Here is a 115343-nt window from a genome sequence, read left to right on the forward strand (position 1 = left end):
CAATAAATGCAACGTTTCCTGCAATAACATTATCTTTTGCAACATACGAATTGATGGAAGGAGCAGTAATGACAATTTTCCCACCAGATAAGCCTTTTCCAACATAGTCATTTGCATCGCCTGTCAAGTACATGCTCATGCCTTTCGGAATAAATGCTCCAAAGCTTTGACCAGCTGAGCCAGTAAAATGAAGATTAATCGTATTATCTGCTAATCCTTCTTCACCGTATTTTTTCGAAATTTCACTGCCGACAATCGTACCGATAACACGATTTGTATTTTTAACTGGATAATATAGATCCACGCTGTTTCCTGTTTCAATTGCATTTTCAACAGCTGGAAGTATTTTTTGGATATCCAAGCTTTCGTCGATTTTATGGTTTTGAGGAGTGCTGAATGTACGCTCTCCGTCTACTTTGTATAATAGTTTCGATAAATCAAGATCTTTTGCTTTCCAATGTGATTTTGCACCTTCGCTTACATTAAGAACATCGGTTCTGCCTATCATTTCTTCAACTGTTCTAAATCCTAATTGAGCCATTAGTTCACGAACTTCTTCCGCCACGAAACGCATGAAGTTTACTACATGATCAGGATCACCTGCAAACTTATAACGCAACTCAGGATTTTGTGTTGCCACACCGACTGGACATGTGTCTAAATGACATGCACGCATCATAACACATCCAAGTACAATCAATGGTGCTGTTGCAAAGCCAAATTCCTCTGCTCCTAATAATGCTGCTAAAACAACATCTTTCCCTGTCATTAATTTACCATCTGTTTCTAAAACTACTCTGCTGCGAAGTCCATTCAGCATTAACGTTTGATGCGCTTCTGCTAAACCAAGCTCCCAAGGAAGACCTGTATGTTTAATACTAGTTTTTGGCGACGCACCTGTTCCACCGTCATATCCGCTGACAACAATAACGTCTGCAGCACCTTTAGCAACACCTGCAGCAATCGTTCCAATACCGCCTTTTGATACAAGTTTCACGCTGATTCTAGCGTTTCTATTTGCATTTTTCAAATCGTGTATCAGCTGTGCTAAATCTTCAATAGAATAAATATCATGATGCGGCGGTGGTGAAATTAAGCCTACACCTGGTGTGGATCCACGAACATCTGCCACCCAAGGATATACTTTATTTCCAGGTAATTGACCGCCTTCACCTGGTTTTGCACCTTGTGCCATTTTAATCTGCAGTTCATCAGCATTGATTAAATAATGGCTTTTTACTCCAAAACGACCTGATGCAATTTGTTTAATGGCACTCCGGCGATTATCTCCATTTGCATCTAATTCAAAGCGTGCTGGATCTTCTCCGCCTTCTCCACTGTTGGAGCTTCCACCAATTCTATTCATCGCAATCGCTAATGTTTCATGTGCTTCTTTACTTAGAGATCCAAAGGACATGGCGCCTGTTTTAAAACGCTTCACAATACTTTCTACTGACTCTACTTCATTAATGTCAATTGCATTTTCAGTTGAAGCAAAGGAGAATAAATTGCGAAGGAAAGTTAGTCTTTCATCATTTGCTGCATTTGAATATTGCTTAAATAAGCTATAATCTCCTTTTCGGCAAGCCCATTGCAATGTATGAATCGTTTTTGGATTAAAGGCATGGTGTTCTCCGCCTTTTCTCCACTGGTATTCACTCCCGGAATCTAATGCTTCATCGAACGCTTTTGCAAAAGCTGCTTCATGGCGTTTTGATGTTTCTTTCGCAATAGTGTCCAATCCAATTCCACCTAATTGGGAAACAGTACCTGCAAAATATTTATTAATAACTTCTTCTCCAATTCCAACCGCTTCAAAAATTTGTGCACCACGGTAGCTTTGAACCGTTGAAATACCCATTTTAGACATTACTTTTACTACGCCTTCTGTTACAACTTCATTAAAGCGAGAAACTGCCTCTTGATAAGTAAGAGTTAAAGTTTCCTCTTCAATTGCTTTATGATACGTAGCATAAACAAGATATGGATTAATAGCATCTGCACCAAATCCAATTAAGCTTGCAAAATGATGAACTTCTCTTGCTTCTCCTGATTCAACGATGATGCTCGCTTTTGTACGTATGCCTTTTTTAATTAAATGCTGATGTAAAGCACTAACTGCTAATAATACCGGAATTGCTTTTTTATTTGGATCCATTTTTTTATCAGAAATAACAAGCAAGCTGATCCCTTTTTCGATCGCTGCTTCAGCAGTATTTAAAACGAACTGCAAGCTATCCTCTAAATCATCTTCAAACAATGCATCGATTGTAGTAGATAAAAATGCTGGGTCCTCTGAATTTCTCAATTGCTCTAACTGCCCGTTTGATAATACAGGTGAATTCAATTGAATTCTATGGCAGTTTGTTTCATTTGGATGAAGCAGATTTTTTTCTGCACCAAGCCATGATAGTGTGGAAGTTACCAATTGTTCACGAATTGCGTCAATTGGCGGATTCGTAACTTGAGCAAATAATTGTTTAAAATAATTAAACAAGGACTGGGGTTTATCAGATAATACAGCCAGTGGTGTATCATTCCCCATGGATCCAATTGGATCTTTCCCTTCTGTTACGACCGGAAGAAGATTTTTTTGCACATCTTCATATGTGTAGCCAAACGCTTTTTGACGTGTTAATAAATCAACTAGTTCTTCTTCTTTTTCATTTGTGTCATCTAATCGAACCACTTCTTCATCCAGCCATTGTTGATATGGATTTTCGGATACGATTTGCCCTTTTAATTCTTCATCGGAAACGATGCGGCCTTCTTCTAAATCAATTAACAGCATTTTCCCTGGACTTAAACGGTCTTTATATAAAACATTTTCTTCTTCTACTGGAATAACTCCGACTTCAGATGAGAAAATAATATAATCGTCTTTTGTTACATAGTAGCGCGCTGGTCTTAAACCATTGCGATCCAAAATAGCTCCAATTTGCTTGCCATCTGTAAACGAGATTGCCATCGGACCATCCCATGGCTCCATCAGACTGCTGTGATATTCATAAAACGCTTTTTTCTCTTTTGAGATATGCGGGTTTTCTGTCCATGGTTCTGGAATAAGCATCATTGCTGCATGCGCAGGCTTGCGTCCAGATAGAACAAAAAATTCTAATGCATTATCAAATACAGACGAGTCGCTTCCATTGGCATCTAGGATTGGCAATACTTTTTGCAAATCTTCTCCAAATGCTTCAGATGCAAATTGCTGCTCTCTTGCTTTCATCCAATTTAAATTGCCTCGAAGAGTGTTAATTTCACCATTATGAATAATATAACGGTTTGGATGTGCTCTCTCCCAGCTTGGGAAAGTATTTGTACTAAAGCGGGAATGCACTAAAGCAAATGCTGACACAAAATCCTGATCTTGGACATCTAAATAAAATGTGCCAACTTGTTCTGATGTTAATAAACCTTTATAAACAATCGTACTGCTGGATAGACTTGCAAAATAAAAATCTTTTTCTTCTGTTCTGCCCCAGTTTTCTGATAATTTGCGGATAATATAAAGCTTGCGTTCAAAAGCTAAGTCGTTCTTGCAATCATCACTAGCTTGAATAAAAACTTGGCGAACTATTGGACAGCTTTTTTGTGCAACTTTTCCAATTTTTCTGAAATCTGTAGGCACAGTTCTCCATCCTAGAAGCACTTGTCCTTCCGCTGCAATATATTCGTTTATTTTTTCTTCTATTTTTTCTCTGTCTTGATCCTTTTGAGAAAAGAAAATCATTCCTACACCATATTGCCCTTTTTCAGGCAATGAAAAGTCTGTAATATCTTTTCTAAAAAAACGATCTGGAATTTGTACCATCAAGCCTGCTCCATCACCAGTTAACGGGTCACTTCCTTGCCCACCGCGATGATCCAGCTTGCAAAGCATACTTAAACCTTTTGTCACAATGTCATGTGTTGCTTTCCCCTTAATATGAGCGTATAAACCGATACCACATGCATCATGTTCAAATTCTGGTCGATAAAGACCTTGTGCTTTTGCCATTTGGTTGTACGTCATTTTCAACCACCCCTGTCAGATTTTCTAACAACTTTTTTTGATCATATAACCCAATTATACTATGCAAATTCATATAAACAATATATTATTTGGATATAAACAATCTATTTTCGAGATGAATGGAGGTATTTACTAAAAAATGGAATTGAGACAACTTAAATATTTTATTGAAGTGGCACAAAGAGAACATGTGTCAGAAGCAGCAGAACATCTTCATGTTGCACAATCGGCAATAAGCAGGCAGATTGCAAATTTAGAAGACGAACTAGGCGTTCATCTTTTTGAACGAGAAGGGAGAAACGTAAAATTAACAGCAATTGGAAAAATATTTTTAACGCATTCCTTAACTATTATGAAGGCAGTTGATATTGCAGTTGAACAAATAGATGCCTATTTGGATCCCGACCGAGGTTCCATTAAAATTGGATTTCCTACAAGCTTGGCAAGTCATTTGCTGCCAACGGTCCTATCTGCATTTAAAGAAAAGCATCCACAAATCGCTTTTCAATTAAGACAAGGCTCCTACAGTTTTTTAATTGAAGCGGTAAAAAGCCGGGAAATTGATCTAGCATTTTTAGGACCTGTTCCAGCAGATGATCTTACCATTCAAGGAAAAATACTATTTACAGAGCGTATACTAGCATTAATGCCTAGTAATCATATTTTAGCAGAAAGACGCAGTTTACGCCTACGCGATTTAAGAAATGATTCTTTTGTTCTGTTTCCAAAAGGCTATATTTTACAGAAAATTGCATATGACGCCTGCAAGCAAGAGGGATTTTTACCTAATATTAGTTCGGAAGGAGAAGACTTAGATGCCATAAAAGGCTTAGTTTCTGCTGGAATGGGAGTTACACTGCTTCCAGAAAGTACCTTTTATGAGACAGTGCCAAAATTCACTGTAAAAATCCCAATAGAAAACCCTGTAATTAACCGCACAGTAGGAGTTATCATTCCAAAAAACCGGGAACTACCACCTTCCGTTCATACATTTTATAAATTTGTAATCGAGTTCTTTTCTATATTAGAAAAGTATCAATAACTAAGAAAAGCATAAGCGCCAACATCGGCACTTGTACATCCTGTACTTCGGAAGGGCTTTGACTGAGATAAAGGAAACACGATGAGCGATAGCGAATCGATGTTGACTTATCGTAGGGAAAAGACCTGAAGTTCGTTAGGCGATAGGCGCTGGTGCTAGACAATCATCTAACTTCAGATATAATTTCTCATTAAGAAGAAAAGCATAAGCGCCTTGGTCATCGCCGTAACGGGAATAGCGAGACAGTCCGAGACCCTGCCGGCGAAGCCGAAGCAGTTCAGGCGTAGCCCCGTGGAAAGCGAACCCTTGGAGCAGAAATCAACATCCCCATCTAAAAGAAAAACAAATAAAAAAACTGTAAACAAACTTCCTTTTTAAGGAGCGTTTGTCTACAGTCTGAGCTTTTTAAAATAAGGCTCTGTTAAACGATAATGTTGATTTTGGAAGGAAATTTGCGAGACTCCTGCGGAAAAACGGGCTGGAAAGACCCCGCAAGACGGGTACGAGCGAGGAGTCTTGCCAGTTCGTCCGCGGAAAGCGAGTAAATTTCCTGACCATTTATTAATCAACAATGAAATTTAACAGACCCAAAAATAAAAAAGCTATCAAATTTTTTCAATTAAAAGGGCCTTCTAAAGAAGCCCAATAGATATTCTAAAAAAAGCGTTTATTTTTTGTTAGGAAACAGTGCTGTAAGTTGAAATAACTTCTTGAACCAATGAATGAAAAATCGATAACGCATGGTCTATTGTGTCTGGCACTGTTAAGTCAACCCCAGTTCGTTTTAACAATTCTAGTGGAAATTCAGAGCTTCCACTTTTTAAAAACTGCAAATAATCCTCTACATCCTGTGTATTTCCTGTTAATAATTTATCCGCGATTGTTATGGCAGATGCAAAGCCAGTTGCATATTTATAAACGTAAAATGGACGATAAAAATGCGGAATCCTTGACCATCCGTATTTCACTTCTTCATCTACAACAAGATCAGATCCATTATATGCTTTAAAAAGCTCTTCATATATTTGATTTAACAAATCCAATGTCAACGCTTTACCTGCTTCTGCTTTTTCATGAACCGTTTTTTCAAATTCGCTGAACATTACTTGGGTAAAAAATGTACCTTTAAAACTGTCAATGAAATGATTTAGCAAATGCTCTTTTTTATTGGATTCTGTTTCTGTTTTTAATAAATAACGAATCAATAACACTTCATTAACCGTTGATGCAACCTCGGCTACAAATATACTGTATCCAGCCGAAATCTGAGGCTGATATTTGCTGCTGTAGTAAGAATGCATAGCATGCCCGCATTCGTGAGCCAATGTAAATAAGCTGTCTAAATCATCGCGGTGATTTAATAAGATGAACGGGTGTACTCCATATAAGCCTAAATTATATGCTCCAGACCGTTTCCCAGGTGTTTCACGGACATCTACATAACGTTTTTCTTTAAAGGATTTTAATATGTCAATATAATCTTGGCCAAGAGGCTTTAACGCTTCCAACATTATTTCATATGCTTTATCATATGAAATTTTTTCATGTGCTGCATCTGCTACAAGCGGTACACTTAAATCATATGCATGGAGTTCATCTAACCCCAGCTTACTTTTACGGTATTGCATATACTTGTTCATATAAGGAAGATTTTTTCTTGTTGCTGCAATTAGGTTTTCATATACTTCTTTCGGTACTCTGTCTGAAAAAAGGCTTTTTTCAAGAGCAGATGGATAGTTTCTTAGTTTAGATGTTTTCACATTATTTTTTACCGCAGAAGCGAAGGTTGTGGCAATCGTATTTTTTAATGACAAATAAGGCTGATAATACGCTTTATATGCTTCCTTCCTTTTCTCCCTCTCTTCATGCTCGATCAGTTTTGCATACATACCTCTTGTAAGCTCAACCTGCTGTCCGTCCTCATTGGTAATAAGCCCAAATTTTATATCTGCATTATTAATCATGCCAAAAATTTGACTGGGAACAGACAGCGATTCACCAAAAACAGCAAGGATTTCTTCTTTTTCTTTGCTGAGTACATGCTTTTTGTAAGAAAAAGACTCCAATAAATCCTTTTCAAAATATTGCAATCCTTCTTCTTCTGCTATGTAATGTTTCAATACTTCTTCGTCCAAACTTAAAAGGAATGGCATAAAAAACGATGTTGCACTGCTCCATTTTTGTCCAAGCTGCCTAGCTTTATCCAAAAGCATTTGTCCATGTGTATTTCTTGTATCGATGTCTTGTAGAAGCATGCTATAACAGTATATCTTTTTATATCGGCTTCCCATTTCTTCCGAAAGTTTTAAATAAGTCAAAAGGCTGGCAGCGTCTGTTATTCTGTCATTATATGATGCAATTTCTTTTATCGATTCCTCTACCTTACGGTAATCAGCGTCCCATAACGTTTCGTTTTCATATATATCCTGCAGATTCCATTTTTCTTTCTCAGAAACTTCTTCTCTATTTAAGTATGTTTTCATGTTTAGCCCCTCCCTATTTTCTATCATTACTCATTATCTATTCGTTAATAATGAAAGATTAACTAGATAAATTTCCTTAATACCTCCTTTTTATATAATATTCGAATAAAGTGCAAAATATATTTGCTTACTTTCTTCGGAAAAAAGCGTTTTTGATACAGCGTGTAAAAAGCTTTTTTTAGATCCTTCCATTGGGTGCATTTTTTCACTTGCCTAAATCGGGCTAAATCGATAATTTTAATTTCATTATCTTTTGTTAATATTATATTTTTCAAATGAATATCGGAAGGATTCAACCCTTTTTGCTTCGATAATAAAATAGCATGATCTATTGCTTTTATATAAACTTCTTTAATAAGGATCCCTTCAATTAAACAATCAAATAAAGTTTTTCCATCTATGTAATCCATCACTATATAATTATCGCCTATTTCATGTATTTTAGGAAAATAGGATATTCCGTTGACCGCTTCATAAATTTCCCCTTCAATTTTAGCTAACGCTTCATACTTTTTGAAAAAGACTTTGATTGCTATGGTTGTATTTTTAATTTTAAATACATAAGCACTTCTTCCTTTGCCAATCAGTTCTAAATCTTTATGTTTTTTATCTATTGCAAACTTTTTATTGTAAAGCTGGTAATGAATCGTTTCTGCTAGATTTTTGTATTTTTTCAAAGGAGCTCCTCCTTTACGTATATGGATCATCTGTTAGGTTCTCACATTGATAAAATCATTTTCAACTAATACTTTAACGTGATCCCTTTTTTAGAGATATGCTCCAAACAACTCCATGGGATGTATTTTAAAAGTACTGTCATATTATTCGATTAATCAAAGTTAGTCAAATAATTAAACCTGCAAACCTCACAGCAAAACACTCACAAGCATTTTTTCTTAACTACTTGTTTTTTCTTTTCTTTTATGCTATATTTATTTTTGCGATGAGCTTTATTGAATAAGTCAATAAACATAATAGTGCTATGTGGAGCACTGTTTATTGCCTCAATACGTAAAAAGACACCAATATTTGGTGTCTTTTTTTATTATTATTTATTACAAAAATTTTCACTAATTCTGATTGTTTTCTATTATCTTAAGCTAGTAATTGATTTAATTCATTAGATAGGCGCATAAATTCTTTTTTATCACCATTCATTAATGTTGAATCAATTTGTTTTTTGATAGATGTTTTCCGGAACTCATAAAGGGCTTTTTCTAATACCATTTCAGCAAATAAAGAATCCATAACATTTCCTACAGACTGTTTTGGTGCATTTAATAAATACTTTTCCATTTGAATCAACCCCTTTTCTTTTTTATAGTATAACAATAATTGTCTGATAATTCAAATACTTTTTTTAGGAAATTAATTCCTTTTTCTATTTTTTTTCAACTAGTTTTTCTATAGTATTTACGGATGATGCTTTATTCTTTATAATGAGTGTGATTTCGAAAAGAACGTAGATTGCGAGGAAAAATATTATGGCTTATAAAATGATTGTTTTAGATATGGATGATACCCTATTAAGGGATGATCATACTATATCAGAAGAAACAAAAAAAGCGTTAATGGATGCACAAGGATTAGGTATTAAGGTAGTGCTCGCATCAGGAAGACCTACCTTCGCAATGATGCAAAGTGCAATAGAATTAGACTTAGCGAAATATGGTAGTTTCATATTATCCTTTAATGGAGCAAAGATAACAAACTGCAAAACAAAGGAAGAACTATTCAGCAGTACACTTTCCCCCGAAACAGTTCATCGTCTTTTTGAAATAAGCAAACGCGAAAATGTTTGGATTCATACGTATGTTGGAGACAGTATCGTAACAGAAGAAAATAATCCTTTTACAGAAATCGAGGCTCAATTAACAGGACTTCCTATTAATCAAGTATCCAATTTTGTAGAAAGTATTCAAGAACCTGTTGTGAAGGTTTTAATGGTTAAAGAAGAAGAGCATTTAAAAAGCGTAGAAAGTTTGCTTCAAGTAGAATTGCAAAACAAATTAAGCGTGATGCGTTCTAAACCATTCTTTTTGGAGTTCACGGAAAAAGGGGTAACAAAAGGGACGAGCCTTGAATTGTTAATTAATAAACTAGGAATTACCCGTGAAGAAGTAATAGCAATAGGTGACAGCTACAACGACTTGGCTATGATTGAATTTGCTGGTCTTGGTGTCGCAATGGGCAATGCTCCTGACGATATAAAAAGAATTGCTGACTATACTACTGACACAAACAATAATGACGGAGTGGCTAAAGTCGTACATCAGTTTATACTTGCGCAAAAAACTTCCAAATAACCATGCATTCTAGCATGTCGAAAAACTTCCGCTTTAAATTGTTTTCGAATATCCTGATCCTTTTTTCAACTATGAGTTGTCTACAAAAAATGCAGTCTGTTTTTGCACAGACTGCATTTTTTCATGTCTATTATAGCAAAAAGGATAGCAAGTTCAGGGTGTTAAACTTCTACTGTCCAGCCAAACGGATCTTCTTCTTTTCCGTTTTGGATATTCGTAATCGTATCATATAGTTTTTTCGATAACTCTCCTGTTTCTCCGTTATTTAAAACAATAACATTTTCATTCCAGAACAATTCACCGATTGGAGAAATAACCGCAGCAGTGCCGGTTCCAAAAGCTTCTTCTAATTCACCATTTTTATGTGCTTTAAAGATTTCCTCTACAGTAATTTTTCTTTCAGTTACAGGCATATTCCAATGCTTTAATAGTTCAATAATACTTCTTCTTGTCACACCTTCTAAAATGCTGCCGGTTAAAAGAGGAGTAACAATTTCTCCGTTGATTTTAAAGAAAACATTCATCGCGCCCACTTCTTCGATGTACTTTTTCTCCACTCCATCCAGCCATAAAACTTGAGAATAACCTTTTTCTGCAGCAATTTGCTGAGCTTTTAAACTTGCCGCATAGTTACCGGCTGTTTTAGCAGATCCTGTTCCACCAGCAACAGCACGAACAAACTCATTTTCTACAAATATTTTTACAGGCTTAACACCTTCTTTATAATAAGAACCTACAGGAGATAAAATAATCATAAATTTGTAGCTTGTAGATGCAGCTACTCCTAAATATGGCTGTGTAGAAATAATAAACGGTCTTATGTAAAGAGAAGTTCCTTCACCACTCGGGATCCAGTCTTTATCAATATTTATTAATTGATTCAATGCAGTTAACGCAAACGCTTCATCAATTTCAGGTATGCATAAACGATCATTTGATTTGTTTAAGCGCTCCATGTTTTTATCCGGTCTGAATAATAGTACTTTTCCTTCGTTGGTTAAATATGCTTTTAACCCTTCAAAAACAGTTTGTCCATAGTGAAAAATTACAGAAGCTGGGTCTAAGGCAATTGGCTGATATGGAAGGATTTGTGCATTATGCCACCCTTGTTCTACTGAATAATCCATCATAAACATATGATCTGTAAAAATTTTGCCGAATTCCAATTTCGATGATTCTGGCTTTTGTTTTGGTTGGTTTGTTAATGTTACGGTAATAGTTTGTTCACTCACGTTGAATGCTCCTTGTATAATCATTTTTCTATTATTATAACGCAACTTTTTAAATGCGAAAGGAAAATTTGGTCATCTTTTAAAAAGTTTTTCATTTTTTTCAAAAAATCCTTCTTAATGTTTAAAAAATTTTTGCTGCGAAGAAAATAATAGCTTAAAACGATCGTTAAATTACTTCGGCATCCAAAGAAAAATACCTGCAGATTTATACCTTTTTAAAACAAACGCTACCCTGAAAAGTGTGGTGTTCTTGTGGCTGGCAAGACCTCAGCTCAGACGGGTATGAGCAAGGAGGCTCCGAGGAAAGCGAGTAGATTCCCTGACCATTCAAAAATCAACAATGTAATTTAACAGAGCCAAAACAAAAAAGACTTTATTTCGTAATAGAATCGGGTATCACTAGATTATTATCTACTAATACCCCTTCACGAATAAAGTCTTCTCTTTTTTTCCTTTTTTAGTTCCAGCTTTTCGTATCTTCTAACAATTCATCTATTTCTATATTAATAATCTTCCAATTGATTTGGCTGCTTTCTATCCCTGAGGTCGTTTGTAATAGTTTGTCTATATCGGCTGTTACTAAATGCATATGAAGCCTCCTTTAGTGCTTTGTCATGCATAGCAATTCCCCTAAAAAGTAACCTTTTTTTATAACGCTTTTATGAATTATTAATTTTAGTATAACAGCAGCGTATTTCCAATTACAATAAAAAGCAGATTACATCTTTATAACAATATTATTTCACAACAAAACATCACCTAATATTTCCACCTGTACAGAAACGTGCAAATTTTCCATCCATGCTATACTAAAAAGAGAAGAAAGATCTGAATATAGAAAAAGTAAAACGCATGATTTCAGGTTGCATGAAAACCCGGATCTATCGAGGAAAGACCTTTTTTTAGGAGAGGCGGACAACAGAATGTTGATCAGAACTATGTTGTCACAGGCTCGAAGGAATATATTTAACTGACGTTTACAATAGACTTAAAAAAGGCAAGCAAGGCGACGGATAATAAGTACCGTAAAAAACAGAAGTGACAAAGAGAACGAATGTTTTCCACGGTATCCTGATGCTTATCTTTTTTCATAAAAATGGTTATGCTGAAGGTAGAATGGAGAGGATAAAAAATTGAAGACTTTAATAAAATTGTTGCTTTTCGTTTTTATTTTGTATGGAGGATATCAATTTATGGCGGGCAATATCGATGTTGATTCGTTGCCTAATACAGCAAAAGAGATACAAACAGAAGTGAACCAGGATTCAATTTCTTCTTTTTTTTCAGACATAGAAAATAAATGGTCTAAACTGAAAATGCTTTTTCAAGAAACACAAGACAAGATGCCGGATTGGAATGTCGACAACCAGCAGGAAAAATTGGAAAAACCAGAATTAACTATACCTACTGAACATAAATTTTCCATCTATAATATTCAAATTGGCGACAAAAAAGAAACAGTTGAAAAACAATTAGGAAAAGCTAAACGCGCAAGTATCAATGAATATGGCGTTGACTGGTATGTGTACCATCAAAATTATCAGCATTTTGTAATGGTAGCATATGATGAAAACCAGTCTGTGAGAGCTTTATATACCAATCAAGATTTAATTGCTTCACAAACAGGGATAAAAAAAGGATCAAGCAAAGACAGTGTTTTAAAAGCATTAAAAAACCCAATGGATGAAATCAGAAAAGGATTAGTATATTATAAACTTCCTTCTGATCGAGACTATGAAATGTTTTTACTGAACAACGAATATGTAACTGTTTTTTTTGATAAGGAAAATTCAAATACTGTAACAGCCATGCAAATTATTGATAAGAGACTTGAAGAAGAACGAAGTGACTTCTACACAAAAGAATCGAAGGAATTGCAGGAAGGTTTTGAGTATCAATTATTTGATTTAACAAATGCCAGCCGAATAAATAATGGGCTGCCTGCATTAAAATGGGATGATCATATTAAAGAAACCGCACGCAAGCATAGTAAAGATATGGCAGTTCACCATTATTTTGATCATACGAATTTAGAAGGAGAATCACCTTTTGACCGAATGCTGGATGATGGGATCAAATATACAACAGCAGGGGAAAATCTTGCATATGGGCAATACAGCAGCATTTTTGCACATGAAGGATTAATGAATTCATCAGGACACCGCAAAAATATTCTGCAAAAAAGCTTTCGGTTTTTAGGAATAGGGGTTTCTTTTAACACCAGTTCTCAACCTTACTATACAGAAAATTTTTTTACCCCATAACAAAAAATTAACGCTTTCTCTATTCTTTTTATTTTAGGCTCTGTTAAACGATTATGTACTTTTTGTGAAGGGAATTTGTGAGACTCCTGCTAATTTTCAGATTAGACATCCTTACAAAGAAGCAGATTCTAATTTTTGAAGCGCGGAGCAGTCAGAGTACACGAAGACTCCCGCGGGAAGGCGAGTCAGACGAGACCCTGCAGCTCAGAGCGTAGCGACGAAGCGGCTCGGCGCCCGCCCGCAGGAAAGCGAAGTGTATTCTGACTGCGGTCTTTATTTTCAAGTTATCCTTTATTTTAATAGCTAGAATAAGTGCAAGCGAAGAGAAAAAGCTAGTCCAGCGCTTTAATAGCAAGGAGCTGTACTAGCTTTAATTTACATTCATTTCTTTTGATTTCTTAAAACGATTGAACCTGCCCTGGTTTTAAACAAGCATGTTGCCGATCACCCATAATAATACAAAACTTAATAATATGGATAAATTCGCAGCAGTCCCGACAAAACGCTGATTATAATTAAATTCAATGCTATATGGCAATACAGCAGAGGCCATCGGAAGAATAAGTGCAATTAAAATGGTATCACGAAACATATCTTCTACTGGCAATAAATAAAATCCTAATATCCCCAATACAAGCCCCGTTCCATATCTAAGACCCAATACTTTTCCAATACCTTTCCAATAACTTTTTTCAAAAGAAAAATTCAAATAAATACCTAACAATAATAATGACAATGGCATATTTGCTTTTGAAATAATACTTGTTATCTCTACCGCTGTATCAGGCAAATGAAATCCGCATAGATTAATAATAAAGATGCTGATGTACGTCATTAAAGGAATGGATTTACCCATTTTATTCACCACATGTTTAAAATCTAAAACAACTCCTTCTTTTGAATAATAGCTGCCAATTAAGTAGCTTAATCCAAATGTTATGACGGCATTACCTACATCAAACATTCCAAAATATTTAAGTCCTGACTGCCCCCAAATTCCTTCTACTAACGGAAATCCAAATAAACCAATATTAAATCCAGGAATAAGCATGCTTAGCATTCCTTTTTCCCATCTATTTTCTTTTCTAAATAAATATAATCCTAAAAAAGCGATCATAATTCCATATAAAAACCCTAATACCACTAATAAAATTAAAGATTTTTCAATTACAATATTATGAAAAGTATAAATGATAAGACAAGGTAGAGTGATATTAAAGATAATTCTTGCTATTGCCTCCCCATCTTTTTCTTTTATAATATTCCACCTTTTAAACCAATAGCCTAATGCGATAATTACAACCGAATACAAAAACTGTGAATTAAAACTGTCCATCTTGCTTAGCTCCCAACACTGAAAGAATAATTGCCAAAAAAGGTAAATGATGAAGAAGGATAGAATCCTTCGAGCATTGTTAAATAAAGTAAACTTGCATCAGTGGGGGTTTTTCCTCATCCCCCAGTGATGGTTAGTTGCACTTATCGGACCTTTACGGGCGAGTTTAAACACCTAGCCAGGTTCCTCGAATTCTCAGCACCTTGAGGTGGGGGTCTTACTGCCCGTTAAGAGTGGGATAAAATAATGCTCTTATCCTTTTTTATTTTTATTTATTTTATGCTGTTTATATATATATCTTCTAAAACGATTTAGCTATGGTTGCAAATGCTCCATCCATTCCATACGCATTTCCTAAACAGAAAGCAAATATTATTAATTATAGGGATTTTCACATAAACAACTATTAGCTTTTCAGAATATATCATACATTCTATTATAGAGAATATGTTTAGCTGCTGTAAATGAGCAGTTGTAAAAAATATATTGGTAGACTTTTAGAAAGATCAACAGCATGGAACACTAAGAAAAGCCGCAAGCGCCCTTGCTCATCTACAGAAAAAGCTGGACTGAATCGAGTGAGATAAAGGAAACACGAAGAACGTAGTGATTCGATGTTGACTACGCAAGCGAGGTGAGGGAAGCGTTGAAGTCGATAGGGTGCTGGCCGATTAAATACACAACGTCCTGTTGCAACATCGGCACTAGTACATCCTGTACGTCGGAGCTAGACACTTGTCAGACTTCAGAAAACTTATACTTTCTTATCTTGTGAAAAAGCTACCCCAAAAAAAGAGTAGCTCTCCGAGAAGGCTTTTCAAATTACTTAGTCTTTATAGACAGAAATTCCTGATTTTAATGTTTGTTTTATTTTCCCCTTGAATTTTTTTCCAATATAAGGACTTAATTTATTCCGATAAAATAAATCTTCTTTTTTTAGTATAAATTCTTCATCTAAATCAACAATGACTAAATCAGCGTCTTTATTTAATGTAATGCTGCCTTTATACTCTTCTAATCCAAATCGTTTTGCTGGATTTTTGCTGACGACATTCATTAACTGTGGAAGCGATACTTGTCGTTTCCAATATCCTTCTTCCAGCAATATATTAAGGGTCGATTGGCAGCCTGAAATCCCTCCCCAAGCTTCCAATAAATAGCCTTCCTTCATATGAGCAGGCGAAGGAGAATGATCTGAGCCAACTGTATCAATCAATCCATTTTTAATCGCCGTCCACAACGCCTCTATTTCCTCTTGATTCCTTAATGGAGGAGCGCATTTGGCTACTGCACCTAATGTTTCAATATCCTCTACTGTCAAAGACAAATAATGGGGACATGTTTCTACGGATACATCTATGCCCCTTTTTTTCGCTGCCAAAATCGGCTCTAATACTTTTGTACTGCTGATATGCACGATATGTACTTTACATTTTGTTGCTTCAGCGTATGCAAGAATTCTTTGGACTGCTTCTACCTCTGAATAAATAGGTCTAGAAGCCGAATAAGATGCTGCACTATGATCCTCCGCATCTCCATTTATTTTTCCAAGATGGGAAGTGATAATATCACTTTCCGCATGCACTGCTAGGATGCCGCCCAATTCTGCAATTTTCTCCATCGCTGTAAATAATGTTTGATCATCCGATGCTTCAAAATCTTCAATTCCACTGCCAGACATGAAGGCCTTAAAGCCTATTACACCAGATTGCATCAAATCCTCTAATTCATCTGTATTGCCAGGGACAACTCCGCCCCAAAGACGATAATCGACCAATGATTTTTCTTTTGCAATTTTATTTTTTAATTCAAAGGCGCTTTTTGTTATGGTTGGTGGATGACTGTTTAATGGCATATCAAAAAAGAGTGTAACACCGCCTGCAGCCAAACTTTTGCTGCCAGTTTCAAATCCTTCCCATTCAGTTCTTCCTGGTTCATTAAAATGAACATGTGAATCAATTAACCCAGGAAAAATATGCAATCCCGTTGCATCAATTATCTGATTAGCCGTAATATCTTCGGGAAGTTTGGCAGAAAGCTCTGCAATTTTTCCATTTAGAATGGCGATATCTGCTTTTTCCACTTCTTCTTCTTTTACCACGAAGCCATTTCGAATAATTAAATCATAGTTTTCCAAGTTGAAGCTCCTCTCTCTTTTGTACGTTTATCCCACTCTTAACGGGCAGTAAGACCCCCGCCTCAAGATGCCGAGAAATCGAGGAAGATAGGCGGAGGATAACTGCCCGTTAAGGTCCGATAAGTGCAACTAACCATCAATGGGGGATGAAGAAAACCCCCACTGATGGAAGTTTACTTTATTTAGTCAGCTGCCACGATATGTTTGATATCCCCATGGAGAAAGAAGCAAAGGCACATGGTAATGCGTTTCACTGCTATCCGCAAAGAAACGTAATGGAATGGTTCGTAAAAAAGGTTGTCTCCCATCTTTCAATTGTGAATCATTAAAATAGTTTTCAATAAAAAACAGCAATTCGTATTCGCCTGTCTCTATTGTGTCTAACAAAACAGAATCTACTCTGCCATCATCGTTTGTCAGCCCACTGGCAATAAAGACTTTATTGTAATGATTTTCTGTTGTTTGCTCCCACCTCCAAAGCTCTACTTTAATATTATTTGCTGGTTTTCCATTTGCCAAATCTAGAACATGTGTTGTAATTCCTGTTTTCATTTTGTACTCCTATCTTTTCTTTTTCATTTGCTGGTTTTCCATTTCCCCTGACATTATTGTTTAAGAAGTTGGTTCTTTTTTAGCTTCTTTGACAATATCTTGTAATCGAAATAAGACTATTTTATGAATCTGTGCCAAAGCAGCCTGAAACTCACTCTCAGGTTCTTGATTGACTCTTTTTTTCATTTCTGAATAAATAGAATCCTTTGTATGGCCTTTTACAGCTAAAATAAATGGAAAACTGAATTTTTTTATATAATCCGTATTTAGTTGTACTAAATTGTTGTATTCTTCTTCAGACAAGGTATCTAGCCCCGCCCCTTTTTGTTCATTCACGGATGATTCGGTCATTTCAATCCTACTGCCTAAATCCGGATGTGCACGGATTAAATCCAATTGATCTTCTTTCGTAGCTTCTTTAACAACATTCACCATTGTTTCATAAAGTGTGTCAAAGCTAGTGAAAGGTTTAAATTCCCAGGCTTTTTTTGCTATCCATGGACTATGTTCATATACCCAGCCGATCTCTTCAATAAATTTTGTTTGCTCCATTTTATTTATTTCTTCTAATGTAAACAATACTCCACATCCATTCTTCGATATTCATCAAAATTTTTTATTTTTTCTCTAATAAATCTACTGCTCTAAGTATTCCTTCGTATCCTGTGCATCTGCATATATTTCCTGATAAAGCTTGCAGAACTTCTTCACGATTTGGTTTGTTCTTTTCATCTAGCAGCGTCTTTAAAGCCATTATCATCCCTGGTGTACAGTAGCCGCATTGAAGGGCGCCGGCTTCTAAAAACGCTTCTTGAATAGGGTGTAGCTTATCAGAAGAGACACTTTCAATTGTATGAATTTCAGCTCTTTCAATCTGATATGCCATTATTAAACAACTATTAACCAAATTTCCATCCATGATGACAGAACAAGATCCGCATCTGCCGATTTCACAGGAGATTTTTGTACCTGTTAAGTTTAATCTATTTCTCAATATATCTACTAATCTATAGGTTGATGGGACTTGCAGGACTTCTAATTTTCCATTGATTGTGACATTTACTGATTGTACAGCTGTTTTTTTTGTCTCCATATCCATTCCTCCGCACCATCAAATTATTGTTACGTCGATGACTTGAGAACTTACGCTTTTCTTATCAATTGGTTGGAAACAATATTCAGCACTTCTTCAGTGTCAATAGGAAGTTTATTGATCCAATGACCTGTTGCATCATATATGGCTGCTACGATTGCCGGTGCGATTGCCACCGTTCCGATTTCACCAACGCCTCTTGGGCCATATTCGTCGCCATCTGCCAGATTTTCCAATGCCGTTACATTTGTCTCTTTCGGAATATCTAATATGGTTGGAATCAAATAGGTATCTAGATTTTCGGTCATATACCTACCTTCTTCCATAACTGCATCTTCTAACAATGTAAAACCAAGACCCATATTTGCGCCGCCTTCTATTTGCCCAAGATACCCCATTGGATTAACAACTGGACCTGCCGATACCACATGATCCATTTTTGTCACATGGACGTTTCCTGTTAAAATGTCTATTTCAACAGCTGCAGCAACACCTGCAAATGAATATAAAAAATGGCCCCCGTCTATGCTGTTTGGAGTGGTTGGAAAATGATATTCTACGGAAACCTCAGGAAGCTCATCTACTAATAAAGCTAACTGCTGATACGATAGGACCTTTTTTTGTTCTGCTTCTTTTTTATTCTTACACCAAACTCCTCCAGCTCCAATAAACAAATCTTCTTTTGCTATTTGTTTTATTTCAGATGTCAGTTCCAAAACTTTTTCTGTCCATACTCCTTTTAATTGGCGAATTCCCTGCCACACCATATTCGTTGCTCTTGACGCTGTTGAAGATCCGGAATGTGGTACTTTCACGGTATCTCCTATGACAACTTCAATATCATCCGAAGTACAATTAAATGCTGCTGTCATTATCATGTCAATACTAGTTATCAGTCCTTGCCCACATTCCTCAAACCCAAAAGATACTTCGATTTTCCCTTCTTTATTTAACGAAATTCTTGCACCAGATGGATCCGATCTTCCATAGCCAAGACCACCTCCATGCATGGTTATGCTATAGCCTGTTCCACCTATCGTCCATGGGCTCGTAGATGTTGATTTCGTTTCTTTCGCTAAAATTGGGGATTGGATAATTTTTTTGAGCACTTCTTTTGCACCATCTGTTGGGGCAATCAATTGATTCACTGGACCAAGATCATTTATGCTGCGGATATTCTTAAAACGAAGCTCCGTGCTTGACACCTGCATTTTTTCCGCAAGCCGCTCTATTTGTGTTTCTAGAGCAAATGTTATTTGGTTTCCCCCAAAGCCTCGAAACTCGCCTGCGATGCCATTATTCGTATAAACAGAGTATCCTTCAACCTCCACATTTTCAATTATATATGGACCTGCACTATGCTCTACAGCAAAATCTAACACAGCAGGACCTAATGTGGCATATGCTCCAGTATCAGCGATAATCCTCACTTTATGTGCTAGAAGCCTTCCTTCTAGATCGACACCAGTTTTCATTGTTATTTTCATTGGATGCCTTTTTATCCCTGCTTTTATAGATGCTCTTCTAGATTGATGAATTTTAACAGGCTTACCTGTTTTTAATGCTAATAAGCTTATATATGGCTGAATATTTAATTCATCCTTCCCGCCAAATGAACCTCCTATCGGACTAGAAACAACACGTATCATTTCCTGCTCCATATCTAAAATCCTTGATAATTGAAGCTGATCCTTAAAGCCATGCTGTGTCGGAGCATATAATGTGATTGCACCACTTTTTTCTGGTACTGCCACCCCTCCCTCCGTTTCCATATAAGCATGCATTTGTCTAGGTGTATAATAGGTTTCTTCTACAATAAACGCACATTTTGAAAAAGCTTCTTCCATGGTTTTACCTTTTTGATAAGTTGCTTTATGCAGCAAGTTTCCGTTATCATGCAGTTTAACAGTAGTATCCAATAAACTTTCTTCCGGGTCTGTTATCGGTGTTAACGGAGCGTATTTTACTTTTATTAGAGAAGCTGCTTTTTCTGCCGCCTCGATTGATACCGCTGCTATTGCTGCGATGGCATCACCTGCAAACCTCACTCGATCTTTGCAAAATACCGGTTGATCTTGAATAATAATGCCAAACCCATTTAATCCAGGTATATCTTTATAAGTGAGAACTGCAGCTACACCCGGCAATAATTCTGCTTCGCTTGTATCTATAGAGAGAATCGAAGCAAATGGGTACTCACTTCGCAAAATGGTTCCATAAAGCATTTCAGGGAATGTCATATCTGTTAGAAATTTTAGCTCACCAGTTACCTTATGTTTGCCGTCTCTTCTGACTTTCCATTTATCACCTGCACTTGCTTTATTCAGAACCATATGGCCCTCTCCCTTCTTTCAGGATTCTTGTTCCAAACCTATTTTACATTGAGCGAAAAATAGGTTTGCAGCAACTTTTTTTCGATATAGTTCTGTTACAAAAGGATCTGTATAAGAAACAAAACCATTTTCAATTGCATGATAAAAAGAAAGCAAATTTATGTCAGCTGTATTTTTATTAATTAACATTTTTTCAGCTGCATGTAATCTTACTGGACTATGAGCCCCTCCTCCAATCGCCATTCTTACATCTACCAATTTTCCATTTGCTTTTTTTATATAACCAGCCACCGATATGATAGCCGCAGTAAAACTTTCTCTCCTTCCAACTTTTTTAAAAAAACTATAACTTTCCTTTTCATTTTTCTCAATTGGAATTCGTATTTTGGCTAAGATTTGCGGTTCATCTGTTGCTTTTATCGTTTCCAGCCAAGATTTCAGCGGAATCAAATATTCTTTTTCCCCATTAAAAATGCTTAGTTGAGCATTTAACACTAATAATGCTGGAATAGAATCTCCAACCTTGCTGCAAATATTTCCCCCTATTGTTCCTCTGTTTCTGACAGCTGGTGCTGCAATTTTATAACAAGCATCAGCTAGTACCTTTGAATACTCCTGAATAAGTATGTTTTTGCAGCATTCAGAAAGATTGGTAGCAGCACCAATTTCAAGAAAGGAAAGATCTCCCTCCGAAACCTCCTTTATTCCTTTTAGTTCTTTTATCTTTTCTAGGCTGATTAATTGAGAAGGACGTTTTTGGCCAGCTTCCCAATTTAACTGCAAGAATGTGCCACCTGAAATAAGAGTGCTTTCATTCAGTTTATCTGTGTTTATTTCTGCAAGTGTCAAAGGGATTTCAACTACCGTTTGATAATCGTTTGTTTCCACTGCATCCACACCTCTCGCACCATTCTTTTCTGCCTTTAGGATTGAATCAATTTTTGGTAAACTTCCTTCGTATCAATATCTATAAAGGAATATTCATCAGAAAATTCAATTTGTTTTCCTTGCAATAACCCATCGTCAATTAATTTTTTTGCCCCGTAATCTCCAGTTATATTTCGCAGTTTCGGGAAAGTTTTTTCTCCAAAAATAATTGGTGGAATGATGCAGCCGTTGTGGCTGCTAGCTATATAATCTACACCTGTTGACATATCTTGCCTTTTCAGTGCTAAAATCATTTCTTGGCTGATAAATGGCTGATCAGCCAAACAGATCATGGCGCGATCCGCTTTCAGCTCCATTGCTTTATTTATACCGCACTTTAAGGAATATCCCATCCCTTTTTCTGCTGATGAGCAACGAATTATTTCTCCTCTTCCATGCTGTAATTGTCTTAACAAATCATCGTTAATCCATCGTAAATCATCTTTTTTATTTACGACAATTAATACATATTCTACTGATGGGGAGGTCATTAACGTTTTTAAGGCTAAACTGCCAAGCAAATCATTATTTAAAGGCAATAACAATTTATTTTCACCCATTCTGCTGCTTTTTCCTGCTGCTAAATAAACAGCTATCATAAATCATTCACCTTCTTTTCGAAAAGGTTTTTATTTTTTTTCCTGTATTAATTGTGCTAGAATGCTGATGGCAATTTCCTCCGGACTCTCAGCGTTAATAGATAAACCTACCGGATATCGAATCCAATCAGGAAGCATTTTTGCTGCCAACAAACGATTCGAACGATTTCTTGACCCTAATAATCCTAAAAACGCAATTTTTTGGATAATCGATTAATTCTTTATCTTTTGAATAATTATGTGTCAAGATGATGAAATAATCTTTAATTGATGGCTGTATTTTATTCATAGCATCCAAGGGATTGCCAACTATCATTTCTTCCGACATATGGAAATTGTTCTTTATTGCATAAACCAGGCAGCCATTCAGCTAATGTTACTTGAAACCCAGCTCTTTTCGCATAGATTGTTAAAGGTAATATCTCAGGACCAGCTCATAAATAATTAAATGAGGAGGCGCTATATATATTTGTTTATAAACATAAGCATTCAATTGAGCATTATGTACCATCCTGTTATTGTAAAATGTTGAGAAATCCACTGTGTTCATTATATTTTTTCCGAATTTTCCTCCTGTATCACTTATAAAAAAAAGAAGCAATCATCTGAAAGCTCTGGTCTACTATTTTTATATAAAAAACATCAATTTCCCTATCAAGCAAGCTCTTTAGCATGATGTAATCTTTTTAAACAGAAAAAGAAATTGACTCCAGTATTAAGTGAATACGACCATCACATCCAACGCCCTGCCCCCTAGAATTTAAAAAATTCAAAATATTAATTATATAAAGTGAACCTTCCATCAGTGGGGGTTTTGTTCATCCCCCACTGATGGAAAGCTTGAGGTCCACAGGATGTGGATCACACAAACGAAGACATAAGGAAGTGGCGACCTTAGTTTGTGTACCTCCCTCAGATCTTTACGGGTGAGTTTCAACACCTAGCTTCCTCGATTTCTCAGCATCTTGAGGTGAGGGTTTTACTGCCCGTTAAGAGTGGGATAAATGTTTATTTCGAACAACTCCACGTAATAAAAGCTAACACTTATTGTTATGAAAAATATTATATCGAACACGAAAGTATGTCACTGTATAAAATAGCTAAAACAATAACAATTTTTAGCTATTTTATACAATCACCCAACATTACACATCCCTTATGAAAGATAATATCACATAAAAGATAAGAAATTAACTTCAGGCTGAAAGAAACAATGGACTTCGAACATCATAAGCATATAGAATTCTTTTATTTTTCGACAGCCTGAAGATGACTTGACTACATGACTGCAAAATTTGAAGGTCACAGCACTACTTTAGGTAAACTTTTTTCATGTTGTTTCATGTATTTAACAATTAAAGATAGAGTGCGAATCATTTGTTTCGTTTCAGTTCGTGAGACATTTCCAATTGTGGCTATTTGGATCCAATTTCTTTTTATTAAATAACTGCTTTCATAATGAAGGATATATCCTTGTAATTTCATCATGTCACCAATTAATTTAGATGATATTTCTGAATCTATTTCAAGCGTAAGAATGGCATATGCTGCATCTTCTTTTTGTGTGATAACAGAAAAGCCTTCTTCTAACAGTCTATTATAGATATGTAAATACATATTCTCCACTTTTAAAAACCGCTTTACAACATCGTCTTTAAGACTTTCTTCCAAAGCAGCTACTAGGTGGGAGGAATGAGAATACGGTACACTTTCTTTTTCCATATAAGCTCCTAAGTCTAAATACGGAGGAAGAGAATCGCTGCTTTTTATGTCATGATGATGAAATACGAAAGATAAACCGGTTATGGAACCGACCCCTTTTCCACTTACACCCGATGCCAAATAAACAGGCTTTAAATCAACAGGCACCGCTCCTAAAGAACTAATACAATCAACAACCAGCTTTATATTGCTGTTACGGCACACAGTGGCTATTTGTGCAATAGAATTAATCATCCCTGTTGATGTTTCACAGTGTACAAACCAAATCCAATTAATATCTCGTGCAGCTGCTTCGTTAAGTTCTTTTTCTGTGAAGTATTGCCCCCACTCTTTTTTAACGAATTCATATTTGAGCCCAAATCGTTTTGCTCTATCTATAAGTCTTTCTCCAAATTCTCCATTGCTTAAGATAAGTCCCTTTTCATTTAATAATTGGAGTTGTGCTGCAATACAATCATTTGCTAATGTCCCCGTTCCCAATAACACTTGAACATGTTTAGCTGATGTAAGCTCACAAAGCATCTGTTGTACTTTTTTCATTTTTTTATAAAAATCTTGATCCCGATGCGGAATTACTTCACTTGCGAATGCACGCATTACATTTGGGGTGGCGTTTACTGGACCCGGCAAAAATGCAGCTTGCTTGGCAAACACTTTGCTTCCTTTTTTAAACTCTAATGTTTTTATATACATTGGCTGGTAAGGAGCCTCATCGGTTCCAACTAAATGGGCGAACGAAACAAATCCCATATGTTTGTATAATTTTAACTGCCTTAGTGTTCCGCTTATCACAGCAGCATCCAACTCGTTTTGAAGACAGTAATTTAATAAACATTGCATCAGCCCTACAAATACAGTTGTTTTTCTATATTGTTTCCTTATAGATAATAACCTTACCTCACATATATTTTTTGGTGCATTAGGTAAATAGTGATCGATATTCCCTAATTTCTTATCGAGTGAAAAAGGCCTTTTTGTATTAATTGCGATCATGCCAATCACTTCATTGCCAGCTAATGCAATTAAATATGTATTAAGTTTATGATACGAATCAACTAGTAATTTTTCTTGATTTTTTTTATGCTGTGGAATTTCTTCTACAAAAGTTTCATAGTTTAATTGGTGAATTTGTTCGATTTCATGAGCTAAATCTGCTTTTTTAAATATAATCGTTGATTGACTTTTCAATTAATCTCACCGCCTATCAAATATTTTACTATTTTTTCCTATTATGTGAAAGAAAATTTCTATTATTGCATCTTGATAAGATTCATCAATTGGACGCTTTTAACTGAATAAGTTTTCTCCAATTAATCCGATGCGATAAAAAAATCATCAACCATGTTAGAAAAGCTGCGGTACTGCTTAAGATATTTTTTTCGATAAAAACCAGGACAATACAAACAGTAAATAAGGCAAAAAAGCCTGGAATGGTAAAACCTTTATATAGGAAATAAAATACCAAAAAGCTAATTAAAATAACTGCAATAAAAAGAGGATCGAGTGTTATCATTCCACCTATAAAAGTGGAAATTCCTTTGCCTCCTTTAAATCGAAACAAAAGGGGCTTTATATGTCCTAAACAAACAAAAAACATGCCAATTATAATAACTGCATTCGAAAAATCAGCATATTTTCCGATAACAACGATGACAGATCCCTTTAAGGCGTCACCTAGGAACGTGAAAACAAAAGCTTTTTTTCCAAATAGTCTGCCAGCATTTCTGGCACCCACATTTTTACTGCCTTGCAGTCGTATATCTTTCCCAGTCAATACTTTGCCAACGATATATCCAAATAATATATTGCCAATTAAATAGGATATTATATAATACAATATAAACAATATCAAAACCTGCTTCCTAATTCTAATCATCACATTCTCATTATACACGAAAAGAATAAATTTACACAATATTATCCTCTTTTCTATTGCTTTCTTTTCATAAAATGTTCCTATTATGGAAATATAAAAAAATTTTCACCATTTTTATTGGAATGAAGAATGTTTGCATTTTTTTGCTCTTTGCAACAAGCACATTTTTATTGAATATTTATTAATCTTTTTTTATGATATATATTGTAGTTAAGTAAACTCTTTCTAAAAAACAGCATAATTATTTTATAGTTAAAAACTAATACTGTTTCCTTCTATTTATATTAATAATCCTATTATGATATAAGTTACTTTTTTGCAAGATAAAGAGGTGAATAAATGAACAAAGAGATTATTAAATTTCTTAGAAAAAACTATGAGATGACCCAAAGAGATTTTGCAAAATTAGTTAATTGTAGTTTTGCTTTAATTGCATTAGTCGAGGTGGGAAAAAGAAATGTAAGTCAGGATTTAGAAAAAAAAGTAAAATCTGCATTTAACTTGGATGATCAGGATATACAATCTATTACTTCTATCATTTCAGAATTCAGTAAAGGAATTCCACCTTTCATGTAAAGAAAAAAACTTTTTTATGGAAAATCCATTTAGTTTCCTCCAATTCTGTTGGATATGCAACAGAATTATTGATCTTATTTTTGTTGCATATCATCTTTATCACTTTCTGCTGACTGTTCCATAATCATTATGGAGCATTTTTTTTATCCATTATTTAGTTTACATATTCTTTTCTATTGGGGAAAAATTTGCGATAATATGTTTGTCTAAAAAATGGAGGGAATCTATATGAAAAGAATATCCTTAGCAGATGATTTAAGTTTTTCACGTTTTATTCATGGTTTTTGGCGTTTAGCTGATTGGAACTACAGTAATGAACAAACTCTTGAGTTAATCGATTATAGTTTAGAAAATGGGATTACTACCTTTGATCATGCTGATATTTATGGAAGCTATACATGTGAGTCCTTATTTGGTAAAACTTTATCTTTAAAACCTTCTATTAGAGAACAAATAGAGGTTGTTACTAAATGTGGAATCGTACTTCCATCGAAAAATCGCCCAGAAAATAAATCTCATCATTACAATACAAGCAAAGAACATATAATAAGTTCGGTTGATCAATCATTAACCAACTTACAAACAGAATATATAGATGTATTATTAATTCACCGCCCCGATCCTTTTATGAATCCTGAAGAAGTAGCTGAAGCCTTTCACCTGTTAAAAAAGAATGGAAAAGTTCGTTATTTTGGTGTATCAAACTTTAAAGAGCATCAGTTTAATATGCTGCAGTCCTATGTCGATGAAGATTTAATAACAAATCAAATCGAGGTATCTGCCTATCAACTGGAAAATTTCGAAGATGGGACGATTAATAATTGCATAAAAAATCGTATCAGTCCAATGATCTGGTCACCACTTGCAGGGGGCAAGGTTTTTACGGATACAAATAGTAAAGCAGTTCGCTTGCGTCAAACACTTGAAAAAATAGCCAATGAGATAGAAGCACAGACCATTGACATTGTCCTATATGCATGGCTTTTAAAACATCCAGGAAATTTTATGCCGATAATTGGTACAGGAAAAACAGAAAGAATCGACCAAGCTGTACGATCATTGGACTATACTCTTTCATTAGATCAGTGGTTTGAAATATATCAAGCTTCACTCGGACATGATGTTCCATAATTCTTGTTTGCTGAACTAAAAACCAACTCTTGCTTAAAATAGTCAACTTCTCGATTAGATGTAGTATTAGTTGCTCAACCAATTACTGAGGTGTAAAGGTTCGGAAGAAGCTATGTTATAGATTTAAGTAATTAGCTCCCGCGCATGTCGAACAATAGGAATAGGAAGTGTTTATCCCACACTTAACGGGCAGTAAGACCCCCACCTCGGGGATGCTGAGAAATCTAGGAAGCTAGGTGTTGAAACTCGCCCGTAAAGGTCCAATAAGTTCAACTAACCATCAGCGGGGGATGAAGAAAACCCCACTGATGGAAGGTTCTCTTTATCAAAAGCTGTCAAAGTCCCCTTTTTTCTTGTCATTACATACAATACAAGGAAAAAAGAAAAAAGGAGGAATACTATGCCTAGTAAATATGTTCAGACACATGCTTCCATCATTTATAAACCTGAACAGAGGGTGGAAGATTTTCCTAATCAAAAAACATTTCATCATAACTTTTCACAGGATTATATGCACAAGCAACAGATAGGGCAAGAAAAACTAACAGAATTAATCCTTCAATTGCAGCAAACTTCTAATAAAAATGAGGATACTCAGAATAAAAGACTGGATACAATGAATCATAAACTGCTAAAACAAGAAAACCTATCAACTGATTTATTAAATTCCATATCTGATCAGCGAGCTTCATCTCTCTCCTTTCATGAAAAGCTTGAAGCTTTAGAAGTACTATTGAAACAAAACACGCAAGCAGTAGCAAATGAAGCAATTATCAATCAAGCTATCCTAGATCAGGTATCCTATCAAGAACTTACTGTCGCTACTGCCACAAACAAACTGGATGACTTTGTGCAGATTGCTAATCAAATGCAAAAACAATTAGAAAAGGCAGAGGACAATTATCATGAAGTATCCGAAAAATTGGAGCTTCAAGAAATATTTCATCAAATCATACTAGAAAAAATGGATGAAAACGAAGCAAATATTAATAAAATCTCCAGACAACTTGATACGTTAAAAAGCATTCTTTTTGAAAGATTCAACTTTTTAGTAGAAAAATGGGAAACAAATTTCAAATCTCTTTCTGAACCAGTTCAACGCTTTTTTTTACAAAAAAAATAAAGGGATGTCAGCTAATTGCTTCACCCCTTTATTATGAAAACTAATTTTATTTATTCAACTGGCAGCATAAAACGCCTTAGCATATTCATGCTAAGGCGTTCTCTATTAGTTAAGTATTTTTACGGTGATTGTTTTTCTTCCCCAATTTTTCGCTTCTTGTAGCGAAGGAACAAATACATCAATTTTGTTGCCTTTAATAGCTCCTCCAGTATCTCCTGCTACAGCTGTTCCATATCCTTCGACATAGACTTTTGTTCCTAAAGGAATAACAGAAGGATCGACGGAAATCACTTTTTCATTCGGATTTTCTTTTAAATTGATCCCAGTCGCTGTAACGCCTGAACAGCCTTCACAGCTTGCAGTGTAAGCAGTTGCTGATACAGTCAATTCTTTTGTTGTATGTTCTACAGCAGAAGGTTCTTTTGTTTCTACACTGCTTTTGGTTATTTCTGTTTCTTCTTTAGGAGCAGAAGCGGAATTTGCTGTTTCTATGGCATTGGTAATTCCTTTTGAAATAATTAATTCATCCCCAGGATGAATTTGATCAGACCCTAGTTTATTCCACTCCATTAATTGATCAACCGTAATATTATTCTTTATCGCAATAGTCCACAGGCTATCACCATCTATTACTTTATATTTTTTTTCTAATGCTACCTCTAAAGTATCTTCAGGTTTAATCATATCTGTTTCCAGTTGGTTCCATTTTTTTAGATCATTCACTGAAATGTTATATTCTTGTGATAAGTTCCAAAGTGTATCTCCGTCTTTCACTGTCACTTTCTCCGCATGCGCTTCAGTAGCAAACGCAGTTGCAATGGATGCACATGCCATAAATGATAAGATTTTTTTCATTTATTTATACCTCCTTGACTAGCTTAAATAAGCTAACGGGTATAATCATAACATGAAAAATTCAGATAAAAAGAACAAGGAGATATTAATTCTGTTACTAAATGTAACAAATCTTTAACAGAAAGAAGACTAATTTTCTGAAAAATAGAAATAAATAAGACTGTTTTCCTGTGAAAAATTTCAAATGCAGGAAAACATGCATCCTATTCCCTAATTAGGAAGCCGGTGGAAATATAAAATGGAAAGTTGTTCCTTTATTTTTTTCACTTTCGATATATACTTTTCCATTTAAATTTTCAATTATTTTAAAGCTGACCATTAAGCCGAGTCCATTTCCATCCTTTTTCGTCGTAAAAAAAGGTTCTCCTAATTTTTTTAACTGATCTTTATCCATTCCAATACCGGAATCCTTGATTGTTACTTCTATCTTGTCTTTTACTTTAACTTTTATACAAATGTCACCGCCGTTAGGCATTGCTTCTATTGCATTTTTAATAAAATTTAAAAAAACTTGTTTTAATTTATTTTCATCACATTCAATGAAAATTTGTTCTTTATCATATTCAAGCAGAACGCTCGTTTTACTTTTCCTTAATTGGTAGTCAAGTATAGAAATCACATTTTTTATTATAGGGAGTAGCTCCTTTTTTTCTAATACAGCGACAGTTGGTTTGGAAAGCATCATAAATTCTTCCACGATGGAATTTACCCTTTCGATTTCTTCTAGTATGATCGAAAAAAATTCTTGTCTATTGAGATCTGTTTCATCCAAACTTAAAAACTCAGCATATCCTTTAATTGAAGTTAAAGGATTTCTTATTTCATGCGCTACCCCAGCAGCAAGCTGACCAATGGCCGCCAGTTTATCCTGCCGATGGACAATTTCTTCCGTTTTTTTCTTTTCTGTAATGTCATTTCGAATAGCTAAAAATTGATATATTTTATTATTTTTATCTTGAAATGGAATGATCGTTGTATCGACCCAATAATAACTTCCATCTTTGGCTTTATTACGAATTTCTCCTTTCCATACTTCACCATTTAGGATTGTTTTCCATAATTGATTAAAAAACTCTTTTGAATGATAACCCGAATTAATGATTCGATGGTCATTTCCGATCAATTCTTCTCGTGTATAGCCAGAAATTTTACAAAACTTATCATTTACACTTATTATTTTCCCTTTGTTGTCTGTGAAAGCTATAATGCTGGACTCATCAAGTGCAAATTTTATATCACTTACTTCTTTTATACTTACTTCCAACTTCATCTGTACATTTTTTTGTTCTGTAATATCCCTTCTAATCGACACATATTGATACGGAATACCTTTTTTATTAGTGAATGGAACAATGACCGTATCAACCCAATAAAATGTACCATCTTTTGCTTTATTGCGGATTTCCCCTTTCCAAATATCCCCTTTTCCTATCGTTCTCCATAAATTTTTAAAGAATTCAGGTGAATGATAACCTGAATTTACGATTCGATGATTTTGTCCAATTAATTCAGATCGTTGAAATTTAGAAATTTCAACGAATTTATCATTAACATATGTAATAATTCCATTATTATCTGTAAATACAACAATGGATGACTCATCGAGAGCATGCTGCATATCTCGAACATTGATATCACTGACCGCTAACTTTTCCGTTATCAAGGTACTTGTGCCAATTAAGCCACCTAAAATTAAAATGGTGATAAATAAGACAATGTATACGATAAAACTATTATAATAGTCTGGAGAGATTTCGTTCCATTTTATTGGTGTTGTCTTATTAAGCATCATATATTGACTAATCATTGTCACAAATGTCATCACAAAACAACAAAATGGCCTAATAAAAGGAGACGGAAGGATTGTCTTTTTTGTTCGATAAAAAGAAAACCAAATGGAATAAGAGAAACCTGCGAATAATAACAAAAAACTAATAAATAAAGAAAACAAATGATATTGAATGGTGCTTCCTATCGAATACAACCCAATAATAAAAACAGACAACATGGAAAAACTAAAAAAAAGTGCACCAATATAAATACGATGTTTATTATGCTCTTTATCTAAAAGCGAATAAAAAGCCATGCCACTAAAACAAATACCAACAAGCATAGATAATATCGTAATTGGGATTTCATATGTTGCCGTTGCATAAATATTGTTTGCCATCATCCCAACAAAACTCATGATCCAAAAACCGAACCCCATAGAGAAGGTACTTGCAAGAAATAATAAGCGGCTGTTTTTTTCCGCATTTCTAACCAAATAAAATAAATCAAAAGACGTATAGCATGCCATATACAATAATAGAATGCTAACAAAAATAAGAATGGAGCTGTACAATATTCGTCCTCCTATGCATAAAATTCTTCCTGTTATTGGTTGAATCGCTATTTTATTCTTTTTTGAACAAAATGGAAATACTAATAAATCAATCATTATTGGAACAAGCTGTATGATTTCGCTAAAATCTATTTCAACTATGATTGTAATGGAAATATATTAGAGAGGAAAGGATTTTTTGACATACATAAATTAAATAAACCAATAAAGCTCCTTCTCTTTTTGTTTAAGTGCTATATTCTTTTATTTTCTCCCAATAAAAATTCACTAAGTTCTCCTTTATCTCACTCTTAACGGGCAGTAAGACCCCACCTCGGGGGGTGCTAAGAAATCGAGGAAGCTAGGTGGGGGATAACTGCCTGTAAAGGTCCGATAGAGGTACACAAACTAAGGTCGCCACGTCCTTATGTCTTCGTTTGTATGATCCACATCCTGTGGAACGCAACTAACCATCTGTTGGGGATGAAGAAAACCCCCACTGATGGAAAGGTTCACTTTATTTCTTCCATAAAATGAACCTTTTCCTTTTTTATTTTATCCAATTTTTCTCATTATATTTTTTCATTTTGGGAGAAAACTTTAATAAGGGAGTGATGAATAATGAAAAAAGAAAAACTGCAGCAACATGCTAACCGGAAACACTTAAATTCGGATAATAGAGGAGATTCCATTGATCGTTTAACTGGATTAGAAGCTGCCAATGAAATAATTGCGGAAAAAGAAATCGGACAACAGCGTGAAAATTTATAAGTGAAAGAGGAATAAATGATGGATACAATTACTTTGAAGGATATAAAATTAGGGGATGAAGTCTTTGTCATTTATCATAATCCCCATACGCCAACTGTTGCAAATATAAAACCAGCAGAAATAGTATCGCATCCAAAAAATCCACAAGCACTCGCCTTATTTTTAAACGATACTTTTCATACGATAGAAGATGATGATGCATTGTTTCAATCAGAAAGTGCAGCTCAATCTGCTTATGAACAAATGTATGAACGAGACAGTGGGTTTTAATCGCAAAAATAAAAAACCTGTACTCTCCTGAAACGAATTTATGCTTCAGTTGAGTGCAGGCATAATTGATGCACGGGTTCTAAAAATCAATTATTAATTTGAGGCAATTCCCTCATTTCAACCGATGTTTCATTACCACATAATGGACATTTCAAATCATCTGTAGCAAAATCCTTTCTCATCCATCCATGGCATGAATTACACGCATATACCTCTAAATTAATTAATATATCTTCTGGTTTTTCTTCTAACCCTTTTCTATTGAAAAACACTGGAATCGCCCCCTTTTTTAGTTAGTATGAACAATTTAATAAAATTTAGTATTTTTTTATTATATTTTCCTTTTCTACAACTAATTAACTGAATATTAGCACCTTGGAGATTACCGCAACCCTATGTATTTCTTTTTGTGATAAGATAAATTCAGATGTTTGTATTGCTTTATAAGATAATTTTGATAAGGAGTTTAATGATGACCGAAAAATTATACTATTCTTCAGTGTATACAAAAACTTGGTCTACTAAGATTGAACAGATATGGGAGCAAAACAACAAATTTTTTGTCACCTTGGAAAAAACATGTTTTTACCCGGAAGGAGGAGGCCAGCCTTCTGATACAGGCACTATTGATGGAATTGCTGTAATAGATGTCCAGATTAGCGAAAATAAAATCGTGCATCAATTAGAAAGGAACATTTTACAAAAAGAGGTTGAGTGTAAATTAAATTGGCAAATCCGCTATGATCACATGCAGCAGCATACCGGACAGCACCTTCTTTCTGCAGTCATTCATGATCTTTATGGCATTCCAACAGTTAGTTTTCACCTTGGAAAGGATTATACTAGCATTGATTTAGACATACATGATTTATCCCCTGAACATATTGTTGAAATAGAAAACAAATGTAATACTTACATAACGGAAAACAAAAAAATCACTACCTATTTTGTTACCGATGAAGAGCTCAAACAAATTCCTTTAAGAAAAATCCCTGATGTTACTGCTCCTATTCGAATTGTAGAAATAGAAGAAATTGATTATTCTGCATGCGCAGGAACTCATGTGAAAAGAACAGGTGAGCTTGGTTTATTAAAACTATTAAAAACGGAAAAACATCGCGGGCAAATAAGATTATTTTTTCTCGTAGGTTTTCGTGCATTAACAGATTATCAGCTTTCCCATCTGCTATTAAACGAAATATGTGATCATTATCGAACCAATAAACATTTATTATTGGGCCGTATCCTGAAACAAGAACAAGAGAAAAAACAAATGGAAAAAGAGATGGAAAAATTAATGAAAGAAAATATAAAATTTTTCATTAAATCTATCATGACCAAGCAAAACAGCCAGCTTGTAGCAGCTGAGTTTGAGGATAAGTCTTTAAAAGAACTGCAGCTTGCAGCAAAAGAAATTCTGAAAGAAAATAATTGTATTGTTTTATTTTCAACTCATCTTGAGAATCGAGTACTTCTGCAGCATAACGGTAACTTCGATTTTCAATGTGGTGAATTAATCAAGAAATATGTACATGCGTTTAATGGAAAAGGTGGAGGAAACAAAGTACAAGCACAAATTCTTTTCTCGTCAACTGAAGAAATGGATGCTTTTACTGATAAAATAAAAAAGGATCTGCATGCATCCTTTTTATCCCACTCTTAACGGGCAGTACCCCAATGTCATCAAGCTAAACTTCAAAAAAAAAGGAAAATTAGCAGCTAAATAGGAAGTAAGGGTTATCGTTCTGTTCTCCGAGGCTTACCGCTCGCTTTCCACGGGGCGAGCGCCGAGCCTCCTCGTCGCTTTGGCTCCTGTGGGGTCTCATCTGTCTCGCTATTCCCATAGGAGTCGAGCAGACGCCTCTCCAAACCAATCATTTTCAAAATATTACAATTTATGGAATCTTAAGTTGATGACATTGGGCAGTACCCCCCCACCTCGGGGATGCTGAGAAATCGAGGAAGCTAGGTGGGCTAGGTGGGGGATAACTGCCCGTAAAGATCCGATAAGTTCAACTAACCATCAGTGGGGGATGAACAAAACCCCCACTGATGGAAGGTTCACTTAATAATGTGCTTCCTTACTGAAACGTTTCTATGTATGAGGTATTTTTATTTTAGATGAAAAGCATTTTTAAAATTTGTTTTTAACCTGAGAGATGGAGAAAGCAGGTGGAAAAATACCCCACCTGCTTGAAATTTTTAACACTATTCGTTTAGAAATGCGGCTCTTAAACTCTAACCATTTCACATGGAAAAATAAAGCAGTTCATAAATGGTTGCCCATCTCCAATTTCATTCTAACGAGAGCCAATTTAATCATAAAATAGCTGATATGTTCCGGCAGCAATTCTTTAATTGGCATTAATTTATCAGAACCAGCCTCTTTGAGAGCTGATTTTATTTGTTTATTGTCATCTTCTGATAAAAATATGTTCCAATCCAAGTTTTTGCCTTCTTCTACACTCCGAAGCAGATGGTTTTCGATAGTAATGGGGCTTAACTCTCTTTTCTCGGCAACTTCCTTTATTGTTAAACCTGTCTGGAATAAATCATATGTGACAAAGTGAGAATCTTCCACTTTTTCTTTTTTCTTTTTTAAAGCAGTGTTCGTTGATGCCAGGATGATTTTTTTATTCCTTTCCCTTTCAGGATTGCTGCTTTTAAAAGTGGAAATGGCATCTAATATAATTTCACCGTACTTCTTCAGCTTTAGCTCACCTATACCTTTTATATTAGAAAAATCAATAAGAGTAGTTGGTTCGTTTGAGGCAATGAAACGCAATGTCTCATCCGAAAAAACAACAAATGGCGGAACCTTCTCTTCTTCTGCGATGTTTTTTCGAATGGTACGCAAATATTGGAATAAATCATCATCTTCCATTAATTTATTTGCAATAACTTGTTCTTTGCGCAGTACTGATTTTCTTCCTAATAAAACCTCTTTTCCTTTATTGTTCACTTTTAACAATGGCAAATTGCCTGTCGTTACTTCTATATAATTGTCTGAAATTAAGAATTCAATAAAGTCGCTTACTTCTTTTGTAGACTGCTCTTTCATTAATCCATATGTTTTTATTTTATCCAAAGAGAAACGGATCAGCTTTTTATTTTTGGAACCTGTCAAAACTTGAGCAACCATCGTTTTCCCAAATCTTTCTTCCATCCGGATGATGCACGATAAGACCTTTTGCGCATCCGTCGTTACGTCTACAACAGAACGATTATCTTTACAATTGCTGCATCTTCCGCATTTCTGTTCTGACTCTTCTCCAAAATAACGGAGTATATACTCTTGTAAACATTCTTCTGTATGACAATAATTGATCATTGCCTGAAGCTTATCAAGATCTTGTTTTTGTTTATCAGGATCATATGTAGTTTGATCAATTAAAAAGCGTTGAATGCGAATATCCTGTGCAGAATATAAAACAATACATTCACTTGGCAGTCCATCCCTGCCAGCCCGTCCTGCCTCTTGATAATACCCTTCCATATTTTTAGGAAGTTGGTAATGAATACAGTATCTTATATTAGATTTGTCGATCCCCATACCGAATGCTGTAGTTGCTACCATAACAGAGCAGTCATCGTTAATAAATCGCTGCTGTTCTGTTTCCCGGTCTATATCAGACATGCCCCCATGGTATTTTGCTGCTTTTATTTCTTTCTTTTTCAATCGGTCATGAAGTTTTTCCACTTCCTGTCTAGTAGCCGCATATATAATTCCTGACTCTTCCTTATTTTTTGCAATAAATGCATCTATATAGGCTAAACGATCCTCGCCTTTGACAACCGAAAAGGACAAATTTTCTCTTTCGAAACCAGTAATTACAGTATTCTGTTCGTTTATTTGCAATTGTGTACATATATCTTTTTGTACAATCGGAGTTGCAGTGGCTGTCAATGCCGCTATTATCGGCTTCTTATGCAGTTTATTGATCATTTTTCCTAACCGTGAATAACTTGGTCTAAAATCGTGTCCCCATTGAGAAATACAATGAGCTTCGTCCACAGCGATAAATGGAATATCTACTTCATTTAAAAGATCAAGAAAAAAATCAGCTTCTAATCTCTCTGGAGCGATATATAAAAGTTTATATTCTCCTTCTTTTATTCCGTTTATCCTTTCGTTTACTTCGTTTACATGTAAAGAACTGTTTATAAAAGTTGCAGGTATCCCAACTGCTGTTAACGTATCCACTTGATCCTTCATTAAGGAAATAAGCGGAGAAATGACAACCGTAACCCCTTCAAATATCATGGCAGGTACTTGATAACAAATCGACTTTCCACCACCTGTAGGCATGATGCATGCAACATTTTCCATGTTCAACAGATAGTCGATTACCTGCGCTTGTCCATTCCTAAATTGATCATAGCCAAAGTATTCTTTTAAGATGGATAATGCTTTATCGTACATAATATCGCTTCTAGCCTCCAAACCAATTAATAATCTTTATTCTTTTATTCTATCATGAAAAGCAATTAAGAAATTCAAAATATAAAGTGAAAAAGGTACTACTTATAGTCGAACATTCCGACTTAAGAAGCACCTATTATTTCATCTATCTTATAACCATGCTGCTCCCACAATAATTAATAGTATAAATAATACAACTATTAATATAAAACCATGCCCATAACCGCATCCAGTTGCAACTGGTGCTGCATATCCACATGAACCTCCGTAGCCGTAACCGCCATATCCGTAAGCCATTTATCATACACTCCTTATTTTTTTCTATTAATAACAACAACCAACATAACTTGATCCTACAATGATTAATAAAATGAATAGCACTACAAGTAGAGCAAAACCTCCACCAAAGCCTACTCCACCTTCTGGATGACCACTCATTTAATCCACCTCCCTCATACACATAAGCATCATATGTATAGATGACTTGTCTCGAATGGGCACTTTAGTATTTTATAAAAAAAATATGAAATTTTTTATTATGTAGAATATACAAAAGATCATTTCTAAACAGATATATAATATTTCTTTTAGTGGGGAATTGCATAATGGGTATTAGTATGATGAAACAAAGACATTTATTTAGTTCCCCACTGAAGTTAATTGATGCTATTATTACTTGAAATACGATTGAGATTAAACATTTGGAATGCCTATAAACACTACTGATTTAGGCAAAAGGCTTTTATGCTAATGAATCATGTCAATCAATCAGGATAAACAACGTCGAGGCACTGCAATCAGAAAATCCAATTAAAAAAACGGGATAAATGCCAAAGCCGCAATTAATCCAATTGAAACTCCAATTGCTACTCCTGCCCAACCCCAGCCCCAGCCACGACCATAACCTCCATAATAACCAAAACCACCATAATTTCTGCGGTTGCCTCCAAGAGGACGAATATAAACTTTATTGCGCGTTACCCTATCAATAATACCAGTGTGTATGTTTCCATCCTTAGTACGAATCCTTACACATTTGCCGATTCCTGTTGAGCATTGATGATAATAATGATTGTAAGACATATTTTCCACCTCCTACGTTTACTCTTTACCATCGTATGTACAAGTTTTATAATCGGATGGACAACCGTCATAGGGCAACAGCGGATTTAATAAGACTTTTTAAGTCTAAAAAATGGCAGCTACAATTTATGTGATGGATGTCATTCCTCTTTCTTTACAGCTTTCAAAAAAGGCATATTATTAGATAGAAAAAGAACAAAAATCATACAAATGAAACAGCACGAAATGTTAAAGGTGGAATGGGTTTCTGAAAATCCCCCCCATAATGAGCCAGAGATTTTAGACCCTAGAATCCAAGTATTCTTACATCACGTTAATCTATATGATACTAACTTGTATATTGAAGAATTAAATGGGGAAATAATAAAAATAATTGTATTTTTATTGCTTAGGACAAGGAGATAGAAACAATGATACAAGCAGCATTTTGGGGTGCTTTAGCAAGTATATCCTTGTTTATTGGTTCCATTATCGGCATCTTCTTCCCCCTTCCTAAAATCATTATCGCCTATTTGATGGCATTAGGAACAGGTATTTTAATTGGTGCCTCCTCTTTTGATTTATTAATTGAATCTGTTCATGTAAGCGGCATTTTGCAAACCGCGGCTTCGTTTCTTGGAGGATCGCTATTATTTACGCTTATTGAAATATTTTTATACAAAAAAGGTGGTACAAATAGGAAACGCTCTAATAAAAAAACAGTGGATCACTCAGGAATAGCTATTTATGCAGGTACTTTAATGGATGCAATCCCAGAATCTTTAATTATTGGATTAAGCATTCTTACAAACAATACTGTAGATGTTTTATTTATTATTGCTATATTTATTAGTAATTTTCCGGAGTCGTTGTCTTCAACCGTTGGACTTAAAAAAGGAGGATACTCAAATAAAAAAATTCTCTTTTTATGGGCAAGTGTTGTCATAATTTCAAGTATAAGCAGCCTGTCTGGCTTTCTTTTTCTTGAAAATTTCTCCATGGAAGCAACAGCCAATATTGAAGCTTTTGGTGCAGGAGGTTTAATGGCCATGGTCTGTTCTACCATGCTGCCAGAAGCTTTTGAAAAAGGAGGACCAGCAATAGGTTTTATTACTTGTTTGGGATTAATAATTTCCTTAGCCCTTACTTTTTCCGGCTAAATAGTTTAGACCCCATATTCTTTTTTGAACTCCCCCCAATTGTTAAGCATTCTAACAATTGGAGGTTTATTTTTTTGAGGAAGTTTTCATATGAAGATAAACGAAAGCACTTAAATGTATTTTTTATTTTGCAATTCTCTTTTTTGTTTAACCATCACTTGTTTATTGTTCATATTTGGTTTTTTATCGGAATAAATGTAAATATTCAAAGCACCTACAAAAAATGCTCCTCCAACTATATTTCCTAAGGAAACAGGTATTAAATTGTGAAGTGCCGTGGAAATGGTAATGGTATCAGGGTGTGGCACAATTAGAGCAATAGAAAATAAAGACATATTTGCTATGCTGTGTTCATACCCTGAAATCATGAATCCAAATACAGTTAATAGTGTAGCGAAAATTTTACCAATATCGCCTTTTATATTCATTGGAAGCCATATAGCTAAACAAACAAGCCAATTACAAAGAATTCCTTTTACAAATAATTCAGTTGTGGTTGCGCTCATTTTTGTGTGCGCCACTTCCATTAGCCAGGTTGATTTTTCAACATGGTGAAAAAGACCAGTATAATAAATAAGAACAGCAAAAAATAAAGCTCCAACTAAATTGCCAAAATAAGTTGCAACCCAATTATAAATTGTATCTTTCCAGGTTGTAGCACCTTTTAGAGTACTCATAGTAAATGCCATCGTATTTCCGGTAAATAATTCTCCACCACAAAAACTGATTAAAACCAAAGCTATCCCAAAGAACATACTTGTCATCATATACGTTGCAGGTGAATGTGCATCAGAGAATGGCTGTGCAAGTTTATAACATATCATAATGGCAAAACCAATATATACACCCGCTAATATTGATTTAGTAAAATAACGCATAAAAGATTCGTCAATGATTTCTTTCTTTTTTAATGCATAATTAATCGCTTTATCTACTGGTTGAATGTCCATAATACTTCCATCCTTTCTTTGATAGTTGTATTATACTATCCAACATCACCAAATAGATTGTGCAAAAATGAACAATCTTTGACATTTTTAATGCCCTTGCTAAAAAAACTCCCTTTTATTTATATTCGACCTAAGGAATTTCAATAAAAAGGAATTTGGTAAATTATTATAAATCAAGTACTTGCATGGAAGACTTCCAGAAATGGCATCTTATTCTTAGCTGATTCTTCTAGTTATTTATCCGAAAATAATCTAGCTGCCATGCATTAATAGGAAATCTTCCTTTTGTTTTTGAACGTTCATATGTACCAACTAAAAATTCATTTTTCTTAGTGGGAAGTATAAGAAGTCAACTTATTATTTTGCTGTATGGGAACAATATATTGGGATTTTGGCTTTGTAAAACTTATTTTAATACCGGATTTTTTCATTCTATTTACTAAATCGACAAGCTGTTTTTTCGCCATAATAACTACTCCTTTACGACTTGTTTTTTCTATCATACATGGTAATTATGAAAAAAGAATGAACGAATAATAAAATTTTTATTTCTTTACTCATTGATTTCATACATATTAAAGGAATTTTTTAACGCTTTCAATTATATATTCTGCATATTTATATATTCTATTTTAACATTGATTTCCCTCTTATTTTTTTGCTTTTTTTCCCCTCTTTTCTTGATTAATTTGTATTATTTACGATTAAAGAAGGAAAAGGATTCGCTCTCATGTATGAAAAATGATATACTCTTATTGATATTGTACGATGGAGGAAACTAATTACATGATTACAGTTAGCAATGTGAGTCTTCGATATGGCGACAGAAAATTATTTGAAGATGTTAATATTAAATTTACGCCAGGAAATTGTTATGGCTTAATTGGTGCAAATGGCGCGGGAAAATCTACTTTCTTAAAAATATTATCCAGTGAAATTGAATCACAAACAGGTAATGTTTCTCTTGGACCTGGAGAAAGATTAGCCATTCTAAAGCAAAATCATTTTGAGTATGAAGAATTTGAAGTATTAAAAGTAGTAATTATGGGACATGCCCGCCTTTATGAAGTAATGCAAGAAAAAGATGCTATTTATATGAAAGCAGATTTTACGGATGAAGATGGCATGAAAGCTGCTGAGCTAGAAGGTGAATTTGCTGAATTAAATGGCTGGGAAGCAGAATCAGAAGCAGCTATCCTTTTAAAAGGTCTTGGTATCGGCGAAGAGCTTCATACAAAAACAATGGCAGAATTATCAGGTTCTGAAAAAGTAAAAGTATTGCTTGCTCAAGCCTTATTTGGCCAACCAGATGTTCTATTATTGGATGAGCCGACAAACCACCTTGATCTACAAGCAATTAAATGGCTGGAAGAATTCCTTATCAATTTTGAAAATACTGTAATAGTTGTATCGCATGACAGATACTTTTTAAATAAAGTTTGTACACATATTGCGGATTTAGACTATGGAAAAATCCAGATATATGTTGGCAACTATGATTTCTGGTATGAATCCAGTCAATTAGCATCCAGAATGGCAAATGATGCAAATAAGAAAAAAGAAGAAAAAATTAAAGAATTGCAAAGCTTCATTGCACGATTTAGCGCAAATGCTTCTAAATCCAAACAAGCAACTTCACGTAAAAAATTATTAGATAAAATTTCATTAGATGATATTAAACCATCTTCAAGAAAATATCCATATGTAGCTTTTACACCAGATAGAGAAATTGGAAATGATTTATTGCGTGTTGAAAACTTATCAAAAACAATCGATGGTGAAAAAGTTCTTGATAATATAAGCTTTATTATGAATAAAGAAGATAAAATTGCATTAGTCGGTAAAAACGAATTAGCAAAATCAACCTTATTTAAAATTTTAATGGGTGAAATGGAGCCAGACAGTGGAAGCTTTAAATGGGGAATTACAACATCCCAAAGCTACTTCCCGGCAGATAACTCCAAATATTTTAATGAAGATGATCAAACATTGGTTGACTGGCTGCGGCAATACTCTCCAAATGATCAGACAGAAAGCTTTTTACGTGGTTTCTTAGGAAGAATGCTCTTCTCTGGAGAAGAGGTTTTGAAAAAGCCTAGTGTTCTTTCCGGTGGAGAAAAAGTTCGCTGCATGCTTTCTAAGATGATGTTGAGTGGTGCAAATGTATTGTTATTAGATGAACCAACCAACCATTTGGATCTTGAATCAATTACTGCATTAAACAATGGTTTAATTAATTTTAAAGGTTCTTTGCTTTTCGCTTCACATGATCATCAATTTATCACCACTATTGCCAATAGAATTGTAGAAATTACCCCAAGCGGCTTAGTGGATAAACAAATAAATTATGATGAGTATTTAGAAGATGGGGAATTACAAAAGCAAATTAAGCAAATGTATTAATAATTAATAAAATTTTTAAAAGCAGTGCCTTTAACACGAAGGTACTGCCTTTTTTAAGAAATCAGACGTTTAAGCCATCTTCTATTTTTTTTACAAACAATTAAACAACTTAGTCCGATTATCAATACAGTAAAAAGGATAGACTCAAAATGATCTTTATGTGTATTTTCCATTTCATTCAAAGGTTTTTCTCCATATTTCGGTGTTGCTGCAGCACTTATTTCTTTTAAGTGGATCTTTTGTATTAATTTATTTTTTTCATTTTTTATCTGCAAGGTGCCATCAGAAGCGACATTTATACTGCTGTCCCTTTTTGGGATAACAAGTACTTCTTCTTTTGTAGACAAAAAGGTTTTTCCATCTTTGAAAAAAGATTGACCACTTCGTATTTTATCTAATTTATAATAAGAAAAACCATAATTTAAAAGATTGATTGTATCATTATAAACAACACCTTTATCCTTGCCTTTTAAAACAATAGCAATTAAATCCATGCTAGTTTTATCTGCTACAGTTGCTAGAGTTTGTTTTGATTCATTAACAAATCCAGTTTTGCCACCGACAATTCCGTGATAAGGTATCTCTCCTTTTAACATCAAATGATGAGTATATAGTGTTGTATTCCAAGATTCCCCATGCCATTCCAATTGCTTTGTTCCAAAAATCTCTTTGAATGTACTGTTTTGGAGAGCATATTGAGTGATCTTTGCCAAATCATTTGCAGTAGTATAATGTTCTTTATCAAAAAGACCGTGTGGATTTGTAAAGTGAGTGGAAGTAATCAGCATTTTTTCTTGTAAGTAGTGATTCAAATTTTTTACAAACTGTTCTATATTTCCATCTATATGTTCTGCAATCGCAATTGCAGCATCATTGCCTGAATTAATTAGCATTCCTTCCAAGAGATGTTTTAAAGTTACTTGTTCGCCTTCTTCTAAGTAAACTTTTGTCCCTTCAACTTCGGTTGCATTTTTACTAATCGTTACTAAATCATTTACATTTCCTTTTTCTATTGCATAAATACTTGTCGCAATTTTAGTTAAACTTGCCGGATACATCTTTTTATCGCCATTTTTTTCAAATAATACTGCACCAGAATTTCCTTCTAACAATATAGCTGAATCACTTGCTATTTCTACGTTTTCCTCCTTTAGCTCCTCTGCCTGGACCCTAACCGCTGAAGGAAGAAAAATACCAGCAATCAGACTTATTAGCATCATTAATCGCATTGTTTCCCACCTAATTATGTATTTTTATCCATTTATTATTTTAGCAAAACTTTTGTTAGCAATTAAAATAAATAGTAAATGTTATGATATTGAAACATTTGTATCCCAATAGTAATAAAGTGAACCTTTCCATCAGTGGGGGTTTTCTTCATCCCCACTGATAGTTAGTTGAACTTATCGGACCTTTACGGGTAGTTATCCCCCACCTAGCTTCCTCGATTTCTCAGCATCCCCAAGGTGGGGGTCTTACTCAATGTCATCAAGCTAAACTTCAAAAAAATGGAAAATTATTTAAGGAGTAGGGATAAGTGTTAGGTTTTCCGAGGCTTACCACTCGCTTTTCATGGGGCGAGCGCCGAGCCTCCTCGTCGCAGACGCTCCTGTGGGGTCTAGCCTGTCTCGCGATTCCCATAGGAGTCGAGCGGACGCCTCTCCAAACGAACAATTTTTATATTAATACAATTTATGGATGCTTAAGTTGATGACATTGGGGTCTTACTGGCCGTTAAGAGTGGGGTAAATATCGAATTTTTATCAACTTTATGTCAATAGACCTATAAAAGGAAGATATTCAATTAATCTTCCTTTTAATCATCATTCCTGAATATAAAAAGAAAGCTCAATACTGAGACAGTGCCAGTTTGTGATTATTTCCTTTTTTTCGCAACAAGCATTGTTACTTGGGCAGAAGTAAATGGCAAGGACGATTTTTTTCGATAGGCTAAATATTTAGGCTCCCATATATTACAATATTTATTTTTAAAATTTCTTAATCCTCTAAACTGATAAAAGGCGTGCCCGTGATGAAAAATTTGATCTGCAATTTTTTCACTTAAGAAAGAAAATTTTGAAATCCCTAAATTAGATAATGGAGCCATTCCAAGATTACAAAATTCAATATTCTGCTCTTTTAAATACTCAAAAGTATGCATAAATAAAAAATCCATAACACCAGTTGGCGCATTTGGCAAACTTCTCATTAAATCAACTGTAAGCATGTTAACTTCTTTATTATAAGTAGGATTTAGACTTAAAAATGCAAGGATATTTTCCTCATGATCCATTACATATACGATATTTACTGTATTTAAATAAGAAGGATCAAAATAACCTAACGAAAAACCTTTTTCCACTCTGCCTTGAAGCCATTCATCGCTTACATATTTCAATTTACTTAATAAACTGTCCACATGAGGATGGGTTGAAATAATAACGTTATACCCTTCCCTCTCGAATTTATTTTTAATTGCTCGATAGTTTTTCATTTTTTTTCCTGATAAAGAATATTGTTTAAAATCTACATGCCCTTCTTCACCAAGTTTAAAAAAGTCATATCCATTCCCATGAAGAAATGGCAGCATAAATTTACTCGTTTGATAAAAAACTGGCGTATAGCCATATTTGTCTGCTCTTTCATAAAGTTCTTCTATTGCTTTTAAAAATGATTCTTCTTGCCCAATTGGATCTCCTAAAACAATCAATTTGTCCGCATATGTTTGATATGTAAACAATACATTTTTCTGCTTATTCCAAAATATATATTTATCATGTAAAAATATTAAATGGGCTAAACTAGTGCCTTTATATGTATTCAAATGACGGATAATCTCCTCTTCATCTGATTTGGAAGAGATTTTTACTAAATTTTTTGGTTTATTAATAAAATAACCTAGCATTATAATGATAAATGCAATAAAAAGTCCTATAACAGCGCTTGAAAATAAGCTCTCAGCATTTAGTAGAACATATGGAGCAATTATTGGGGGCAGCTTATGATGAGCAATAGGCAGGCTTAAATAGCCAAGCCATAGGTACCCGAATGTAAAAGTTGCTATTATACAAATATCAAAGATAATTTTTCCCCATGTGAAAACAAAGCTTTCTCGATAAAATCTTCCTTTTGATAATATTAATAAAATGATTACACCGGTGATAATGAGTGCTTCCTCGTAATCCAACCCTTTTAAAAAAGTAGAAATAGCGGCAAGGCAAAGAACAAGCAGTGCTAAATGATATGTTCTTTTCTCCCTGTATTCAATTCCTCTCGCCAAGCCTAACAGTACGAATCCCGTTCCAACAGAAACATGATGAGTAAAATTCATTACTTCTATGCTAAATATCTCTTGTGAAATTTGCAGCCTTGTCAGTATGCCTGGCATTGCGGCGGAAACAAGAAGAATAATTCCAGAAGCAAACACTAGAATGGTTAAAAAGAAATGACTGATATTCTCAACAATCGTTTTCGGGATATTGTTCCAATATTCATTCCACTTCTTCCATAAATCACCGAAAAATAAAAGAAGACCTGTTAGAAATGGAATAAAATAATACCCAATGCGATAGATAAGAAGCACTACAATTAATTTCTCCGTCGGTACGCCTAAATAGTCAAATCCCCATAAAAAGACTAGATCAAAGCTTCCTATACCGCCAGGAATCATACTGGCAATCCCTGCACATACTGCTATAAGAAAAATTTTCACAAATTCCCATGTGGAAACAGGAAGTTTCATCATGACAGCCAATGAATACAAATATAAAAATACAAAAAGCCACTCAGCCATGGATGCCGCTACTAGCTGCATAACAAATTTTGGAGATGGAATGATTGATCTTAATTTGGTTTTTTTTATAAAAAAGCCTCCAATAATAGCTGGGAAAATGAAACCCACAATCAGAACGGAAACAAATAAAAGATGGTGATTTTTAATTAATGGCATGTTCCAACTGTCAAAATATACAAGCCAGGCAAAAATGCTGATTCCTGATAAATAAAACAAGGTAACAGAAGCAATTCCTTTTAATAAAATTCTTTTGTCATGTTCATACTTTTGATAAAAGAAAGTTCTTAATGCTACACCAATCAACCCTCCAAAACCTAGCAGATTTGAGAATGAGTTGCTGATTAAAGAGTATTTCCCTAACCTTTTTAAAGGTATTTCAGCATTTAGATGTTTATTCAACAGCACATCATAAAAAAACATCGGGGTTATTGCAATAAATCCTCCTACAACTATAAATAGGATCGAAACTGGATTTAACTTATTTAAATATTTCATCAATAGGTTTGTGTCTATTGAAAGAAACATATCACGAAGCTCTAAAGAAACTAATATCAATAATGTCACAGGAAAAAATATTTTTACTATTAACAATAAACGGTCTTTATTAAAGAACGACATCGTTTTCACCTCTCAAAATGCATCACTTATGTAGTAAGAAAAGAACAGACTCCATAATCATAACGTAAAATGATAGTATCGCAAACCAAAAAGGGAAATATATACGTTCTCTGAAGAAAAATTATTACTGTTATTAATTAATTTTCTTATACTTATTATTATTCATTCGATTAAAATCTAACCAAAATATAGAAAAACTTTAAATAAACCGTTTTCAATCTATTGTATAACAGATGGATGATTTTTCACAAAAACTATATAACAGTTTTTTGTTCACGATAGTTATGAAGAGAAAAAAATTATTTTTCACATGCCTATTAAATGTTGATATAACTACAGTTCACAAATCAGACACAGAAACTTCGCAAGATGTACACATTTTTTGTGAATTATATCACATTAAATCTGTTATAGTTATTTTAGTAAGAAATCAACACTCTGTTATATAGCTTTTTATTAAATGAAGAGGTGAATGAAAATGGAAAAAGTGGAAACTAACTATTGGGAAGGTTTTAAAAGTGGAACATGGCAAAAAGAAGTAAATGTTCGTGATTTTATCTTGAAAAACTTTAAACCCTATTATGGAGATTCAACTTTTTTATCTGGCCCTACTTTAGAAACTACTGAACTATGGGAACAAGTTTTAGCGCTTTCAAAAGAAGAACGCGAAAAAGGCGGAGTTTACGATCTAGATACTCATATAGTATCCACGATTGTATCACATGGTCCAGGATATTTAGATAAAGCAAAAGAAAAAATAGTTGGTGTTCAAACGGACGTTCCATTCAAACGTTCCTTCCAGCCAAACGGCGGAATAAGAATGGCAGTGCAGGCATGTGAGTCCTACGGATATAAAGCAAGTGAAGAATTAGAACAATTCTTTTCAGAACATCGCAAAACACATAATGCAGGAGTGTTTGATGCCTATACAGATGAAATGAGACTTGCTAGAAAAGCTGCTATTATTACCGGCCTTCCAGATGCTTATGGACGCGGACGAATCATCGGTGACTACCGCCGAGTTGCTCTTTATGGCGTTGACTTCTTAATCCAAGAAAAACAAAAAGATAAAAAAGCAACAAGCTCTGTTATGTCTGAAGATAATATGCGTTTAAGAGAAGAACTTTCCGAACAAATTCGCGCATTAAATGAATTAAAACAATTAGGTGCAAGCTACGGATTCGATTTATCCCGTCCTGCTGCAAATACATTAGAAGCATTCCAATGGCTATACCTTGGCTACCTTGCTGCAATTAAAGAACAAAATGGGGCTGCAATGAGCTTAGGCCGTGTCTCTACTTTCTTGGATGTATATATCGAAAGAGATTTAGAAAACGGTACATTAACGGAAAAAGAAGTACAGGAAATCGTTGACCATTTTATTATGAAACTTCGTTTAGTAAAATTTGCACGTACTCCTGACTATAACGATTTATTCAGCGGCGATCCAACTTGGGTAACAGAATCTATTGGCGGTATAGCAAATGACGGAAGACCATTGGTAACAAAAAACTCTTTCCGCTTCCTTCATACCCTTGATAACTTAGGTCCAGCTCCCGAGCCAAACTTAACTGTTTTATGGTCAACACAGCTCCCTGAGAATTTCAAAAAATTCTGTGCACAAATGTCTATACAAACAAGCTCTATTCAATATGAAAATGATGATATCATGAAACCTCAATGGGGCGATGATTATGGTATTGCCTGCTGTGTATCCGCAATGGAAATCGGAAAACAAATGCAGTTCTTCGGGGCTCGTGCGAATTTAGCAAAATGTCTATTATATGCTATAAACGGCGGGAAAGATGAAAAATTAAAAATTCAAGTAGGTCCAACCTTCTCCCCTATTACTTCAGAATATCTTGAGTATGATGAAGTAATGGACAAATTTAATAATATGATGGAATGGTTAGCTGGACTGTATATCAATACATTAAATGTAATTCATTACATGCATGATAAATACAGCTACGAAAGAATTGAAATGGCATTGCATGATACCGAAATCCTTCGTACTATGGCTACCGGTATTGCGGGGCTAAGTGTAGTCGCAGATTCCTTAAGTGCTATTAAACATGCTAAAGTAAAAGTAATAAGAGATGAAAACGGAATAGCAGTTGATTTCGAAACAGAAGGCGAATTCCCTAAATACGGAAATAATGATGATAGAGTAGACAGCATTGCTGTTGGTCTTGTAGAAAGCTTTATGAAAAAATTGCGCAAACATGCAACATACCGCAATTCACTTCATACTATGTCAATCTTGACGATCACTTCCAATGTAGTATACGGTAAAAAAACTGGTAACACGCCAGACGGACGCCGTGCTGGAGAACCATTTGCACCAGGAGCAAATCCAATGCATGGACGTGATACAAAAGGAACATTAGCTTCCCTTTCTTCTGTTGCAAAACTGCCTTATGATTATTCGTTAGATGGCATTTCCAATACATTCTCAATTGTTCCGAAAGCGCTTGGAAAAGAAGAAGATGCTCGCTCTGCCAATCTTGTATCTATTTTAGACGGATATGCTGCAAAAGCAGGACATCATTTAAACGTAAACGTATTTAATAGAGAAACACTTTTAGATGCAATGGAACATCCAGAATTATACCCACAATTAACCATTCGTGTTTCAGGGTATGCAGTTAACTTCATTAAATTAACACGTGAGCAACAAACTGATGTTATTAACCGCACATTCCATGAATCAATGTAATAATTAAGATTAAACAATATTTAAAGGAAAGTGGGCTAATCCCCTCTTTCCTCTCTTACAACACCAGTATTGCTTTACCCGCTGGTTGCTTTACATTAAAGGAGGAAATCAATCATGAACGGCAATATTCATTCAATTGAAACTTTTGGTACGGTAGACGGCCCAGGTATTCGTTATGTTATATTTACACAAGGATGTTTACTGCGCTGTCAATTCTGCCATAATGCAGACACTTGGGAAATCGGTACTGGCAAGCAAATGTCTGTTAAAGAAATAATGGATGATTTACAAACATACCTCCCTTTTATTGAAGCATCCGGTGGAGGTATTACTGTTAGTGGTGGAGAACCTTTGCTTCAAATCCCCTTTTTAATTGAATTATTTAAAGAGTGTAAAAAAATAGGAATCCATACAACAATTGACTCGTCAGGAGGCTGTTATTCAACAGCACCAAATTTTCAAGAACAACTGCAAGAATTATTGCAATATACGGATCTAATATTGTTGGATTTAAAACATATTAATCGAAAGAAACATATCTCTTTAACAGGTATGGGTAATGAACATATCTTGTCTTTTGCTAAACTTCTTTCAGATAAAAATCTCCCTGTATGGATCAGACATGTCCTTGTTCCTACCATTAATGATAATGAAGAGGATTTAAGTAAGCTTGGTGATTTTATTTCCACTCTGTCCAATGTTGAAAAAATTGATATTCTTCCATACCATAAACTTGGTGTGTATAAATGGGAAGCTTTAGGGTTAGAATATCCATTAAAAAACATTGAGCCACCAACTGAGGCATCTGTCGACTTTGCGTATAAAATGCTTACTAAAAAATCTCCATCCAATCACATATAACAAAAAACAGGAGTAGCATTTGCTACTCCTGTTTTTTGTTGCAAATTAAATCGAATATGTACAAAAATAACAATTAAATTTCACAAAAATTACTCCATTTACTTTTCGTATTTCCTTTATCCATCACTTTCGGAAAATTATTGTTATTTAAAAATCTCCATCAAATCTATAATCTACGTCTTAATAAAGATAAACTGTCCGTAAAAACTTGAAAGAGGGAAACAAACTAATATCGTTGCGTTCTTAGTTCTGGTTGTGTGATCCACACTCCACTTGTGGATCACACCTCTTACTGTCGATTAGCTGTCGCGTGCGCTTTTTTATTTCCACCAATCATCAAACATTGAAACTGGTACTTGTCTTTTATGTTCGGTTACTAAATAACGTGCTTCAATTTTTTCTGAAACTTCTGATGATACTTCTTTTCCTTCTAAATAGTCATCTAATTGGTCATAAGTAATTCCCAACTCGGTTTCATCAGCTTGTCCAGGATTGTTATCGAGCAAGTCAGCAGTTGGTACTTTCAAGTAAATTCGTTCTTCTGCGTTTAACTCTTTTAATAATTGTTTACCTTGACGTTTGCTCAATCCTGTTAATGGAAGTATATCTGCCCCACCATCACCATACTTAGTGAAAAATCCTGTCACTGCCTCTGCAGCATGGTCTGTTCCAACTACTAGCAAATTATCTTGGCCGCCAATGGCATATTGAGCAATCATTCTCATTCTTGCTTTTACATTTCCTTTGTGATAGTCCATCAGTTGTTCTCCACTTGTCATATGGTCGTAGACTTCTTTTACCTCATCCACAGGAGCTTTCACATTAAATACATACTCTTTATCAGCCTGGATAAATGAAAGTGCACGTTTGGCATCCTCTTCATCAGCTTGAGTTCCATATGGAAGACGTACCGCAATAAATGTTGCTTCGTATCCTTCTTCCCGTAATTGTTCAACAGCCAGCTGAGCTAATCTACCTGCTAAAGAAGAATCCTGTCCTCCGCTTATGCCCAATACAAAACCTTTTGCTTTTGCTTTTTTTACATATTCTTTTAAAAAGTTTACACGATTATTAATTTCCTCTTTAGGATTAATCTCTGCTTGAACGTTTAAAGCCTGCATGATTTGTTTTTGTAAACTCATAACCTGTTCCTCCCTTTTGTTATTTGCTTTTTATCGTCTTTTTGATTTGGTCCAAATGCTGCATTTTATTCTGCCAGCATAATGGACTTAAATCGACTGGATATTCTTCTGGATTTAAAGAACGTTTATATTCATCCCATAAAATATCAAGATTTTTTTCTGTATATTTTTGAATATCAAAGATATCCGGTGCTTTATATACTAATTCACCATTTTTAAATATATCCACATGAATATCTTTTGCTATAAAGTTAGTTACAAATTTGCTTATGTATGTATGGGTTGGATGGAACATTTTTAAACGTTCTTCTTTATCAGGATGTTCAGATTCTAAACAAATATAGTCTCCTTCCGACTTTTGATTGATACTATTAATAATTCGATATACCTTTTTTAATCCAGGAGTTGTAACTTTTTCAGGATTTCCACTAATTTTAATGGTATCCTGCATTTTACCCTTTTCATCTTCTATGGAAACCAATTTATATACACCACCTAAAGCAGGCTGATCAAAAGCAGTAATTAATTTTGTTCCAATTCCCCATACATCAATTTTAGCACCTTGAGCTTTTAAGTTGATTATCGTATATTCATCTAAATCATTGCTTGCTACAATTTTTGTATCGTGAAATCCTGCTTCATCCAACATTTTTCGCGCTTCTTTTGATAAGTAAGCTAGATCACCGCTATCAAGCCTTATGCCGATAAAATTAATGCTGTCTCCAAGCTCTTTTGCTACTTTGATGGCGGTTGGTACACCTGATCTTAACGTATCATAGGTGTCTACTAAAAAGACACAATCTTTATGCCTCCTTGCATATTTATGGAAAGCTGTATATTCATCTCGATAAGCTTGAATCATAGAATGAGCATGTGTACCTGAAATTGGAATACCGAAAAGCTTACCAGCTCTAACATTGGAAGTGGATCCAAAGCCGCCGATAAATGCGGCACGAGTTCCCCAAAGTGCTGCATCCAGCTCGTGCGCTCTCCTGCTGCCAAATTCCATCACTACCCCTTCCCCAATTACATTTTTAATTCTTGAAGCTTTTGTAGCTATTAATGTTTGATAGTTCACAATGTTAAGAATAGCTGTTTCGATAATTTGAGCTTGAGCAAGAGGTGCTTCTACTCTTAAAAGCGGTTCGTTCGCGAAAACAATTTCTCCCTCTGCAACAGAGCGCAAATTCCCTGTAAATCGAAAATCTTTTAAATATTCTAGAAAATCTTCCTTAAATCCTTCTTTTTTTAAATATTGAATATCACTTTCAGTAAAGCGCAGATTTTGCAAATAGTGAATTATCCTTTCTAAACCAGCAAAAACGGCATATCCATTATGAAAAGGAAGCTTTCTAAAATAGGCTTCAAATACAGCATTTTTCTCTGCTATTCCATCTTCCCAATATGTTTCTGCCATATTAATCTGGTAAAGATCTGTATGTAACATTAAACTATCATCTTCTAATTTATAACTCATGTTTGTCCTCCCAAAACTTCAATTGCATCCTTATAAAATAATTGCACCCAAAACTTCTTTGAAATGTTGTAAAGCCCATTGGTGACCTGCCTGATTAAAAGATGCCACAGCATTTTCATAAATAAATAATTTATATCCAAAATTATATGCATCGATCGCTGTATGAAGAAGGCAAATATCCGTGCAAACACCAACCAAATATAATTCAGAGATATTTCTTTCACTAAGCTTTATATGAAGATCTGTCCCAGTAAATGCACTATATCTCGTTTTATCCATCCAATAAACATTCGACAGCATAGAAGCTTCTTTATAAATTTTATTCAGTGCACCATATAATTCTCTTCCACTTGTACCTTCAATATTATGTGGAGGAAATAATGTCGATTCTGGATGATAAGGATCGTATTTCTTATGTAAATCGATCGCAAAAACGGCAAAATCTCCTTGATTAATAAATTTTTGCGTAATATTGGAAATTTCTTGTTCGATCTCCATAGCTGGTTCCCCACAAGGAAGCTTTCCTTTTACAAAATCATATGTATAATCAATATTGATTAACGCTTTCACTGTTCTCCCTCCACCATTTTCGAATCTCTTGTCCTTACATTCACCAATTCCTGTGAAAATAGGTTGGTTTTCAAGGTGAAACATAGAATATAAAATATATAGTGAACCTTCCATCATTGGGCCCCACTGATGGAAAGCTTGCGTTCCACAGGATGTGGCGACCTTAGTTTGTGTACCTTTATCGGACCTTTACGGGTAGTTATCAGTTATCCCCCCACTTACCTTCCACGATTTCTCATCATCTTGAGGTGGGAGTCTTGCTGCCCGGTAAGAGTGGGCTAATATCTAGTAGGTATAAAGGATACTGAAATTATTATATTTATAACTAAATACATTACAAATGATCATCATCCTAATGGATGTTATTATATCTAATTTCGTTGTGTTTTACCATTCTTTTCATATTTTTATCCTTATAATATCGTTGCTTAACATATAAAGAAAATAAATATTATATAGAAAGAATTATTCCCATTAACTTTTATATTTAAGTCTATTACTAAACGGCTCTAGAGTGTAGAAAAAGTAAAATTAGCAAAAAAAGCACGTTGATTTAGTATTGCAAGGAGTGAAGCTTCTATAATTAAAGTATAACATTTTGAACTTAGACGGGTGTCTTGTTTCAACGTACAAAATGTACTAGTGTTGGCGAAATCTTGAAGTCGATAATATGAGACTCTTTTATCAACTCTTACAGAATAATAATTACTCAGTCACTATATCTCCTTATTTTATTCAAATAAGACTTTATCCATTTGATCTTGATTGCTTTCCATTGGGTTTTTCGTTATAATTTTATTGCTGAATACTAATTGAGGTGTATAAATGTTTGAATTCTTAATAGATATAACCAATATTCCAAGTTATCAAACCATCTACTTTACCATACTAGTTGGATTAATGGTCAAATATTTTTGGGATTGGAACTTACAAACTACAGTTTATCATCATTCTTTAGCTTCTGAAGGCAGCATTAACTTTCAAGCTAGCATTTCCACTATTAATATTAATGTACAACAATATAACACACCTATCTTACATTGGATTTGTAAAATTATTAGAAAAAGAACACAATGTCCTGTTGATGATCCTGAAAAACCTAATTCTTTCCATTTAAACGATTTATTTCAATAACCATAAATGGAGGAATTATTTTGAAACGTTCACCTAAACTATTACTTTTAGCTTTGCTTGTAACCATAAGCACACTTTTATTATCCGCTTGTTCTTCTGCACAGTCAGGAAAAAGCGATGGTTTTTTTCACCATACAGTTGTTGAACCATTTGCATCATTAATTCACACTACCGCCATGTTATTTAATGGAAACTTTGGATTGGCGATTATTTTAATTACGTTAATCATTCGTTTATTATTAATGCCGCTTATGTTAAAACAATATAAAAAGCAGCAAATTATGAAAGAAAAAATGGCAAAATTAAAGCCAGAAATGGATAAAATCCAAAAAAAATTAAAAGCAGCAAAAGATCCAAAGGAACAGCAGGCTTTACAACGTGAAACAATGGAGCTTTATAAAACGCATGGAGTAAACCCTCTGAATATGGGTTGTTTGCCAATGTTAATACAAATGCCGATATTAATGGGTTTTTATTATGCGATAAGAGGGTCAGCAGAAATTGCATCCCATTCTTTTCTTTGGTTTAATTTAGGTCATTCGGATCTAATATTAACGGCAATCGCTGGGATTGTATATTATTTCCAATTTAAAGTTTCTCAAAACGCACTGCCTGAAGAACAGCAGAAACAAATGAGAATAATGGGTCTTATTTCCCCTATTATGATTGTTATGGTTTCTCTAAATGCACCTGCAGCCCTTCCATTATATTGGACTGTCGGAGGAACATTTTTGATTCTACAATCTATGCTCGGGAAAAAATTATATCCAGCTGCCCCTTCAGCAAATACAATTAGCACACAAAAGTAATATGCAAAAAATCTGTTGATCCTTTGATCAACAGATTTTTTGTGTATATAAAAAGAGTACGAAAACAAATGTTTTCGTACTCTTTTTATATATCTTGAAAATAATCTTTGTAGAAGCCGCCAACTTTACCTGTATTATCAATGATAAAATAAAATTCTTCTGTTTCATTTTTCACTTCGTAATTTTTGCCAGCTGTCAACACTCTGTTTACAATATATTTTTTTGCATCCGTATGTATACACTTGACTGTTTTCACAGTTTCTTTTTTTTCCCAACTTTGATGAATCATTGCTTTTAAGCTCCTTTCCATTATACTACCTTAGTATAATGGGAAGAGGTTAGCATATGCAAGATACTTCTCATTAAGAAACTAAATTCTTTTCCTTTATACGGGAGAAATTCACCTTGTTATATTCAAATGTAAACCATGCACCATTTCTAGCTTGCTGGAAAGTAATGTAACAAGTACTGCCAATCCAGTCTAGTCTCCTAAATTGCAATTCACTATACGTTTTATTTTCATAATACATGTCATATAATTTATTTTCTGATTGAATATTCATCTTTCAACCTACTTTCTATGATGTTCACTTAACCTTACCCAAGATGATATATCCGTTAAACATATTAGATTTTTTTGTTCTTTTCCCATAATTCTAGCCCATTAGTGGTTTCTATTTCGGATTTTTTTACCAATGACCAATCGCCATGTTCAATTTCTTTCACCAGCATTTGCGGCTGGTTGCAAATGTATACATAAGCACTCCATTTCTTTTTTTTTCCAAATACATCGACTAATACTCTTTCATATAAATTATCTTTTTCTCCTGGAATATAATCTTCAAAAGCATCCAGCTTACTTAGCTTGTTAAATGGAACTTGATAGATTTCACCCACTACTTTTTTTCTTTTATCCCGTATGAGAAATGGATAGCCCAGATCAGCATCAAATAATCTACCATGTATCCACACTTCTGTTGCTAGACAAGTATAATCTTGTACCATATAATGATTTTGTTCATTTTTTCTTAATGAACCATAAACAAATACATTTACGCTCTCTTTCATATGCATCTCCTTTTTTATATGGATGGGATAATTTTCAGATAATAATGACGATTTCTTGGTCCGTCAAATTCGCAAAAATACACACCTTGCCATGTACCTAAAAGCAGTTTACCATCCGTTATAATAATCATTTGTGAAGATCCAACAGTGCTAGCTTTCATATGAGCAGCTGTATTGCCTTCCATATGTCGGTCATTTTCCATTTCCCATGGATAGAGCTCATTAAAGCGGCGAATCATGTCAGCGACTACATCAGGATCAGCATTTTCATTTATCGTTATTCCGGCTGTTGTATGAGGGCAATATACATAAACAACACCCTCCTTCACTTGATTATCCTCCACTGCTTTTTGTACTGATTCCGTTATTTCTACAAAAAGGTCGTGATTATTGGTTTTAACACTTCTTTTTATAAGCATATTTTTTCTCCACTCTCCCATTTTTTCGTAATAAACAAGCTATTTAAGCAAAACACATGGGAACAATCTTTTCCTTTCTAGTTTGAATCACCTATTGAATTCATACTATCTTTTTTCTATACCCATATTCATATAATAATAAAATATTCATTACAAACTTCCTATTTTTCTATGATTTTATTTTATCACTTTTCTTCGATAGAAAAATAGGTTATGATTAAATTGTTAGAAAATTCAATCCATTTTATTAAGGAGGAATGCAAAATGAAAATTTTGAGTAATGAACAGTTAATCTTCTCTTATCGTGATGCATTAAAGGCCGGAAATGAAAAGGAATGGGTTTCTATATTGAAAGATGAAATCAGACGTCGTGGATTAAAACCGAATAAAGGCTAGTATATTTTGATAGCTAAGATGGATATTTTTTGTTTCATTTTCTAGTCTATCTTTCTATTTAAAATAGCATACTGCCACCTCAAAAAGCTGACTTTCATTTGAATGAAAGTCAGCTTTTTTTCTAAATTAAAACTATATTGTCCTAGTGTTGATGAAGAAAGCTGGAAGACGCGTTTCTTCATCGTTCAATCCCTATGTATCGCAACACGGACGCTTCCATTTTATTTCTTACAGCTACTTCAGCGCCCTGCGACTATCTATCTACTTTATGATTCTTCTTAAGCTTCGAAAAGGAGAGATTCTGGGTCTTCTAATAATGCTTTAATTCTTGCAAGGAATGTCACTGCCTCTTTCCCGTCAATGATACGGTGATCGTATGATAACGCAATATACATCATTGGTCTGTTTTCCATTTTTTCTTCATCTATCGCTACCGGACGAAGCTGAATTTTATGCATTCCCAATATCCCAACCTGTGGTCCGTTTAATATCGGCGTTGACAATAATGAACCAAAAACTCCGCCATTAGTAATGGTAAATGTTCCTCCCTGCAGATCACTTAGGGATAATTTATTGTTTCTTGCTTTTTTCGCAAAATCCATAATATCATTTTCAATCTCTGCGAAATTTTTACGATCTGCATCTCTTAAAACTGGGACGACCAGACCTTCATCTGTTGAAACTGCGATGCCGATATCATAATATTTTTTTAACAGAATTTGATCTCCTTGTATTTCTGCATTTAATATCGGCGCTTTTTTTAAACAAGCCACAACCGCCTTTGTAAAAAAAGACATAAATCCTAATTTTACATCATTTTCTTTTTGAAATTGGTCTTTTCTGCGATTTCTTAACTGCATAATATTGGTCATATCTACTTCATTAAATGTAGTAAGCATCGCTGTATTCTGCTGAACTTCTAAAAGTCTGTTAGCAATAGTTTGTCTTCTTCTCGTCATACGTTTTCTTTCGACTAATTTATCATCCGCTGTTGCACTTGGAGCAATGTTCCCTTTAGTTGATGGTTCAACAACTGGTTTTCCCTCTGTTTTTTCCACTTGTTCATGATTCATCACATCATGTGCTCTAAGTCTGCCGAGCGGGTCACTAGATGTAATAGAAGTCAAATCAATTCCTTTTTCTCTCGCTATTTTTCGTGCTGCTGGCGATGCGATCGGTTTATGTGATTGGGAAGAAACTGGATCTGATTTAAACAGCTTCTCCTTCACTCCTTTTTCCTCATTCGTTGGCTTTTCTACTATGTCAATTGGTTTTTCTATAGGCAAAGAATCAGTATCTGAAACGATTGCTATTGTTTCACCAACTAATACCGTATCCCCTTCATTCGCTTTCAACTCTTGCAAAATACCGCTTTCTTCCGAAATTATCTCAACATTTACCTTATCTGTTTCTAGCTCAACAATATATTCCCCTTTTTCAACGAATTCCCCTGTTTTCTTTAGCCATTGCGCTACCGTGCCTTCTGTAATGGATTCAGCCAGTTCTGGTACTTTAATTTCAGCCATTAAACTTCCCCCTCTACTCATTCCATGTTAATGCTTCATTAATGATTCTTGCCTGATCTTTACGATGGACGTTTGGATCTCCTTCTGCAGGACTGGATCGTCTTCGTCTGCCAATATATTTAAGGGAAACAGAAGCAGGTAATATTTTTTTTATTCGCGGCTCCAAAAAACTCCATGCTCCCATATTTTTCGGTTCTTCCTGAACCCATACTACTTCTTTTGCTCTTAGGTAACGCGAAAAAATCTCTATTAAATTATTCTCCGGAAACGGGTAAATTTCCTCTACCCTTATGACATGAATTTCATTAGTATTCGTTTGCTCTTTTAATGCTTGATGTAAATCAATAGCCATTTTTCCAGTCGCAAGTATAATTCTTTGCACCTCGTTTACGTTATTTCCAGTGCCTTGTTCTTCCAAAACTGGCATAAAACGACCTTCACTTAATTCTTTGCCGTTTGATGACACAGCTGCATTTCTCAGCAGGCTTTTAGGTGTCATAATAATCAGTGGTCTGACTTCTTCCTGATTTAAAACAGCTGCTTGCCTCCGCAAAATATGAAAATATTGAGCAGAAGATGATAGATTGGCAACCGTCCAATTGTTCTCTGCAGCCAATATTAGGAATCTCTCTAACCTTCCACTGGAATGTTCAGGACCTTGGCCTTCATATCCATGTGGCAGCAGCATCACTAATCCGGATTTTTGTCCCCACTTTGCTCTTCCTGCTGCAATAAATTGATCAAAAATCACTTGAGCTGCATTAGCAAAATCTCCATATTGAGCCTCCCATAATACTAATGTTTCGGGAGCAAATACATTATATCCATATTCAAACCCTAGGACAGAGCCTTCTGAAAGTGGACTGTTATGTACTGCAAATGACGCTTTTACATTTGATAAAGTATGCAATGGAGAATAGGAAGTTCCTGTAATATGATCATGCAAAATAATATTTCTTTGTGCAAAGGTACCTCTTTGTGAATCTTGCCCGGACAAACGAATTGGAGTTCCATCTTGCAAAATGCTTGCAAATGCCAGTGTTTCTGCCAGTCCCCAATCTATCTTCCCATTTCCTTCAAGAGCATTTTCTCTTCTTTTTAGAATTTTCCCCAGCTTATCAAAAATTTGAAATGGAGGTGGAAAATGAAGCAGCTCTTTATTAATTTGCTTTAATCTCTCTAATGAAACAGCTGTGTGAACATCTGGAAGAAGCCTTTCCACAGAATTAGGTGGGTTGGTAGCAGCAGGTTCTTCTTTTTTCTTCGGAACTTTTTTATATGCTTTTTGAAGTTTTACCATCACTTCATCTTTTATAGTCTGTACTTCTTGATGATTGATAACAGCGTCCTGTTGTAATTTCTGCATATATTTTTCAGCAACTGTTGGATGCTGTTGAATTACCTTATACATCAACGGATTTGTAGTCATTGGCTCATCCATTTCATTATGTCCATACCTTCTATAGCCAATTAAATCTATTAAAAAATCCTTTTTAAAGGTCGCTCTGTATTCACAAGCTATAAAAGCAGCTTTTATACACGCCTCAGGATCATCTGCATTGACATGAATCACTGGGATTTCAAAGCCTTTCGCTAAATCACTGGCATAGGTGGTAGAACGGGAATCCTCTGATTCTGTTGTAAAGCCAATCGTATTATTTGCAATAATATGAATGGTTCCGCCAGTTCGATATCCTTTTAAGCCTGTTAAATTCAATGTTTCTGATACAATGCCTTGACCTGGAAATGCAGCATCTCCATGGATTAATATCGCTTGTGCTGCACTGGAATTTTCGACTGGAAAACCAGCATTATTCCGATCATCCTGTGAAGCTCTAGTAAACCCCTCTACTACAGAACCGACGAATTCTAAATGACTTGGATTATTTGCCAAGGACAAACGCACTTTCGAAGTACTGCTGCTTTTTATTTGCCGGTTTAACCCTAAATGATATTTCACATCACCTGTCCACCCGAAGCTAATTCCGATGGAACCTTCAGAAGGCACTAATTGTTTATTTGGAGCATGTTGAAATTCAGAAAAAATCGTTTCATATGGTTTTTCTAAAACATGTGCCAATACATTCAGCCTTCCTCGATGAGCCATTCCAATATTAATGCTTTTAGCTCCATTCATAACAGATTGGGCGATGATTTCATCCAGCATTGGCACCATTGTGTCCAATCCTTCGATAGAAAATCGTTTTTGACCCACAAACGTTTTATGTAAAAAACTCTCAAATTCTTCTACTTCTATCAATCTCTTTAGTAGTTTTTTCTTTAATGTTGATTTGCATTCTGGCTTCAAGTTGCCTGACTCTACTTTTTGCTGCAGCCATTTTTTTTCATTATGATCATTTACATGATAAAATTCAAATGCTATTGTGTTTGAATAAACTTTCTTTAAATATTCAATTGCTTCATAGCCAGTTTTTATTGAGGAGGGTGCATCTGGACATAATAAGGATGCAGCTATATTCTCTAAATCAGCCTTTGTTAAATCAAACCGAGAAATGTCGAAAATCTCTTCTTCTCTTTTATGATCATTTAATGGATAAATATTTGCTGCTAAATGACCGTAAGCTCTTATTTTATTTACTAGTGTAACTGCAGCAATCGCTTTTTCAATTTGTACTCGTGTAGCAGGACTATTTACTGAAGCAGAAGGCTCTTCTTTCAAATCATTTGGTGATCCCCATTTATCAAAATGATTCCTAATATCCGCTTCAACAGAATTAGGATCTTCTAAATACATATCGTATAATTCCATTGCAAGCCCAAGGTTTGGCCCGTAAAATTTTGGCGGGCGCAAGCCTATGCCATTCGTTGACTTTCCCATGAAAAAACCTCCTCCATCATCACTAGTTGATTCAACTTTTATTCCCTTATTGATTCTAATTTACACTAAATTTGTGTAAATTCAAAAAATAAAACGTTTACATTAAATATTTTATCATGTCTACAGTAGAGCTTCAAAAGTTTTTCACTTATTAATAGTTAAAAAATTGTTTAGCAGTAAAGGAGAACGAAAGTATGACCACTTTTTGTGTAATAAAGAATATGCTCAACCTGGTAAATGAATGTCCATTAAAAAATTAATATACTTTTCATAAAGCAGAACAAAATATTAAAAAAAGACTGATATTGTCAGTCTCATGCTGTCGAGAAACGCTCGATTTCTAGTTCTTGCTTTCTGATTCTCACTACCTGAAAAATAAAAAAAATCACTTGCATACAAAAACTCAAGCCACGAAATATATGGTTCAGATTGAAGTTTTGAGCATAAGATGTTTTGTTATACAATTAGAAGATCCTGTTAGTCTTATAAAGTGAACCCTTCCATCAGTGGGGTTTTCTTCATCCCCCACAGATCCTGAAAGCTTGCGGTCCACAGGAAGAGGAGACCTTAGTTGTGTACCGCCTCGGACCTTTACGAGAAGTTATCCCCCACCTATAGCTTCCTCGATTCCTCAGGATCTTGATGCTGGGGGTCTTATTGCCCGTTAAGTGTGGGATAAAAATCCAAATTTAAAGCGGGAACGTCACAATGACTTTTGTACCGACCCCTTCTTTACTTTCAATGGTAATTTCTCCATCATAGTACTCGACTATCTTCTTCGCAATTGCCAGACCAAGTCCAGTTCCTCCTTGTTCCCTGCTGCGTGCTTTATCTACTCGATAAAATCGATCAAATACTTTAACTAATTCTTGTTTGGGGATGCCAATTCCATTATCTTCAATTTCTAATATAAAATTTTTATACACTTCCTTCGTTACAATCGTAATCTCTTTTTTAGCAGCTGAATATTTTATAGCATTGTCTAGTAATATCGTTAACACTTGTTGGAAGTGCTGTTCTGTAACTCCAAAAAGATTATTCGAATGAATTTTTTCTATAAATTGGAATTCTTCATGGAGCATATGAAAGTCTTTCACTGTGTGGTGAATCATTTCTGCCACTTTTTCAGGTAATAGGACATTGTCGTTTCGATTATGTTCAAGCTTTGATAAATTTAATAAAGAAAGTACCAACTTTTTTAATTTGTCCACTTCTTCCACAGATGCCTGCAACGATTCTTCTAAAATTTCCGGATTTTTTTTCCCCCAACGATTTAACATCGATAAATGTCCTTCCAATATGGATATTGGTGTACGCAATTCATGTGAAGCGTCTTCAATAAATTGTTTTTGCTGTAAAAAGGAGCCATCAATTCGATCCATCATTTCATTAAATATCTTAGAAAGTTCTGATATTTCATCTTTTTGCGGATAAACCGGAATTCTTTCCTTAAATCCGGCACTTTTAATTTTATTCATTGTTTTAGTAATAACACTTAATGGCTTCAATAATTGGGACGACAATAAATAGCCGATTGCTGCACTAATAAGGATGGTAGCAAGAGCAAACAGAAACATAGAGAAAGCCAAATGCTTCCTTACCAAATCATAAGAATCCAATAAACGGATAATCTCCACTTTACCGCTGAAATCTTTGCCATGGATTTTTTGGCTATATACTAATGACTGTTGATTACCAATGGTAACATAACTTATTTTTTTAAGGTCCAGGATTTTATTCGGTTCGATTATAGGAAACTCGCCATTTAATTGAGATATAATTACTTTCCCCTTTTCATCTGTTATACGTATAAGCTGATTCTTTGTGTTTATTTTTTCCATAAAGGGCAAACTAGCTTGAATTTCTTTTTTTGAAAAGGGATCCGCATCTGACTGAAAATTCTTTAATAACTCATTCATCGTTTGTTTCACAGCATTTTCTTCCTGTTTCATTAACCAAGAAGATACAGTATGGTATTCAAAAAAAGTAAATATAATATAGGTCAAAAAAATACTCAATGACAACCATACTGTCAGCTTCCATTTCCATGGCAAAAGAGACAATTTTTTAATCATGTTCATCTCATCACATATCCTATTCCTCGGACTGTCTCAATATATACTGTGTTTCCCAATGGATCTAACTTATTGCGTAAATATCGCACATAAACATCTATCACATTTGTTTCTACTTCTGATTCATAGCCCCATATTTTATTCAATAATACTTCTCTTGTCAGTACAATATTAATATTGCTCATAAACATACTTAATAAATCATATTCCCTTTTTGTAAGAGTGAGGACACTATCCCCTTTCTTTGCAATATGTGATTCTACTTCTAACGTAATGTCTTTAAAATTAAGAACCGTCATTTTTGGGGAAGAAAGGGTTGTGTCCGTTCTCCGAAACAAAGCTCTTAATCTTGCAAGCAGCTCCTCTATTGCAAATGGTTTCACTAAATAATCATCTGCACCACTATCTAATCCAGATACTTTATCAAGCACACTATCTCTTGCAGTAATCATTAAAATTGGCGTATCTTTTACCTGGCGGATTCTTCTGCATACTTCTATTCCATTTAACTCAGGAAGCATTAAATCCAACAGGATTACATCCCACTTTTGTGTCATGGCTTTATTTAATCCACTTCTCCCATCAGAACATACCTCTGTTTCATATCCTTCATATGCTAATTCTAATTCAATAAACCTTGCTAAGTTTTTTTCGTCTTCTATAATTAAGATTCTTCTCATTTCCCACACTCACAGACTTGAATTATGATTAATTTATATCCTTTTTATTTAATAATACATCTATTATAGCATGAGTAAATTCAATCATTTGGTATCCTAATAATGAAACTGCTGTTAACGAGAAAAAACTAATAATGATATATCTAAATATCATCAACATTTACTCCATCTCCTTTGTTCGTTCTAAAATAAATTGTGCTATCCCCCAACAGCACAATTGCCCTCCTTTTGAAGCTTATTCCATTGATAGTAATTACTATATCCCTGGTAAATATGCTAATAATTAACGAAAATAAATACCATGCATGTTCTTTCCTTAGCTTACCTTTTAATCCAGAAAAACAAATGAAAGATAAATTAAAATTTCATGAGAACCACTTTGTAAATGGATAAATTCCAATAAAAAAACCAATTATATATCTAGAAATTGTTTTTCTTCTATAATCTTACTACCATTTTAAAGAAGGAAATATATGCTGTATAATTAGGAGGAAGAAGGATGAACACAGGAAGAGCTATTGAAATTATGAACTCTGGCGATATTATTGATGTTAGTTATCAAGGAGAAAGTGTGATTATTCAAACGGTCGACTCGAAATCCAAAACGGCAAGAATTTATACAAAAGCCAATCCCGATCAAGAAATGGATGTTGATGTATATCAGTTAATTGAAGAGCAGTAATCAGAAAACTTTGTGCATTGGATAAATCTAACAGCTATTTTTCCAATGAAATTTCATCATCTTTATATTTATGTTTTTTATGAAAGTTGAAATTGTTAAGGAATTGTCCAACTTTATCAATTTTATAAGTTAAAACCTCCACTTCTTTATGAAGAAATGAAAAAGAAACAAAAAAATATTGCTATTCTGTAAAATCTGTAGTAAATTAATAGAAAATTACATACGATAATTTCTTATCAAGAGAGGTTGAGGGAATGGCCCGAAGACACCTCAGCAACCTTCAGTTCCATTAACTGAAAAGGTGCTAAGTCCATCAAGTTAAAAAAACTTGAGAGATAAGGAGAAGGACCTAATAAACTACAAAATCTTCTTCTTACTAAAAGGAAGAAGATTTTTTTATGGCCAAAAACTCCGTGTTTGGGAAATAGAAAAAATGCATATAATCTTTCCTCTCCTTGATTTGAATTGAATTTGTAATGCTATTAACCGCAAAAGAAAAAACATCATTTATTGATTAAAGGAGCGTTTTATATGTATGAATTAGAGACTAAATTAGCACAAATTGGAAATAGAACTGAAAATAGCACAGGAACAGTTAATCCTCCAGTTTACTTTTCTACTGCTTATCGCCACACGGGAATTGGGGAATCAACTGGGTACGATTATACTCGCACTGGGAATCCAACAAGAGAGATATTAGAAAAAGCAATTGCAGATTTGGAAGAAGGAGAACGTGGATTTGCATGTAGCTCTGGAATGGCCGCGATTCAAACCATTCTTGCTTTATTCCAAAGCGGGGACGAATGGATTGTTTCAAAGGATTTATATGGGGGCACTTATCGATTGTTAGAACAAGGATTCAAAAAATGGGGTCTTCGATGTTCATACGTCGACACATCTAATATAGAAGAAATCCGTTCACAGATAACAGCTAATACGAAAGCTATATTTATCGAAACTCCAACAAATCCATTAATGCAAACTGCAGATATTGCCAAAGCAGCTGCTTTGGCAAAGGAACATAACATTTTATTAATTGTGGATAATACATTTTATACACCAATTATTCAACAGCCTATTTTGCTTGGTGCAGATATCGTTATTCATAGTGCAACTAAATATTTAGGCGGCCATAATGATGTACTTGCAGGACTGATTGTCGCAAAAGGAAATGAGCTGTGTAATCAATTGGCCATGCACCATAATGCAGCAGGAGCTGTCTTAAGTCCTTTTGATTCTTGGCTGCTAATGCGTGGAATGAAAACATTATCTCTTCGAATGGCAAAGCATGAAGAAAATGCCAAAGTGCTTGCTTCCTATTTAAAAGAGCATGACACAGTATTGGATGTATTGTATCCTGGAAGAGGCGGTATGCTATCCTTTCGTATTTTAGATGAAAAATTAGTAAATCCCTTTTTGCAAAACTTGCATTTAATATCTTTTGCAGAAAGCCTAGGCGGAATTGAAAGCTTTATTACCTACCCTGCAACACAAACACATGCAGATATTCCAGAAGAAATTCGTATTGCAACAGGCGTATGCAATAAATTATTGCGCTTTTCTGTAGGAATTGAGAATGTTGAAGATTTAATGAAAGATTTAGACAAAGCATTTGCCTTAGCTAAGGGCGTAAAATAATTATATATTAACGACAAACTACTTCATATAGATCGAGAAATCGGTGCAGTAAATGCACCATTCAACACAATAAAGATATTGATTATTTTTTCAAATATGATTACAGTAGATTCTTAACAATTTGATAATCAGAACAAACAGGCAGCAAATCCTGGTGCAAGCATTTTCATTTGAGCTTCAAAGTGAAGAAGCGCTTTGCACCTTTGCTGCATATGTAAAGCTTCTTGTTTTTGCAGTTAGTTTGGATCGGTAGTATTTATCCTATCTTATCCTGCCAAAATGTCCTATGCTGCAATGGATCCTGAAGCTAGACAAGAAAGAGCCAATACTAACGCCCTTCTTTGTCTAACTATTGGATTAGAAAATCCTGATGATTTAATTAAAGACTTTGAAGCAGCATTAAAGAAAACAGGAGAATTACATTATATTTAGATTTTGAGGTGTAAAAGGATGTCCTTTCTTAAAAAATTAAAAAATGAAATATTAATAGCTGATGGAGCAATGGGTACATTACTATACAATTATGGAAAAGATAGTTGTTTGGAAGAGTTAAACCTTTCCCACAGCGATAAAATAGAAGATATTCACCGCGCTTATATTCATGCAGGTGCAAACATCATCCAAACAAATACGTATGCAGCGAATTATTTAAAATTGCAGCGCTACGGTTTGGAGGATTCTGTAAAAGAGATAAATAGTGCCGCAGTGCAAATTGCCAAAAAAGCGGCAAACAATAATACCACTATTCTAGGTACAATCGGCGGAAATAGAGGAATTAAACCGCTGGCTATCTCGTTAGAAGATATAAAAAGAACCTTCAGGGAACAATTGTATTGCCTACAGCTTGAAGGTGTTGATGGAATCATCCTTGAGACTTATTATGATTTGGAAGAATTAAAAACTGTTCTTTCTATTGCAAAAAAAGAAACGGATTTACCGATTATTTCTCAAGTTTCTGTTCATGAAATAGGCATTTTGCAAAATCAGGTTACGGTTGCAGAAGCTTTTCATCAGCTCGAAGAATTGGGATCAGACGTAGTGGGATTAAATTGTCGTCTCGGACCACATCATATGATTGCATCTTTTGAAAATGTTCCATTATTAAAACATGCTTATTTATCTGCCTACCCCAATGCGAGTTTACCAGCCTTTACTGACGGAAAATTCGAATACAAAGACAATGCAGAATACTTCCAACAGTCAGCAATTGAATTCCGTAAGCAAGGTGTTCGCTTATTAGGGGGATGCTGTGGTACAACGCCAGATCATATACAGGCTTTTTCAAATGCATTAAAAAATTCACAGCCTGTCGTTGAAAAAACAATTTATGAAAAAATAACAACAAATCGAATCGTAACAGCACAACATATAAGAGAAACAAAACCATTAGAAGAAATTGTAAAAGAAAGACCTTCTGTTATTGTAGAGCTAGATCCTCCAAGAAAACTAAATACCGAACGCTTTTTTGAAGGGGCTCAAAAACTAAAAGAAGCAGGCATTGATGCACTTACTTTAGCAGACAATAGCTTGGCTTCTCCAAGAATTTGCAACACTGCTCTTGGATCATTAACAAAAAATAAGACCGGCATTCGCCCACTCGTTCACATAGCATGCCGCGATCGAAATATAATTGGATTGCAATCCCATTTAATGGGACTTCATACATTAGGATTGAATGATGTGCTGGCTATAACTGGCGATCCGGCAAGAGTTGGCGATTTTCCTGGTGCATCATCCGTTTATGATATGTCATCCTTCGATTTAATTTCGATGATTAAACAATTAAACAAAGGATTGTCCTTTTCCGGTAAGAACTTAGGAGAAAAAACGAATTTTTCAGTAGCTGCGGCTTTTAATCCAAATGTTCGTCAAGTAGATAAGGCGGTAAAACGAATGGAGAAAAAAATAGAAGCGGGCGCCGATTATTTTATTACTCAGCCTGTTTACTCTGAGGAAAAAATAATTGAATTATACGAAGCTACTAAACATATCAAAGCCCCTATTTATATTGGTTTAATGCCATTAATCAGCAGCAACAATGCGGAATTTCTTCATAATGAGGTACCTGGCATAAAAATTTCTGATTCTATTAGACAAACAATGGCAGTATATAAAGAGGACCCTGTACAAGCATGCAAGGAAGGCGTTAAAATAACTAAGTCATTAATTGATGTCGCATCACAATATTTTAATGGCATCTACTTAATTACACCATTTTTACGGTATGAACTATCTGTTGAACTTGCACAATATACACATGAAATCACTGCCCGTTTAAGGAGGACAACTAATGAAAAAAGCAGCGTTAATGGATGAATTAAAAAAGCGAATCCTGATTATGGACGGAGCAATGGGTACAATGCTGCAGCAAGCAGACTTAACCGCTGAAGATTTCGGCGGAGAAGATTTAGAGGGCTGTAATGAAAACCTAAACTTCACGCGGCCGGATGTTATAGCTAGGATCCATGAAGAATACTTAGCTGCTGGTGCAGATATTATTGAAACAAATACTTTTGGCGCAACCAGCATCGTTTTGGAAGAATATCAACTGGCAGATACTGCTTACGAAAATAACGTGGCTGCAGCCAAAATTGCTAAAGAAGCAGTGGACAAATATTCAACTTCAGAGTGGCCAAGATATGTTGCTGGCTCTATGGGGCCAACAACAAAAACACTAAGTGTTACTGGTGGAACAACGTTTGATGAGCTTGTCTCTTCTTATGAAGAACAAGCAAGAGGTCTGATTGTCGGCGGAGTCGATTTGCTTTTGCTTGAGACAAGCCAGGATATGTTAAATGTAAAAGCTGGTTTTATTGGCATTAAAAAAGCATATGAAAAAACAAGTAAAGAGCTGCCTTTAATGATATCCGGTACAATTGAACCAATGGGGACAACGCTTGCCGGCCAGCCGATTGAGGCATTTTATATTTCTGTTGAACATATGAATCCGATTGCAATTGGTTTAAACTGTGCAACTGGACCAGAATTTATGCAAGATCATATTCGTTCTTTATCCGACCTATCACACTTTGCTGTCAGCTGTTATCCAAATGCAGGTTTGCCGGATGAAGAAGGACAATATCATGAAACCCCCCTTTCCCTTGCTGAAAAATTAGCTGGTTTTGCAAAAGAAGGTTGGCTTAATATTGTTGGGGGCTGTTGTGGTACAACACCCGACCATATAAGAGCAATGGCCGATAAAATGAAAGAGTATGCGCCAAGACAGTCTTCTTCATTAAACGTTCATATGGTTTCAGGAATTGAACCATTTATTTATGATGATCCTACCCTTCGCCCAATAATGGTCGGTGAAAGAACGAATGTTATTGGATCAAGAAAGTTTAAGCGCCTTATTAGTGAAGGGAAATATGAAGAAGCATCTGAAATAGCTCGTGCACAAGTAAAGGGCGGTGCACATGTTATTGATATATGTTTGGCAGATCCAGACAGAGATGAAATACAAGATATGGAATCTTTTATGAATGAAGTAGGAAAAAAAATAAAAGTTCCTCTTGTTATTGACTCAACCGATGAAAAAGTTATTGAAAAAGCTCTTTCCTATTCTCAAGGTAAAGCTATTATTAACAGTATTAACTTAGAAGATGGAGAAGAACGTTTTGAAGCCATTCTGCCAATTGTCCATCAATATGGAGCTGCAGTTGTAGTAGGAACCATTGATGAAATTGGTATGGGTGTAACAGCAGAAAAGAAATTAGAAATTGCCAAACGATCCTATGATTTATTAACGAAAAAATATAATTTAAAAGGCAGTGACATTATCTTTGATCCACTTGTATTCCCTGTTGGCACTGGAGATGAACAATACATTGGTTCTGCAAAAGCAACGGTTGACGGGATCAAATTAATTAAAGAGGCTTGTCCAGATGCTCAAACAATTCTTGGAATAAGCAATGTTTCCTTTGGCCTCCCTCCTGTCGGCAGAGAAGTGCTTAACAGTGTCTTTTTATATCATTGTACACAAGCAGGATTGGATTATGCGATTGTAAATACAGAGAAACTCGAAAGATTCGCTTCCATTGCGAAAGACGAAGTATTGCTTGCGGAGAAGTTATTATTTGATACAACCGATGAATCATTAGCAGAGTTTACTAATTTTTATCGCGGCAAGAAAAAAGAGCAAAAAAGCACCCTGCCTGATATGACATTAGATGAAAGATTGGCTTATTACATTGTAGAAGGCACAAAAGAAGGTCTTATTGAAGATTTAGAACTAGCTTTAATCAATTACAGTGCCCCTCTTGACATTATTAATGGTCCTCTAATGGACGGAATGAAAGAAGTAGGAAGACTGTTTAATGATAATCAATTGATAGTAGCGGAAGTTTTGCAAAGTGCGGAAGTAATGAAAGCTGCTGTTTCTCATTTGGAACCGCATATGGAAAAAAATGAAACCAGCTCCACTAAGGGAAAAATAATTTTAGCAACCGTTAAAGGTGACGTTCATGATATCGGAAAAAATTTAGTCGATATTATTTTAAGCAATAACGGTTATAAAGTAGTAGATCTTGGCATTAAGGTCCCTCCTGCTGAACTTGTTGCTGCAATCAAAAAAGAAAAGCCGGACATGGTTGGATTATCAGGATTATTAGTTAAATCTGCACAGCAGATGGTAATTACAGCATCTGATATGAAACAAGCAGGTATTGATATTCCAATATTAGTTGGAGGCGCTGCTCTTTCTAGGAAATTTACAGATACTAAAATTTCTCAAGAATATAAAGGGCTTGTACTTTATGCCAAGGATGCGATGAATGGTCTTTCTATTGCAAACCAATTAGCGGATCCTGACGAACGGAAACAATTAGCAAAAGAATTTGAAGACAGAAAAGAAAAAATGCTCGCATCTGCTTCTAATGTTGCCGTTAAAACAGTTGTAAAACCGGCTAAGATCACAAAAACAGTTAATCAAGAAGTTCCTGTTTTCGTCCCACAGGATACGAAAAGGCATATCCTAACAAGCTATTCTTTAGCCCATATTAAACCTTATGTGAATAAACAAATGCTTTTGGGGCATCATTTAGGAGTAAAAGGGAAAATTGATAGACTTCTAGCAGAAAAAGATGAAAAAACCGTTAAAATAAATGAAACGGTAGAAAACCTGCTGCTACAAGCGGAGAAAAATAATTGGATAAATCCACAAGGTGTTTATCAATTCTTTCCTGCTCAGTCTGATGGAAATAAAGTACTCATCTATAACCCAGAAAATCAAAAAGATGTGATACAAGTTTTTGATTTTCCAAGACAAGAAAAGGCGCCGTTTTTATGTCTTGCTGATTATGTTAAACCAGTGGAAAGCGGCAAAATGGATTATGTGGCATTTTTTGCAGTAACTTCAGGGAACAAAATTAGAGCGGCTTCGGAATCGTTAAAAGCGGAAGGCAAGTTTTTGGAATCCCATGCCCTTCAATCTCTGGCATTAGAAGTTGCAGAAGGTTTTGCAGAATTAATTCACCGTCAGATTAGGGATCGCTGGGGTTTCCCAGATCCAACAGATTTTACGATGAAGGACCGTTTTTCTGCTAAATACCAAGGACAACGATATTCGTTTGGCTACCCTGCTTGTCCTGAGTTGGAGGATCAAAAAAAATTATTTGATTTAATCACACCAGACAATATAGGCATTCATTTAACAGAAGAATGTATGATGGAGCCGGAAGCATCCGTATCAGCAATGGTATTTGCACATCCAGATGCAAGATATTTTAATGTTTTGACAAGCTCCATATGATTTGAAAAAGCGAAAGCGCCCTTTTAGCTACGAACGAACTGGCCGATTGAAGTGTGCCACGTCTGTGGCAACATCAGCACCTAAGCTAGACACTAGTCTACTTTCAAAATTTTATATTCTTATCTTCAAATAGAGAGAAAATCCTTCCTGTAATAAATAAGTAATTATTTTATTTACATTGAAGGATTTTTTCTTTAATCCCCCTAAAATAATCCTTTTTATGGTATGATATATTGCAAAAATTACATACTTTAAAGAGGGATAAACATGATAACCCAATTAACGGAAAAAGAGCATAACATTGTAATGCATTTTTTGAAAAAAGAACCTTCTATTAATCTTTTTATTATCGGGGACATTGAAGCATTTGGGTATGAAACTTCCTTTCAAAGACTATGGGGAGAATGGCAAAATAATAAGCTGAAGGCTGTACTACTTGAATATTATGATAATTATACTTTTTATGCGGAAGAGATCGATAATTTTGACTTAGAAGGATTTATCCAGCTCTTAAAGGCTACAACACAACCTATTAAACTATCTGGCAAATCAGATCTAGTGGAAAAGTTTGAAAATATCCCAGGGTTAATTTTATCCAGTAAGAAGATTACTTTTTTCTCTGAATGTACCAGCACTACTTCCCTACCTTCATCACCTGCTACGATAAAGGAAGCAAAGGTTGGCGATATTGACCGCATCATTTCTCTAAGAAAAACAATAAAAGAATTTGATTTAAGTCCGAATAGTCATGAAATGCTAAAAAAAGCGATCGAATCAAAAACAGGCCGAACCTACTATATTGAAAATAATCGTAATGAAATTATAGCATGTGTTTCTACAACAGCCGAGACAAGTATTTCTGCTATGATTGTCGGTGTATGCACCCGGTTCGAATATCGTAATCAAGGATTCGCAAGCAGTCTACTTTCTTCTTTCGTTCAAAATTTATTAAAAGAAAAGCAAACACTATGTTTATTTTACGATAATCCCATTGCTGGAAGATTGTACAAAAGATTAGGATTTATCGATATAGGAAAATGGACCATGCACCGATAGAAAACGAAAATAGCCACGTTCATTGTCCATTTTCAGATAAAAAGGATGTCTAATGTCTTTCCACTTCTCCTAGTCAGCATTCATAGAGAGTGATAATTACATTAGGGACATCCTTATTTTTAACTTAATGATCCAATTACATATAGAGTCTAGCTCTTATGATTAAAAGATTTAATATTTATAAAGTGTGAGACGACTTTTTTTATTTTTTTCCATTTTTTATCTTTTTCATGCATTTCAGTTATTTTATATTTTTTTCCTACAGTAAGCAATGTAATTGTCCAACCTTGTAGTGATTCTTTATCTTCTTGAAATTCCCAATCCCATATTTTCAATTTATAAATTTCTTTTTTTAGGGTTAAATAATCGTTGTTATCCACGATATTTCCAATTGGTTTAATATCATTGCTTCCTGAGCTATGCCATTCTTGAAATATATAAATTTCTTTCAGTAAATCTATGGAAAGTTTATACCAACTGCTTTCTTCCACTTGGTATTCAATGATTAGTTTCGTCACTTCTTTATCAGGCAAAATGGAAACTACATCATTATCTACATGAAATAAGTCTTTTTTCCTCGTAATAGCAGATTTTATAGATGAAAGCTGCAAAGGCTTTTCATCATTAAACATAAGGCTTGGATCATTATTTAATTCATCATAAATAGAAGATATGGAAGCAGGGCCTATTCTTTCTATTACATCTAATATCTTTTCATACATACTGCTCATCAGACTTCCTCCGTGTTTTTCATTCTATCATTACGTTTCTTCTTACCACTAGTATATCAAAATACTTCTATTTTCCATAGAGTTATAACATTAGTATCAGTTTCAAGGCAAGTCCATAGACAATGTTTTTGACATTTAATAATATTTGTATTATTTTTCCATCAAAAAAAAAACAGCCTTTTTGCTGTGCTGTTGCAGCTGGAAAACAAAATAGAATAAGATAAAGTGAACCTTTCCACAGGATGTGGATCACACAAACGAAGACATAAGGAAGTGGCGTCCTTAGTTTGTGTACCTCCCTCGGACCTTTACGGGCAAGTTATCCCCCACCTAGCTTCTTCGATTCCTCAGCATCTTGAGATTGGGGTCTTACTGCCCGTTAAGAGTGGGATAAATAGTGTATAGATTTTATAAGGGCAGACGAAAATTTTAAGAGGAATAGAGTTTATAATGGAAAAGTGGGAAAGATTGAAGAGGATAAACAAACAAAAAAAAGATAGTTGTATACCACTGAACATATTTACTGTTGAGTAGCCGGCTTTGTTAACAATACTAGCTCTTCGTAGATAATTTTGCTCATTTCTTTATATCCAATCGCAGTTAAATGAATGCCGTCATCACTAATATAATCCGTTATTTCACCTGTTTTTTTAAAGGAAGACCGAATATCAATGGAGGGTATATTTAATTGATTTATTAAATTCTTCAACTGTAGATTATACAAACCATGCCAATGCTCAATTCCTCCGCAGCTGCTTACCCAGTGTCCAATTGTATGGCCATATTTACTTGCAATAAATTGATAATATCGGACAGGATCCAATGGAGGCAAGGTTAATAAAATAGGTTTAATATTTGATTCTTTCACTTGAGCAATAATATTTTTTATATTGTTAATATATTCAGGAATCGGCACAATTGGTTCATGACTTAACTCTGGATGCTTGGCAACCTCGTCCCATTTAAAATTGCAATCATTCCCGCCTATTCCAATTAACACATAATTGGGTTTTTCAGAAAGAACATCTTTATTTAATCGTTCTACTAGTAATTGAGAGTTATCATTATAAACACCTTTATTAATGATTATTGTTTCCGTTTCCTCCGTTTTATTAACATTAAAAAACTTTTGCAAAAGTGCAGGATAATTGTCTTTTACTATACGAACTCTTCCCTTCATGAAAGTTACTCCACGTGTCAAGCTATCACCAAAACAAATAATTTTCATAAATACACCTACTTTACGGTTATTGCAATTATTTTCCTATTGTCCATTTAAATTATACCAGCTTTTTGTAAGGAATAAAAAACAAGCAATTGGAATCATCAAGTTTTATTAACTTATTTTTTATCTTGTACAATTTCATTCCAATCCAATGAAATTTCCTGAAAACCAAACTTCTTATATATATATTGTGCCGAATGATTGCCGTTTGTGACAACTAAATATAATTCTTTATAGCCCTTTTTATAAAGTGAATTCATACTATGAGACAAAACCTGAGAGAAAAACCCTTTGCATTTATGCTCTGGCAATGTTACTGCATACATTAATATAGGAATATTTTGAAATAAGGTAATTAAAGAGGCGGACAGCACTTTTTCTTTTCTGATTAAAAGATAGGAACTATCAAATAAAAAAGGACCATAAAGTCCCTTAATTAAAGCTTTTATCTCCTTTTCATACGTATTGAGCGTTTCTCCTTGATAATCTATGCTTCCTTTATATCCATAATAAAAAAGGGTACTTAAAGCAGCTAAATCACTTTCTTGTACTGTTCGAATGGTTGTAGACTCTTTTAATGATTGAAAAAAGGCAGCGGAAGACAACTGCACTTTCATTTTCGTCCTCTTTGCTTTATTCATGATGTCCCTTTCTTGCTGTTTCCCCATTTATCTGCCCATGCAGCAATAGAATGTATTACGTTTTCTAGTTCTTGACCTCTTTTTGTTAATACATATTCAATTCTTACTGGCACTTCTGGATAAACTCTTCGTTCGACAATCTCTAATTCTTCTAATTCTTTTAATCTCTCAGAAAGCAGCCTCCCGCTAATCGGCAATGAATTTTCTATATCAGAAAATCTTTTTTTTCCTGTTAATAATTGTGATACGACCAAACCTACCCATCTTTTTCCAATCAAAGTCATAGCCGCCTCAAATTTAGGACAAAGATCGTTCGTATGTTTATCTTTTTTTTGCTGTGTATTTTCCACGAAAACACCTCTTTATTTAAAGTACTGTATTTACATTATATGGAATGATTAATCATAATCTTGAAAAGAATGGTAGATGTAAGTCGTTTTAATCCAAGTAGCCTTCAAGAGACCATTCTTTCATATAAAAATATTTTATCTTTCTTTATGTTGGAAAGGATTTTTCCATTCCATTAAAACCGCATGATTCAGCGACTCCTTATCTTCTAGATAATTTTTTAATAGACAGACTGGAGTTCTTCCACACTTTAATAAAAATGAAATAACAGGATCATTTAATTCTCCGAGAAGAACTTTTTCTAAATAGTGTTCTGGTGTAAGCTTATTTGCGTGTTTTCGGTAGCCCGGTATTCTTCCTCCACCTAACAGACGATCAAGCTTTTGTTCAACTACAATTTGATACATGCTTTGCATCATGATTTTTCCGATTCCAAATGTTCGATATTTTGGACGAACACTTATATCGACAATATACAATGCATTACCATTTGGATTATGTGTAGTTATATACCCATTATCTGTTACTTCTTCCCATGTATGTTCTGGATGCTGAGGGTCATACGCAATACATAAACTCGTAAGTGATCCAGCTAGTTCTCCATTTATTTCTACACAAAGAGCACCTTTTGGAAATAACGAAATATGATTTTTCAACTGCTCTTTATTCCACCATAACTCAGATGGAAAAGGAGGAGGGAAGCATTCGGCTTGTAACGAAATTAATTCATCAAAATCATGTTGATTATAATTACGTACAACACCTATTTTCGGGATTTGTTTATCATAAAAATAAAATTTATGAAAATACATCAAGATTGCCCCTCTATTGATGAATTCCAATCAGTATATAAATCCGTCCGCCTATCTCTCCATGTAGTAACAGAACCATTTTCTCGAACATTATATAATAGTGCTAAATCTAAATCAGCAGTGACAACCATATCATCATTTAATTCCCCTTCTGCCATTATTCCTCTTGGCGGAAAAGGGATATCATTTGGTGTGATCACAGCTGCTTGCCCGAAATTTGCCCGCATAAAGTCAACATTTGTTAAGGAACCAACTGTGCCTGTAACAACAACGTACACTTGATTTTCAATTGCTCTCGCATGACATGTATAGCGGACGCGATGAAATCCGTGGCGGTCATCTGTACATGAAGGACAAAAGATGACGTCAGCTCCTTGCGCTTTTGCTATGCGGACAATTTCCGGAAATTCAATATCATAACAAGTTAGGATAGCAATTTTTCCTTTATTGGTATCAAAAATGCGGAATGACTCTCCTTTATTCATATTCCATTCATTACTTTCAGTTGGCGTAATATGGAGCTTTGCCTGTTCTTCTATTCTACCGTCTGGGTAAAAAAAATGTGCAATGTTCATTAATTTTTCGTCTCTGCGAATAATATGAGTTCCACCGATTATATGCATACCTGTTTGAACAGCAAATGATTGGAAAAGATTTCGATATTGATCAGTAAATCCTGGCAATTCATTTATTGTTAATGGATTTTGTCCATCGCCCATTGAAAGTAGCTGCGTTGTAAAAAATTCCGGAAATAGAACAAACTCTGAACCATATTCTTGAGCTGTTCTTATATAATGCTCACATTGTCTAGCAAACTCTTCAAAGGACTTTATGTTTTGCAGTTTATACTGCACGGCAGAAACTCGTATTTTCATTTTCCATCTCCCTTTAGTGAATAATTTTTATTCATTCAATTAATTTATGATTATCCGTCATTTTATGCAACTTTTCAATACTTTTACATTTTTTTCAGACACCCAAGATTTCCCACATGATTATTCTAATTTCTTTTATATAGTAGAAATCAATAATATGTACTTCCTATCGCCTTTAATACATATATTACAATACGCGTTTTAACTAAAAAAAAAAGAGGAATAAAAAAAAGAACAATTATGTTAAAGGGAAGAAAGGGGCAAATACAATGGTATTCTTATACGGGTTTTTGCTTTTAATAATGATAGAAGAATTGACAGTATTAATCGTCGATCATGTGGTAAATGGTCCCTTTAAATGGGAAACTACCATAAAAAAATGGGTAGACATCCATGCTAATAAAATTCGCACCATGGCACATGAAAAATAAGCAGTATCCCTATTTTTTAGCGATGAGCGGCCGACATACACGAAGACTCCTATGGGATTAGCGTGACAGCCGAGACCCCATAGGAGCCATGCTCCGGAGAGGCTCGGCGCCCGCCCCATGGAAAGCGAAGTAAATGCCGGCTGCGGACTGCTCACAAGAACATCATACTTTTCAGGGTAGTCCTTTGTAAAAATAAACTTAAAAAGGAAGAGAATTCTGCTTAATAGCATATGAAAAGAGAGGGACTATGCTAATGTATAGTCCCTGAGTGTAGAAAAAGGAAGTTTGCAAAATTTCAAGCTCAAATGCTTCCTACTATTCGAAGCTATTTATGGAATGAATCGCTAGCTGCTGAATGGTGATATCGTCCATTGGCGGATTATGTAAACCTGCTCGTACATCTCGATAATAGCGTTGTAATGGACTTTTTGCAGATAAACTTTGGGCGCCTACTATTCTCATTGCAAGATCAACGACTTCTATTGCCATATTTGTCACAGCTAATTTTACTGCATTCAATTCTGGCTGCAGCAATTCTTTATCCTTTTCATTTGCTTCATCCCATTTTTTACTAACGGAATATAGAAAATGTTTAGCTTGCATCATTTTTAATTCCATTTCTCCAATTTTCATGCGCACATTTGGCAAGTCACTAATTGTTCCATTAATGCTGTTAGGAGAATAATTTTTTGCAAATAAAACCGCCTCTTTTTGAGCTGCACCTGCAATTCCAAGATAACAAGCAGGAATATGTAATAACCATGCATATACTTTGTTATTTTTCTTTACTTCCTCTACATAACAAAATTCATCAATTTGCACATTTTCAAAATATACATGATGGCTGCCTGTTCCTTTTAATGCAATACTATCCCAGGTTTCATCAATTCTTATTCCTTTCTTTTCTTTCGAAATAAGGAAGTTTCCTACATCATCCGAATTTTTTATTGCGGCTGAAACAATAAAATAGTCTAAGACTGGGGACATAGTGGTAAAGGATTTAAGTCCATTTACAACCCACATACCCCTAACCTTTTCTGCATTTGTTTGCGGTTTTCCTCCTCTTGTTGGACTTCCTGTCTGCGGCTCTGATGCTGCAGCATTAATAAGGGCACCCTCTTGAAGTTTCTTATACAATTCTATTAATATTTCTTCTTTCCAGCTGCGTTCTTCCATATATCGTGCAGTGCCCATATGCCAGCCAATTGATAACGCCGTTGCACCATCTCCTTGTGCGATTACTTCTTGAAATCGCACAAGTTCATAGAGTGAAATTTCTTGTCCTCCATATTTTTTTGGAATCGTTAATGCAGTATAGCCTGATTCTTGGAGCTCGGCAATATTTTCGTATACAAACAGACCCTTTTCATCAATTTCTGCTGCTCTTTCTTTAAATCGTTCGGATAAACTTGCTAGAGCTTCCAGCCTTTGCTCGAATGTTGACAATTCTACTAAATTTACAATCAATTTTTTCATCTGCCTTTCTTTTTTGTGAAATCATTTGAATCATTATAGAGACTACAATGTTCAGCAACTTGCATATGTTCTCAAACTTCATTCCTTTATGCAATATTTTATCCCACTCTTAACGGGCAACCTCAAGATGCTGAGAAATCGAGGAAGCTAGGTGGGGGATAACTGCCCGTAATGATCTGATAGAGGTACACAAACTAAGTTCGCCACGTCCTTATGTCTTCGTTTGTGTGATCCACATCCTGTGGAACACAACTAACCACCAGTGGGGGATGAAGAAAACCCCCACTGATGGAAAGGTTCACTTTATTACCTTCCATTGTAACATTAATTACTTTTCTTTTTTAGATATTTAATACGTTGTAAACCAAAGCAGTCTTTGCAGGCGATAGAGTATATATCGAAAAACAGGGGTATTGTCTCCGCTTTCATATTCTCTTGTAAACTCTCCTCCGATATTACTCCATAAGGTTAGAAAGTATCGATTTACCTACTTTATTATTGGCGACTCGTTAGCAGCTGTGATTTGAATATCTGTTTCTAAATTAAGATCATATAAATTTCTGCGTGTAAAATTAGCCGATCCACTTATAATCGTAGATATTTTTTTGCCCTAAACCATCATCATTTTTGTAAGAAATTGTTCTTCACCTGTGTTGTACCATTTAATTTTCAAATGGGAATTATGTAATCTCATTAATTCGGCAGCAACAGGTATATTAGGTAAACCTGCTTTTTTATTTCCGAATGAATTTTGATTTGGATCTAAAATAATACGAATATTAACCTTTCGTTCTGCTGCAAATTTTAAAGCATCAACTACTTTTCGATCGGCAAGATATAACATGCCAATCCAAATGGTATCATCTTTTTTCGAATTATTTATACTGGCTAATACACTTTTCGGAATTTTACCTTCCGTTAATAAATGCACTTATTGATCAGACTTTTTTTCCTTTGTTTCGGTATAGGCAGGAAATTCAATATTATAAAAATGGATTGAATCAAAAAGCGGCATTATAGAATTTAAAATAAAATAGGATATTAAGGGTATGTGAAAATTAGGAAAACATACCCCGGGCATCTTATTGCCTTTTTTAAGATCCTAATTATTGGATCCCCCTATTAAAAGAAATACCCATTTGTTTGGAGAGGTGTCCGCTCGACTCCTACGGGAATAGCGAGACAGACGAGACCCCACAGGAGCAAAGCGACGAGGAGGCTCGGCGCTCGCCCCGTGGAAAGCGAGCGGTAAGCCTCGGAGAACAGAACGAAAATCCTTACTTCCTATTTAGTTGCTAATTTTCCTTTTTTTTTGAAGTTTCGCTTGATGACATTGGGTCTTACTGCCCGTTAAGAGTAGGATAAAAATAGCAAAAAAGCAAGCAGCTCCAAATAAATAGGAGCTGCTCACTTTGTCATTATATTAATTGATATTTTTTTAAAAACTTCTCTGCCCGTCCTCCTGATTCGCCAAATTTTTGGCGCCCAGTATAAAACGGATGTGTATCTGAGCTTACTTCCACCTTTATGACTGGATACACTTTTCCATCATTCCACTCCCTTGTTTCATTCGAACTTTTTGTCGATCCACTTAGGAAGGTATAACCGCTGACGGTATCTAAAAATAGAACTTGCTGGTAATCTGCATGGATATTTTGTTTCATTTTTATCACCTCACACTTAATATTAAACGAAATGATTACGGTTTTCAAATAATGTGATTTTATTTCAGAAAAAATGCGGAGATTTTACAAATACATGTTACAATAAACTTGCATAATACATAGAACGAAGGAGAGTTTGTTTTGATTACTGGATTATTATTTGTATTAGCCTATTTAATTGGGTCAATTCCTTCTGGGTTAATAATAGGGAAAGTATTTTACGGCATCGATATAAGGGAACACGGCAGCGGAAACTTAGGCGGTACCAATACTTTCCGTACACTTGGAAAAAAAGCAGGATTTGCTGTTACCTTTTCTGATATTTTAAAAGGTACGTTAGCAACACTATTGCCACTTTTATTTTCACTCGATACATCAGTTAACCCATTGGTATTTGGTGTTTTTGCTGTTATAGGACATATGTATCCAATTTTTGCAGGCTTTAAAGGTGGAAAAGCAGTTGCCACTTCTGCTGGTATTTTGTTAGGCCACGAACCATTACTGTTTTTATTTATTATTTTTGTATTTTTTATTACTTTATATCTTTCAAAATACGTGTCCTTGTCATCAATGACAGCAGGTGCAGCTGGATTGATTTATTCCCTGATTTTATGGGATGATAAACTTTTAATCACTATTTTAGCCATTTTGACTATTTTTGTTATTTATAGACATCGGGCAAATGTTGCTCGCATTGTCAATAAAACGGAACCAAAAATAAAATGGCTGTAAGAAGGGAAAACGAAACCAGAGAAAGTATGAAAGTCGTTTGGCAAAAATACACTAACTAAGCAGCCAGCGCATCTATAGATACCGAGCTGAATAATGTCAAACATTACTATTTTATGCTTTTTTGCCTTCTAAAAAGGGGTTGTCCCAAACAGCGTTGGGACAACCCCTTTTTTATAGATCTATTTAAAATTCATTAAAAAAAAGGAATTTTCATATAAACACTCTTTTTAAAAAATAACTGTATAAATATTACTAGGTAAATAAAAGGAAAATATTGAAATAAGAGTGGAATATTTTGTATGATAAATTTATTAATTGCCGATTATTTTATCACATAGATACAAATTAAAAATTCTTTCTTTTTAAATCAGCAAATTTTTAAGAAATTTGACATATCATGATTTATTTCGTCATAAACTTTAATGATTAAATGGTCATTGTATTGAAAACAAAATGGCAGGTAAAATAGAGGTTTGATAAGGGAAGAATTGAAGCTCTAACAAAAATCAATCGTCTCATTTCAACTATTGATTTTACTGCGTTTTTCCTGACAAGTTTCTTCCCGCCTTTATTCTTTCTACTTCTAATCCCTCATGCATAGAGATAAAGGGGTTACTGCCCATTAATAGAGGGATAGACTGTTAAATGCTGAAACTTTTTTCGAAAATACTTTACTAACAGATACACATAAAAATGCAGTCTCTAAAAGCGGGCACGGAACATGCGAAAAGCGGAGCAACGAAATAAGCGGGCATTTGTAGACAGCCTGTTGTAAAACTTATCTTTTTAAAGGATGGTATCTTTTATGAACTTATTAACAAATACAGTAGAAAAGCTTCCTTTTCCATACTTTTTAATCAATCAAGATCTGGAAATCATTCATACATCTATTTCTAACTCCCTTCCATTAAATTCATTAAGCTTTGCTGATTATCTGTGTACAGATATAGACGAATTTTCTTGTTTTTTAGAAAGCGATAATAATGAAATAGAATTATTCGTTCAGCTACCTGTTAATCAATATGAATCCTACTATCGCATCTATAAACAAAAAGAGGAACATTTATACCATTTGTTTTGCTTCCCCTTAAAGAAACAAGATCAAGATGTGGAAAAATTATCCGACCAAATTAAGAATCAACTACTTGAATTCCATCATCATATGAACGAACAAAAGAATTTTTTCCGTCAAACGATTAACACGTTTCGAGAACTGGCTCTCTCTAATGATTACAGTAAAAACATCGGGAAATTAGCAGCAGGCATTGCCCATGAAATTCGTAATCCATTAACAACTGTTAAAGGATTTATACAATTGATTAAACCACATCTGATAGAAATTAAAAAAGAGCGATATGCGGAGATTGCTTTGGAAGAGATAGACAGGGCCAACGACATTATTTTTGATTTTTTAAATGCCTCTAAACCAAAAGAAAACAACTGGGAGCATATTTCTATTAACATGCTTATTAATGACATTTGTACATTATTTGAAAGTGAATCTGCCATGAAAAATATCACGATTATAAGAGACTTAACAGATAAGTCACCATATGTTTATTTTAATGAAAAACAATTAAAACAGGTTTTAGTTAATATTATAAAAAATGCTTTTGAAGCTATTGAAGAAAGTCTCCACCAAAAAGCTGGAAAAATACATGCAACTACAATCTTAACGAATACTAATGTGATCATTATGGTGGAAGATAACGGCTGTGGAATTAGTGAGCAAGGTTTAGAAAAACTGTTTAATCCTTTTTTTACGACAAAAGGAACAGGAACGGGAATCGGATTAAGTGTTTGCAAAAAGATTGTGGAAGATTTCGGGGGTAGACTATACGCTGAAAGTGAAGTAAATAGCGGCACAACCTTTTATGTAGAACTTCCCCATTCTATGAAGCTATCATAATATTTATATACACAAGCTGTAATCAAATCGGAATTATACTCTTTATTTTTATCATAACAGGTTAACTGTAAAACCTAAATTAAGCATGTAAAAATTTATCGGCAAGGTTTTATTTACTTTATTTTGTATAAAACCTTGCTTATCTTTTACTAAAAAAATTTCGATTATTTGAACTTCCTGCTCTTCACTGTTACTCTAGCCAAACACTTATTAAAAGTTGTTTGCACGTTCATTTAGCAATTTTGCAGATTCTGTCACTTTGATGGTAGAGACATCAATTTCTTCCATAGCCTTTCCTACATGCTCCATTTTTTCTTCAACAATTGCAACCCCTTTTGTACTCTCTTGTACAGAAGATATGATTTTATTAAAAGTATTAAAAGTAGTTTTTGAAACTTCCTCCCCATCCTGCACTACCTCTTTTACTTTTTCAATACTTTGTGAAACATCCTTCATCGATTCATTTAATGTCATAACGAGACCGTTAATTTCTTTGATAGATTCTTTTGTTTGCTCCGCTAATTTACGAACTTCATTTGCAACAACTGCAAATCCCCTGCCATGTTCGCCAGCCCGAGCAGCTTCAATTGCCGAATTTAATGATAATAAATTGGTTTGATCAGCAATATTATGCACTTTTCGCACAAACAATGTAATCTTACTTAAGGAAGAGGAAAATGATTGTATTTTTTCTTCGACATGTTTCGTATGCATGGATATTTGCTGAATACTAGTATTGAGCGAACTCATTTCTTTTTGACCAACATTAGCATAATCCTTTGACTGTAAAATTTGTTCATTGCTTGAAGCCATCAACATCCTTGCCTGTTCACTATTCGAGAGTAAAGAAATAACAGCTATTTTTGTTTCTTCACTAAGTAATAATAATTCATCACTAGTGATAAGAATTTGTGCTTTTAATTCTTCCTTCATTTTTTTATGGATGATTTCTTTTTCCTGTAAATTCTTCTCTTCATAGGCTTCAATAACTAGCTGCTGTTCAAAATTGATAATTTTTAGAACAGCCTGAATGATGCAGTTTCTTTCTTGTTCATTTTGAATTTTTTCATAAAGGATATTTATAATTGCATTTTGGACATTTTGAAAAGCGGATAAATAAAATCGAGGCTGCAGCCCAATCATAAAATGCATGTTAGCAACTTTAAGCCTTACTTCAATAAAAGCATCATCAATTATTCCTTCAAATAAATCGATAATATGCTTTTTTAACGTTTTTTGCAGATTCTCTACTCTACTATGTTTATTAATAATAGTATTTAATTCGTCCACACTTAAAATGGTGTTATAAAAGGTGTTCACTATTCGATCAATTTCATTTTTAACAATTGGTTGAAATGCTTTTAAAATTCCCAAATCATTTTCGGTAAGATTAATCAATGCTAATTGCTGAACAATTTGTGGATTCATACTATGTATCTTGCCTGCATGGTCCTTTTCATTAAAAAAAAATGCAAATTTCGTTGTGCCTTTTCCAGTCCATAATTTCAATTAATTTCCTCTTCTCTTAAAAAAACTATTCTAGTTATAAATTGACAGATTATACTAAACATACTCAAAATTCGACATATATCGTTTTTATCGAAATATTCTGCGAATTATATGTAGATTGTTGCTATTGTCATATTTATTAGAATAAGTTCCGATAATTATTTTGTCAACATAATTTTTATCAATTAATAGCTAGTTATATCCTTAGTTTGCAAGAGTTTTTTTCTTGCATCTTTTTTATATTTTTTCCTTCTATCTTTTTATAAACCCAAAATAAGAGATAAGCTAGCTTTTTCTTTTTGCTAACAAAAATAAGGGATATTGCGGAAAAAGTCGAATTAAGCACTGTTTTTTGTTATTCTATTAATTGAAACTCCAACAGTGAAAAAAATACTGCCGGTAATGTTCATAAAGTAAGAAGCTGAATTTTCTTGTAAGTTTAAGAAAATGAAGTTTACATATATAGGTTTTCCAAATTTCGCATATGAAAAATACTTGTTTATTAGGAGAAAATAATGAAAAAAAAGTTACTCTTCTTTGCTGGTTTTAGTATTGCTATCTTATTATTTATATTGTTTAAAAATAACTTTTTCTCACATGAAAACATTAATATCAATCAACCAACAAAACAAATTGGTATTACTCCTAAAAAATATGAGCAATCTATTTCAATAGCTGCAGTAGGTGATATTCTTATTCATGACCGTGTTTACAAGGATGCACGAAATAATCATCATAAGTATGACTTTAAACCAATGCTAAAAAACGTAAAAGACCAATTGCATCAGCCTGATTTATTAATGGCAAATCAAGAAACAATTGTTGCCGGAGAAAGTATTGGTTTATCCAGCTATCCTTCTTTTAATAGCCCACATGAAATTGCTGATGCCATAAAAGATGCTGGAGTAAACATCGTGACTACAGCAAATAATCATGCTTTGGATCGAGGAGCAGATGCGCAGTTTAAATCGTTGACTTATTTAAGAAAAATAAAATTACCCTATGTTGGCACCTTTTTAAACAAAAAAGATCAGCAAACAATAAGAGTTTTAGAAAGAAATGGCGTGAAGGTTGCTTTTTTATCCTACACTTATGGTACAAATGGAATTCCCATTCCGGAGAACAAAAAGTTTATGATCAACATAATTGATAAACAGAAAATGAAAAAGGAAATTTCAACTGCCAAACAAAAAGCGGATATTATCGTAATGGGGATTCACTGGGGAATTGAATACCAACGATTTCCATCAAAGGAACAAGAGGACTTAGCACAATTTTTAGTGGATCAAGGGGTCAATATTGTATTTGGTGGGCATCCACATGTATTACAGCCAATGAAATGGCTGTATAATAAGCAAGGTGAAAAAGCGCTGGTTGTTTATTCTTTGGGCAATTTTTTATCAGGACAAGATGAAGCTTATCGTAATATAGGTGGCATGGCATCTGTAAAAGTTAAAAAATCGATTGAAAATGGAAAAACGAATATTCAATTAGAAAATCCTAGCTTTTATCCTACTTATGCATTTAGCCATCAAGATAAAGATTACAAACTCTTCCCTTTAAAGGAGGCAGAACAAGCGGGGCTAAAGAACGCACATAACGTTTATAAAGAAACAATGGATCATATGCTTGGAAAATTAAAATAGCCGATGTTTTTTAGGCTTGTAGAAATAATTCAATTCATATAGTCGCATAAAAAAAAGGTTTGTTTTATAATAAATATATGGCTACTCTTCATCCCATTACGGAATAAAAATAAATATTTTGTTTGCAATGTAAACCCTATTTAAGACGCAGCCAAATACACGAAAGAAAACGAGGTGAGCACTGCATGAAGATTTTTATTAGCGATAAAGCAGCATCTTGGTATAAAGATGAAATGTTGTTAAAGGACGGAGACTATGTTCGATTTTTTGCTCGTTATGGCGGATGCAGTACTGTTCAACAAGGTTTTTCCCTTGGCATTTCCAATGAGGAACCGATAAATATAGGTGTAAGTACAAATAAAAATGGAATTCAGTATTATATTGAAGAAAAAGATTTATGGTATTTTGATGGTAATGATTTATATGCAGAATTTAACGCTGATGCAAATGAGCCGGAATATCAATATACGGAAAAATAACTATAAAAAGAAACAGCAACGTAGGGATTTCTTTCCACTCTGTAGTAATGTTTTGGTTCCCTAAATCGGTTATTAATATGAAAACTACTAATGCCCTCCATTCTGATAATGGAGGGCATTAGTAGTTATAGTTTTATTATAATTCCTTCTTTATTTAAAATTTCTTTTTGTATGTTTCCAAGTAAGTCAAAATGAGAATAGCCATCTTTTCTTTTATGAATCCATTCTTTTTTTAGTCCGTAGTTTTGCCCCCATTTGATTAATTTTTCCATGTCTGAACAGCCAACCTTTGTGACGGTTTTACTTTCTGGAAATCGATCATCTAGCCAATAATGAGTTAAGAAGGCAATCTCTCCATTATCAATTTGCTTTTTCCATGCCAGCAGTTCTTTCTTTTTTATTCCAAAAGCCATTTTTTACTCTCCCTTGTGTTTTTTGCACCATAAATCTTCATTAAACAAAAAGTTTAGAATAATCAAGAGAGATCCAACTATTTAACAGGGGATTTTTTTATTTCTTCATATTTATGAAACCATTCAGGAAAGCATCTCTTAAAAGATTTTGGTTTAAAGCTCTCTTTTCCTACAATAATATGAGTAGAAGTACCTTCCACACATACGTCTCCTCCTTCTTTTTCCACTCTATATCCGTATGTTGTTTTTAAACCATCATTTCGTTCCACCCATGTATTTACAAATGCTTTATCTCCGTACCGCAAAGGTTTTTTATAGGTTGCTTGTATATCATATACAGGGGCAAAATATCCTTTTTTTTCCATTTCGACATAACTAAAACCAAGGTCTTCTATTAGTCCTCCTCTACCCAATTCAAAAAATTTCAGATAGTTGGCATGATAGATAACACCCATCATATCTGTATCCGCATAATACAATTGTATTTCTCTTGTTGAAACAAACTCATTATTCATTTACTTTTGAACCTCCATTATTAAGTGTACAAAGGAAGAGCACCAAATTATTTATTTGTGAAAAGAGAGATTGCATTACGCAAGTCTGTTTCCGAAAGTACGTTGTATAAACCTTCTTTTTCTTCCTTTTCCTCAATTATACGTAATGCCTGCAATTGCACCGCTTCATCGATTAAATTAGTCGCAAACCGTCCATTACCACCGGTAGAAATCGTATTTAGCTCTTTCACTAAATAGGCAATACCTTCTTCGGATATTATATAGTCATAAATAGTAGCATACGTTTTCATTATGTCAATTAATTCTAGCGACGTGTAATCTTCGAAATGAATATATTTTTTAAAACGAGATTTTAAACCAGGATTGCTTTTTAATAATTCTTCCGTTTCATTTGGGTAGCCTGCTAAAATTACTACTAAATTTTCATTATGCTTTGTCATTTCCATTACTAAAGTATCTATTACTTCTTTGCCAAAGTCTTGATTAGATCCATTTATTAAGGAATATGCTTCATCAATAAATAAAACTCCGCCAAGAGCTTCTTTGATCTTCTTTTTTGTTTTCATTGCTGATTGACCTACATAACCTGCTACTAGATCAGCTCTGCTTGTTATGATCAAATGTCCTCTTTTTAACATGCCGCAATCCTTTAAAAATTGAGCATATAGTTTAGCCACTGTTGTTTTTCCTGTTCCCGGGTTTCCAGTAAACACTGCGTGCAACTGAATAGGCAGGATCGTTTGTCCCTTTTCGCGTCTTAAATTCTGCATTTTCAAAAAGGCAATCATTTTTTTGATTTCTGCTTTTACTGCTGTTAACCCAATCAAACCTTCTAATTCTTCTGCAGGATTCTCCGATTCTTCCATTTCTTTAAGTTCAAAATCTTCTTTATCTAAAAGAGTATACATTAAAATATGATCGGAATTGGTGCTTTGAGAGCCTTTTTTGAATATAGCATCAAGCACTATATTTTTAACTGCTCGAGCATTGCCGAAGCTTTCGTCAACCTCTTCTTTCTCCAATCTTTTTATCAGTTCTTGTTTACCTCTTTCTGTAATAACATAATCGTTGTCCCTTGCAATTTTTTCACCGATTTCCAATAACTCTTCTTTTGAATAATTAGGAAGATCGATCAAATTAGAAGTCGGGAATCGGCTTCTTAATCCGTGATTGCTATCTAAAAATTGTCTCATTTCTTCAGGATAGCCAGCTAATATTACAGCAAATTTTCCGCCGAACTCAGATCCAGTCATTAAAGACACTAATGTATCAATTGCTGCTTGTCCATAATCATTTCCTGATTGGCCGTCTCTTTTTAAACTGTATGCTTCATCAATAAAAAGCACTCCACCTAATGCTTGTTTTACAATGGAACGTACATTTTCTTCTGTTTGCCCCATAAAACCGCCAATTAATTGGGAACGATCCACCTCTACCACTTCGCTGCTTGGCAGTACTCCTAACTCAAAATAAATATTAGCTAACAACCGGGCTAATGTTGTTTTTCCCGTGCCAGGATTTCCTGTAAAAATCATATTTAAGCTTAATTCATCTTGAATCGTAAATCCTAAATTTTTTCGCGAATTTTGATATTTTAAAAAACGGTAAAAATCTTTTACTCTTTTTTTAACCTTTTTTAATCCGATCATTTGCTGTAATTCTTCTAAGGAAGATTGGAGTTTCTCTTCATTTGCATCTTCGATAAATAGCTGATTCCATTCTTGCTTGTAAGCATTTAGTTCTTCTAATATTTTTTTTACACTTTCATAATAAACAGAAGTATGGAAAACTCCACTGATTGATTCTTCATATTCTTCAGCAGATTTTAATAACTCGGATGTTTTAATAATTATTTTTTTTAAAAGTGCAATGATTTCTTGATATCTACTAATAGAAGATAGATTGCTAAATCCTTTTGCAGCTGTAAATTGTGACTCCAGCTTTTCCATATCCTCTTCTCTATCGTTTAGAAACTTTCTGCATATGGTTATATATTGTTCTGCTACTTTTCGTTTTGCTGTTCGATTATCGGTTTCTCTTATAGAAGGAAACGCCAAATCTTGAAGAAGATTACGGTAATTCTGCCAATCATGCTGAGATAAATAATTTGCCGCTTTTTTGTTGCCTGGATTTAATTGCTGTGCCTTATTCAACCATGCAACGGCAACGGTATCTTGATCTTTTTTTTCCATTCTTGCCAAAGCAGCAACTGTTAATAACGCGGATATCTCTTTTCCGTTATTTATTTCATCTAAAGTAGAAATTATCTGCAATAATTTTTCTTCTTTTATCTTTATTCCTTTTTCAAAATAATCTATTTCAATTTGTTGGATTTCTGAATCCAAACTTTGATTTTTTTTGTTTTCTATATTCATATCGTTCACATCACTCTATCCATATTCTTATGTATTAGCATTCACCTTATACTACCATATTCCTATTCGTTCGTTAATTAATATGAAAGATATTAAAGATCATAAAAAGCTCTCGTTTCTATTTCAAACGAGAGCTTTTTTTCATTCGCCTTTTGTTTGGATAACTTGAGGATGTTGACCAGATTTATCTTGCATTTGTTTCCCCTTATTTCCACCAAAACCTTTAGATTGCGTTCCAATATGACTAGGAACAAAATGTTTGCTGTCTTTTTTAGGATTGCCCATCATATCATCTCCTTCCTTCTTATTGTACGCAAAGAATAAAAGATAATAGATGGAAATAACTTACTTACAGTGTAGATTATTTTCTCAAACATCCGATTGATAGAAAACGTTTGCATTTTTCAGATCTTGAAGTCTTCTAAGCGGCGAAATTATTCATATAAGTAAATGAGCATCCTAATAGGCATTCAATAGAGCACAGCCTAAACAGCTTACTATCGAACCTCTTTTAATAATTTTTTACCAAGTCTTTCTTCTAGTCTTTCTTCTAACTTTTCAATTGCTTCCCTATCTCTTAATAGTTGAAGTTTGTTTTCTGCAACCAATTCTTGAAATGAACGTTTACGTGGTTTTCTCATTAATTTTACTCCTTCTAATAGGTTATTGTTTATCTTTTCCAATAACTCTTTTAATTATTACAATTTTTCGAAAAATTTATCTTCTAATTATTTTTTAGAACTATAAGCTAATTCAGAAAATTAAGATAACTAAATATAAACTACTATCACTTCTGTTTTATTATAACTTATTTCAATTAAATTAGCAAACGCTTTCATTGTTTTTTTGTAAATTCTTTCATTATTTCCAACGGCATTGCCGAATAAAATTTATGCTGTATAATTCCCTTCTCATCAATAAAAAAAGTAGTGGGTATAGTGATTATCTTATACAATTCATTTACCTTATCTTTATCATCTAATAAAATGGGGAATGTTAATTGCATATTCTGAACAAAATCAAATACATCTTCCTTCCCATCTATATTTACTGCTAAAATAACAACATCTTCATGTTTTTCTTTATTAAACTGCTGAATAATAGGCATTTCTTTTTTACAAGGAGGACACCATGTGGCCCAAAAATTCAACATGACTATTTTCCCTTGAAAATCAGATAATCTAATAGTTTTACCCGCAAGATTATTTAATGTAAAATCAGGAGCCTTATCGCCAACTTCTATTTCTTTTGCATCATTTTGGGCTGCTTTTACATTATGACCCATTAACAATATACTGAATATACTTAAGCACATCATTTTTTTTATCATCATTTCGTTCCTTTCAAATTGTTCTTCCATAATATAATAACCAATTGACTTTATCTTTACTTGATTTTTTTTAATCTATTTTCGTTTGGATGCGTAAAATTACATTTAAAAAGCAACAGCTGCTACACTGTTGCCTTCGTTTTAATCTATATAAATGATTTTACCTGTTTCTGCTGATATTTCCATGCCCACATTTTTCCCATTTTTTTGAATTACTTCAAGGTCATAAAAATATAAACCAGCTTCTTCATCCAGTTCAATTTCTTCTATTGTTCCTGCTGCCTTCTTTAAGGCTATTTGTTTTGCTTGTTCCACTGTAATTTTTATATTTTCTTTCATTGCTTTTTTTGTAGTTATCTTGCCTGTATCGGCATTTATATAAACTTCATCGTCCTTATCTTGATTAATAACATTATCTTGAAATTCCACTTGGTATATTTTTTCACCATTTGGATTTACTTCTAAATCAACTTCTTCTATGTTCTTATTTGTACTTTCTTGAGCTAATTTTTTAGCTTCCGCAACCGAAATTGTGGTTGGATTTACGAAAGAATTTTCTGAGAGTGGACTTGAAGATTCCTTTCCTATATAAAATGCAGCTACGCTAATCATAACAATAGCAGCAATTCCTATGCTAATTTTCCTCCAATTATTTTTCATATTTTATTCCTCCTTTTTTCTATACCATTATCTTACCTTTGAAAAATGAGATGAAAGAAGTAGAAAAATGAGAAATTGCTGAGAATTTGAGAACACTTTGCATAGAAAAAAGAGGATTTATACTAATCCTCTTCAGAGTGTCGAAAAAGTAAGGCTGCAAAAATTCAGGCTGATTGAAAACGTTTATCTATCAAAGAACGACCCTTTTCGAGGAGCAGCGGGCAACAGGATGTTGGTCAGAACGACGTTTTCACAGGCTCGCAGGATGCGAGTCAATCGATGTTGCAACAGACTAGCAGGACGTTAGTCAATCGACGAAGACATAAGGACGTGGCGAAATTAGTCGATTTTCCTTAAATACGTACTTAGTCGTTCATCCTCTGTTACCCAGTAATGAGCACCGCAGAAAACGGGGAGTGACGAAGAGAGCGAACGTTTTTCGGGCAGCCTGAGGGATTTACGCTAATCCTCTTCCCAATTGATGGATACAACTTGGCCACTATATGCATTAATATATATTTTAACTTCTTTTTCTTGCCTCGTTTTTATATCTATTTCGTAAACTAATTGATTATCTTCCTCTTCCAAATCTATATCGGTTATCGTACCAGATACTTCTTTAAGGGCCGTTTCTTTTGCTGTTTCTTCCTTAATCGTTCCAATTTCTTCTTTATTTTTTATACGTAGTTCTGCAGTTTGCTTATTTACTAAAAATGACTTTTCTGTTCCATTATTTTCTAACATTATGTGAAAATAATCTATTCCGTTTTCTGTTACTTGATCAACTGAAATAACATTTCCTTCATATTTTAACAGTAGTTGTTTTACCGCTTCTTCGCTTGTTAATCGTTTTTGAGTTTTGCTGATTTTTTTTGATAAGACAGTGATATTTGAAATGTTTCCAGTCACAGCATGAATAGTAATCAAATATTCGCCTTTCGTATTATCTAATTTTGCTTCGTAACTATCAATCGCATTTTGTTTTTTTTCTCGTATAAAAGAAATCTTTCCTTCGTATTTACTTGCTACTATCTTTTTTACTTGCTCCTTGGTTAAACTATCCTGTTTATTAAAAAATACGAAGGAGATAACAAGGAATATTGCTACAACCAGAATAATAAACACTAATTGCAGCCATTTTCGTTTTTTCATTCGTTTTTCATCTCTCCTTTGTGAGTATTATTCACAGGAAACTGACAGATAATTTTTGTACCTTTACCAATATCACTTTTTACTTCAATCGTACCTTTATGCGATTCCATTATTTTTTTTGCAATAGCTAAACCTAACCCTGTTCCGCCCATTTCTCTATTTCTTGCTTTATCCACACGATAAAAACGTTCAAAAATAAGATCCTGTTCTTCCAGATTTATTCCAATCCCTTTATCCGCCACTTCTACTAATACGGAGGTATTCGATTTCTTCACATTTAGATTTATGATATCAGAACTGTATTTAATTGCATTATCTAATAAAATAAATAATACTTGTTTTATTTGCTTCTCATCTCCATACATCCATATGTTCTCTTCATCATTTTTCACTAGAATTTTTCTATTATAAGTCATTTCCATTTTCCGAGCACTTTGTTGACAGATAGTAAGAAGATTAAGATGGTTCCTATCCCCTTTCCATCCCCCATCGTCCTTTGCCAATTCGAGCATCTGATTGGTCATCTCTTTCATTCGGATTGACTCAGAGTGAATAGCTTCTACAGCCTCTTGAAGCACATCTTCTCTTTTCATTCCCCATCTTTTTAACATATTTGCATAACTTTCTATCACGGTTAAAGGTGTTTTTAATTCATGGGATGCATCTGAAACAAATTGCTTTTGTTGATTGAACTGCCGCTTTAATATGGAAATCATATTGTTAAATGTTGTTCCTAATTGATATATTTCATCCTTTTTAGTTTCTTTAAGAACAATGTTTTTTAATTCGCCATTTTCTCTTATTTCCTCCATAGTGATAATCAATGATTGGATAGGATTCAAAATAATATTTGCTAATAATCTTCCAGCAAAAAAGGTAGGAATTATAATGATAATCGATGCAGTAACTAAAATGAACCTTAGAATTTGTAAAATTGCGAATGTACTTTGAATATTTTCTGTAAGTTCCAACGTAACAACATCTCCAGTATGCCAAATAACAGGAATTGTTGTAACAGCAAAATACGTTTTATTCTTATTGACTATTCGCTCTGTCTGGTTATTAGTAAATTGAGTCTTTATCTCTGCATATTCTGCATTTTTAGTGGAAGTAAATATTATTGAATTATTGTTATTTATAATTCGAATCATTCCATCTGTAGGTACATACGCACGGAGAAAACTATCTGTATTGGCAGAACTAGAAAGCGGGCGCAGACTTTCAACAATTTGCTCCATCTGACTGGTTGTTTTATGAATATTATCGGTAACCATCAGCTTTTGAAATAAAAAGTAAATAAGCATATTCACTATTAGCAAAGCAAGGCACAGAAAAAAAGTAGAAAAAAGCTGAATTTTTGATCTTATTTTCAAAACGTATCACCCTTTACCATATAACCGACACCACGAACTGTATGAATAATAGGAAACGAAAAATGATAATCGATTTTTTTTCGAACATACCGAATATACACATCTACGATATTCGTGTCTCCCATATAGTCATATCCCCAAACATTACTTAAAATTTGTTCTCTTGTAAGCACAATATTTTTATTTTCAAGTAAATATACTAATAATTCAAATTCTCTCGGCGTTAAGTCTATTTCTTCATTTGCTCTTATAACACGATACGATTTAACAAATACTTTCAAATCAAAAACCTCTAAAACTTTTTCCTGTTCTTGTTTATGCAGATGCTGGCTGATTCGAAGAGCACTTCGGATTCTTGCTAGCAGTTCCTCTATTTGAAAAGGCTTTGTTACATAATCATTTGCCCCTAAATCAAGTCCCACTACTTTATCAGGGATTGAATCCCTTGCAGTCAAAAGGATAACAGGGACATTGTTATTGCTATTTCTAATTCGTCTTAATACCTCTAAACCACTTAATTCTGGCAGCATTACATCTAGTAAAACGAGATTCCAATCCTCATTCATCACTCTTTCTAAACCTTTTGCTCCTGTAAATTCAGCTTCCACATCGTATCCTTCATATTCTAATTCCATTGAAATGACTCTTGCTATTTTTCTCTCATCTTCCACGATAAGAATTTTATCTCTTTTCAAAAATAATCTCCTCTTTTTCTAATTTTTGTCTAACATTTTTATTAACAAGGGATTCTTCATTCATTGATCCCACTCTTAACGGGCAGTAAAACCTCCACCTCAAGATGCTGAGAAATCGAGGAAGCTAGGTGTTGAAACTCGCCCGTAAAGATCCGAGGGAGGTACACAAACGAAGGTCGCCACTTCCTTATGTCTTCGTTTGTGTGATCCACATCCTGTGGACCTCAAGCTTTCCATCAGTGGAGGATGAACAAAACCCCCACTGATGAAAGGTTCACTTTATAAAGTATATATTATTGTATACTTCCTAAATTATCTGTTAAGATTACTGAAAATAATACCATACGCAAAAAAAAATACCCTAAAAGATTATTCTTTTAGGGCAAACATAAACAAATTGCTTCTATTCAAAAGCAATAACATTATAGTTTGTTAAATGATTCAGTTAGCACAGGAACAATTTGCTTTTTACGTGAGACAACACCTTTTAATAATGCAGTATTGTTTTCTAAAGATACTTTAAATGCACTTTCCACTACTTCTGCTTTATCTCCTAATGCCAATGCAACAGAATCATTATTTAAAATATCTGTTACAACCAATAAAAATAAATCTAGGTTTTTAGCAGAGATGGTGTTATTTAATGCCGATTCTAATTCTGCTTGTTTTACTAGCACGTCATTTGTATCGACTGCATTCACTTGTGCCACTTCCACTTTATATGTACCCATTGGAAACTCTTTTGCATCAAGGGAGATTAATTGTTCAACTGTTTTATCACTTAAGTCTGCTCCAGCTTTTAGCATTTCTAATCCATATTCTTCTGCATTTACACCAGCAATTTCAGCCAACTCTTGCGCAGCAGCTACATCCTGTTCTGTACATGTTGGAGATTTAAATAATAAAGAATCAGAGATAATAGCAGAAAGCATAAGTCCAGCTATTTCTTTTTTAATTTCTACTGCATTTTCTTTATAAAGTTTATTTAAAATGGTTGCCGTACAACCCACTGGCTCACAACGGTAATATAATGGGTCACTAGTTTCAAAATTCGCAATACGATGGTGATCAATTACTTCTAAAACGGTTACGTCTTTAATATCTTCAACACTTTGTTGAAACTCATTATGATCAACTAAAATGACAGATTTCGTTTCAGCTGATGCTTTTTCAATAAACCTTGGTGCATCCGTTTTAAAGTAATTTAATGCAAATTGAGTTTCCCCATTTACTTCACCAAGACGAACTGGCTCAGCATCTACTCCTAAGCTTTTTTTTAACTCTGCATAAGCAATTGCTGAACAAATTGTATCCGTATCTGGATTTTTATGACCAAAAATAAACACTTTTTCCATAAATGAATTCTCCTTATGACAATAATATTAATGGTAAATAAGGAAATACCTTTAAAATTCACCTATCTTTTATTTTAACACAACACAATAAAATTAAAAGAACTGAACAAAAAAATCTACTATTCATATACTAGAACTTTATTTTATTTTTTTCAAAAAGGCTCCCCTGAAAAGGGTGGTGTTCTTGTGAGTAGTCCGCAGCCGGCATACACTTCGCTTTCCATGGGGCGGGCGTCGAACCTTCTCGCTCGTACCCGGTCCTGCGGGGTGTTGCCAGCCCGTTTTTTTAGCAAGAGTCTCGCAAAATCCTTTCCCAAAAACAACATAATCGTTTACCAGCGCCTTCAAAAAAAAAGAGAAAGGATAATCCCTTTCTCTTTCGGCAGCCGATGGTCGACTGTTTTTATTCTTTTTGCTATAAATTAGAATTTGAATTTATAGTTTTCAATTTCCCAAGAATGAATTGTAGTACGATAGTTGTCCCACTCTTCTTTTTTCGCAGCAATATATTCATTGAATACATGCTCTCCAAGAGTTTTAAGACCAATTTCGCCAGCTTCTAATTCAGCAATCGCTGCTTCTAATCCACCTGGTAAGCTGTCAATTCCAAGCTCTTCACGACGAGCATCTGTCATATGGAAGATATCTTCGTTAATTGGAGCTGGTGCTTTTAATCCTTTTTCTACTCCATCTAAACCTGCAGAAGCAATTACTGCAAAAGTTAAATATGGGTTAGCAGATGGATCTGGACAACGAAGCTCAACACGTGTAGCAAGTCCGCGTTTTGCAGGAATACGGATTAGTGCAGAACGGTTTGATGCAGACCAAGCAAGGTAGCAAGGAGCTTCATAACCTGGAACTAAACGTTTGTAAGAGTTTACTAAAGGATTTGTAACCGCAACAAAACTCTTAACATTTTCTAATACTCCAGCAATGAATGAATATGCTTCTGTTGAAAGCTGTAATTCATCAGACTCATCAAAGAAAAGATTTTCTCCATCTTTAAAGAATGACATGTTAACATGCATACCTGAACCATTAATTCCAAAAACTGGTTTTGGCATAAACGTAGCGTGTAATCCATATTGAGCAGCAATTGTTTTTACAACCCATTTATATGTAGTAGATAAGTCAGCTGCGCCTAGTGCATCAGCATACTTAAAGTTAATTTCATGTTGACCTTCTGCCACTTCATGGTGTAGTGCTTCAATTGTAAAGCCCATTGCTTTTAAAGTTTTGAAAATTTCAACACGTACTTTTTCTCCTAAATCTTTAGGAGATGGCTCAAAATATCCGCCTAGATCGCCTAATTCTTCTGTAGGATAGCCTTTTCCATCTGTTTCAAATAAGAAGAACTCTAATTCTGGTCCAACTGAAATTGTGTAGCCTTTTTCAGCTGCACGTGCAACTGTTTTCTTAAGAACATTACGAGTATCACCTTCAAATAACGTTCCATCTGGATTTGTAACAGAACAAAGGAAACGTGCTTCTGCATATCCTTCTGTTTCAGTCCAAGGCATTACTACAAACGTATTTAAATCTGGTGCTAAGTATGAATCAGATTTATTGATAGGTGAAAAACCTTTAATAGATGAACCATCAATCATAATTTTACCTTCAACAGCATCATCAAGTTGTGCTGCAGTGATTGTGATATTTTTTAAAATTCCTTCAATGTCAACAAATTGTAGATGTAATAATTCTACGTTTTTTTCTTTAATTGTACTTTGAATTTGTTCTAATGTAATCTGTGCCATGTCACTTTACCTCACAATTCATGTTCTATTAACTAACTTATGTTAATTATAAGTAATCTTTTATTTTTACACAATGCTTTTTTAAAAAGTTTTTCAGTATTTTTTAAATATTTTACTAGATAGCGCTTTCTTTATTATTACTTAGCTGTTTGAAATTTTTTGTTAATTTTTTGAACTTTTAAAACAGGATTTTCATTGAAGTCAGCATGCTGTTTATTACCTTTATTAAAAACTCCGTTTATATGATTTTTTTATTTCCACATTCGAAATAAATAGCATATAGTAGCATTATTATGATATTATATTTTGCATTTTTCTAACTTGAATGGATTCGATTAAACAGCTATGTTCATGTTGAATCTATTACAAGGTGCCAAAAACGCTAGCTTTTTTTGAAGTACTATTATAGACAACTACTGTATTTTTTATGAAAGGCAAAAGTTTTTACTATTATTTCCTGGTTCCTTTCTTATCATGCATTCTATTTTTATTAATTTTTTAGTTTTGTTCCAATTGATATTGATGGTCAATACCGAAATATACATGATGAAATGGATATTAATTAGAATAGCAATGCTTGCAAGCTAATTAAGTTCTACTGAAAATATTCAAAGCGTTTAATTATGAATAATCACAACGATCTTCTCATTTATTCAATCTTTTTATTATTACTCTCTTTTCTTTGTGTAATTAAAAAAGAATCGCGATTCAAAAGGTTTTTCAACATAACACTATTTTTTATATAAATATAATGGATAAATTTTTAGAATAGTGTTAAATTTGCAAATAAGGATTAATTTAACTAAATTTTAGGAAGGTGTTTCATAGATGAATGCATTAAATCAATTTACTTTTAGCAAAAGATTTCCTGATATGCCGATTATAGGTTCTTCCTTTAGCGGAAGTTTAGATCATGTTATCCCCTTATCTTTTGGATTTCCAGCACCAGAATCATTTCCGCTTGAAACGATGGTTACAGCAACTGACACCGCAATGAAAACACAGGGAACAGGTGCACTTTCCTATACTGGCGGGCAAGGACCAAACAATATTGTCAAATGGATAAAATCCCGTTCCGTACTGCGCAAAGTTCATGCATCGGAGGAGCAAATACTCGTTACTTGCGGAAGCATGCAAGCAATAGACCTTGTTACAAGAACACTAACAGATCCAGGCGATGATTTATGGATAGAAGCACCATGCTTTTTTGGCGCTATCCGCTCTTTTAATCTAGCAGAAGTAAAACTAACCTCCTTTCCTATTGATGAAAATGGGCTAAGAGTAGATTTGGTAGAACAAGCATTAATGGCAGCAAAAGCAAACAATAAACCGATGCCTAAAATACTTTATGTGATGCCAAATTACCATAATCCAGGCGGTGTCAACCTTTCATTAGAACGAAGAAAAAAACTAGCAGAGTTAGCATATGAATATAATTTTTTTATTATAGAAGATGATGCTTATGTTGAACTTTCCTTTGATGGAACCTATTTGCCTTCTATTTATTCTTTCGGACCTGAAAGAGTCATCTATTTAAGTACTTTTTCAAAAGTTGTTGCACCGGGTATTCGTATGGGCTGGGCAATTGGCAATAAACAAGTAATTGATAAAATGCGTATTTTAAAAACGGATGGTTTAACCAGCGTTTATATACAAGAAGTGGTTTATAATGTTCTTCAACAGCTGGATATTGAAAAACATATTAGCTATTTAAGCACCACTTATAAATCTAGAAAGGAATCAATGGTATCTGCTCTTGCACAATATTTCGGAGATGATGTATCATTTGTGGCGCCTGACGGAGGATTTTTCCTTTGGTTAACCTTTCCTCTAGGTGTTAACACAAGTGCATTTGTTGATGATGCAATGCAAGCCGGCGTTTCTTATTTAGATGGCCGTCATTTTTATTTAAATGACGAGGGCTTTAATACAATGAGACTGTGCTTTACTTATTGCAATGAGAAAAAAATAAACGAAGGAATAAAGCGTCTTGCTGATACTTATTATGCTTATGTAAAAAGACTTCCGGTTGAGGAAGCAAACTAATGAGTATGACACTTCAAAAGGATTTAGTTATTTACATCCGTAATAAAATACCAGAAAAATATATAACGTATTTAAATGAACTTGGCGCAACCGTTATGTTTGAGCCTTGGACATATGGAGAAGGAGAACCAGAAGTTCAGCATGATTTATCTTTATGCAATATTGTCTTAACCTTGGGATTAAATGATTCTTTAAATATTATTAAAAAAGCACCTCATATAAAATGGGTTCAGTCTCTTAGTGTTGGGTTGGACAGCATTCTTAACGAACAAACAATTTCCAGTGACATTATTATTACGAATACAAAAGGCTGCACATCCGTTCCAATTGCCGAACACACTATTGCTATGATTTCTAGTTTTGCTCGAGGGATTCCTACCATGCTGCAAAATAAACAAAATAGATTATGGCAAAACACATCTATTACTGATTTAGAAGGAGCAACTGTTGGCATTATCGGTTATGGAGAAATCGGAAAAGAAATAGCCAAACGCTGTAAGGCGCTTGAAATGAATGTTATTGGCTGCCGAAAAAGACCTGCTCGTACAGGAGAATATGATCCAGCAGATAAAGTGGTTGGGTTAGAAGAAATGGATTTGGTGCTAAAAGAATCTGATTTCCTTGTTTTAGCACTTCCATCTACACCGGAAACCTATCATTCTATTAATAAAGAAAAATTAAATTTAATGAAGCCTACTAGCTTTCTAATAAATGTAGGCAGGGGAAATACAGTTGCTGAGCAAGATCTATTAGAAATATTGCAATCAAAAAGAATTGCCGGTGCTGCTTTAGATGTTTTTGATGTAGAACCATTGCCAAAGGATCACCCTTTTTGGCAGATGGATAATATTGTTATTTCTCCACATAATGCTTATTTTTCACCTAGAAGTATGGAACGTTATATGAATATATTTATGAAAAATATCCAACGATTTCAAAACGGGCAGGAACTACTAAATGTGGTAGATAAGAAGTTGGGTTATTAACTTAAACTATTAATCAATAATAGAAAACAATCCATGCTAATGGAAAAAAGCGTGAATTCTGAAGAGATTCACGCTTTTTAATTTATCTACTTAAATCTTTGGAATCCAAAGTATAAAGCTATTTTCCAGCATTAAACTGTTTCAAATCCTTCATCTTTCCATGCTGTTGTTCCACCTTCGATAAAAGCAACATCTGTAAATCCCATTTTCTTTAACAAATAAGCACCTAATGCTGCTTGGCCGCCTAAACCGCATGTAACTAGAATTGGTCGGCTGCGGTCCGCTAATTCTGGATTGCGGAAATCTTCTGGAAGTTCTAAATCTGCACGGATTGGCAGCATGCCCAATGATATATTGACACTGCTTGGAATTAAGCCACATGCTCCAGCATCATCTGCATCCTGGACATCGATAATATATGTATTAGGAGATTCTTCTATCTTTTTTTTCGCTTCTATAGATGAAATGCCAGGTACATTATTTCGAGCTTCTTCTACTAATTTCCCAAACGTTAAAGCCATATTTAATTCCTCCCTATTAATAATGTTCACACATATCTTAACAAATTAAGTTTAAAATGCCTATTAACTTGCTTTTGGATACATTTAATGGAAAACAGCAAAAAGGGATGTGTTATATATCCCCTTCCCAACGTGTTCAAACACTTTATTGAAGAACATGTTGGGAAATGGTTCATACACTTAAACATCCCTGGTTCACTCATCTATTAATTTTTTAATTTATCTCTTAATACCATTGGCAAAATACCGCCATGGCGATAGTAGTCAATTTCAACTTCAGAATCAAATCGAACTAATGCTTCAAAAGTAGTCTTTTTGCCGTCTTCATCTGTTGCTGTTATTTCAACAAAATCACGTGGTTTAACTGTTTCGTCAATATAAACATTAAACGTTTCTTTTCCTGTTAACCCTAAGTTTTCAGCATTTTCGCCATCTTTAAACTGAAGCGGCAACACACCCATTAACACAAGGTTGGAGCGGTGAATACGTTCAAAGCTTTCTGCAATAACTGTTTTGATGCCTAAAAGGTTTGTACCTTTTGCAGCCCAGTCTCGAGAAGAGCCCATTCCATAATCTTTTCCGGCAATTACCATAAGACCTGTTCCATCTTGTTTATATTGCATACAAGCATCATAAATAGATGTCACTTCGCCTGTTGGCCAGTACGTAGTATATCCGCCTTCTGTACCCGGTGCAATGTGGTTGCGGATGCGGATATTGGCAAATGTTCCTCTCATCATAACTTCATGATTGCCTCGACGAGATCCATATGAGTTAAAATCACGCGGTTCTACACCATTGTCTTTTAAATATTTTCCTGCTGGTGTATTAACACCAATTGCTCCTGCAGGAGAAATGTGATCGGTAGTAACAGAATCGCCAAATTTACCTACTATTTTCAGCCCTTTTAATGGCAATACTTGTTCTGGATCTGGTTTTAAGCCTTCAAAGAAAGGCGGATTTTGAATATAAGTGGAAGTTTCATCAAATGTATATAATGAATCATTATTTGTTTGAATTTCATTCCAGCGTTTATTATCATCAAAAACCCGATCATATTCTTTCTTAAATAATTCAGGTGTTACTGTACGATTAACTACATCGTTTACTTCTTCTGTTGATGGCCAAATATCTTGGAAAAATACATCATTGCCATCTTTATCTTTTCCGATTGCTTCATTTTGCAAATCGATATTAACTGTACCTGCAAGAGCATATGCCACAACTAACGGCGGAGAAGCAAGATAATTCGCTTTTACAAGTGGATGTATGCGTCCTTCAAAGTTGCGATTTCCTGATAGTACACTTGTTACAAGCAAATCAGAATCTGCCACTGCCATTTCAATTTCTTCACGCAGCGGACCAGAGTTTCCAATACATGTTGTACAGCCATATCCAACAAGGTTAAAACCGATTTGTTCTAAATATGGAAGAAGTCCAGAATCTCTTAAGTAGCCAGTTACTACTTTCGAACCTGGTGCTAATGATGTTTTTACAAATTTAGGAACTTCCATTCCTAGTTCAACTGCTTTCTTTGCAACTAAACCAGCACCTACTAATACATATGGATTGGATGTATTTGTACAGCTTGTAATGGCAGCAATGGCAACAGCTCCAGTTTTCATGGTAGTAGAATCGCCATTTGCAAAATCAACCACCACTTCTTTATCGAATTCATCTTTTTTTAAGCCAAAGCCTTGGTTCCCTTCTGGTGCAGTGACAGAATCTACAAACGCTTGCTGCATTTTAGATAAAGGAATCAGGTCTTGAGGTCTTTTCGGACCAGATAGATTTGCTTCAATTTCTGAAAGATTGATTTCTACTATATCTGTGTATACAGGTTCAAATGATGGATCAAAGAATAATCCATTCTCTTTGCAATATGCCTCTACTATTTTAATCTGTTCTTCAGAACGGCCTGTTAAGCGCATATAGGCAAGGGATTCATCATCAATTGGGAAAAATCCACAAGTTGCTCCATATTCTGGCGCCATATTTGCAATGGTTGCACGATCAGCTAAAGGAAGCTGTGGCACTCCAGGACCAAAAAATTCTACAAATTTTCCAACTACTCCTTTGCCTCTCAGCACTTGCGTTACTTTTAATGCTAGATCTGTTGCAGTAGATCCATTTGGCATATCCCCTGTCAGCTTCACGCCTACTACTTCTGGAACTGGAAAATAAGAAGGCTGTCCAAGCATTCCTGCTTCTGCCTCAATTCCACCGACACCCCATCCAAGTACTCCGATTCCATTAATCATCGTAGTATGGGAATCTGTTCCTACTAAAGTATCAGGGAATGTTTCAAATTCACCAGATTCATTTTCATTAACATGAACGACATTTGCTAAATATTCCAAGTTAACTTGATGCACTATACCGGTTGCAGGCGGAACAGCACGATAGTTGTCAAATGCTTTTTTCGCCCAGCTTAAAAATTGGTAGCGTTCTGCGTTGCGTTCAAATTCAAGATCCATATTTGCTTTTAACGCATCAGGTGTTCCAAATTTATCAACTTGTACACTATGGTCAATAACTAAATCAACTGGTTTTTCAGGATTAATTTTATCTGGATTCCCACCAAGATCTGCCATTGCTTTTCTTAATGATGCTAAATCAACAACTGCAGGAACTCCAGTGAAATCTTGTAAAATTACTCGTGATGGCTTAAATGGAACATCTATTTCTTGTATGTCCTCTGTTCCCCATTTTGCTAAGTTTTCAACATGCTCTTCTTTAATTACAAAACCATCCATTTGTCTTAAAACGGATTCTAATAAAACTTTAATAGAATACGGTAATTTGGATACTTTACCGATTCCAGCCTTTTCTAAAGCAGCTAATTGATAATAATGATAACGCTTCCCGTCCAATTCAAATGATTGACGAGCATTATATATATCTTTTGCCATATGTATTACCCCCTCATTGTAATCATATACCAAGAATAGAATAATAGTCGAATTATTCGCACTTCCATCCGTCCTATTCCCTATTTACCGTTATTAATTTTAATACAATCTTATTCATAAGTAAATAATAAGAAAGTTATCAATTATCATAAGATAATCTTATAATAATTGATTTTTATATTGAAAATAACTTGCTAACATTCATCAATTGATACCATAGTTCGCCTACAGAAAGCAAATAACAATTAACTGAAGAACAAAAGCGCAAGCGCCTAGATCATCGCCGTACAAACTGGAAGGGCTTCGACTGAGATAAGACGAACCTTCTATCAGGGCGATTTTCCCCTGATGGTTAGTTGAGTCGATCAGGTTTTTACGGGCAGTTTTTTCACCTACTTCACAATTCTTAGGCGATACCTTACTGCCCGTTATAACGTGATAAAGGAAACACGATGAGCGCAAGCGTAGATGTTGACTTATCGTAGGGAGATGACCTGAAGTTTGATAGGCGATAGGCGCTGGCCGATTAAGTACGCAAAAGAGGAAAATCGACTAAATACGCAACGTCCTGTTGCAACGTCGATTGACCCGCATCCTGCGAGCCTGTTGCAACATCGGCACTAGTACATCCTGTACGTCGGAGCTGGACGTGGACCAAACTGCTAAGTTATCCACAACTCTAATTCGTTTATAATTTCCTAGACAACGAAAAATCAGACAAATTTTTTCTTGATAGAATAAAATTTGTCTGACTTATGGAGCTCCTCTTTATATATCGTTCACTTCATCCACTATGCTTTTTAAATCTTTTTGAAAATTTTCCAATTGTTCTCTTTGATGTTCAGAAGCAACCTCCAACGCATTTTCTATTTGTTCATACGTTTCATTAATTTCTTGTTTTAAATGTTTTAATTGGTGTCCGTAGCTTGCAGAATCTTTCACAATATCTTCATATAATGTTTGTGTTTCTATTAACCCTCGCTGAGCAGCCTGAAAAGCTTCTTGTTTATTTTTATGATATAACATGGCTTTGCCTCCTATATAGTATAAATATGAACAGAATATCGACAAACACTTGTTTTTGTATTTCTAGTTAATTAACCTTGCTCACATACTCGAGTACAACGCTGCTACTCTAAGGCCTCAAGCCTAGAAGTACAAACGTTTTTCATCCAGCTTAAAATTTTTGCAGACAAACCTCTTTACTCTGTTATAAATTCTCCATTTTATCCCACACTCAACTGGCAGTAAAACCCCCACCTCAAGATGCTGAGAAATCGAGGAAGCTAGGTGTTGAAACTCGCCCGTAAAGATCCGATAAGTTCAACTAACCATCATTTGGGGATGAACAAAACCCCCAATGATGGAAGGTTCACTTTATGAAAGAAGACTTCTTCTTATCCAAAAACTCTACCATTAAATTGTGCAATAGGACAAAAAAATATTCGGTATAAAGTAGCGATATTTCTCCATTCTAATAAAGTGTAACTATTAAAGTCGAGGTTTCTTACATCCCCCACATTTGGTAGCTTGAACCAAATAAGTTTTTATGGCAGTTTCATCCCTTCGCTTCTTAGTAGCTTATTAAGATACAGTTGAAGGTCTTACTGCCCGTTATTATGTATAATAAATTAGGAGGAAAGCTAAATGAATAAAAACGACGGTAAAGATATGCGTAAAAATGCGCCAAAAGGGCACCAAACTGGACAACCTGAACCATTAAGCGGCAGTAAAAAGGTTAAAAACAGAAATCACAGCCGCCAAAAGCACAACAGCAGTCATGATATGTAAAATAAGGAAGGAGAAGGGTTTTCTTCTCCTTCCTAATGACAAAAACGCTCATATTTCTAGTTTCAAGGAACAAAAGCACAAGCGCCTTGATCATCGCCGTACAAACTGGCCGATTAACTACGCCACGGCCTTATGTCTTCGTCGATTGACTCGCATCCTTCGAGGCTGTTGCAACATCGGTACTAGTACATCCTGTACGTCGGAGCTGGACGCGGACCATACTGCTAAGTTATCCACCACTCTATTTCGTTTATCATTTCCTAGACGATAACAAATGCGATCCGCCTCTTTTAATAGAAGTAAACCTACTATGTTTCACATCTTAAAAATAATGGAATAAGATGTATAATTAAGGAGGATTTACGATGAACAACAATAAAAAAGAGGATTTTCAATGGAATGGACAAATAGAAGAATGGTTAAAAGATTTTTTCCTGGACCCTCTTACCACTTACCTCGATGAAACCGAATTTAGAATGGATGTATTCGAAACGGAAAACGACTATATTGTTGAGGCTTTGCTGCCACATTACACAAAAAACAATATTGCTGTTACAGTAAACAATGATTTCTTAACCATTCTTGCTACCTCATCATTGAATTCCGAAGTGGTTGAAAAAAAACGGACTATTTATTTTCCCTTTTCTATCAATAAAAAAGAGATTACCGCTGTTTTCCATCATGATATACTCGAAATTTTTGTCAGCAAAAATTCTCAATGTGAAAATACAGGAAAATATATTACCATTCAATAAATGCTGCTTATCGTTTATATTTTCTTTCGTAGTACTTTTTCAATTGATAGTACGCCATTCCTCTTGATGTGTTAATCGCAAGTTTTGCATGCATTTTTGCTTTGGCCTTTTGACCTAAAAGACCTGCTTGTTCAGCCAAAAGCACTTCTTTCATCCAATTCCTTTTTATTTTTAAAAGCTGCTCATCGGTTAAAATATTTCCATCTTTTTTCAATTTATATAGAATTTGATAATACAACCGTATTTGCGCAGACTTTATTTTATATATCTCATCCTCCACGCCCTTCCAGTTTTCAAAATATAAAGAAAAAAGCACTGTAAAATATGGATATTTTTGTTTGTATCTTTTCATTGTGACGAGTTTCCTATAAGATTCTACTACTCCCTTATCATCTTGGTTTGCCATCGAGTAAATAAATCGACTATATGGATTCCACTGTCTTTTCTTTAACCATTTATGGATATTCTTTTCCTTTTTACTGATATAGATGTTGATTATCGAATTGCCAATGATCACCAAAAGAACCATAAGAAATAGGATCGTTTGCAGCATGCAGTGTGCACACACTGCAAAATAAACAATAATTGAAGCAAATACGACAATCATCGATGCATCTTTATATGTAAACAAAGAATCTCCTCCCTCTGGCTATTCATTTATACGAATATCAAACCAAACATTTGCCATTAATCGAATGCCTTCTTCGATTTCTTTTTTGCTTAATCCACCAAAGCCAAGCATAATCGGATACGAAGCTTCTCTATTTTTTGTCCAATAATACTTTTCAGCAGAATAAACGTTAATTTTACATATTTTAGCTTTTTCACAAAGTGTTTCTGTGTCTTCCCCCTTAATGACAAGTAATAAATGCAAACCTGCATTTTCACCTATCATTTCAACCCTATTGCCCATATACCTTTTAATGCTTTGAACTAATATTGTCCTTTTTTCTTGATAAATCTTTCTCATTTTCCGAAGATGCCGGTCAAATTCCCCTTTTTGCATAAACAAATAAAGCGCTTTTTGTATGATCGGAGAAGCTGCTTGCGTTTCAAACAAATCTGTGTGCACACTTTCTGCTAGTTTTTCTGGCAATACTATATAGCTTACTCTTGCTGCAGGCAAAAAAGATTTAGAAAAAGTCCCTAAATAAATAACTCGATCATTCGTATCTAACCCTTTTAAGCTTTGGATAGGCGAACCTTCATATCGAAACTCACTATCATAATCATCTTCCATTATATAGGCATTATTTTCATTAGCCCATTGCAGCAACTGGATCCGCTTTGCAATCGGCATAATCGATCCAAGTGGAAACTGATGAGAAGGAGTTACATATGCCAAGTGACAATGGCTGTCTTTTAAATCCTCGATGGGATAACCTTTCGAAAGACATACGTTTATATCTTTTAAGACACAGCCTTTTTTTCGAAGCACCTTTTCTACTCCATCATATCCTGGATTTTCCATTGCCACATGTGTAGTGTATGGCAGAAATAATGTTAGAATTTGTTTAACAGCATATTGTGTCCCTGCTGTTATTACGATTTGATTGGGACTGCATAATATTCCTCTTGCATAATATAAATATCTGCTTATTTCTTCTCTTAGTGGGAAGTATCCCATTTTATCTCCATAAAGCATCACTTCTTTTTGCATTGAATCCATCGCTTCTATCACATTTTTTTTCCAAGCTTTTATGGGAAAATGAGAGAGATTAATATCGCCATATTGAAAATCAATGATTTTTTCTTCTGCTTTCTGCCCGCTTAAGGGATAGGACATCTGCTTCCAGCTGCTTTTAGGCAAATCCAGCGAGTTCTCTAATTTTACTGTCCAAAAGCCTTTTTTCTGCTTGCTTTCTATATATCCTTCTGCCAATAATTGCTGATACGCTTCATTTATTGTATTTTTACTTACTTTTAATGTATCCGTGAGCTGTCTGATAGACGGAAGTTTTGTGCCCTCTTTTATGTTCCCTGTTAAAATTTCTTTTCGGAAATATTCATATATTTGCATATATAGCGGTTTTTTTGATTCTTTTTGAATAAACATTTCCCTCTCCTAATCTGTACCTATAAAAAAATTATTTTCTGTCACTTTTTATTAAGACACTATTTTTTTACAATTAGTGTAACATAAATAGAGAGGAAGAAAAATAAATGGATAAAATGAGACTATCTACTAGGGAAGTAACAAACCAAACAGCAATACAAGTTTTCTTGCAGACTATGCAAACTGGCTACTTAGGATTAGTAGACGGACTAGAACCATATGTTATACCTTTAAACTATATCTGGCATAATGAGAATATTTATTTTCATGGAGCAAGCTCTGGCAGAAAAGTAGAAATACTTAAAAAAAATAATCTTGCTTGTTTTACTGTCAGTGAGGATTTAGGAACGTTGTGCAATCCAATTCCAGCTAAAACTGATACTGCCTATATGAGTGTCATTCTATCTGGAAACGTAAAACAGGTCGAAGATATATCGGAATGCACAGATATAATGCAGCAAATGCTGAATAAGTATGTACCCGGTTATTATTCAAATCCTTTATCTTCTACTCATTTAGAAAAATATCGATCCTCTTTAGGAAGTAAAACCATTGTGTTTAAACTGATCCCTGAAAAAATAACTGGTAAAGAAAACAAGCTGAACGAAAAGATGAAATTCACCCCCGGCAGAACAATCAAGATGGATTTATAACAAAAGAGAAATTTTAGGATGTATGTTATCTTATAGAACACCTCCTTCTTCTATTAAGATAACTTCTTATGAAAATAATAGAAAAATAGAATCCAGTCTAGTTTTCTCCTCCTACTTCTAGTATGATGAAATTGATGTATTACTTTTTGAATAAAGCGAGGATCATAATAGATGAGTTTATTGAATGTAGAAAATTTAAGTCATACATTTGGCGATCGAACATTATTTAAGGATGTTTCTTTCCGCCTTTTAGCTGAAGATCATATTGGACTAGTAGGAGCGAACGGTGTCGGCAAATCGACATTGATGAATATTATTACTGGACAGCTTATCCATGATACCGGAAAAGTAGAGTGGATTCCAAGTGTCCATTATGGATATTTAGATCAGCATACCGTTCTGACATCAGGGAAAACGATTAGAGACGTATTAAAAGATGCCTTCCTTCCTCTTTTTAAAGAAGAAGAGAAGTTAAATGAAGTCACAGCCAAAATGGGTGATGCCACTCCTGAGGAATTAGAAGCATTATTAGAAGAAATGGGCACAATCCAAGATAAATTAGATGCTGGCGGATTTTATACACTGGATATCAAAATTGAAGAAGCATCCCGCGGTCTAGGATTGGATGCCATTGGATTGGATCGAGATGTTTCCGCCCTAAGCGGTGGACAACGAACAAAAGTACTGCTTGCTAAACTGTTGTTAGAGCAGCCGCAGGTTTTATTATTGGATGAGCCAACCAACTATTTAGATGTGGAGCATATTAAATGGTTAACTTCCTATTTAAAAGAATATCCGTATGCTTTTCTTCTAATCTCACATGATACGGAATTTATGAACCAAGTATCTAATGTTATTTTCCATTTGGAATTTTCAAAACTTACAAGATATACTGCGAGTTACGATAAGTTTTTAGAGCTTGCAGAAATTAATAAAAATCAACATATCAATGCTTATGAAAAACAGCAGGAGTTTATAAAAAAACAAGAAGATTTTATCAGTAAAAACAAGGCACGCTATTCTACCACCGGCCGTGCAAAAAGCAGACAAAAACAATTGGATCGAATGGATCGCATCGATCGCCCAGAAACTGCTGTTAAACCGACCTTTGAATTTAAGGAGTCCCGAGGCAGCAGCCGTTATGTTTTTGAAGGCAAAGACTTTGAAATTGGCTACACCCATGCACTTCTTCCGAAAATGTCTATTACCATTGAAAGAGGCGAGAAAATTGCGGTTGTGGGCTGCAATGGGGTTGGAAAATCTACCTTATTAAAAACAATGCTAGGAAAAATCGAACCTATCAATGGTAAGGTTGAACGTGGCGATTTCCTCTCTCCTTCTTATTTTGAGCAGGAAGTAAAAGCAGGGAATATTACGCCAATAGAGGATGTATGGAACGCTTTCCCGATAATGGATCAGCATCAAGTCCGTGCTGCACTTGCACGCTGCGGATTAAAAAATGAACATATATCCAGACCACTTAATCAATTAAGCGGTGGCGAACAAGCAAAGGTCCGTTTATGCAAACTTTTAATGGAAGAAAGCAACTGGCTTTTATTTGATGAACCTACTAACCATTTAGATGTGGTTGCAAAAGAAGAGCTAAAAAGGGCATTAAAGGCATATAAAGGTACAATCGTTCTCGTTTGTCATGAACCTGATTTTTATGAAGATTGGGTAACGAAAGTTTGGGATGTAGAAGCTTGGTCCAATCAAAATAATTAATATAGCGAAAAAAATAAACAAGGTGCAGTTGATTAGGCTATTTGGCAATCGCTGCAACTTGTTTATTTTTTTATACGAGACTGCCGACAACCTTTCCATTTCTTTGATGTTTGCTTAATTCGGCTGCTCACTAGCTTGATCTCCTTCTATGCCTAAGCCTTCTCGTCTCGAATAATAAAGTGAACCTTTCCATCAGTGGGGATTTCCTTCATCCCCAACAGATGGAAAGCTTGAGTTCCACAGGATGTGGATCACACAAACGAAGACATAAGGACGTGGCGACCTTAGTTTGTGTACCTCTATCGGACCTTTACGGGCAAGTTTCAACACTTAGCTTCTTCGATTCCTCAGCATTCCCGAGGGAGGGGTCTTACTGCCCGATAAGAGTGGGATAAACTTTTTTAATCACCAGACAGTTTGTGTAAATACTCTTTGTCTACATTCTGAATAAAATTTCGTATTTTTTTCATTTATTAACAAACACTACCAATATCTATATATCATTTGGGGGTTCTTTTATATGAAAAAAATGATTATTCTGCTGGTTTTAACTATTTATTTTAGTCTTTCTTCATCTCTTTCTGCTTTTGCAGCACCATCTGAAACAGACGTTGCAGCACTTGCAGATTCATTAGGCTGGACAACAAAAGACTTAACGGACTATCTATTGACAAAAGATAGTAAAGTCGACGATTTTGATACAATAAAGGATTTAAAGGAATATTTGGGTACACCAATAACTCCCGATTCCCTCGATCAGCTTTTACAAGCATACAATATGACGAGAGAAGAGCTGGATATTTTATTAGCTGGATTTAATGAAAAAGTACAGGACTTCTGGTTTATAGAAGATTTAGATGTTGCCATTGATTTTTACCAAAACCATGAAAATACGATGGCAAATCTTGAACAATTTCTATTGAGCCATGGAATTACCGAAAAAGAAAAAAACCAATTATACAATCATTTCAAAAAATTAGATGCGCAAGTGCTCCATACAAAAGTGTATAAGTGGAAAGAGACATTAGCAAACTTAGATGCTTTGGATAAAGAAGAGCAATTGACAAATACACAAAAATCAGAATTAATATCCCTTTGGAAAGATATGACGCAAACTCTTGCATTACAGCCTCTCTTTTATGCGGTTGATGATAACGGAAAACGGACAAAGCTATCTTTTCGACAGTTTGCAACTAATATAAAATTGGATACAGTAGCGATGGAACTGGAAGATCAGAATAATCATATCATTATGGATACGGTTATTTCTCCTGAAAAATTATCTGGACAGTTTGCTGTAGATGCCGCGGATAAAGTAATTCATCTTACAGAGCTTAGCGGAGAATTATCATCCTTGTATCAATCTCAATTGCCAAATACAGCTTCTCTTCATCCATTATTGCTTTTCCTAGGCTACCTTTGTATTTTACTGGGAGTTTTATTTCTATATTGGAGAAGGAATAAAAAAATTCATGATAAATAAATCATTTCTTAAAAAGAACTGGATAATCTATCCTTTATTCCTTTTAGGATTTTTCCTTATCGTTTATCATGGCAGATTGCTTATTCATCGTCCTATA

At 34.5% G+C, this 115343-nt stretch carries 104 protein-coding genes and 1 riboswitch (2 of these 105 running past the window's edge); of the genes, 36 read left to right on the top strand and 68 right to left on the bottom strand.

The features are described 5' to 3' along the window. A protein-coding gene (gene gltB / locus ACTYBU_RS03020; protein ID WP_445487047.1) for a glutamate synthase large subunit crosses the window boundary here: on the bottom strand, positions 1–4015 show its 5' portion. Its footprint begins 542 nt before the window's first position; the window shows 4015 of its 4557 coding nt (coding positions 1–4015); it begins with the start codon at positions 4013–4015; its stop codon lies off the left edge, out of view. 139 nt (positions 4016–4154) lie between these two features. On the opposite strand from gltB, the gene ACTYBU_RS03025 reads away from it, so the two are divergent. Further along, entirely contained in the window at positions 4155–5057 is a 903-nt protein-coding gene (locus tag ACTYBU_RS03025; protein ID WP_445487049.1) for a LysR family transcriptional regulator, read from the top strand. 677 nt (positions 5058–5734) lie between these two features. Here the strand turns inward: ACTYBU_RS03025 and pepF are convergent. The 3 genes from pepF to ACTYBU_RS03040 form a co-directional block, all read right to left on the bottom strand. Next, a complete protein-coding gene (pepF, locus tag ACTYBU_RS03030) occupies positions 5735–7540 on the bottom strand; it encodes an oligoendopeptidase F (protein ID WP_445487050.1) in 1806 nt (601 codons plus the stop codon). A gap of 62 nt (positions 7541–7602) precedes the next feature. Then, on the bottom strand, positions 7603–8217 hold the full coding sequence (locus tag ACTYBU_RS03035; protein ID WP_445487052.1) for a protein kinase family protein: 615 nt from the start codon (positions 8215–8217) through the stop codon (positions 7603–7605). Positions 8218–8635: 418 nt separating this feature from the next. Next, a complete protein-coding gene (locus ACTYBU_RS03040) occupies positions 8636–8836 on the bottom strand; it encodes an IDEAL domain-containing protein (RefSeq protein WP_445487053.1) in 201 nt (66 codons plus the stop codon). 188 nt (positions 8837–9024) lie between these two features. Here ACTYBU_RS03040 and ACTYBU_RS03045 point away from each other — a divergent pair, with 188 nt between their 5' ends. Further along, the gene (locus ACTYBU_RS03045) at positions 9025–9846 is read left to right on the top strand and encodes a Cof-type HAD-IIB family hydrolase (protein ID WP_445487055.1); all 822 of its coding nucleotides are present in this window, start codon (positions 9025–9027) and stop codon (positions 9844–9846) included. A 161-nt stretch (positions 9847–10007) separates the two neighbouring features. On the opposite strand, the gene ACTYBU_RS03050 is transcribed toward ACTYBU_RS03045, so the two are convergent. Next, positions 10008–11078 (bottom strand): branched-chain amino acid aminotransferase, encoded by a 1071-nt coding sequence (locus ACTYBU_RS03050; RefSeq protein WP_445487057.1) that lies wholly within the window; start codon positions 11076–11078, stop codon positions 10008–10010. Positions 11079–11535: 457 nt separating this feature from the next. Beyond that, complete coding sequence (locus tag ACTYBU_RS03055) at positions 11536–11667, bottom strand: hypothetical protein (RefSeq protein WP_445487058.1); 132 nt, start codon at positions 11665–11667, stop codon at positions 11536–11538. Positions 11668–12271: 604 nt separating this feature from the next. On the opposite strand from ACTYBU_RS03055, the gene ACTYBU_RS03060 reads away from it, so the two are divergent. Next, the gene (locus ACTYBU_RS03060) at positions 12272–13342 is read left to right on the top strand and encodes a CAP-associated domain-containing protein (RefSeq protein ID WP_445487060.1); all 1071 of its coding nucleotides are present in this window, start codon (positions 12272–12274) and stop codon (positions 13340–13342) included. A 424-nt stretch (positions 13343–13766) separates the two neighbouring features. Here ACTYBU_RS03060 and ACTYBU_RS03065 read toward each other — a convergent pair whose 3' ends face one another. From ACTYBU_RS03065 to ACTYBU_RS03120, 12 genes are all read right to left on the bottom strand, one after another. Beyond that, positions 13767–14678: an AEC family transporter gene (locus ACTYBU_RS03065; RefSeq protein ID WP_445487062.1), complete on the bottom strand. Its 912-nt coding sequence runs from the start codon at positions 14676–14678 to the stop codon at positions 13767–13769. An 826-nt stretch (positions 14679–15504) separates the two neighbouring features. Next, positions 15505–16815 (bottom strand): allantoinase, encoded by a 1311-nt coding sequence (locus ACTYBU_RS03070; RefSeq protein WP_445487065.1) that lies wholly within the window; start codon positions 16813–16815, stop codon positions 15505–15507. A 186-nt stretch (positions 16816–17001) separates the two neighbouring features. Next, the gene (gene uraH, locus ACTYBU_RS03075) at positions 17002–17367 is read right to left on the bottom strand and encodes a hydroxyisourate hydrolase (protein WP_445487068.1); all 366 of its coding nucleotides are present in this window, start codon (positions 17365–17367) and stop codon (positions 17002–17004) included. 60 nt (positions 17368–17427) lie between these two features. Further along, the gene (gene uraD / locus ACTYBU_RS03080) at positions 17428–17946 is read right to left on the bottom strand and encodes a 2-oxo-4-hydroxy-4-carboxy-5-ureidoimidazoline decarboxylase (RefSeq protein ID WP_445487070.1); all 519 of its coding nucleotides are present in this window, start codon (positions 17944–17946) and stop codon (positions 17428–17430) included. A gap of 37 nt (positions 17947–17983) precedes the next feature. Continuing rightward, positions 17984–18460 carry a (2Fe-2S)-binding protein gene (locus ACTYBU_RS03085; RefSeq protein WP_445487071.1) on the bottom strand — a complete coding sequence of 159 codons (477 nt, stop codon included), beginning with the start codon at positions 18458–18460 and terminating at the stop codon, positions 17984–17986. 50 nt (positions 18461–18510) lie between these two features. Continuing rightward, positions 18511–20793 carry a xanthine dehydrogenase subunit D gene (pucD, locus tag ACTYBU_RS03090; protein WP_445487072.1) on the bottom strand — a complete coding sequence of 761 codons (2283 nt, stop codon included), beginning with the start codon at positions 20791–20793 and terminating at the stop codon, positions 18511–18513. 18 nt (positions 20794–20811) lie between these two features. Continuing rightward, positions 20812–21681, bottom strand: a complete 870-nt coding sequence (locus ACTYBU_RS03095) for an FAD binding domain-containing protein (RefSeq protein WP_445487074.1) — start codon at positions 21679–21681, stop codon at positions 20812–20814. 35 nt (positions 21682–21716) lie between these two features. Continuing rightward, complete coding sequence (locus ACTYBU_RS03100) at positions 21717–22319, bottom strand: NTP transferase domain-containing protein (protein ID WP_445487076.1); 603 nt, start codon at positions 22317–22319, stop codon at positions 21717–21719. Positions 22320–22349: 30 nt separating this feature from the next. Further along, the gene (locus tag ACTYBU_RS03105) at positions 22350–22472 is read right to left on the bottom strand and encodes an XdhC family protein (protein WP_445487077.1); all 123 of its coding nucleotides are present in this window, start codon (positions 22470–22472) and stop codon (positions 22350–22352) included. Then, on the bottom strand, positions 22447–22647 hold the full coding sequence (locus tag ACTYBU_RS03110) for a hypothetical protein (protein ID WP_445487574.1): 201 nt from the start codon (positions 22645–22647) through the stop codon (positions 22447–22449). The genes ACTYBU_RS03105 and ACTYBU_RS03110 overlap by 26 nt, the downstream gene beginning before the upstream one ends. Before the next feature lie 974 nt (positions 22648–23621). Beyond that, positions 23622–25229, bottom strand: a complete 1608-nt coding sequence (locus ACTYBU_RS03115; RefSeq protein WP_445487079.1) for an aminotransferase class V-fold PLP-dependent enzyme — start codon at positions 25227–25229, stop codon at positions 23622–23624. 85 nt (positions 25230–25314) lie between these two features. Continuing rightward, on the bottom strand, positions 25315–25887 hold the full coding sequence (locus tag ACTYBU_RS03120) for a glycerol-3-phosphate acyltransferase (RefSeq protein ID WP_445487081.1): 573 nt from the start codon (positions 25885–25887) through the stop codon (positions 25315–25317). 369 nt (positions 25888–26256) lie between these two features. Between ACTYBU_RS03120 and ACTYBU_RS03125 the strand changes: the two genes are divergently transcribed. The 3 genes from ACTYBU_RS03125 (at position 26257) to ACTYBU_RS03135 (ending at position 28747) form a co-directional block, all read left to right on the top strand. Further along, positions 26257–26493 (top strand): helix-turn-helix transcriptional regulator, encoded by a 237-nt coding sequence (locus tag ACTYBU_RS03125; RefSeq protein ID WP_445487082.1) that lies wholly within the window; start codon positions 26257–26259, stop codon positions 26491–26493. Positions 26494–26721: 228 nt separating this feature from the next. Beyond that, positions 26722–27624 (top strand): aldo/keto reductase, encoded by a 903-nt coding sequence (locus ACTYBU_RS03130; RefSeq protein WP_445487084.1) that lies wholly within the window; start codon positions 26722–26724, stop codon positions 27622–27624. Positions 27625–28024: 400 nt separating this feature from the next. Beyond that, positions 28025–28747 (top strand): hypothetical protein, encoded by a 723-nt coding sequence (locus tag ACTYBU_RS03135; protein ID WP_445487086.1) that lies wholly within the window; start codon positions 28025–28027, stop codon positions 28745–28747. A gap of 105 nt (positions 28748–28852) precedes the next feature. On the opposite strand, the gene ACTYBU_RS03140 is transcribed toward ACTYBU_RS03135, so the two are convergent. Together ACTYBU_RS03140 and ACTYBU_RS03145 are read right to left on the bottom strand one after the other, a co-directional pair. Continuing rightward, positions 28853–29602 (bottom strand): LysM peptidoglycan-binding domain-containing protein, encoded by a 750-nt coding sequence (locus tag ACTYBU_RS03140; RefSeq protein ID WP_445487087.1) that lies wholly within the window; start codon positions 29600–29602, stop codon positions 28853–28855. A 214-nt stretch (positions 29603–29816) separates the two neighbouring features. Further along, positions 29817–32042: a PAS domain S-box protein gene (locus ACTYBU_RS03145; protein WP_445487089.1), complete on the bottom strand. Its 2226-nt coding sequence runs from the start codon at positions 32040–32042 to the stop codon at positions 29817–29819. Positions 32043–32546: 504 nt separating this feature from the next. On the opposite strand from ACTYBU_RS03145, the gene ACTYBU_RS03150 reads away from it, so the two are divergent. Further along, a complete protein-coding gene (locus ACTYBU_RS03150) occupies positions 32547–32696 on the top strand; it encodes a hypothetical protein (protein ID WP_445487090.1) in 150 nt (49 codons plus the stop codon). 15 nt (positions 32697–32711) lie between these two features. Beyond that, a complete protein-coding gene (locus ACTYBU_RS03155; RefSeq protein ID WP_445487092.1) occupies positions 32712–32966 on the top strand; it encodes a transcriptional regulator SplA domain-containing protein in 255 nt (84 codons plus the stop codon). Positions 32967–33052: 86 nt separating this feature from the next. Here the strand turns inward: ACTYBU_RS03155 and ACTYBU_RS03160 are convergent, their stop codons facing one another. Beyond that, positions 33053–33238: a cold-inducible protein YdjO-related protein gene (locus tag ACTYBU_RS03160; protein ID WP_445487094.1), complete on the bottom strand. Its 186-nt coding sequence runs from the start codon at positions 33236–33238 to the stop codon at positions 33053–33055. A 200-nt stretch (positions 33239–33438) separates the two neighbouring features. Here ACTYBU_RS03160 and ACTYBU_RS03165 point away from each other — a divergent pair, with 200 nt between their 5' ends. Continuing rightward, positions 33439–34629 (top strand): alanyl-tRNA editing protein, encoded by a 1191-nt coding sequence (locus tag ACTYBU_RS03165; protein WP_445487095.1) that lies wholly within the window; start codon positions 33439–33441, stop codon positions 34627–34629. A 606-nt stretch (positions 34630–35235) separates the two neighbouring features. On the opposite strand, the gene recQ is transcribed toward ACTYBU_RS03165, so the two are convergent. The 4 genes from recQ to ACTYBU_RS03185 all read right to left on the bottom strand — a co-directional run bounded on the left by recQ (position 35236) and on the right by ACTYBU_RS03185 (position 38472). Further along, positions 35236–37389 (bottom strand): DNA helicase RecQ, encoded by a 2154-nt coding sequence (gene recQ, locus ACTYBU_RS03170; RefSeq protein ID WP_445487548.1) that lies wholly within the window; start codon positions 37387–37389, stop codon positions 35236–35238. Between the two features lie 150 nt (positions 37390–37539). Beyond that, positions 37540–37686 (bottom strand): YjcZ family sporulation protein, encoded by a 147-nt coding sequence (locus ACTYBU_RS03175; protein WP_445487097.1) that lies wholly within the window; start codon positions 37684–37686, stop codon positions 37540–37542. A gap of 27 nt (positions 37687–37713) precedes the next feature. After that, positions 37714–37827, bottom strand: a complete 114-nt coding sequence (locus tag ACTYBU_RS03180) for a YjcZ family sporulation protein (RefSeq protein WP_445487099.1) — start codon at positions 37825–37827, stop codon at positions 37714–37716. A 372-nt stretch (positions 37828–38199) separates the two neighbouring features. After that, entirely contained in the window at positions 38200–38472 is a 273-nt protein-coding gene (locus tag ACTYBU_RS03185) for a hypothetical protein (RefSeq protein WP_445487100.1), read from the bottom strand. Between the two features lie 210 nt (positions 38473–38682). Between ACTYBU_RS03185 and ACTYBU_RS03190 the strand changes: the two genes are divergently transcribed. Together ACTYBU_RS03190 and ACTYBU_RS03195 are read left to right on the top strand one after the other, a co-directional pair. Next, the gene (locus tag ACTYBU_RS03190; RefSeq protein ID WP_445487102.1) at positions 38683–38877 is read left to right on the top strand and encodes a hypothetical protein; all 195 of its coding nucleotides are present in this window, start codon (positions 38683–38685) and stop codon (positions 38875–38877) included. A gap of 5 nt (positions 38878–38882) precedes the next feature. Beyond that, entirely contained in the window at positions 38883–39611 is a 729-nt protein-coding gene (locus ACTYBU_RS03195; protein WP_445487104.1) for a ZIP family metal transporter, read from the top strand. A gap of 110 nt (positions 39612–39721) precedes the next feature. Here the strand turns inward: ACTYBU_RS03195 and ACTYBU_RS03200 are convergent, their stop codons facing one another. Both ACTYBU_RS03200 and ACTYBU_RS03205 read right to left on the bottom strand, forming a co-directional pair. Then, entirely contained in the window at positions 39722–40561 is an 840-nt protein-coding gene (locus tag ACTYBU_RS03200) for a formate/nitrite transporter family protein (protein WP_445487106.1), read from the bottom strand. Between the two features lie 329 nt (positions 40562–40890). Beyond that, the gene (locus ACTYBU_RS03205; protein ID WP_445487107.1) at positions 40891–41028 is read right to left on the bottom strand and encodes a hypothetical protein; all 138 of its coding nucleotides are present in this window, start codon (positions 41026–41028) and stop codon (positions 40891–40893) included. Positions 41029–41347: 319 nt separating this feature from the next. On the opposite strand from ACTYBU_RS03205, the gene ACTYBU_RS03210 reads away from it, so the two are divergent. After that, complete coding sequence (locus ACTYBU_RS03210) at positions 41348–42964, top strand: ABC-F family ATP-binding cassette domain-containing protein (RefSeq protein ID WP_445487108.1); 1617 nt, start codon at positions 41348–41350, stop codon at positions 42962–42964. Between the two features lie 53 nt (positions 42965–43017). Here the strand turns inward: ACTYBU_RS03210 and ACTYBU_RS03215 are convergent, their stop codons facing one another. Then, entirely contained in the window at positions 43018–44193 is a 1176-nt protein-coding gene (locus ACTYBU_RS03215; protein WP_445487110.1) for a D-alanyl-D-alanine carboxypeptidase family protein, read from the bottom strand. A gap of 647 nt (positions 44194–44840) precedes the next feature. Next, positions 44841–47375: a bifunctional lysylphosphatidylglycerol flippase/synthetase MprF gene (gene mprF, locus ACTYBU_RS03220; protein ID WP_445487112.1), complete on the bottom strand. Its 2535-nt coding sequence runs from the start codon at positions 47373–47375 to the stop codon at positions 44841–44843. 478 nt (positions 47376–47853) lie between these two features. Between mprF and pflB the strand changes: the two genes are divergently transcribed. Together pflB and pflA are read left to right on the top strand one after the other, a co-directional pair. Beyond that, a complete protein-coding gene (gene pflB / locus ACTYBU_RS03225; RefSeq protein ID WP_445487113.1) occupies positions 47854–50094 on the top strand; it encodes a formate C-acetyltransferase in 2241 nt (746 codons plus the stop codon). A gap of 114 nt (positions 50095–50208) precedes the next feature. Next, the gene (pflA, locus tag ACTYBU_RS03230; protein WP_445487115.1) at positions 50209–50955 is read left to right on the top strand and encodes a pyruvate formate-lyase-activating protein; all 747 of its coding nucleotides are present in this window, start codon (positions 50209–50211) and stop codon (positions 50953–50955) included. A gap of 320 nt (positions 50956–51275) precedes the next feature. On the opposite strand, the gene nadE is transcribed toward pflA, so the two are convergent. From nadE to ACTYBU_RS03245, 3 genes are read right to left on the bottom strand one after another with little or no spacing between them, the layout of a single operon-like run. Continuing rightward, on the bottom strand, positions 51276–52097 hold the full coding sequence (gene nadE / locus ACTYBU_RS03235) for an ammonia-dependent NAD(+) synthetase (RefSeq protein WP_445487117.1): 822 nt from the start codon (positions 52095–52097) through the stop codon (positions 51276–51278). A gap of 19 nt (positions 52098–52116) precedes the next feature. Then, complete coding sequence (locus ACTYBU_RS03240) at positions 52117–53574, bottom strand: nicotinate phosphoribosyltransferase (RefSeq protein WP_445487118.1); 1458 nt, start codon at positions 53572–53574, stop codon at positions 52117–52119. Between the two features lie 30 nt (positions 53575–53604). After that, on the bottom strand, positions 53605–54144 hold the full coding sequence (locus ACTYBU_RS03245; RefSeq protein ID WP_445487119.1) for a cysteine hydrolase family protein: 540 nt from the start codon (positions 54142–54144) through the stop codon (positions 53605–53607). An 825-nt stretch (positions 54145–54969) separates the two neighbouring features. Here ACTYBU_RS03245 and ACTYBU_RS03250 point away from each other — a divergent pair. Next, positions 54970–55278, top strand: coding sequence for a hypothetical protein (locus ACTYBU_RS03250; protein ID WP_445487121.1), 309 nt, complete (start codon positions 54970–54972; stop codon positions 55276–55278). Between the two features lie 20 nt (positions 55279–55298). Beyond that, on the top strand, positions 55299–56087 hold the full coding sequence (yidC, locus tag ACTYBU_RS03255) for a membrane protein insertase YidC (protein ID WP_445487123.1): 789 nt from the start codon (positions 55299–55301) through the stop codon (positions 56085–56087). A gap of 85 nt (positions 56088–56172) precedes the next feature. On the opposite strand, the gene ACTYBU_RS03260 is transcribed toward yidC, so the two are convergent. The 4 genes from ACTYBU_RS03260 to ACTYBU_RS03275 all read right to left on the bottom strand — a co-directional run bounded on the left by ACTYBU_RS03260 (position 56173) and on the right by ACTYBU_RS03275 (position 57574). Then, on the bottom strand, positions 56173–56376 hold the full coding sequence (locus ACTYBU_RS03260; RefSeq protein ID WP_445487125.1) for a DUF6501 family protein: 204 nt from the start codon (positions 56374–56376) through the stop codon (positions 56173–56175). A 73-nt stretch (positions 56377–56449) separates the two neighbouring features. After that, the gene (locus ACTYBU_RS03265) at positions 56450–56650 is read right to left on the bottom strand and encodes a hypothetical protein (RefSeq protein ID WP_445487126.1); all 201 of its coding nucleotides are present in this window, start codon (positions 56648–56650) and stop codon (positions 56450–56452) included. Positions 56651–56714: 64 nt separating this feature from the next. Beyond that, on the bottom strand, positions 56715–57155 hold the full coding sequence (locus ACTYBU_RS03270) for a gamma-glutamylcyclotransferase family protein (RefSeq protein ID WP_445487128.1): 441 nt from the start codon (positions 57153–57155) through the stop codon (positions 56715–56717). A 14-nt stretch (positions 57156–57169) separates the two neighbouring features. Beyond that, positions 57170–57574 carry a secondary thiamine-phosphate synthase enzyme YjbQ gene (locus tag ACTYBU_RS03275; protein WP_445487130.1) on the bottom strand — a complete coding sequence of 135 codons (405 nt, stop codon included), beginning with the start codon at positions 57572–57574 and terminating at the stop codon, positions 57170–57172. 264 nt (positions 57575–57838) lie between these two features. On the opposite strand from ACTYBU_RS03275, the gene sda reads away from it, so the two are divergent. Next, positions 57839–57970, top strand: a complete 132-nt coding sequence (sda, locus tag ACTYBU_RS03280; protein WP_445487131.1) for a sporulation histidine kinase inhibitor Sda — start codon at positions 57839–57841, stop codon at positions 57968–57970. Between the two features lie 278 nt (positions 57971–58248). Here the strand turns inward: sda and odhB are convergent, their stop codons facing one another. The 5 genes from odhB to ACTYBU_RS03305 all read right to left on the bottom strand — a co-directional run bounded on the left by odhB (position 58249) and on the right by ACTYBU_RS03305 (position 65250). After that, entirely contained in the window at positions 58249–59496 is a 1248-nt protein-coding gene (odhB, locus tag ACTYBU_RS03285; protein ID WP_445487132.1) for a 2-oxoglutarate dehydrogenase complex dihydrolipoyllysine-residue succinyltransferase, read from the bottom strand. 13 nt (positions 59497–59509) lie between these two features. After that, positions 59510–62335, bottom strand: a complete 2826-nt coding sequence (locus tag ACTYBU_RS03290) for a 2-oxoglutarate dehydrogenase E1 component (RefSeq protein WP_445487133.1) — start codon at positions 62333–62335, stop codon at positions 59510–59512. Positions 62336–63024: 689 nt separating this feature from the next. Continuing rightward, positions 63025–64416 carry a HAMP domain-containing sensor histidine kinase gene (locus ACTYBU_RS03295; RefSeq protein WP_445487135.1) on the bottom strand — a complete coding sequence of 464 codons (1392 nt, stop codon included), beginning with the start codon at positions 64414–64416 and terminating at the stop codon, positions 63025–63027. Continuing rightward, a complete protein-coding gene (locus ACTYBU_RS03300; protein ID WP_445487137.1) occupies positions 64413–65090 on the bottom strand; it encodes a response regulator transcription factor in 678 nt (225 codons plus the stop codon). The genes ACTYBU_RS03295 and ACTYBU_RS03300 overlap by 4 nt, the downstream gene beginning before the upstream one ends. A 28-nt stretch (positions 65091–65118) precedes the next feature. Further along, complete coding sequence (locus tag ACTYBU_RS03305; protein WP_445487575.1) at positions 65119–65250, bottom strand: hypothetical protein; 132 nt, start codon at positions 65248–65250, stop codon at positions 65119–65121. Between the two features lie 339 nt (positions 65251–65589). Between ACTYBU_RS03305 and ACTYBU_RS03310 the strand changes: the two genes are divergently transcribed. The 6 genes from ACTYBU_RS03310 (at position 65590) to ACTYBU_RS03335 (ending at position 74215) form a co-directional block, all read left to right on the top strand. Then, positions 65590–65772 carry an H-type small acid-soluble spore protein gene (locus tag ACTYBU_RS03310; RefSeq protein ID WP_445487139.1) on the top strand — a complete coding sequence of 61 codons (183 nt, stop codon included), beginning with the start codon at positions 65590–65592 and terminating at the stop codon, positions 65770–65772. Positions 65773–66002: 230 nt separating this feature from the next. Further along, positions 66003–66114, top strand: a riboswitch (SAM riboswitch). Positions 66115–66303: 189 nt separating this feature from the next. Next, entirely contained in the window at positions 66304–67410 is a 1107-nt protein-coding gene (locus ACTYBU_RS03315; RefSeq protein WP_445487141.1) for a methionine biosynthesis PLP-dependent protein, read from the top strand. Positions 67411–67689: 279 nt separating this feature from the next. Further along, a complete protein-coding gene (locus ACTYBU_RS03320) occupies positions 67690–67842 on the top strand; it encodes a PLP-dependent transferase (protein ID WP_445487143.1) in 153 nt (50 codons plus the stop codon). A gap of 18 nt (positions 67843–67860) precedes the next feature. Continuing rightward, positions 67861–69726, top strand: coding sequence for a bifunctional homocysteine S-methyltransferase/methylenetetrahydrofolate reductase (locus tag ACTYBU_RS03325; protein WP_445487145.1), 1866 nt, complete (start codon positions 67861–67863; stop codon positions 69724–69726). Next, on the top strand, positions 69701–73159 hold the full coding sequence (gene metH / locus ACTYBU_RS03330) for a methionine synthase (RefSeq protein ID WP_445487146.1): 3459 nt from the start codon (positions 69701–69703) through the stop codon (positions 73157–73159). Before ACTYBU_RS03325 ends, metH begins: the two co-directional genes overlap by 26 nt. Before the next feature lie 267 nt (positions 73160–73426). After that, positions 73427–74215 carry a GNAT family N-acetyltransferase gene (locus ACTYBU_RS03335; protein ID WP_445487147.1) on the top strand — a complete coding sequence of 263 codons (789 nt, stop codon included), beginning with the start codon at positions 73427–73429 and terminating at the stop codon, positions 74213–74215. 149 nt (positions 74216–74364) lie between these two features. Here ACTYBU_RS03335 and ACTYBU_RS03340 read toward each other — a convergent pair whose 3' ends face one another. The 6 genes from ACTYBU_RS03340 to ACTYBU_RS03365 form a co-directional block, all read right to left on the bottom strand. After that, entirely contained in the window at positions 74365–74946 is a 582-nt protein-coding gene (locus ACTYBU_RS03340; protein ID WP_445487149.1) for a hypothetical protein, read from the bottom strand. A gap of 520 nt (positions 74947–75466) precedes the next feature. After that, positions 75467–76174: an SGNH/GDSL hydrolase family protein gene (locus tag ACTYBU_RS03345; protein ID WP_445487150.1), complete on the bottom strand. Its 708-nt coding sequence runs from the start codon at positions 76172–76174 to the stop codon at positions 75467–75469. A 113-nt stretch (positions 76175–76287) separates the two neighbouring features. Further along, the gene (locus ACTYBU_RS03350) at positions 76288–76812 is read right to left on the bottom strand and encodes a GNAT family N-acetyltransferase (RefSeq protein WP_445487152.1); all 525 of its coding nucleotides are present in this window, start codon (positions 76810–76812) and stop codon (positions 76288–76290) included. Next, on the bottom strand, positions 76809–77096 hold the full coding sequence (locus ACTYBU_RS03355; RefSeq protein WP_445487549.1) for a winged helix-turn-helix transcriptional regulator: 288 nt from the start codon (positions 77094–77096) through the stop codon (positions 76809–76811). The genes ACTYBU_RS03350 and ACTYBU_RS03355 overlap by 4 nt, the downstream gene beginning before the upstream one ends. Positions 77097–77297: 201 nt before the next feature. Next, a complete protein-coding gene (locus ACTYBU_RS03360; RefSeq protein ID WP_445487153.1) occupies positions 77298–77972 on the bottom strand; it encodes a GNAT family N-acetyltransferase in 675 nt (224 codons plus the stop codon). After that, on the bottom strand, positions 77972–78847 hold the full coding sequence (locus ACTYBU_RS03365) for a carbon-nitrogen hydrolase family protein (protein ID WP_445487155.1): 876 nt from the start codon (positions 78845–78847) through the stop codon (positions 77972–77974). The genes ACTYBU_RS03360 and ACTYBU_RS03365 overlap by 1 nt, the downstream gene beginning before the upstream one ends. A 269-nt stretch (positions 78848–79116) precedes the next feature. On the opposite strand from ACTYBU_RS03365, the gene ACTYBU_RS03370 reads away from it, so the two are divergent. After that, positions 79117–79278: a hypothetical protein gene (locus ACTYBU_RS03370; RefSeq protein WP_445487157.1), complete on the top strand. Its 162-nt coding sequence runs from the start codon at positions 79117–79119 to the stop codon at positions 79276–79278. A 315-nt stretch (positions 79279–79593) separates the two neighbouring features. Here the strand turns inward: ACTYBU_RS03370 and ACTYBU_RS03375 are convergent, their stop codons facing one another. From ACTYBU_RS03375 to ACTYBU_RS03385, 3 genes are all read right to left on the bottom strand, one after another. Then, positions 79594–80754: an acyl-CoA dehydrogenase family protein gene (locus ACTYBU_RS03375; protein ID WP_445487158.1), complete on the bottom strand. Its 1161-nt coding sequence runs from the start codon at positions 80752–80754 to the stop codon at positions 79594–79596. A gap of 610 nt (positions 80755–81364) precedes the next feature. Next, a complete protein-coding gene (locus ACTYBU_RS03380) occupies positions 81365–81685 on the bottom strand; it encodes a phospholipase D-like domain-containing protein (protein ID WP_445487159.1) in 321 nt (106 codons plus the stop codon). Positions 81686–82172: 487 nt separating this feature from the next. Further along, positions 82173–82418, bottom strand: a complete 246-nt coding sequence (locus tag ACTYBU_RS03385) for a type B 50S ribosomal protein L31 (protein WP_445487161.1) — start codon at positions 82416–82418, stop codon at positions 82173–82175. Between the two features lie 141 nt (positions 82419–82559). Between ACTYBU_RS03385 and plsY the strand changes: the two genes are divergently transcribed. After that, positions 82560–83150 carry a glycerol-3-phosphate 1-O-acyltransferase PlsY gene (plsY, locus tag ACTYBU_RS03390; protein ID WP_445487163.1) on the top strand — a complete coding sequence of 197 codons (591 nt, stop codon included), beginning with the start codon at positions 82560–82562 and terminating at the stop codon, positions 83148–83150. An 805-nt stretch (positions 83151–83955) separates the two neighbouring features. Beyond that, entirely contained in the window at positions 83956–85059 is a 1104-nt protein-coding gene (locus tag ACTYBU_RS03395) for an ATP-binding protein (RefSeq protein WP_445487165.1), read from the top strand. 210 nt (positions 85060–85269) lie between these two features. On the opposite strand, the gene ACTYBU_RS03400 is transcribed toward ACTYBU_RS03395, so the two are convergent. Beyond that, positions 85270–86568 carry a protoglobin domain-containing protein gene (locus tag ACTYBU_RS03400; protein WP_445487166.1) on the bottom strand — a complete coding sequence of 433 codons (1299 nt, stop codon included), beginning with the start codon at positions 86566–86568 and terminating at the stop codon, positions 85270–85272. A 515-nt stretch (positions 86569–87083) separates the two neighbouring features. Between ACTYBU_RS03400 and ACTYBU_RS03405 the strand changes: the two genes are divergently transcribed. Further along, positions 87084–88214, top strand: coding sequence for a CapA family protein (locus tag ACTYBU_RS03405; RefSeq protein ID WP_445487167.1), 1131 nt, complete (start codon positions 87084–87086; stop codon positions 88212–88214). Between the two features lie 185 nt (positions 88215–88399). Next, entirely contained in the window at positions 88400–88693 is a 294-nt protein-coding gene (locus ACTYBU_RS03410) for a HesB/YadR/YfhF family protein (RefSeq protein WP_445487168.1), read from the top strand. 125 nt (positions 88694–88818) lie between these two features. Here ACTYBU_RS03410 and ACTYBU_RS03415 read toward each other — a convergent pair whose 3' ends face one another. The 12 genes from ACTYBU_RS03415 to glnA all read right to left on the bottom strand — a co-directional run bounded on the left by ACTYBU_RS03415 (position 88819) and on the right by glnA (position 100318). Then, positions 88819–89106, bottom strand: a complete 288-nt coding sequence (locus ACTYBU_RS03415) for a hypothetical protein (protein WP_445487169.1) — start codon at positions 89104–89106, stop codon at positions 88819–88821. A gap of 77 nt (positions 89107–89183) precedes the next feature. Beyond that, a complete protein-coding gene (locus ACTYBU_RS03420) occupies positions 89184–89621 on the bottom strand; it encodes an acyl-CoA thioesterase (RefSeq protein ID WP_445487171.1) in 438 nt (145 codons plus the stop codon). 47 nt (positions 89622–89668) lie between these two features. Then, on the bottom strand, positions 89669–91996 hold the full coding sequence (locus ACTYBU_RS03425; protein WP_445487173.1) for an AAA family ATPase: 2328 nt from the start codon (positions 91994–91996) through the stop codon (positions 89669–89671). Positions 91997–92137: 141 nt separating this feature from the next. Next, positions 92138–92281 (bottom strand): acid-soluble spore protein N, encoded by a 144-nt coding sequence (locus tag ACTYBU_RS03430; RefSeq protein WP_445487175.1) that lies wholly within the window; start codon positions 92279–92281, stop codon positions 92138–92140. A gap of 212 nt (positions 92282–92493) precedes the next feature. Further along, positions 92494–92637, bottom strand: coding sequence for an FbpB family small basic protein (locus ACTYBU_RS03435; protein ID WP_445487176.1), 144 nt, complete (start codon positions 92635–92637; stop codon positions 92494–92496). A 194-nt stretch (positions 92638–92831) separates the two neighbouring features. Further along, positions 92832–93356, bottom strand: a complete 525-nt coding sequence (locus tag ACTYBU_RS03440; RefSeq protein ID WP_445487178.1) for a peroxiredoxin family protein — start codon at positions 93354–93356, stop codon at positions 92832–92834. 111 nt (positions 93357–93467) lie between these two features. Next, on the bottom strand, positions 93468–93986 hold the full coding sequence (locus ACTYBU_RS03445) for a PepSY domain-containing protein (RefSeq protein WP_445487179.1): 519 nt from the start codon (positions 93984–93986) through the stop codon (positions 93468–93470). A 462-nt stretch (positions 93987–94448) separates the two neighbouring features. Further along, positions 94449–95138 carry a PepSY domain-containing protein gene (locus ACTYBU_RS03450; RefSeq protein WP_445487180.1) on the bottom strand — a complete coding sequence of 230 codons (690 nt, stop codon included), beginning with the start codon at positions 95136–95138 and terminating at the stop codon, positions 94449–94451. Further along, complete coding sequence (locus ACTYBU_RS03455; RefSeq protein WP_445487181.1) at positions 95135–96511, bottom strand: sensor histidine kinase; 1377 nt, start codon at positions 96509–96511, stop codon at positions 95135–95137. The genes ACTYBU_RS03450 and ACTYBU_RS03455 overlap by 4 nt, the downstream gene beginning before the upstream one ends. Then, positions 96508–97206: a response regulator transcription factor gene (locus ACTYBU_RS03460; RefSeq protein ID WP_445487183.1), complete on the bottom strand. Its 699-nt coding sequence runs from the start codon at positions 97204–97206 to the stop codon at positions 96508–96510. The genes ACTYBU_RS03455 and ACTYBU_RS03460 overlap by 4 nt, the downstream gene beginning before the upstream one ends. 422 nt (positions 97207–97628) lie before the next feature. Continuing rightward, positions 97629–98561, bottom strand: a complete 933-nt coding sequence (locus ACTYBU_RS03465) for a manganese-dependent inorganic pyrophosphatase (protein ID WP_445487184.1) — start codon at positions 98559–98561, stop codon at positions 97629–97631. Positions 98562–98983: 422 nt separating this feature from the next. Continuing rightward, the gene (gene glnA, locus ACTYBU_RS03470; protein ID WP_445487186.1) at positions 98984–100318 is read right to left on the bottom strand and encodes a type I glutamate--ammonia ligase; all 1335 of its coding nucleotides are present in this window, start codon (positions 100316–100318) and stop codon (positions 98984–98986) included. Positions 100319–101146: 828 nt separating this feature from the next. Here glnA and ACTYBU_RS03475 point away from each other — a divergent pair. Next, a complete protein-coding gene (locus tag ACTYBU_RS03475; RefSeq protein ID WP_445487187.1) occupies positions 101147–102364 on the top strand; it encodes an aminotransferase-like domain-containing protein in 1218 nt (405 codons plus the stop codon). Beyond that, positions 102364–103350, top strand: coding sequence for a D-2-hydroxyacid dehydrogenase (locus ACTYBU_RS03480; protein ID WP_445487188.1), 987 nt, complete (start codon positions 102364–102366; stop codon positions 103348–103350). The genes ACTYBU_RS03475 and ACTYBU_RS03480 overlap by 1 nt, the downstream gene beginning before the upstream one ends. 131 nt (positions 103351–103481) lie before the next feature. On the opposite strand, the gene ACTYBU_RS03485 is transcribed toward ACTYBU_RS03480, so the two are convergent. From ACTYBU_RS03485 to ACTYBU_RS03495, 3 genes are all read right to left on the bottom strand, one after another. Next, on the bottom strand, positions 103482–103871 hold the full coding sequence (locus ACTYBU_RS03485) for a rhodanese-like domain-containing protein (RefSeq protein WP_445487190.1): 390 nt from the start codon (positions 103869–103871) through the stop codon (positions 103482–103484). A gap of 206 nt (positions 103872–104077) precedes the next feature. Beyond that, positions 104078–106783, bottom strand: coding sequence for an aconitate hydratase AcnA (acnA, locus tag ACTYBU_RS03490; RefSeq protein WP_445487192.1), 2706 nt, complete (start codon positions 106781–106783; stop codon positions 104078–104080). 768 nt (positions 106784–107551) lie between these two features. Beyond that, a complete protein-coding gene (locus ACTYBU_RS03495; RefSeq protein ID WP_445487194.1) occupies positions 107552–107809 on the bottom strand; it encodes a hypothetical protein in 258 nt (85 codons plus the stop codon). Positions 107810–108430: 621 nt separating this feature from the next. Here ACTYBU_RS03495 and ACTYBU_RS03500 point away from each other — a divergent pair. Together ACTYBU_RS03500 and ACTYBU_RS03505 are read left to right on the top strand one after the other, a co-directional pair. After that, positions 108431–108574 (top strand): small acid-soluble spore protein P, encoded by a 144-nt coding sequence (locus tag ACTYBU_RS03500; RefSeq protein WP_445487195.1) that lies wholly within the window; start codon positions 108431–108433, stop codon positions 108572–108574. Positions 108575–108939: 365 nt separating this feature from the next. Further along, complete coding sequence (locus ACTYBU_RS03505) at positions 108940–109329, top strand: Hsp20/alpha crystallin family protein (RefSeq protein ID WP_445487197.1); 390 nt, start codon at positions 108940–108942, stop codon at positions 109327–109329. A gap of 7 nt (positions 109330–109336) precedes the next feature. Here ACTYBU_RS03505 and ACTYBU_RS03510 read toward each other — a convergent pair whose 3' ends face one another. Both ACTYBU_RS03510 and pdxR read right to left on the bottom strand, forming a co-directional pair. Then, positions 109337–109960, bottom strand: a complete 624-nt coding sequence (locus ACTYBU_RS03510; RefSeq protein WP_445487199.1) for a hypothetical protein — start codon at positions 109958–109960, stop codon at positions 109337–109339. Between the two features lie 18 nt (positions 109961–109978). After that, positions 109979–111385 carry a MocR-like pyridoxine biosynthesis transcription factor PdxR gene (gene pdxR, locus ACTYBU_RS03515; RefSeq protein ID WP_445487200.1) on the bottom strand — a complete coding sequence of 469 codons (1407 nt, stop codon included), beginning with the start codon at positions 111383–111385 and terminating at the stop codon, positions 109979–109981. A 107-nt stretch (positions 111386–111492) separates the two neighbouring features. Between pdxR and ACTYBU_RS03520 the strand changes: the two genes are divergently transcribed. The 4 genes from ACTYBU_RS03520 to ACTYBU_RS03535 all read left to right on the top strand — a co-directional run. After that, a complete protein-coding gene (locus ACTYBU_RS03520) occupies positions 111493–112038 on the top strand; it encodes a pyridoxamine 5'-phosphate oxidase family protein (RefSeq protein WP_445487201.1) in 546 nt (181 codons plus the stop codon). Between the two features lie 171 nt (positions 112039–112209). Further along, the gene (locus ACTYBU_RS03525) at positions 112210–113763 is read left to right on the top strand and encodes an ABC-F family ATP-binding cassette domain-containing protein (RefSeq protein ID WP_445487203.1); all 1554 of its coding nucleotides are present in this window, start codon (positions 112210–112212) and stop codon (positions 113761–113763) included. 520 nt (positions 113764–114283) lie between these two features. Then, on the top strand, positions 114284–115246 hold the full coding sequence (locus ACTYBU_RS03530) for a processed acidic surface protein (RefSeq protein WP_445487204.1): 963 nt from the start codon (positions 114284–114286) through the stop codon (positions 115244–115246). After that, positions 115236–115343: the 5' portion of a sortase gene (locus ACTYBU_RS03535; protein WP_445487205.1), read on the top strand. The gene runs 477 nt beyond the window's last position; 108 of the gene's 585 nt are visible here — the first part of the coding sequence; its start codon is at positions 115236–115238; its stop codon lies beyond the right edge, outside the window. Before ACTYBU_RS03530 ends, ACTYBU_RS03535 begins: the two co-directional genes overlap by 11 nt.

The sequence above is a fragment of the Niallia sp. 03133 genome (assembly GCF_052663225.1).

What these genes read in the sequence shown, in the direction of transcription:
- ACTYBU_RS03025 (WP_445487049.1), top strand. Translation starts at nt 4,155, where the DNA reads ATGGAATTGAGACAACTTAAATATTTTATTGAAGTGGCACAAAGAGAA.
- pepF (WP_445487050.1), bottom strand. Translation starts at nt 7,540, where the DNA reads ATGAAAACATACTTAAATAGAGAAGAAGTTTCTGAGAAAGAAAAATGG.
- ACTYBU_RS03040 (WP_445487053.1), bottom strand. Translation starts at nt 8,836, where the DNA reads ATGGAAAAGTATTTATTAAATGCACCAAAACAGTCTGTAGGAAATGTT.
- ACTYBU_RS03045 (WP_445487055.1), top strand. Translation starts at nt 9,025, where the DNA reads ATGGCTTATAAAATGATTGTTTTAGATATGGATGATACCCTATTAAGG.
- ACTYBU_RS03055 (WP_445487058.1), bottom strand. Translation starts at nt 11,667, where the DNA reads ATGCATTTAGTAACAGCCGATATAGACAAACTATTACAAACGACCTCA.
- ACTYBU_RS03060 (WP_445487060.1), top strand. Translation starts at nt 12,272, where the DNA reads ATGGCGGGCAATATCGATGTTGATTCGTTGCCTAATACAGCAAAAGAG.
- ACTYBU_RS03065 (WP_445487062.1), bottom strand. Translation starts at nt 14,678, where the DNA reads ATGGACAGTTTTAATTCACAGTTTTTGTATTCGGTTGTAATTATCGCA.
- uraH (WP_445487068.1), bottom strand. Translation starts at nt 17,367, where the DNA reads ATGAAAACAGGAATTACAACACATGTTCTAGATTTGGCAAATGGAAAA.
- ACTYBU_RS03085 (WP_445487071.1), bottom strand. Translation starts at nt 18,460, where the DNA reads ATGGAGACAAAAAAAACAGCTGTACAATCAGTAAATGTCACAATCAAT.
- pucD (WP_445487072.1), bottom strand. Translation starts at nt 20,793, where the DNA reads ATGGTTCTGAATAAAGCAAGTGCAGGTGATAAATGGAAAGTCAGAAGA.
- ACTYBU_RS03100 (WP_445487076.1), bottom strand. Translation starts at nt 22,319, where the DNA reads ATGATAGCTGTTTATTTAGCAGCAGGAAAAAGCAGCAGAATGGGTGAA.
- ACTYBU_RS03110 (WP_445487574.1), bottom strand. Translation starts at nt 22,647, where the DNA reads ATGTCGGAAGAAATGATAGTTGGCAATCCCTTGGATGCTATGAATAAA.
- ACTYBU_RS03125 (WP_445487082.1), top strand. Translation starts at nt 26,257, where the DNA reads ATGAACAAAGAGATTATTAAATTTCTTAGAAAAAACTATGAGATGACC.
- ACTYBU_RS03130 (WP_445487084.1), top strand. Translation starts at nt 26,722, where the DNA reads ATGAAAAGAATATCCTTAGCAGATGATTTAAGTTTTTCACGTTTTATT.
- ACTYBU_RS03135 (WP_445487086.1), top strand. Translation starts at nt 28,025, where the DNA reads ATGCCTAGTAAATATGTTCAGACACATGCTTCCATCATTTATAAACCT.
- ACTYBU_RS03140 (WP_445487087.1), bottom strand. Translation starts at nt 29,602, where the DNA reads ATGAAAAAAATCTTATCATTTATGGCATGTGCATCCATTGCAACTGCG.
- ACTYBU_RS03145 (WP_445487089.1), bottom strand. Translation starts at nt 32,042, where the DNA reads ATGATTGATTTATTAGTATTTCCATTTTGTTCAAAAAAGAATAAAATA.
- ACTYBU_RS03150 (WP_445487090.1), top strand. Translation starts at nt 32,547, where the DNA reads ATGAAAAAAGAAAAACTGCAGCAACATGCTAACCGGAAACACTTAAAT.
- ACTYBU_RS03155 (WP_445487092.1), top strand. Translation starts at nt 32,712, where the DNA reads ATGATGGATACAATTACTTTGAAGGATATAAAATTAGGGGATGAAGTC.
- ACTYBU_RS03165 (WP_445487095.1), top strand. Translation starts at nt 33,439, where the DNA reads ATGACCGAAAAATTATACTATTCTTCAGTGTATACAAAAACTTGGTCT.
- recQ (WP_445487548.1), bottom strand. Translation starts at nt 37,389, where the DNA reads ATGTACGATAAAGCATTATCCATCTTAAAAGAATACTTTGGCTATGAT.
- ACTYBU_RS03175 (WP_445487097.1), bottom strand. Translation starts at nt 37,686, where the DNA reads ATGGCTTACGGATATGGCGGTTACGGCTACGGAGGTTCATGTGGATAT.
- ACTYBU_RS03180 (WP_445487099.1), bottom strand. Translation starts at nt 37,827, where the DNA reads ATGAGTGGTCATCCAGAAGGTGGAGTAGGCTTTGGTGGAGGTTTTGCT.
- ACTYBU_RS03185 (WP_445487100.1), bottom strand. Translation starts at nt 38,472, where the DNA reads ATGTCTTACAATCATTATTATCATCAATGCTCAACAGGAATCGGCAAA.
- ACTYBU_RS03190 (WP_445487102.1), top strand. Translation starts at nt 38,683, where the DNA reads ATGAAACAGCACGAAATGTTAAAGGTGGAATGGGTTTCTGAAAATCCC.
- ACTYBU_RS03195 (WP_445487104.1), top strand. Translation starts at nt 38,883, where the DNA reads ATGATACAAGCAGCATTTTGGGGTGCTTTAGCAAGTATATCCTTGTTT.
- ACTYBU_RS03200 (WP_445487106.1), bottom strand. Translation starts at nt 40,561, where the DNA reads ATGGACATTCAACCAGTAGATAAAGCGATTAATTATGCATTAAAAAAG.
- ACTYBU_RS03205 (WP_445487107.1), bottom strand. Translation starts at nt 41,028, where the DNA reads ATGGCGAAAAAACAGCTTGTCGATTTAGTAAATAGAATGAAAAAATCC.
- ACTYBU_RS03210 (WP_445487108.1), top strand. Translation starts at nt 41,348, where the DNA reads ATGATTACAGTTAGCAATGTGAGTCTTCGATATGGCGACAGAAAATTA.
- ACTYBU_RS03215 (WP_445487110.1), bottom strand. Translation starts at nt 44,193, where the DNA reads ATGCGATTAATGATGCTAATAAGTCTGATTGCTGGTATTTTTCTTCCT.
- mprF (WP_445487112.1), bottom strand. Translation starts at nt 47,375, where the DNA reads ATGTCGTTCTTTAATAAAGACCGTTTATTGTTAATAGTAAAAATATTT.
- pflB (WP_445487113.1), top strand. Translation starts at nt 47,854, where the DNA reads ATGGAAAAAGTGGAAACTAACTATTGGGAAGGTTTTAAAAGTGGAACA.
- pflA (WP_445487115.1), top strand. Translation starts at nt 50,209, where the DNA reads ATGAACGGCAATATTCATTCAATTGAAACTTTTGGTACGGTAGACGGC.
- nadE (WP_445487117.1), bottom strand. Translation starts at nt 52,097, where the DNA reads ATGAGTTTACAAAAACAAATCATGCAGGCTTTAAACGTTCAAGCAGAG.
- ACTYBU_RS03240 (WP_445487118.1), bottom strand. Translation starts at nt 53,574, where the DNA reads ATGAGTTATAAATTAGAAGATGATAGTTTAATGTTACATACAGATCTT.
- ACTYBU_RS03250 (WP_445487121.1), top strand. Translation starts at nt 54,970, where the DNA reads ATGTTTGAATTCTTAATAGATATAACCAATATTCCAAGTTATCAAACC.
- ACTYBU_RS03260 (WP_445487125.1), bottom strand. Translation starts at nt 56,376, where the DNA reads ATGATTCATCAAAGTTGGGAAAAAAAAGAAACTGTGAAAACAGTCAAG.
- ACTYBU_RS03265 (WP_445487126.1), bottom strand. Translation starts at nt 56,650, where the DNA reads ATGAATATTCAATCAGAAAATAAATTATATGACATGTATTATGAAAAT.
- ACTYBU_RS03270 (WP_445487128.1), bottom strand. Translation starts at nt 57,155, where the DNA reads ATGAAAGAGAGCGTAAATGTATTTGTTTATGGTTCATTAAGAAAAAAT.
- ACTYBU_RS03275 (WP_445487130.1), bottom strand. Translation starts at nt 57,574, where the DNA reads ATGCTTATAAAAAGAAGTGTTAAAACCAATAATCACGACCTTTTTGTA.
- sda (WP_445487131.1), top strand. Translation starts at nt 57,839, where the DNA reads ATGAAAATTTTGAGTAATGAACAGTTAATCTTCTCTTATCGTGATGCA.
- odhB (WP_445487132.1), bottom strand. Translation starts at nt 59,496, where the DNA reads ATGGCTGAAATTAAAGTACCAGAACTGGCTGAATCCATTACAGAAGGC.
- ACTYBU_RS03290 (WP_445487133.1), bottom strand. Translation starts at nt 62,335, where the DNA reads ATGGGAAAGTCAACGAATGGCATAGGCTTGCGCCCGCCAAAATTTTAC.
- ACTYBU_RS03295 (WP_445487135.1), bottom strand. Translation starts at nt 64,416, where the DNA reads ATGAACATGATTAAAAAATTGTCTCTTTTGCCATGGAAATGGAAGCTG.
- ACTYBU_RS03300 (WP_445487137.1), bottom strand. Translation starts at nt 65,090, where the DNA reads ATGAGAAGAATCTTAATTATAGAAGACGAAAAAAACTTAGCAAGGTTT.
- ACTYBU_RS03305 (WP_445487575.1), bottom strand. Translation starts at nt 65,250, where the DNA reads ATGTTGATGATATTTAGATATATCATTATTAGTTTTTTCTCGTTAACA.
- ACTYBU_RS03310 (WP_445487139.1), top strand. Translation starts at nt 65,590, where the DNA reads ATGAACACAGGAAGAGCTATTGAAATTATGAACTCTGGCGATATTATT.
- ACTYBU_RS03315 (WP_445487141.1), top strand. Translation starts at nt 66,304, where the DNA reads ATGTATGAATTAGAGACTAAATTAGCACAAATTGGAAATAGAACTGAA.
- ACTYBU_RS03320 (WP_445487143.1), top strand. Translation starts at nt 67,690, where the DNA reads ATGTCCTATGCTGCAATGGATCCTGAAGCTAGACAAGAAAGAGCCAAT.
- ACTYBU_RS03325 (WP_445487145.1), top strand. Translation starts at nt 67,861, where the DNA reads ATGTCCTTTCTTAAAAAATTAAAAAATGAAATATTAATAGCTGATGGA.
- metH (WP_445487146.1), top strand. Translation starts at nt 69,701, where the DNA reads ATGAAAAAAGCAGCGTTAATGGATGAATTAAAAAAGCGAATCCTGATT.
- ACTYBU_RS03335 (WP_445487147.1), top strand. Translation starts at nt 73,427, where the DNA reads ATGATAACCCAATTAACGGAAAAAGAGCATAACATTGTAATGCATTTT.
- ACTYBU_RS03340 (WP_445487149.1), bottom strand. Translation starts at nt 74,946, where the DNA reads ATGAGCAGTATGTATGAAAAGATATTAGATGTAATAGAAAGAATAGGC.
- ACTYBU_RS03345 (WP_445487150.1), bottom strand. Translation starts at nt 76,174, where the DNA reads ATGAAAATTATTTGTTTTGGTGATAGCTTGACACGTGGAGTAACTTTC.
- ACTYBU_RS03350 (WP_445487152.1), bottom strand. Translation starts at nt 76,812, where the DNA reads ATGAATAAAGCAAAGAGGACGAAAATGAAAGTGCAGTTGTCTTCCGCT.
- ACTYBU_RS03355 (WP_445487549.1), bottom strand. Translation starts at nt 77,096, where the DNA reads ATGACTTTGATTGGAAAAAGATGGGTAGGTTTGGTCGTATCACAATTA.
- ACTYBU_RS03360 (WP_445487153.1), bottom strand. Translation starts at nt 77,972, where the DNA reads ATGTATTTTCATAAATTTTATTTTTATGATAAACAAATCCCGAAAATA.
- ACTYBU_RS03365 (WP_445487155.1), bottom strand. Translation starts at nt 78,847, where the DNA reads ATGAAAATACGAGTTTCTGCCGTGCAGTATAAACTGCAAAACATAAAG.
- ACTYBU_RS03370 (WP_445487157.1), top strand. Translation starts at nt 79,117, where the DNA reads ATGGTATTCTTATACGGGTTTTTGCTTTTAATAATGATAGAAGAATTG.
- ACTYBU_RS03375 (WP_445487158.1), bottom strand. Translation starts at nt 80,754, where the DNA reads ATGAAAAAATTGATTGTAAATTTAGTAGAATTGTCAACATTCGAGCAA.
- ACTYBU_RS03385 (WP_445487161.1), bottom strand. Translation starts at nt 82,418, where the DNA reads ATGAAACAAAATATCCATGCAGATTACCAGCAAGTTCTATTTTTAGAT.
- ACTYBU_RS03395 (WP_445487165.1), top strand. Translation starts at nt 83,956, where the DNA reads ATGAACTTATTAACAAATACAGTAGAAAAGCTTCCTTTTCCATACTTT.
- ACTYBU_RS03405 (WP_445487167.1), top strand. Translation starts at nt 87,084, where the DNA reads ATGAAAAAAAAGTTACTCTTCTTTGCTGGTTTTAGTATTGCTATCTTA.
- ACTYBU_RS03410 (WP_445487168.1), top strand. Translation starts at nt 88,400, where the DNA reads ATGAAGATTTTTATTAGCGATAAAGCAGCATCTTGGTATAAAGATGAA.
- ACTYBU_RS03415 (WP_445487169.1), bottom strand. Translation starts at nt 89,106, where the DNA reads ATGGCTTTTGGAATAAAAAAGAAAGAACTGCTGGCATGGAAAAAGCAA.
- ACTYBU_RS03420 (WP_445487171.1), bottom strand. Translation starts at nt 89,621, where the DNA reads ATGAATAATGAGTTTGTTTCAACAAGAGAAATACAATTGTATTATGCG.
- ACTYBU_RS03425 (WP_445487173.1), bottom strand. Translation starts at nt 91,996, where the DNA reads ATGAATATAGAAAACAAAAAAAATCAAAGTTTGGATTCAGAAATCCAA.
- ACTYBU_RS03430 (WP_445487175.1), bottom strand. Translation starts at nt 92,281, where the DNA reads ATGGGCAATCCTAAAAAAGACAGCAAACATTTTGTTCCTAGTCATATT.
- ACTYBU_RS03435 (WP_445487176.1), bottom strand. Translation starts at nt 92,637, where the DNA reads ATGAGAAAACCACGTAAACGTTCATTTCAAGAATTGGTTGCAGAAAAC.
- ACTYBU_RS03440 (WP_445487178.1), bottom strand. Translation starts at nt 93,356, where the DNA reads ATGGAAGAACAATTTGAAAGGAACGAAATGATGATAAAAAAAATGATG.
- ACTYBU_RS03445 (WP_445487179.1), bottom strand. Translation starts at nt 93,986, where the DNA reads ATGAAAAATAATTGGAGGAAAATTAGCATAGGAATTGCTGCTATTGTT.
- ACTYBU_RS03450 (WP_445487180.1), bottom strand. Translation starts at nt 95,138, where the DNA reads ATGAAAAAACGAAAATGGCTGCAATTAGTGTTTATTATTCTGGTTGTA.
- ACTYBU_RS03465 (WP_445487184.1), bottom strand. Translation starts at nt 98,561, where the DNA reads ATGGAAAAAGTGTTTATTTTTGGTCATAAAAATCCAGATACGGATACA.
- glnA (WP_445487186.1), bottom strand. Translation starts at nt 100,318, where the DNA reads ATGGCACAGATTACATTAGAACAAATTCAAAGTACAATTAAAGAAAAA.
- ACTYBU_RS03475 (WP_445487187.1), top strand. Translation starts at nt 101,147, where the DNA reads ATGAATGCATTAAATCAATTTACTTTTAGCAAAAGATTTCCTGATATG.
- ACTYBU_RS03480 (WP_445487188.1), top strand. Translation starts at nt 102,364, where the DNA reads ATGAGTATGACACTTCAAAAGGATTTAGTTATTTACATCCGTAATAAA.
- ACTYBU_RS03485 (WP_445487190.1), bottom strand. Translation starts at nt 103,871, where the DNA reads ATGGCTTTAACGTTTGGGAAATTAGTAGAAGAAGCTCGAAATAATGTA.
- acnA (WP_445487192.1), bottom strand. Translation starts at nt 106,783, where the DNA reads ATGGCAAAAGATATATATAATGCTCGTCAATCATTTGAATTGGACGGG.
- ACTYBU_RS03495 (WP_445487194.1), bottom strand. Translation starts at nt 107,809, where the DNA reads ATGTTATATCATAAAAATAAACAAGAAGCTTTTCAGGCTGCTCAGCGA.
- ACTYBU_RS03500 (WP_445487195.1), top strand. Translation starts at nt 108,431, where the DNA reads ATGAATAAAAACGACGGTAAAGATATGCGTAAAAATGCGCCAAAAGGG.
- ACTYBU_RS03505 (WP_445487197.1), top strand. Translation starts at nt 108,940, where the DNA reads ATGAACAACAATAAAAAAGAGGATTTTCAATGGAATGGACAAATAGAA.
- pdxR (WP_445487200.1), bottom strand. Translation starts at nt 111,385, where the DNA reads ATGTTTATTCAAAAAGAATCAAAAAAACCGCTATATATGCAAATATAT.
- ACTYBU_RS03520 (WP_445487201.1), top strand. Translation starts at nt 111,493, where the DNA reads ATGGATAAAATGAGACTATCTACTAGGGAAGTAACAAACCAAACAGCA.
- ACTYBU_RS03525 (WP_445487203.1), top strand. Translation starts at nt 112,210, where the DNA reads ATGAGTTTATTGAATGTAGAAAATTTAAGTCATACATTTGGCGATCGA.
- ACTYBU_RS03530 (WP_445487204.1), top strand. Translation starts at nt 114,284, where the DNA reads ATGAAAAAAATGATTATTCTGCTGGTTTTAACTATTTATTTTAGTCTT.